Origin of the sequence: Streptomyces sp. NPDC044984 (genome assembly GCF_040646935.1) — a bacterium.
Classification (GTDB): Bacteria; Actinomycetota; Actinomycetes; order Streptomycetales; family Streptomycetaceae; genus Streptomyces.
Window position 1 is genome coordinate 1 of the sequence record NZ_JBEZBE010000035.1, and the last position, 85130, is coordinate 85130.

Below are 85130 nucleotides of genomic sequence, written 5' to 3' on the forward strand. Positions count from 1 at the left end.
GAGGACTGCGTGCGGCGGAGCGACTGCCCGCTCGGCGGCCGGGGCACCGCCCCCGAGCAGGTCGGGGCAGCCGCCCGGGCGGCTGCCCCGAACCCGCGCTTCACGGGGTGGCGGGGGCGAGTGGTGACTGTGCCCGCTCGCCCCATGGCCGATGTCCTGACGCCTGTCGGAGCGTCATGGTGCCCGACGTCCGCATGACGCCCGAGGAAGACGCCCAGGCCGTTACGGTGAGTGATGTTCTGGCCGAAGGGGTGAGGCGTCACGACGGTGGCCGGAAGCGTCCGGCCCGCCGGCTCCGGGCGGGTGAAGGTGTTCCGGCGTGATTCCGGCCACCGGGCACCCTTCCTCCTCGCGGACTCGCGGCGACCGCTTGTGACCAGCCGCGATCGCTCTTTGCCTGTTCGCGATCCCTCACTCGAGAGGGTTATCGGTCTGTCGTACGAAGCCTCATACCAGAGCGCGATGCTGTCCGCGTGAGTTTGTCAACTGCCCACCGCACATGATGCGGTGGCGACTACGGTGAGTGTCGGTCGGGCGGCACCGCGGCACCTCATGTCGTAGGGCGCTTCTGCGTCAGGGGCCGCGTCCAACAGTCGGATCAGGGAGCGGGGACCGGTACGTGCAGCCACAAGGCGGACGAGGGAGCGGACGGGGCGAAGGGCCCCGACGCCCGGGCCCGGTCGGCGTCCCGGGTCCGGCCGGAGCGCGGGGCACCGCCGGCACCACGGTCGTGGCCCACGAGCCGGACCGCGCCGATGCGCACCCCGCCGACACCCGGGCCCGCCGGACCGGTCCGGCCGCCCGGGCGGACCGCCGCGAGGGAGGGCGGCACGGCCGGCCGCCCTCGCGGACCGCTCCCGCGCTGCCCGAGACACCGATACGGCCCCAACTGCTGCGTCTCGCCGTGCTCCCGCCCGTGGCGGTGGCCCTCAGCGCCTGCGCGGCCGTGCTCTTCACCGTCCGCTCCACCGGGGTCCGGCCGAGCCTCACCCTGTGGGCCGTCCTGGGCGGCGCCACCTCGGTGACGTGCGCCGGTGTCGTCATCGCCGCCGTGGCCGCCGACCGCGCCGCCCGGTCCGTGCACGACCGCATCGGTGCGCTGCGCCGGAGCACCGCCCGGCACGAGGCCGACCTGCGTGCCCTGGTCGAGACGCTGCGCCGCGGCGACGCCCCGCCCCCACGCGAGCGGCAGGGCGAACAGGCCGACGCCCTCGACGACGACGCCGACTTCGACCTGCTCGCCGCCGACCTCACCCGCGCGCACGACGGGGCCGTCCACGCCGTCGTGCAGGCGTCCCAGCTCTCCAGCCAGACCGGCAGCGAACAGAAGCTCGAGGTGTTCGTCAACCTCGCCCGGCGCCTGCAGTCCCTGGTGCACCGCGAGATCTCCATCCTCGACGAGCTGGAGAACGAGATGGAGGACCCCGACCTGCTCAAGGGGCTCTTCCACGTCGACCACCTCGCCACCCGCATCCGCCGCCACGCCGAGAACCTCGCCGTGCTCGGCGGGGCCGTCTCCCGGCGGCAGTGGAGCAACCCGGTCTCCATGACCGAGGTGCTGCGCTCGGCGATCGCCGAGGTCGAACAGTACTCGCGGGTCAAGCTCGTGCCGCCGGTCGACGGCACCCTGCGCGGGCACGCCGTCGCCGACGTCATCCACCTGCTCGCCGAACTCGTCGAGAACGCCACGGTGTTCTCGGCCCCGCACACCCAGGTGCTGCTGCGGGCCAGTCTCGTCACCTCCGGGCTCGCCGTCGAGGTCGAGGACCGCGGACTCGGCATGCCCGTCGGCGAGCAGGACCGGATGAACGCGCTGCTCACCGACCCCGACCAGGTCCATGTCGCCAGCCTGCTGGCCGACGGCCGGATCGGCCTGTTCGTGGTCTCCCAGCTCGCCAAGCGGCACGGCATCCACGTCCGGCTCCAGAACAACATCTACGGCGGGGTCCAGGCCGTGCTCGTGGTGCCGCAGGCGCTGCTCGGCACGGAGCCCGGAGCCGCCGTCGGCGGGCCGGGCGCGGCACCGCAGCCGTACGACACAGGCACCGGCACCGGCGCCGTCCCGACGGTCCGCCACATGTCGGCCGTACCGACTCCCGTGGACGCGCCGTCCGCACCCGTCGTCCCCCTCACGCCCGTGCCCCCGCAGCCCCGTCCCCACGCCCCGGCCCCGTCTCCCTCCGGCGACACGCCCGCCCCGCCGCTGCCCCTGCGCGGTGCCCGTGAGGTGCGCCCCCACCCCGCCGGGACCGTACCCGGCATCCACCACGCAGACCGGGACGCCCTCGCGGACCACGGGACCACGTCCCCCGCCCCGCGCGGCGGCACGGTGCGCGGCACCATGGGCAAACCCCGGCTGCCCCGCCGCCGCGCCCAGGAGCACATCGCCCCGCAGCTCCGCGACGGCCCCGCTCCCCGCCAGGACACCGAGTACGTCGCCGGGCACGACCCCGACCTGATGGCCGCCTTCCAACGCGGCGTCAGCCTCGCGGAGTCCCGGCAGGAGTCCCCCGCCGCACCGCGGCCCGCCGTACCCGTACCCCCCACCGACCACCCCGCCCGGCACGACGGGAGCGCCCCCGCCGGATGACCGGCACCACCCTCAGTGCTCCCGCAGACCTTCGTACCCCAAGGAGTCGATCCACCATGGCGAGCGATGCGCCGACCGTCCAGGTATCCGACCTCGACTGGCTGATGAGCGGCCTCGTGCAACGCGTACCGCACACCAACAGCGCCGTACTGCTGTCCTGCGACGGACTGGTGAAGTCCGTGCACGGACTCGACCCGGACGCCGCCGACCACATGGCCGCCCTGGCCTCCGGCCTGTACTCCCTCGGCCGCAGCGCCGGCATCCGCTTCGGCGACGGCGGCGACGTCCGCCAGGTCGTCGTCGAGCTCGACTCGGCACTGCTGTTCGTCACCACCGCCGGCTCCGGCACCTGCCTCGCCGTCATGGCCGGCCGCGAGGCCGACGCGGCGGTGCTCGGCTACGAGATGGCGATGCTGGTCAAGTCCGTACGGCCGTACCTGATGACCGCTCCCCGCCAGCAGGGCGTCGAACCGCCGGCGATGAGGCCTTGAGCGTGACGGCGGCCGGTGACGGGCCCTGGCTCGACGACGCGGCCGGACGGCTGGTGCGCCCCTTCACGGTCAGCAACGGCCGCACCCGTCCCACCGTCGCCCTCGACCTCATGTCGCAGGTCAGAGCCACCGGCGCCACCCCTCTCGGCTATCTCGGTCCCGAGCACGCACAGGCCCTCGACCTGTGCCGCGCCCCCGTCCCGGTCGCCGAGGTCGCCGCCCACCTCAGGCTGCCGGTGGCCGTCACCAAGGTGCTGCTGGCGGACCTCGTCGAATGCGGGGCGCTGACCGACAAACCCCCTGCGTTCCACCACAACCCGACGGACCGGGCCCTTCTGGAGGCAGTGCTCGATGGACTACGACGACAGCTCTGACCACGGCGACGGCGCGGACCACGGCGACGACCCGTTCCCCACCGCACTCAAGATCCTGGTGGCGGGTGGGTTCGGCGTGGGCAAGACGACCTTCGTCGGCGCGGTCAGCGAGATCGCGCCACTCAGCACGGAGGAGCTCCTCACCACGGTCAGTGCCGGCACCGACAACCTCGACGGCATCGAGAAGAAGGTCGAGACGACCGTGGCCATGGACTTCGGCCGCATCACCCTCGACGCGGAACACGTGCTGTACCTGTTCGGCACCCCCGGCCAGGAACGGTTCTGGTTCATGTGGGACGAGCTCTGCGAGGGCGCGCTCGGCGCGGTCATCCTCGCCGACACCCGGCGCCTGGCGGAGTGCTTCGCGGCGGTCGACTTCTTCGAGCAGCGCGGTCTCGGATTCATCGTCGCCGTCAACGAGTTCGACGGCGCCTTCCGCTACGACCCCGAGGAGGTGCGCGCCGCCCTCGACCTCCCCGCGGAGATCCCCGTCGTCCGCTGCGACGCCCGTATCTCCAGCTCCGGAGTCCAGACCCTGCTGACCTTGGTCCGCCATCTCATCACCCACACCCCGGCCGCCGCGACGGGGTATGGCGCCCACATGTGATCCCCGCACACCCTCGGAGCCCATATATGACCTTCCTCCACGATCCGGGAGCCCGCCCATGAGCTACGACCCGCCCCGCCCGGCTGGTCGTCTGCTGCTCACCCCCGAGGACAAGGAGGCCCCGGAGCGCGCCCGCCGACTGCGCCGGCTGGGACTGGGGAAGCACCCCGAGCCCGCACTCGACGCCTTCGCGTACGGCCTCGCCGAGCTCACCGGAGCGCCGTACGCCATGGTCAACCTGCCCGGTGAGAACGGGCAGTTCTTCGCGGGCCTGCACACCCCGCCCGTCGCACCGGTCGTGCGGAGCGACGGCACCGGCGCCCTGCTGGGCCGGGTGCTGCCCCGCGACCACGGCTTCTGCCCCCATGTGGTGGCCCGGCGCAAGGCGCTGGTCCTGGAGGACGTGAGCGACTACCCGCGGTTCGCGGGCAACCCGGTGGTGGACGAGTTCGGCATCCGCTCCTACCTGGGCGCGCCGCTCATCGACAGCACCGGCATGGTGCTCGGCACCGTGTCGGTCACCGACATCCAGCCACGTGCCTGGGGGCAGCCGGGGCTCGCCGCCATCAAGGAGCGGGCCGCGGATCTCGCCGTACGGCTGGAGCGCCGGGAGGGGGACGGGCTGCCGCTGTGAGGCCGGACGGGTGACGGTGTGAAGGAAAGCTGTGGCCGCGCTTAAGAAAACCTCGATGGACCGGTGAGGGTGGCGTACGGCAGATTGCAGTGCGATTCCACTCCTCCTCCCGGACCGGGCCGCTTCGGCGTGCCCGCGGCCGGGACTCACCCTCAGGAGCCGTAGCGTTGAAGGCGCTGGTCAAGCAGAAGGCGGAGCCCGGGCTGTGGCTCGCGGACGTCCCGGAGCCCGCCGTCGGACCCGGCGACGTGCTGATCAAGGTGCTGCGCACCGGTATCTGCGGCACCGACCTGCACATCCGGTCCTGGGACGGCTGGGCGCGGCAGACGATCAGCACCCCGCTGGTCCTCGGGCACGAGTTCGTCGGCGAGGTCGTGGAGACCGGCGGGGACGTCACCGACATCAAGACCGGTGACCGGGTCAGCGGCGAGGGCCACCTGGTATGCGGCAAGTGCCGCAACTGCCTGGCCGGCCGCCGTCACCTGTGCCGGGCCACGGTCGGCCTCGGCGTCGGACGCGACGGCGCCTTCGCCGAGTACGTCGTGCTCCCCGCCACCAACGTCTGGGTGCACCGGGTCCCCGTCGACCTCGACGTCGCCGCGATCTTCGACCCGTTCGGCAACGCCGTGCACACCGCCCTGTCCTTCCCGCTGGTCGGCGAGGACGTCCTCATCACGGGCGCGGGACCGATCGGTCTGATGGCCGCCGCCGTCGCCCGGCACGCGGGCGCCCGCAACGTCGTGATCACCGACGTCAGCGAGGAGCGCCTGGAACTCGCCCGCAAGATCGGCGCGACCCTGGCGCTGAACGTCGCCGAGTCCACCATCGCCGACGGGCAGCACACCCTCGGCCTGCGCGAGGGCTTCGACATCGGCCTGGAGATGTCCGGCCGTCCCGAGGCCATGCGGGACATGATCGCCAACATGACGCACGGCGGCCGGATCGCGATGCTCGGCCTGCCGGCCGAGGAGTTCCCCGTCGACTGGTCCCGGATCGTCACCTCGATGATCACCATCAAGGGCATCTACGGCCGTGAGATGTTCGAGACCTGGTACGCCATGTCGGTGCTGCTGGAGGGCGGCCTGGACCTCGCCCCCGTGATCACCGGCCGCTACGACTACCGCGACTTCGACGCCGCCTTCGAGGACGCGGCCGGCGGCAAGGGCGGCAAGGTCATCCTCGACTGGACCGCGTAAGCCATCCGCCTCTCTAGGAGCTTCTGAGATGTTCGACTCCGTGCGCGACGACCTGCGCGCCACCCTCGACGAGATCCGCGCCGCCGGCCTGCACAAGCCCGAGCGCGTCATCGGCACCCCCCAGTCCGCCACCGTGAACGTCACCGCCGGCGGCCGCCTGGGCGAGGTCCTCAACTTCTGCGCCAACAACTACCTCGGCCTCGCCGACCACCCCGAGGTGGTCGCCGCCGCCCACGAGGCCCTGGACCGCTGGGGCTACGGCATGGCGTCCGTCCGCTTCATCTGCGGCACCCAGGAGGTGCACAAGGAGCTCGAGGCCCGGCTGTCGGCGTTCCTCGGCCAGGAGGACACGATCCTCTACTCCTCCTGCTTCGACGCCAACGGCGGCGTCTTCGAGACGCTGCTCGGCCCGGAGGACGCGGTGATCTCCGACGCGCTGAACCACGCGTCGATCATCGACGGCATCCGGCTCTCCAAGGCCCGCCGCTTCCGCTACGCCAACCGCGACATGGCCGACCTGGAGCGACAGCTGAAGGAGGCGGCGGAGGGCGGCGCGCGCCGCACGCTGATCGTCACCGACGGCGTCTTCTCCATGGACGGCTACGTGGCCCCGCTGGACGAGATCTGCGACCTCGCCGACCGGCACGGCGCCATGGTCATGGTCGACGACTCGCACGCCGTCGGCTTCGTCGGCCCCGGCGGGCGCGGCACCCCCGAACTGCACGGCGTGATGGACCGCGTCGACATCATCACCGGCACCCTCGGCAAGGCGCTCGGCGGCGCCTCCGGCGGCTACGTCGCCGCCCGCGCGGAGATCGTCGCCCTGCTGCGCCAGCGCTCCCGCCCGTACCTGTTCTCCAACACGCTCGCCCCGGTGATCGCCGCCGCCTCCCTGAAGGTCCTCGACCTGCTGGAGTCGGCCGACGCCCTGCGCGTCCGGCTGGCCGAGAACACCGCCCTGTTCCGCCGCCGGATGACCGAGGAGGGCTTCGACGTCCTCCCCGGCGACCACGCCATCGCCCCGGTGATGATCGGCGACGCCGCCCGCGCGGGACGCCTGGCGGAGCTGCTGCTGGAGCGCGGGGTGTACGTGATCGGCTTCTCCTACCCGGTGGTGCCGCAGGGCCAGGCCCGCATCCGCGTCCAGCTGTCCGCCGCCCACTCCACCGAGGACGTGAACCGCGCGGTGGACGCCTTCGTGGCGGCACGGGCGGAGCTCGACGCCTGAACGGAGCACACCGAACGATTTGAGACAATCGCTTGCATGATCGAGGCGCGGCGGCTCCACATCCTCCGTGCGGTGGCGGACCACCGCACGGTCACGGCGGCGGCCGCCGCGCTGTATCTGACCCCCTCGGCCGTCTCCCAGCAACTCGCCGCCCTCGAGCAGGAGACCGGCCACCGTCTCGTCGAGCGCGGCGCCAAGGGCGTGCGGCTCACCCCGGCCGGCGAGATCCTGCTCGGCCACACCAACGCGGTCCTCGCCCAGCTGGAGCGGGCCGAGGCCGAACTGGCCGCCTACGGGGCGGGGGAGGCCGGCACGGTCACGGTCGCCGCGTTCGCCACCGGGATCGCCCAGGTCGTCGCGCCCGCGGTGGCCCGCCTCGCCGGGGCGGCGCCCGGCATCCGCATCCGGGTCCAGGACGCCGAGGGGGACGCCAGCCTGCTGATGGTCCTGGACCGGCAGGTCGACGTCGCCGTGGCGGTCGAGTACCGCGGGGCGCCGCCCGCCGACGACCCGCGGCTGACCCACGTACCGCTGTACGCCGAACCCTTCGACGCGGTCGTCCCGGTCACCCACCGCCTGGCCGACGCCGCCGAGGTGCCGCTCGCCGAGCTGGCCAAGGACCCGTGGATCGGCCCGTACCCCGGCAACCCGTGCCACGACGTGGTCGTGCTGGCCTGCGAGAGCGCCGGTTTCCAGCCACGGCTGGAGCACTCCTCGGACGACTTCCGCGCGGTGGTCGCCCTCGCCTCGGCGGACGTGGGCGTCGCCCTGGTGCCCCGCTCGGCGCTGCGCGGCACGGACCTCACGGGCGTGGTCGTCCGCCCGGTCGACGGGGTGGCCCCGACCCGCCGCGTCTTCGCCGCCGTGCGCCGCGGCGCCGAGGAGCACCCGCTGATCCGCCCGGTCCTCGACGCCCTCCGCGCGGCGGCCGGGGAGGCCTAGGGGGAGCCGGCCTGATCCAGACGGCACCCCCTGGGCCGGCGCGGGAGTCAGACCGCCGACCAGCCGTCGTCCACCGGCAGGATCGCCCCGTTGACGTTGCTCGCCGCGTCCGAGGCGAGGAACAGGATGGCCGCGGCCTGCTCCTCGGGCCGGGCCAGGCGGCCGAGGTCGACGAAGTGGGGGCCGAGCGCCGCGGGACCGTGGGCGGCCGGGTCGGCGTTCACGGCGATGTCGGTGGCGGTGCCGCCCGGGGCGATGGCGTTCGCGCGGATGCCCTGCTTGCGGTACATCACCGCGAGGTTCCTGGTGAGTCCCACGACGCCGTGCTTCGAGGCGGTGTGGGCGGCGCCCGCCGCGCTGCCGCGCGGCGAAGGACTCGGCCGCCCGGGCGGCCCGGCGGCCTATCCGCACGGCGCCCACGCCTTCCACGAACTCCTGCGCCGCTGGCGGGAGGAGTCCATGGACGAGGTGCTCGCCTGACGCCTGACGAACGCTCGGGTGCGGACGGCCGGTCAGGCGGCGGGACCGTACGGTGGCCGGCGCGCCGGCCACCCGGCGGTCACCCGAGCGGCCACCCGGTGTACGCCTCGGCGAGGTAGGTGCGGCCGGCGTCCGACTCGACGACGGTGCGCAGCTCGCCGAGCTGCCGCATGCGGTCGAAGTCACCGGCTTCGGGCTGGGCGTGCAGCATGTTCGTCATCCACCAGGAGAAGTGCTGCGCCTTCCAGATCCGCTTGCGGGCGGTGTCGGGGAAGGCGTCGAACAGGGACTCGTCCCCGTCGAGCAGCAGCGCGCGCAGCGCCTCGGTGAGGACGACGACGTCGGCGACGGCGAGGTTCATGCCCTTGGCCCCGGTGGGCGGCACGGTGTGCGCGGCGTCGCCGACGATCACCACCCGGCCGCGGCGCATCTCGTGGGCGACGAAGCTGCGGAAGCGCAGCACGTCCCGCTGGAAGATCCGGCCCTCCTTCAGGGCGGTCCCGGGCACCCGGGACTGCAGGACGTCCCACAGCTGTGCCTCGGAGTACGCCTCGGTGTCCGCGTTCGGGTCGCACTGGAAGTACATCCGCTGTACTTCGGGGCTGCGCCGGCTGATGAGGGCGAAGCCGTCGGGGGAGTTGCTGTAGATGAGTTCCTCGGCGCTGGGCGGCGCCTCGCACAGGATGCCGAACCAGGCGAACGGGTACTCCCGGAAGTAGCCGCCGTAGGCGCCGGTGACGGCCTCGCGGACGACGCTGCGCGAGCCGTCCGCGCCGATGACGACATCGGCCTCGATCTCGACGGTGTTGCCCTCGGCGTCCTTGGCGACGACGCGCGGCCGGTCCGTCTCCGCGTCCTCCACGCGCTCGGCGGTCACCTGGAAGCGCAGGTCCTGGCCGGCGGCGAGACGGGCGGCGACCAGGTCCTTCAGCACCTCGTGCTGCGGATAGAGCCACACCGCCCGGCCGACGGTGTCGGTGAAGTCGATGCGGTGGCCCTCGCCGTCGAAGCGCAGCTCGATGCCCTCGTGCTTCTGCCCGACCGTGCGGACCCGGTCGGACGCCCCGGTCTCGGTGAGGATCTCGACCGTGCCCTGCTCCAGGATGCCGGCCCGGATGGTGGTCTCGATCTCCTCGCGGCTGCGGGAGTCGATGACGACCGACTCGATGCCGTGGCGGCCGAGCAGATGGGACAGCAGCAGACCGGCGGGGCCTGCTCCGATGACGGCGACTCGGGTGCGTACGGGCATGTCGTCTCCTTCGACGGCCGACGGGGTGGGAGGGAGTCTGACGCCGGTCCGTCCCCGTTGACGACGGCCCTTCCCATTGAACGGGAATCGGATCTCCGCGTCCCCCGGCCGGACCGCTGTCTACGGGCGGTGCGCGCCGAGCGTCGCCGAGATGCCCGCGGCGGCGGAGCGCAGCACCTCGGCCACGGGGCCGGTCGGCGTGGTGCGGGGGAGGACGACCGACAGCGCGGCGACCACCCGCCCGCGTCCCTCGCGCACCGGCACGGCGACGCCCGTGGAGACGGCCTCGACCGTCCCCGGAGCCACGACGACGCCGTCCCGCCGGATGCCGGCCAGGACCCGGCGCAGCAGCGCGGGGTCGGTCACGGTCTCCGGCGAGACCGCCTCGAGCGGCCCGGCGAGGACCCGCTCCCGCAGCTCCTCCGGGCCGTGGGCGAGCAGGACCAGCCCCGACGACGAGGCGTGCAGGGGGAGGCGCCCGGCGATCCGGGTGATGTTCGCGCCCGCGTGCGGATGGGACAGGCGCTCCACGAAGAGGGTCTCGCCGTTCTCCAGCACCGCGAGCTGGGTGTGCTCCCGGACCCGGGCCTGCACCCGCTCCATGAACGGCAGGGCCGCCTGCCGCAGGCGCAGGGCGTGGGAGCCGCGCAGTGCCAGCTCCCACAGCCGCATGCCCAGCCGCACCCGCTGCTCCTCGTCCCGTTCCAGCAGCCCGCACTCCACGAGATCGGACACGATCCGGTGCGCCGTGGACGACGGCAGCCTCGCGCGCCGTCCGATCTCCGCCGCCGTCTGCACGGTCCTGTCGGTGTCGAACGTCTCGAGGACGCGGACGATCCGCTCGGTGACCGTCTCCCCGGACCGTGAGTTCGCCATCGTCCGTCCTTCCCGGCTCTTCCGCGGCGTGCGCGGTGGTCCCGCCCGCCGGACAGGAGCCGCCCGGAGCTAATTTTGCACGGCGTGCATCTTTGCATAGCATGCAAGGTATGTCGGGGAAGGGTGCCGCGCAGGGCGGGCTGCGGGAGCGGAAGAAGCGGGCGACGCGTGCCGCTCTCGCCGAGGCCGCCGTGCGGCTGGCCGCCGAACACGGCGCGGAGAAGGTCACCGTCGAGGCGATCAGCGCGGCGGCCGGGGTGTCCGTGCGGACCTTCTTCAACTACTTCGACACCCGCGACGACGCCTTCGTCGTGATCGACGCGGACGCGGGCGCGCGGATGCGGCAGGCCGTGCTCGACGCGCCGGCCGAGCTCTCCCCGCTGCAGGCCCTGCGCGAGGCCCTGGCCGCGGAACTGGCCGAGGCGGAGCAGCAGCACGAGCTGTGGCGGCTGCACGCCCAGGTGGTGCACGCCTCGCCGCACCTGCTGGTCCGCACGCTCGGCGCGCACATGGCGGACGAGACCGGACTGGCCGAGGCCATCGCCGCGCGCATCCGCGCCGGAGGGCCGACGTCATCCGTGTCCCCGCCCGCCTCCGCGACCGACGAGGAACGGCGCGGTGCGCTCGACCTCTACCCGCGGCTGCTGGCCGCGGTGGCGGGCACCGCGGTGCGGACCAGTGTGGAGCACTGGTCCGCCCGGCCGGAGGACGCCGCCTTCCTTGATGTTTTTCAGGAGGTGTTCGCCCTCCTCGCCGCCGGTCTCCCGGCGCCTCCCGCGTAAGTCCTCACGCCGGCCGCCCGGCTTCCCGCCGCGGCCGCCGCCCCCACTGTCCGTCCCGCGCCCACGAGCGTGCCGGCACCCGCCGGCGCCCGCCCCGCGCGCGACCGTCCGACCACCGTCCGAAAGAGATCTCGTGAGCTCACCCCCGGCGCCCGCCGACGCGCCTCCCGCCTCCATGACCCAACGGCAGATACTCCAGGCCATGTCGGGCCTGATGGCCGGCATGTTCGTCGCCATCCTGGCGGGCACCGTCGTCTCCAACGCGCTGCCGACGATCATCACCGACCTGGGTGCCAGCCAGTCCTCCTACACCTGGGTCGTCACCGCCGAACTGCTGGCCATGACGGCGACGGTGCCCCTGTGGGGCAAGCTGTCCGACCTGTTCAACAAGAAGCTGCTGCTCCAGCTCTCCCTGCTGATGTTCGTGGTCGGTTCGCTGCTGGCGGGCTTCTCCCACGACACGACGCTGCTGATCTTCAGCCGGGTCGTGCAGGGCATCGGCGCGGGTGGTCTGACCGCGCTCGCGCAGGTCGTCATGGCCGCCGTCATCCCGCCCCGGGAACTGGGCAGGTACTCCGGCATCTTCGGTGCCGTGTTCGCCGTCGGCACCGTGGCCGGGCCGCTGATCGGCGGTGTGCTGGTGGACACCGACTGGCTGGGCTGGCGCTGGTGCTTCTTCATCGGCGTGCCGTTCGCCCTGTTCGCCATCGTCCTGCTGCAGCGCACGCTGAAGCTGCCCACCGTCAAGCGCCAGGTGAAGATCGACTGGCTCGGCGCCTTCCTGATCGTCGCCGGTGTCTGCGCGCTGCTCATCTGGGTCTCGCTGGCCGGCAACCAGTTCGACTGGGCGTCGTGGCAGACCGCCGCGCTCGTGGCCGGCGGCGTGCTGCTGCTGGCCCTGGCGGTCCTCGTCGAGGCCCGTACCGACGAGCCGGTCATCCCGCTCGACATCTTCAGGAACCGCACGGTCACCCTGACCACGGTGGCCAGCCTCCTGGTCGGTGTCGCCATGTTCGGCGGGACCGTCTTCCTCTCGCAGTACTTCCAGGTGTCCCTGGGCAAGTCGCCGACCATCGCCGGTCTGATGAGCCTGCCGATGATCCTGGGTCTGCTGGTGTCGTCCACCGTCGCCGGGCAGTTGATCAGCCGGACCGGCAAGTGGAAGAACCACCTGGTGGCGGGTGCGGTCATCATGACCGTCGGTCTCGCGCTGCTCTCCCTGATCGACGCGGACACGCACTTCGGACTGCTCAGCCTGTACATGGCCGTCCTCGGCGTCGGCGTCGGCATGCTGATGCAGAACCTGGTGCTCGCCGCGCAGAACGACGTCCCCGCGGCCGAACTGGGCGCCGCGACCTCGGTGCTGTCCTTCTTCCGCAGCATGGGCGGCACGATCGGCACCAGCGTCCTCGGCGCGATCCTCGCCAACCGGGTCGCCGACGAGATGGCCAAGGGGCTGGAGAAGGCGGGCGCCGCCGGAGGGGCCGAGGGCGGCTCGGGCGGCGGCGGGCACAGCGTCCCGGACATGAGCACGCTGCCCGCCCCGATGCGGGAGATCGTGGAGCACGCCTACGGTGTCGCCACCGCCGACCTGTTCCTCGTCGCCACCCCGTTCGCGCTGCTCGCCCTGGTCGCCGTCGTGTTCCTGAAGGAGAAGCCGCTGAAGACCACCAGCGGCCTGGAACGCCTCGCCGAGGAGTCCGCCACCGCGGACACCGCGCCGGACGAGGACCGGGCGACCCCGGTCGCCTGAGCCGCGACCCGGCCGACAGGACCCGCGGAAACGGAAGGGGCCGCCCGACGACGGGCGGCCCCTTCCGGCGTCCACGGGAGAGGGGCCGGCCGGGTGATCACCCGTCGGGCGCGGGCCTCGGCCCACCTGGGTGATCACCGGTGGCGGGGCCCGACCCCCGCTCATAGCTTCGGCTCATGAACAAACGACATGTCACCCTTCTCGCCTGTACCGCCGCCGCCGTGGCCGCGGGGCTGGGTGCCGCCCCGTCGGCCCACCAGCCGACCGTGCACCGCGTACAGCCCGGCCAGTCGATCCAGAAGGCCGTGGACGCCGCGAAGCCGGGGGACACCGTCCTCCTCGCGCCCGGCACCTACAAGCAGAGCGTCGACATCAAGGTGCCGGACCTGACCCTGCGCGGCCACGGCGCCGGCCGCACCGTACTGGTGCCCGCCGCGGACACCGGCAAGAGCAAGAGCGCCTGCGCCAAGGCCGGCAACGGCATCTGCGTCACCGGCACCGACAAGAGCCCGCTCGAGGACGTCGGCGTACGGTCCCTGACGGTGCGGGGCTTCGCCGAGAACGGGCTGTGGGCCACCGGCACCGACGGGCTGAGGGTCGAGCACGTGGTGGCGGAGGAGAACGGCCAGTGGGGCATCGCCGAGGAACGCTCCGTGCACAGCGTGCTCAGCCACAACCTCGTCCGGGACAACGGCGACGCCGGGCTGTTCGTGGCCAACACCGTCGACACCGAGGAGGGCGCCCGGGACGCGGAGAGAACCGTGATCCGGCACAACCGGATGGACGGCAACCGGGTCGGCGTCACCGTGCGCCGGCTGCGGAACCTGACCGTCGACCGCAACGAGGCCACCGGCAACTGCGCCGCCGTCTTCGTGGTGGGCGACGAGTCCGAGCCGCGCGCCGGCGACCTGCGCGTGACGCGCAACTACATCCACACCAACAACAAGCACTGCCCCAAGACGCCCCGGCTGCCCTTCCTGCAGGGGTCGGGCATCGTCCTCACCGGCACCGAGGAAACCCTGGTCGCCTACAACCGGGTCGAGAACAACAAGGGCACCTCCCCGCTGTCCGGCGGCATCGTGCTCTTCAAGAGCCTCGTCGGCACCCCCAGCGAACGCAACGACATCCGCGACAACCTGGTGACCGGCAACAGCCCGGCCGACCTGGCCGACCGGGACACCGCCAAGAACAACACGTTCAGCCGCAACACCTGCACGCTCTCCGAGCCTGCGGGCATGTGCTGACCGGCCCGCCCCACCGCCCCCACCACCTGCACGACAGCAGAAGCGAGGCAACGGATGACCACCGTTGATCCGGCTCCCCCGCCGCCCATGCGGCTGCGGGAGCTCGTTTTCGGGGCGGCGTGCGCCGCCGCCGTACGCGCGGCCGTCCGCTTGGGCGTGCCGGACGCGCTGGACGACACCCCCATGACCGTCGACGACCTGGCGACGGCGGTGAAGACCCCGCCGCACACCCTGCGGCGGCTGCTGCGCGCCCTGTCCTGCCAGGGCGTCTTCACCGAGAACCCCGACGGCACCTTCGAGCACACCGAGATGTCCCGGCTGCTGCGCGAGGACGACCCGCACAGCCTGCGGTACATCGCCCTGTGGTGCACCGAGCCGTGGACCTGGAACGTCTGGCCGCTGCTCGACGAGGCGGTCCGCTCGGGCGGCAACGTCTTCGAGGACGTGTACGGCCAGGAGTTCTTCACCCACCTCAACGAGTCGGCCCCCGAGTCCGCCCACGTGTTCAACCGGGCCATGACGACGTCCAGCGAGCAGTCCGCGCGTGACGTGGCCCGGCTGCTCGACCTGGACGACGCCTCCTCGGTCGCGGACATCGGGGGCGGCCAGGGGCACGTCCTGGCCGGCCTCCTGGAGAAGCACCCCCACCTCCACGGCACCCTGCTCGACCTGCCGGGCGTCGTCGAGAACGCCGACCCGCGGCTGCGCGAGGGCGGCTCGCTCGCCGGCCGGGCCGAGGTCGTGGCCCGGGACTGCCGCGAGGACGTCCCCGTCCGGGCGGACGTGTACATCATCAAGAACGTCCTGGAGTGGGACGACGACAGCACCCGCCGGGTGCTCGCCAACGTCCGCGCGGCGGCACGGCCCGGGGCCCGCGTCGTCGTCATCGAGAACCTCGTCGACGACACCCCGTCGATGCGGTTCACCACCGCCATGGACCTGCTGCTGCTCCTCAACGTCGGCGGCGCCAAGCACACCCGGCAGAGCATGGTCGACCGGCTCACCGGCGCGGGCCTCGTCATCGGCGGCGTCAGCCCGGTCAACGCCTATCTCCACGCCTTCGAGTGCACCGTCCCCGGCTGAGCCGGGACGCACCGACAACCCCGAGGCCGCCGGCTCCGCGACTGACGCGGGACCGGCGGCCTCGGGGTTGTCGGCGGCCGCCCGCTCAGGAGCCGGCACTCCGCTCCCAGCGGTAGAAGCACTGCGCCATGGCGTCCTTGGGACTGCGCCACGTGGCCGGGTCGTACGGGCTGACGTACGCCTCCAGCCGTTCGCTGATGCCGCGGAACTCGGGGTGCCCGGCGACCTTCGCGATCGCGGGCGCCGGGTCCTGCTCGGCCTCGATGAGGTGCAGGTACAGGTCGCTCCCGAACTGGAAGAGGCTGCGCCGGCTGACCCCGATCAGATGGGGGAGCTCACCCCGGTCGGAGGCGGCGAACACGTCGGCGATGTCCGGCGCCGAACCGGGCTTCATCCGGGCGACGATGAGGGCGTGGTGCATCGGTTTTCCTTCCCTGGACCGGTGTTCAGCGCGAGGATGCGACGGACGCGCTCTCGCTGTCGCGGGCGACCTGCTCGATCCGGTCCCGGATGAGGGCCAGCTGCGTACGGGAGTTGCGGTTGATGTTGTCCGTCATCCAGTCGTCGTCGACCGGGGCGTCGGGCTTCATCGCGAAGTCCTGGACCCAGCGCATCTGCACACCGCCCGGCAGCTCCGCGTACTCCCACACGATGTCCATGTGGGCGAACGGGCCCGTCTCGACACGGCGGGCGCGGACCGTGCGCTTCTCGCGGTCCGGGGTGCGCTCCGACACCCAGCTCCACACCTTGCCGTTCTCGTCCGGGTGCATGGTGAGCCGGAACCTCGTCGTGGCGCCCTCACGGGAGAGGACCTCCACGGACGCGTACTCGCTGAACAGCCGCGGCCAGTTCTCCAGGTCGTTGGTCATCTCCCACACGAGGTCGAAGGGAGCGTCGATGGTGATGCTGTTCTCGGTGTGTCCGGCCACTTTCAGGCTCCAGCCGTGAGGGTGCTGTTGACGAGGTTCAGGAACTCCCGGGGCGTCCGGCAGCGCTCCGAGTCGGGGGGAAGCGACGCGCCGTACCGGTTCTCCAGCTCGCCGACGATGCCGAGCAGGCCGAGCGAGTCGAGGCCGAAGACGTCGAAGGGGGACTCCGCCGACTGCTTCAGTTCCTGGGGGTCGACGGTGATGCCGGCCGCCTGCTTCATCAGCGCGGCCAGCTCGTCGAAGGTCACTTCGGAGGTGATCACGGGTGACTTCTCCTTCCCCGCCCGGACCTACCGGGCGGAATCGTCACCGCGGCGCACGACCAGCGCCGCGTTGGAGCCCATCAGTCCCCTGCTGAGGACCAGGGCGGTGCGCAGCTCGGCGGGACGAGCGCGCGACATCACCAGGTCGAGGTCGTGGCAGATGTCGAACACGTTGGGTGTCGGGGGCACCGAGCCGTGCTCCATGGCGAGCACCGCGGCCACCGTGTCCAGCACGGGTGCCGCGCAGTAGGCGCGCCCGATGCCCGTCTTGGGCGCCGTGACCGGGACGCGGGTGCCGTGCGCGCCCAGGGCGTCGGCGATCGCCAGCGCCTCGGCGCGGTCCGCCTCGGGGACGCCCAGGGCGTCGGCGAAGACGACGTCGATCTCCTCCGGCGCGCAGCCCGCCTCGTCGAGGGCGCCGCGGATCGCGCGGGCCAGGCCCTCCCGGGACTCCGCCCAGCGGGAGGTCCCGGTGAACGTGGCGGCGTGGCCGGCCACCACGGCCCGTACGGGCACTCCGCGGTCACGGGCACGGGACTCGTCCTCGACGACGAGCAGCGCGCCGCCCTCGGCGGGCACGAAACCGCACGCCTTCTCGGTGAACGGGCGGTAGGCACGGCCGGGGTCGTCGAGGGTGCTGAGCTCGGGGTAGCCGAGCTGGCACACCATCGAGTAGGGGGCCAGCGGCGCCTCCGCGGCCCCCACGACCATGACGTCGGTGCCGCGCCGCACGGCCCGGGCCGCGTGCGCGAGGGAGTCCAGACCGCCCGCCTCGTCGCTCGCCACCACCCCGCACGGCCCCTTGAGGCCGCTGCGGATGGAGATCTGGCCGGTGCTCGCGGCGTAGAACCAGGCGATGGACTGGTAGGGGCCGACGAACTTGGAGCCCTGCCCCCACAGTTTCTGCAGCTCGCGCTGGCCGAACTCGCCGCCGCCCGATCCGGCGGCGGTGACCACGCCGACGGAGAACGGCTCGGCGGGATCACCGCCGAGTCCGGCGTCGTCGAGGGCGAGGGCGGCGGCGGCCATCGCGAAGTGGCTGAACCGGTCGGTCTGCACCAGGAACCGGTCCTCGATGAGGGCCGACGGGTCGAAGGCCCGGACCTCGCCCGCCACCCGCAGCGGCAGATGGTCACAGCCCTCGCGGCTGATCAGGTCCAGCACGCTGAGGCCTTCGCGGACCGACTTCCAGTAGGCGTCGGTCCGCAGTCCGTTGGGCGCGACCACACCGATGCCGGTGACGGCCGCACGCCCGGGGCGCCGATTGCTCATCGTGTCCTCCCGCCCGGCCCGGACAGCAGCACCGCGGACTGGAAGCCGCCGAACCCGCTGCCGACGGAGAGCACATGGTTCAGCTTCCGCGGGCGGGCGGTGCGCGGCACGTAGTCCAGGTCGCACTCGGGGTCAGGGGTCTCGTAGTTCGCCGTGGGCGGCACCACCTGGTGCTTCAGCGCCAGGACGCAGGCGACCACCTCGATCGCGCCGATCGCGCCCAGCGAGTGCCCCACCATCGACTTGATGGAGCTCATGGGCGTCTCGTGGGCGTGCGCGCCCAGGGACCGCTTCACGGCGGCCGTCTCGTGCCGGTCGTTCTGCCGGGTGCCGGAGCCGTGCGCGTTGACGTAGTCGATCAGCGTGGGGTCGATGCGGGCCTGGTCGAGCGTGGTGTCGATCGCCCGGGCCATCTCCAGCCCCTCACTGGTCAGACCGGTCATGTGGTAGGCGTTGCCGTAGGTGGCGTAGCCGCTGATCTCGCAGAGGATCTCCGCGCCGCGGGCTCGTGCGTGCTCGTACTCCTCCAGGACGAGCACCGCCGCGCCCTCGCCCATCACGAAGCCGTCGCGGCGGGCGTCGAAGGGCCGGGAGGCGTGCTCGGGGTCGTCGTTGTTGGGCGACGTCGCCTTGATGGCGTCGAAGCAGGCCATCGTGATCGGTGAGATCGGCGAGTCCGACGCCCCGGCGATGCAGACGTCGGCCCGGCCCTCGGCGACGGTGTGGAAGGCGTAGCCGACCGCGTCGAGCCCGGAGGTGCAGCCGGTGGAGACGGTCTGCACCGGGCCCCGGGCGCCGAACCGTTCGGCGACGACCGAGGCGAGCGTGCTCGGCGAGAAGGCCAGGTGCAGCTTCGGCTCCGCCTGCCCGTGGTCCACGTCCCAGCGCCGGCCCCGCTCACTGACCAGCACGTAGTCGTGTTCCAGCCGGGTGGTGCCGCCGACCGCGCTGCCCAGCGAGACCGCGGTGCGCCAGGGGTCCGTGGCCCCGGTGTCGAGGCCGGAGTCGCGCACGGCCTCGGCGGCGGCGACCACGGCGAACTGGATGTACCGGTCCGCGTGCTGGCACAGCTCCGCGTCCAGGCCGTGCTCGTACGGGTCGAAGTCGCACTCGGCTGCTATGCGCGAGCGCAGGCCCGCCGGGTCGAACAGGGAGATGCCGCGGGTCGCGGTGCGGCCGGCTGCCAGAAGATCCCAGAACGCCGTCGCTCCGATGCCGCCGGGAGCGACCACACCTATACCGGTGACGGCCACCCGGCGGGTCATTTTATGGCCTCGCTCGGCTCGGCCGACCGGCCGTGCTCGGGACCGCCGACCTTCAACTGCGGTCCCGCGACGGCGCCTTCGGTCTCCTCGGTGTCGACGTGGCCGAGGCTCGGATGCGGGGCGAGCGGGCCCAGGTGGAACACCATGCGGGCCTCCTGGTCGCCGACGTTGCGGAAGCGGTGCCGCATGTCGATCGGGATCATCAGTCCCTGCTCGGCGCGGAGCGCGAACGGCTCGCCGTCCAGGTCCACTTCGAGCGCGCCGCTGACCACGTACACGAACTCCTCGGAGTACGGGTGGTAGTGCTCGCCGATGCGCTCGCCGGGCTTGATGATCGCCAGGCCCATGAAGCCGCTGGTGGAGCCCACGGTGGCCGGGGTGAGCAGGGTCCTGAGGTCACCTCCGCGCCGTCGGTTGGGTTCCGTCTCGCTCAGGTCCACGATGCGTGGATGCTGTTGGGACATGGTTGTTACCTCCGGGTGTGCCGGTGACGTCCGGGCGGGCACGGCCGCGGACGTCACCGCGGTCGGCCGTCAGGAATCCGCGGAGCTGCGGTCGGTGACGGGCATCATGTCGGCGTGCGCCAGGAGCCGGTTGAGGTTGCGCTCCGAGTCCAGGGAGCCCTCGACGCCGATCGCGGCGCCGTCCAGGAGACGCCCCAGCTCGGCCGCCTTGCCCGGGGCCTTGACGCCGAGGGCGGCGGCGGGGTCGAGATCCAGCTCGCCGGTGACGTCGATCATGCGGACCACGACGTCGTCGCGCTGGAAGACGGTGCTCGCGTACACCGGGCTGTCCGGGTCGTTCGCCGCGGCCTCGTCCTGGTGGGCGAGGAACCGGGCCAGCTCCAGGCCGTGGTCCGCCACGGCCGGGTAGTACAGCATGTGCCGCCGCAGGCCGGCGGGTTCCGGGCGGTCGGTCACCACGTGCTGCATGGCCGGGAGCGCCGCCCGGGTGAAGAACACCCGCGCGGAGTCGGAGTCGGACAGATCCCGGTCCTGCTCCAGATAGGGGTTGATGGCCTCCTCCACCGCCTGGACCTCGGGCTGGCTGGCCACGTGGCACAGGGTGGCCAGCAGGTCGCCCTCCACCTCCACGGCCCGCACGACGCGGTTGCCGTACATGAAGAGGGAGGTGCGGTGCAGTCGTGTGGTGCCGTTGATACGCGTCTCGGGCGCGTCGTAATTGGCCAGGATGTCCACGACCTTGGACTCGGAGCCCGGCTTCACGGTGAAGGTGAGGGCGTGGCGGGTGACCCCGGCGCCCACGCGGGCCGCCTTCTGGAGGCCCGCCTTCGCGGCCTCGGGAGTGAGCGGCTGGTCCGGGTGGGTCTCGCGCAGGACGCTGTAGCGCATCGACCGGGTGTCCCGGACGCAGCTGTGCATCGGCCGGACGATCTGGATGTGCTCCTCGCTGTTCACCCACGCGAGGAACGGCAGGGCGCTCTCCCACTCGCTGGTGATGAGCCACTGCGAGGGGTTCTCGATCGACTGGCACAGTTGGTCACTGATGTGACCGGGAACGGACGCGACCTTGTTGCGCATGTGCTCGTACGCGGCGAGGAACTGTTCCTGGGCCCCTTCGTACAGGTCGAGGAGCAGGATCACCCGCAGCCTCGAGCCGTCGAACGCCGACTGCGAAATGCGTGCCGACATGGTCATCCGGCGCACCTCTCCTCTTCTTCGGAAGGTCAGGCAACGACCGCCGTGTCCGAAGGTCCGGGGTCGCCATGAGTCGATCGTTGACGCGACTTTCCGATGTGCGCGAGCGACACGGGGCAGGTGGGTGAACCGCGTGCCATCCGGGTGCCGCCGGGACGCGGACCGGCCCGCACCGGGCATGAAAGGTGCGTCCTGTTCCACAGCCCGTCGAGGGCGACGCTGGAGGCGTTTCAATGCATCGATCGGATACGGCCGGCCGGGCGGATCACCGCACGCCGGTCCTCATCGTCGGCGGCTCCCTGGTGGGTCTGTCCATGTCCCTGTTCCTGGGGCGCCTCGGCGTGCCGCACACGCTCGTCGAACGCCACGCGGGCACGTCGATCCACCCGCGCGGGCGGGGGAACAACGTACGCACCATGGAGCTGTTCCGGACGGCCGGGCTCGAGCAGCGCATCGGCCGGGCCGCGTCGGTCCTGGCGGACAACCACGGCATCTGGCAGACCCCGAGCCTGGCGGGCGACGAGGGCGAGTGGCTGCTCCAGGAGATCGACCCCGGCGGCGGGCTCGCCCGCTTCAGCCCCAGCGGATGGTGCCTGTGCAGCCAGAACGACCTGGAACCGGTGCTCCTCGAGGGAGCCCGCGAACTCGGCGGGGACCTGCGCTTCGGGACGGAGATGATGTCCTTCGACCAGGACGCCGAGGGGGTGACGGTGCTGGTCAAGAGTCGGGAGACCGGCGAGCACACCAGGATCCGGGCGGACTACCTCGTCGCCGCCGACGGCCCGCGCAGTCCCGTCCGCGAGTCGCTGGGCATCGGGCAGAACGGCCCGGGCGACCTGTTCCACAACGTGAGCCTCACGTTCACCTCCCGCGGCCTCGCCGGCGTCGTCGGGGACCGGCGGTTCATCGTCTGCTACCTGACCAACCCGGAAGCCGACGGGGCCCTGCTGCCGGTCGACAACCGGGAGCACTGGGTGTTCCACGCCCCCTGGCACCCCGAGCACGGCGAAACCCTCGAGGAGTTCACCGACGAGCGGTGCGTCGCCCACATCCGCAAGGCCGTCGGCGTGCCGGACCTCGACGTGGAGATCACCGGCCGGGCCGCCTGGCACGCCGCCGAGCGGGTCGCCGAACGGTACGCCGACGGCCGGGTGTTCCTGGCCGGCGATTCGGCCCACGAGATGTCGCCCACCGGGGCGTTCGGCTCCAACACCGGCATCCAGGACGCCCACAACCTCGCCTGGAAGCTGGCCGCCGTGCTCGGCGGCTGGGCCGCGCCCGGCCTGCTGGAGTCCTACGACGCCGAACGCCGGCCCGTCGCGGAGGCGACCAGCGCCCGTGCCTCCTCCCGCTCGAGCGAGCACAGCCACCCCGGGTACACGCCGGCCCCCGGTGCTCCCGCCCTCGGCGCTCCCGCCCCCGGTGGTCCCGGAGCCGGCGGTCCCGGTGCTCCCGGTGCTCCCGGTGGCGCCGGATTCGGTGCTCCCGGCGGTCCCGGTGGACCTGGCGGCCCCGGTGGTCCCGGAGCCGGCGGTCCCGGTGGTCCTGGTGGTCCCGGAGCCGGCGGTCCCGGTGGCCCCGGGATGAAGCCGGGCGGCATCCTCAACGTGGCGCTCTGCTACCGCTATCCGCGTGGCGCGGTCCTGGGCGCCGACCCGGCGACGCCGGTCATCCCCGACGGCGTGATGCTGACCGGCGAGCCCGGCAGCCGCGCCCCGCACCTGTGGCTGGACCGCTCCGGCACCCGGATCTCCACGCTCGACCTGTACGAGCGGTCGTGCGTGCTGCTGAGTTCCGCGAACACCGCCTGCGACTGGCACACCGCGGCGGCGAAGGTCGCGAAGGACCTGTCCGTACCGCTCGACGCGTACCGGGTGGGCGACGGCCCCGGCGCGGAACTGACGCCCGAGGACGGCGCCGACTGGGCCCGGGCGCACGGGATCACCGCGGACGGCGCGGTACTGGTCCGCCCCGACGGCTTCGTCGCCTGGCGCTCCGAAGGGCCCGTACCGGACCCGGCGGCGGCGCTGCGGGAGGCCGTCACCACCGTCCTGGCGCGGAGCTGACGGGGGAGCGGCGGTCGGCGGGCGTCACGCTCCGCCGACGCCGCCCTGCCGTCCCCGTTCCGCCTTGGACTGGTGCTGCTCGAACCGCTGGATCGCGGGCCCGTCGGTGTTCCACGGCCAGGGTGTGACCATGCCCTGCAGTGTCTCGAACACGTGATGGGCGTCGACGGCGCGTCCGGCCGCGCACAACGCGTAGGCCAGCATGTTCAGATCGGCCTGTGCCGCCGCGTGCTGGAAGAAGCCCGGCTTTGCCCACAGTGCGGCCGCCTGGTCCAGCGCGGCCGCGATCTGCCCGCCCTCCCACAGCTGGCCGGCCGTCATGGCCCGCACTCCACCCTGTGCCAGCAGCCCCTGGTACTGCCGCACGGCCGCGGTCAGCTCGACCGCCGCACAGGGTGCGTTGGCCGGGATGCGGGTGCGCACCACGTCGACGAAGTCGAGGACGGCCGCGCTGGACCCCCCTTCCTCCGGCGACAGGTAGGCGAGCATCTGCAGATACGCCTCACGGTGCCAGCGGTCGCGCCCGGTGGCCTCCCGCCAGATGGCGTTGACGTCGTTCTGGCCGTAGCGCTCGATCCGCGACACACCGAGCAGGACCACCCACGGCAGCGGGTCCTCCGGTCTTCGCTCGGAGGCCTGGTGGCACCGGGAGACCAGCTGCCCGGCGTCCTCCAGACGCCCGTCCCGCAGACCGCGCGCCAACTCGGTCCAGGAGTGGAACAGCAGGGCGTCCGCGCTCTGCGGCTCCCTGCCCAGCCACGCCGCCGCGATCCCCGCGTCGGCCGTCGCCTCGGCCAGTACGGACACCCGGTGACCGCGGCGGTCCCAGTCGTCCCCCGTCTCCTTCAGCAAGGAGGACACGAGGGTCACGTCCGCGGCCCTGGCCCCGTTCCGCTTGCTCAACCGCCCCAGCACGCGCGCCAGCTCGGCGTCGTCGAGGGCGGGCACGATACGGGGGCGTCTGCTGGTGCGACTGCTGAAGAGGGCCATGCCGGAAGACTAGGAACTTCACGGGCCCCGGCAACCCGGACGGGATGATCGTTACCGATCTGCCCCTTACCGCCGGTACCGCGGGCAGACCGGAGCAGGGCCGGGCATCCCACCCGCCCCGCACCGTCGCCGCGTCCGTTCCGCTTGCCGGCTTCCCGGGTCAGACCGCCGGGGCCGGGTACGTCGGGTACTCCACCCCGGAAACGTACTGGACGACCCGGACGACCTGGCAGGAGTAGCCGAACTCGTTGTCGTACCAGAGGTAGAGGATCGCGTTGTCGCCCTCGACCTTCAGTGCGCCGGCGTCGACGATCGAGGCGTGGCGCGAGCCGATGAAGTCGCTGGAGACCGCGTCGGGCGCGTTGGTGAAGTCGATCTGGCGCTTGAGCGGCGAGGTCAGCGACACGTTGCGCAGGTGCTCCAGGACCTCCTGACGGTCGGTCGCGCGGCCCAGCTGGAGGTTGAGGATCGCGATCGAGACGTCCGGCACGGGGACCCGGATCGAGCTGCCGGTGATGGTCGCGTCGAGGTCCGGCAGCGCCTTGGCGACGGCCGAGGCGGCACCCGTCTCGGTGATCACCATGTTCAGCGGCGCCGAACGGCCGCGGCGCTCCGACTTGTGGTAATTGTCCAGCAGGTTCTGGTCGTTGGTGAACGAGTGCACGGTCTCCACGTGCCCGCGCAGCACACCGTACTCGTCCGCCATCGCCTTCAGCGGCGGGACGATCGCGTTGGTGGTGCAGGACGCGCAGGACAGGATCCGCTCGTCCGGCTTGAGGGTGTCGTGGTTGACCCCGTGCACGATGTTGGGCACGTCGCCCTTGCCGGGCGCGGTCAGCACCACCTTGTCGATGCCGGGACGCAGGTGCAGCGAGAGCCCCTCGCGGTCGCGCCACTTGCCGGTGTTGTCGATGAGGATGGCGTCCTTGATGCCGTACGCCGTGTAGTCGATCTCCGTCGGATCGCCCGCGTAGATCACCTTGACGGTGTTGCCGTTGGCGGTGATCGTGCTGTTCGCCTCGTCGACGGTGATGGTGCCCTGGAACTGGCCGTGCACGGAGTCGCGGCGCAGCAGCGAGGCCCGCTTGACGATGTCCTGCTCACCGCCCCGGCGGACCACGATCGCGCGCAGGCGCAGCCCGTTGCCGGAGCCCGACTTCTCGATCAGCAGCCGGGCCAGGAGGCGGCCGATGCGGCCGAAGCCGTAGAGGACGACGTCGCGCGGCTCGCGGCGGTGGATCTTGTCGGCGCCGGTCGCGCCGGCGACGGCCTCGGCGGTGAACTCGGCCACCGACCGGCCCCGGTCGTCGGCGCGGTAGGCCTCGGCGAGCAGGCCGATGTCGATCTGGGACGGGCCGAGGTCGAGCGTGGTGAGCGCCTGCAGGAAGGGCAGCGTCTCGGTGACCGAGAGCTCCTCACCGGCGATCTGCCGGGCGAAGCGGTGGGTCTTGAGGATGCTGACCACCGACTTGTTCACCAAGGAGCGGCTGTGCAGCAGGACGGTCACGTCCCGCTCCCGGTGCAGCTTCCCGATGATCGGGATCATCGACTCCGCGATCTCCTCGCGGTGCTTCCAATGCGTGAACGAGTCTTCGTTGACAGTCACAGGTCCATCTTTCGAGCTAGAGGGTGCTCATATGATAGCCATGCGGGTTGTCGCGTCCGGAGGGGGTGCCGGAAGGCGGGAGGAGGCGCCGGGACGCGCAGGGTTGCGCGACATGCGAACGGGTACGCGTGCAGCACTGTGCCCGGGCCGGATCCTGTCCCGGGCGGGCCGTACGACCGCCGCTACCAGGGAATCTGCCATGGAGACACCCGCGCACGAGAACAACGCCCCCACGCCCGCGCAGCGGGCCCTGGACGCACTGTCGGAGAACACCGAGGACGCGAGGGCGCTGGACGCCCTCGCGAACAGCGACGTACTGATCCCGGTGCCGGACGACGCGGGCGACGAGGAGGCCGCCGACCCCGGCGCGGTCGCCCTTCCGGTGCTGGAGCAGCCGGGCGGCACCCAGGTGGTGCCCGTGTTCACGTCCGAACTGGAGATGGCCGGACTGCTGCCGTTCGTCTCCCGCTACCGGCTCGTCCCGCTCGGCGCGCTCGCCGCCCAGTGGCCGGCCGAGGAACTGTCACTCACCATCGACGGCAGCTCCGAGCACCGTCTGACGCTCACCTCGGAGGGCGTGCGCACGCTGCTGGCCCGCCCGTGAGCCGGCCGGGCCCGCGCGCTACTCGCCCAGCGTGCGGGCCAGGGCGGCGCGCTGCACCGGCAGCGCCTCGGCGTGCAGCTCCCGGCCCTTCGGCGTGAGCTGCACGTACACGCCCCGCCGGTCCTCCAGGCACATGCTGCGCTCCACCAGGCCGTCCTTCTCCAGGCGGGCGATGAGGCGGGACAGCGCGCTCTGGCTGAGGTGGACCCGGCCCACCAGGTTCTGCACCCGGCACTGCTCGCCGCCGGGGGGCGTGGCGGTCGCGAGCAGATCGAGCACCTCGAAGTCGGAGGCGCCCAGACCGTACGGATGCAGTGCGCGGTCGATCTCGCCCAGGGTGCGCGCGTGCACCGCGAGGATGTCGCGCCACCGTTCCTCGAGCCTCGTGCCGGCCGTCTCCGCTGCCATACTCGAACCGTAACACTTGTCCGACATTCAATGAATGTGCAACGAACGCGCCGCGACGGCCCTCCCGCGCCGGACGGGGGCCTACGTCGAGTCCCGCTTCACCAGCTCCGTCGGCAGGATCACCGCCGCCGGGTCCTCGCCGCCGATCTGCGCCAGCAGCACCCGCACCATCTCGGTGCTGATGCGGTCCCACGGCTGGCGGATCGTGGTGAGCCCGGGGCTCGCGGCGACGGCCGCGGGGGAGTCGTCGAAACCGCCGACCGCGACGTCCTCCGGCACCCGGCGCCCGGCGCGGTGCAGCGCCGTCAGCACGCCCTGGGCCATCAGGTCGGAGGCGACGAACACGGCGTCCACGTCCGGCGCCTGCGCCAGCAGTCGCTCGGCGCCCGCCTCACCGCTGGCCCGGCTGTAGTCGCCGGAGACGACGAGCCGCTCGTCGGCCTCGACGCCCGCCTCGGCGAGCACCTCCCGGTAGCCGGCGAGACGCTCCACACCACCGGGCGTGTCGAGCGGACCGGTCACCACGCCGATCCGGCGCCGGCCCAGCGCCAGCAGGTGCCGCACCATGTCCCGGGCGCCGTCCCGGTCGTCGGCGGCCACGTAACTCACCTTCGAGCCCAGCCCGATCGGCTTGCCGCACGCGACCAGCGGCACCCCCGCCGCCCGCAGCTCCTCCGCCACCGGGTCACCGGAGTGGCTGGACACCAGCAGCACCCCGTCGACGTGCCCGGCGGTGATGTACCGGGTGATGCGCCGCCGTTCGTCGTCCGTGCCGGCCAGCATCAGCAGCAGCGGCACGTCGTGCGCGGCCAGCGCCTGCGTGCAACCGCGCAGCAGGACGTTGAAGTTGGGGTCCTCGAAGAACCGCTCCTGGGGCTCGGTGAGCAGGAAGCCCACCGAGTCGGACCGGCCGGTGATCAGCGAGCGGGCGTGCCGGTTGACGACGTAGCCCGTCTTGCGGATCGCGGCGTTGACCGCGTCCGCGGCGGCGGGGCTGACGTAGTGGCCGCCGTTGAGCACCCGTGAGACGGTGCCGCGCGAGACGCCGGCCTCGCGCGCCACGTCGTGGATCGTCGGCGGCTTGCGCCTGCCCCCCGTATTGCCCATGGTCATGACTTTACGGCCCCGGAGAGCAGATCCAGGCTCCAGAACCGCTGGACGACCAGGAACAGCGCGACCAGCGGGAACACGGCGAGGAACGCGCCCGTGATCACCAGGGTGTACAGCGCCGGGGTGTTGGCGCCCTGTTCGAGCAGGGTGTGCAGACCGAGGGTGATCGGGAACTTCTCGTCGTCGCTGAGCATGATGTACGGCAGCAGGAAGTTGTTCCAGACCGCCACGAACTGGAACAGGAAGACCGTCACCAGGCCGGGCACCATCATCGGCAGCGCGACCCGGGAGAAGATCCGCCACTCGCCCGCGCCGTCCATCCGCCCGGCCTCCACCACATCGGCCGGCACCGCGGCCGCGGCGTAGATCCGCGCGAGGTAGACGCCGTACGGGGAGAGGATCTGCGGCAGCAGCACCGACAGGTAGGAGTCCGTGAGGTCCACCTTCGCCAGCAGCAGGTACTGGGGGACGGCGAGGATCACCGGCGGCATCAGCACGCCCGCGAGCAGCACGTTGAACAGCGTCTCGCGGCCCCGGAAGCGGTAGACCGCCAGCGCGTAGCCGCTGACCGCAGACACGCACGTCGACAGCAGCGCGCCCAGTCCGGCGTACAGGGCGGAGTTGCCCATCCACTGCCAGTAGACGCCGTCGCGGTAGGCGCTCAGGTCGGCGAGGTTGTCGGCGAAACCGGTGCCCGGCCAGAACGTGAAGGTGGAGAACAGCTCCGAGCCGGACTTGGTGGACGCGATGACCACCCAGGCGACCGGCAGCAGGCAGTACAGCGCGCCGAGCAGCAGCGCCACGGTCGGGACCAGCGCGGTCCGGCGGGGGCGCGCCGGACCGCGGGCGGTGCCGGCCGCGGGCTCGGCCTCGGGCAGGGCGAGGGAGCTCATCGTGCGGCCTCCTGCTTGTCGCGTCGGTTCGTCGCCCGCAGGAAGCCGAAGGACAGCACCAGGGTGGCGAGCGCGATGAGGGTCGCCTGGGCGGCGGCCGCGTGGATGTCGCCGTTGCCGAAGGCGTCCTGGTACACCTTCATCAGCGGACTCCAGGTGGTGGAGACGGAGTTGGTGAGCGGCTTGAGGACGGTCGGTTCGCTGAACACCTGGAGCGTCGCGATGATCGAGAAGAAGAAGGTCAGCACCAGCGAGGGCGCCACCATCGGGATCTTGATCCGCAACGCGATCTGCAGCGGTGTGGCGCCGTCCAGCTTGGCCGCCTCGTACACCTCGGCCGGGATGGCCCGCAGCGCGGTGTAGATGACGATCATGTTGAAGCCGGTGCCGCCCCAGACCGCGATGTTCGACAGCGCCAGGTACAGCGGCCCGCCGTCCAGCAGATCCGGCTGCGGCAGGCCGAACTCGTCGAGCACGAAGTAGAACGGGCTCACGTCCGGCAGGTAGAGGAAGCCCCACAGCAGGGCCGCCACCACGCCGGGGATCGCGTACGGCAGGAAGATCGCGAGCCGGGTGAAGGGGGCGAGCCGCACCTTCTCGGAGTCGAGCATCAGCGCGAACAGCAGCGCGAGGCCCAGCATGACCGGCACCACGATGCAGCCGTAACCGAGCACGCGCAGCGCGCCGTTCAGCAGCTCGCTGTCGGACAGGGCGCCGGTGTAGTTCTCCAGACCGGCCCAGACCTCGTCACGGGCGCCGGCCCCGAGGCCGAGGCCGGACACCTGCACCTTGCGGAAGCTGAGCCAGACGGCGTATCCGATGGGCAGCGCGAAGAACAGGAGGAACAAGAGGGTCGCGGGGACGAGGAACGCGTACGGGGCCCCCTTGACCCCGTACGGCGTCCGGCGGGCGGGGGACTTCACTCCGCGACCCCGAAGCCCTGCTTCTTCAGGTCGGCGACCGTGTCCTGCTGCATGGTGTCCAGGGCGGCGGCGAAGTCCGACTTGTCCTTCGCGGCGGCGCCGAAGGCGTCCTTGAACGTCGTGTAGGCGACGTTGACGTTCGGGCCCCAGGCGGACGGCGCGGTGGTCTTCGCGATCGCGGCGGCCTTCTCGTAGAAGTCGGGCTGGTTGGCGAAGTACTCCGGCGGGCCGGCGAAGGCGCCGCTGAGCTGGGCCGAGGTGGAGGCCGGGTAGATACCGCCCTCCTTCGCCAGCGCGTTCAGCGCGTCGCCGTCGGTGTTCAGCCAGGTGGCGAACTTCGCTGCGGCCTCCTTGTTCTTCGAGTCGGTGGTGACACCGGTGGAGGAACCGCCCCAGCTGCCGGTGCTGCTCTCGCCCTCGTTCCACTGGGGGAGCGGGGCCATCGCCCACTTGCCCTCGGTGTCGGGCGCGGCCGTGGTCAGCGTGCCCGGCGCCCACACCGCGCTCACCCACGCGATCTGCTTGCCGGTGTTGAGCGCCTTGTTCCAGGCCGGGGTGTACATCGGCTGGTTGTCGACGGCGCCCTCCTTCACCAGGCCGCCCCAGAACTCGGCGACCTTCTTCGTCGCCGCGTCGTTGATGCCGACCTTCCACTTGTCGCCGGAGGTGGTCCACCACCGGGCGCCGGCCTGCTGGGCGAGGCCCGCGAACAGGCCGGAGTCGTTGGCGGAGAAGGTGGTCAGGTCCTTGTCGGGGGCCTTCTTCCTCAGCTCGCGCGCGGTCTCGGCGAACTCCTCCCAGGTGGCCGGGACGGAGAGGCCGTACTCCTTGAACAGGTCCTCGCGGTAGTAGAACATCATCGGCCCGATGTCCTGCGGGACCGCGTAGACGGCGTCCGTGCCGAGGGTGGTCTGCTGCCAGACGCCCTCGGCGAACTTGCTCTTCGCGTCGCCCACGGTGTCCGCTATGTCGGCGAGCGCGTCATTGCTGACCAGCGTGGGCAGCGCCTGGTACTCCGCCTGCACCAGGTCGGGCGCCTTGCCGGCCTTGTGCGCGGTGAGGATCTTGGTGACCAGCGTGTCGCCGGACGCCTGCTTCTTCACCGTGACGGTGATCTGCTCCTTCTTGCCCGGCCCCTTGTTCCACAGGTCGACGACCTTGTCCATGCCGGGGGTCCAGGTCCAGTACGTCAGTGAGACCGGGCCCGACTGCGCCCCGCCGTCGTCGGACGACGAGCCGCAGGCGGCGAGTGCGGTGGCGCCGAGCGCGACGGCGACGGCGGAACTCACGAGGCGACGGCGCTTCGTGTACGGCATGGAACTCTCCCCTGACCTGGGGCCTTCGCCTGATGCGAAGACCAGCCATGCTTCTGTGAGCGTTCACAGTAGAGAAACATCCCGGACACTTGTCAATGGTTGTTGCTGTGCGGTTATGTTGGCTCCGCACCGCCGAAAATGTGTGTGCACGTTCCCAAAAGATCGACACATCGGGAGAGAATCCATGCCGGAGACCACCCCCAGGGGCCTCACCGGGCTCGCCTTCGGTGGGGACTACAACCCCGAGCAGTGGCCGGAAAGCGTCTGGGACGAGGACGTCCGGCTGATGCGGGAGGCCGGCGTCACCATGGTGAGCGCCGGGATCTTCTCCTGGGCCCTGCTGGAACCCTCGCCCGGCACGTACGACTTCGGCTGGCTCGACCGCAACCTGGACCTGCTGCACGGAGCCGGTGTCCGCGTCGACCTCGGCACACCCACCGTGGCGCCGCCCGCCTGGTTCTACCGCGCCCACCCCGACGCGCTGCCCGTCACCGAGGACGGCGTGCGCCTGGAGTTCGGCTCCCGCGGCGCCATCTGCCACAGCAACGCCGACTACCGGGCCGCCGCCGCGAACATCACCACCAGGCTCGCCGAGCGCTACGGCGACCACCCCGCACTCGCGATGTGGCACGTCCACAACGAGTACGGCGTCCCCGTCTCCGCCTGCTACTGCGACTCCTGCGCCGCCCACTTCCGCCGCTGGCTGGAGCGGGAGTACGGCACCGTCGACGCCGTCAACGAGGCCTGGGGGACCGCCTTCTGGGGCCAGCGCTACGCCGCCTTCGACGAGATCAACCCGCCGCGCCGGACCCCGACGGTCGGCAACCCGGCCCAGGCGCTGGACTACCGGCGGTTCGCCGACGCCACCATGCGCGAGAACTTCACCGCCGAGCGGGACATCCTGCACCGCCTCTCACCCGGCGTCCCGGTCACCACCAACTTCATGACCGCCCTCAGCCAGTGCGACTCCGTCGACTACTGGGCCTGGGGCCGCGAGGTGGACCTCGTCACCAACGACCACTACCTGATCACCGACGGCCGCCGCACCCACGTCAACCTCGCCATGGCCGCCGACCTCACCCGCTCCGTCGCCGGCGGCGCCCCCTGGCTGCTGCTCGAACACTCCACCTCGGGCGTCAACTGGCAGCCCCGCAACCCCGCCAAGGCCCCCGGCCAGATGGCCCGCAACTCCCTCGCCCACGTGGCCCGCGGCTCCGAGGGCGCGATGTTCTTCCAGTGGCGCCAGTCCCGGCGCGGCGCCGAGAAGTTCCACTCCGCGATGCTGCCGCACGGCGGCACCGGGACCCGCGTCTTCCGCGAGGTGACCGAACTCGGCGCGGCCATCGACTCGCTGGCGCCGATCCGGGGCACCCGCACCGAGGCCGACGTCGCCGTGCTCTGGGACTGGCAGTCCTGGTGGGCGCAGAACCTCGACTGGCACCCCAGCGAGGACCACGACGCCCGCGAACGCGCCGACGCCTGGTACGAGGCCCTCTACGACCACCACCTCACCGTCGACTTCGCCCACCCCGAGGCCGACTTGTCGAGGTATCCCCTCGTCGTCGTACCGGCCCTGTACCTGATGACGGAGGCGGCGGGGAACAACCTCAAGGAGTACGTCGAGAACGGCGGCACCCTCGTGGTGTCGTACTTCTCCGGCATCGTCGACGAACACGACGCCGTGCACGAGGGCCCCTACCCGGGTGCACTGCGCGACGTCCTCGGCCTGACCGTCGAGGAGTTCTCCCCCCTGCTCCAGGGCGAGCGGGTACGCCTGACCGGCCCCGACGGCTCCGAGCTCGGCGCCGACGTGTGGACGGAGTTCGTGGTGCCGCGGGGCGCCGAGACGGTGTGGACGTACGCCGACGGCCTGACCGGGGGGCGCCCGGCCGTCACCCGGCACCGCCTCGGCGAGGGCACCGCCTGGTACGTCTCCACCCGGCTCGGCGCCGAGGGCCTCGCCGCCCTGCTCGGCCGGGCCGTCGAGGACACCTCGATCACCCCGCGCGCCGACCTGCCCCGCGACGTCGAAGTGGTGCGCCGCGCCGGTGAGTCGGGCACCTTCCTGTTCGCGATCAACCACACCGCCACCGACGCCAAGGTGCCGCTGGGCGCCCCCGGCACCGAGCTGCTGACCGGTGAACGGGCCGCGGGCCGCCTCGCGGTCCCGGCCGGAGCCGTCCGGGTCGTCCGACTCGACGGCTGAACCACGACTCCCCTCCGCCCGCGTGAGCACACCGGCCGCGGGCGGAGGGGGCCACCCGCCCCCGCCCCCGGGCGCCGGGCGTCCCCCCTCCCCACGTCGAAGGGACGACGAACGACCATGTTCCATCCCAGACGCACACTCCGCGCCCTGCTGCCGCCGCTCGTGGCCGGGCTCGCCCTCACCGCCCTGCCCGCCCAGACCGCGACGGCCGCGAGCACCCTCACCAACGGCGGCTTCGAGAGCGACGGTTCGGGCACCGCCACCCCGGCCGGCTGGTCCGAGTACGGCGACACGGCCGCCTCGTACACGGAGCCCGGCGGCCGCGGCGGCGGCCACCGCCTGTCCCACTGGTCGTCCTCGGCCTACCGGGCGGAGACGTACCAGTACCTGTCGGGCCTGGCCAACGGCGACTACAAGCTCACCGCCTGGGTCCGCTCCGGCGGCGGCCAGAACGCCGCGTACCTCGCCCTGAAGAACTGCGGCGGCGCCGAACAGCGCACCGACCTGCCGGTCTCCGACTCCGGCTGGATACGGATCGTCGTGCCGGTCCGGGTGACGAACAACCAGTGCACGATCAGCGTTCACAGCGACGCAGGCGCCGGCGACTGGATCAACGTCGACGACCTGACCTTCACCCGGGGCACCTCGGGCCTGCCGGTCAAGGGCGCCGACATCTCCTCCCTGCCCAAGAGCGAGGCCAAGGGCGGGGTCTACCGGACCGCGTCCGGCACCGCCGGAGACCCGGTCGCCATCCTGAGGTCCGCCGGCATGAACTACGCCCGCCTGAAGGTCTGGGTGGACCCGGCCGACGGCTACAACGACAAGGCGCACGTCCTGGCCATGGCCAAGCGGATCAAGGCGCAGGGCATGAAGCTGCTGGTCGACTTCCACTACTCGGACGCCTGGGCCGACCCGGGCAAGCAGTACAAGCCCGCCGCCTGGGCCGGACACGACTACGGGCGGCTGAAGAAGGACGTCTACGACCACACCCACGACGTCCTCAGCGCCCTCAAGAAGCAGGGCACCACCGCCGACATGGTGCAGGTGGGCAACGAGATCAACGGCGGCATGCTGTGGAACGAGGGCTCCACCGACAACTGGACCCAGCTCGCCGGACTGCTCAACTCCGGCTACGACGCGGTCAAGGCGGTCAGCCCGTCCACGGTCGCCGCGCTGCACCTCGCCGAGGGCGGTGACCTCGACGGCACCCGCTGGTGGTTCGACAACGCGGTCTCCCACGGCGTGAAGTTCGACGCCATCGGCCTGTCGTACTACGGCTACTGGCACGGCACGCTGCACGACTTCCAGACGACCCTGGACGACGCGGCCGGCCGCTACGGCAAGCCCGTCTTCGTCGCCGAGACGGCCTACCCGTTCCGCCTGGACACCGAGGACGGCCTCGAGAACATCATCGACCTCGACGCCGAACTCGTCCCCGGCTACCCGGCGTCCACCACCGGCCAGACCCGCTGGATGAACGACGTGGCGAGCATCGTGGAGGCCGTCCCGAACGGCCGCGGCCTCGGCGTCTTCTACTGGGAGGCCACCTGGACCGCCCGCGCCGGCAACGGCTGGGACCCCGCCGACCCGTCCTCCGGCAACGGCTGGGAGAACCAGGCGCTGTTCGGCTACGACGACCGCGCGCTGCCCGCGATGGCCTGGTTCCGCCACCGGTGAGCCCGCCGGCCCCGCCCGCCGGCGGCGGGGCCGAACGGCGTTTCCCACCGGGCCCGTTGAGTCCCGGACAAGGTGCCTCCGGCCCGGGACACGGAGCCCTCGCGCGCGGCAGAGTGGAAGGGCTCCGGAGCGCGAGGCCCGGCGCGGAGGTGTACGAGATGCTGAGGACCCCCGTCGACGGGACGCGACTGCGCATCCTGACGCTGCTGCGGGAACAGGACGCGGCGGCCGACGGCCTGACCGCGGAGGCCGTCGCCGCACGGCTCGGCCTGCCCCGCCCGGCCGCCCTCACCCACCTGCGGCTGCTCACGGCCCTCGGCCTGCTGCGCACCGGCCGCTCTGCCGGGCGCGTGCGCTACCGGCGCGACGAGGCGCGGATCGCCGAGGTGACGCGGCTGTTCGAGAAGGGCTGGTAGCGCCCACGGCCGCGACGTGCCCCGCCGCGTCCCGGGACGTTACGCTGAGCCGGAGCGAGTGGGAGACGTACGACGGTGACAGTCCCGGAAACCGAGGGCCTCCGAGCCCGCCACGCCTTCCGCGCCCAGGTCCCCGTCGTCGCCGTGGTCGCGCTCGGCGGGGGAGCGGGGGCGGCGGCCCGGTACGCGGCGTCCCTGTGGTGGCCGACCCCGGCGCACGGGTTCCCCTGGACGGTCCTTTGGGTCAATGTCACCGGCTGCGCTGTCATCGGCGTGTTCATGGTGATCATCACCGAGGTCCGCACCGCCCATCCCCTGCTGCGCCCGTTCTTCGGCACCGGCGTCCTCGGCGGCTTCACCACCTTCTCGACGTACGCCGTCGACGTCCGGAACCTGCTCGACGCCGGCAGGGCGGGCGCCGGCCTCGGGTACCTCGCGGTGACCCCGCTCGCGGCGCTCGCCGCCGTGTGGGCGGCCGCCTCGGCGACCCGCCGCGTTCTGATCGGGAGGCAGCCATGACCCGGCTGACCGGCGCCGTCCTCCGCCTGACCGTGTACGTCGGCGAGAACGACACCTGGCACCACCGGCCCCTCTGTTCGGAGATCGTCCACCGGGCCCGTGCGGCCGGGCTCGCGGGGGCGAGCGTCTTCCGCGGCGTCGAGGGCTTCGGCGCCTCCTCCGTCGTCCACACCTCCCGGCTGCTGTCCCTGAGCGAGGACCTGCCGGTGGCGGTCGTCGTGGTCGACACCGAGGAGCGCGTACGGGCCTTCCTGCCGGAACTCGACACGCTCGTCACCGACGGACTGGTCCTCCTGGACCGCTGCGAGGCCGTCGGGCACGTGCGCGGCGAGGGGCCGCGGTGAACTGGCTGTACGTGGTGTTGGGCGCCGTGGTCGGCGCTCCGCTGCGCTACCTCACCGACCGCGCGGTGCAGTCCCGGCACGACTCCGTGTTCCCCTGGGGGACCTTCACGGTCAACGTCGCCGGCAGTCTGGTCCTCGGCCTGCTCACCGGCGCGGTGGCCGCGGGCGCGGCGGACTCCCGCCTCCAGCTGCTCCTTGGCACGGGCCTGTGCGGCGCCCTGACCACCTACTCCACCTTCTCCTACGAGACCCTCCGGCTGGCCGGGGCCGGCGCCCGCGGCTACGCCGCCGTGAACGTGGCGGCGAGCGTGGCCGCCGGCCTGGGCGCGGCCTTCGCGGGCGCGGCCCTCGCCCACGCCGTGTGGGGTTAGCGCTTCCCGCGCAGCGGCTCCCCGACCTGCCTGAGGTGGCGCAGGGCCTGGCGGTGCGAGGCGAGCAGCCCCGTCCGGCAGTACGGGATGCCCAGCTCGGCGCAGTACCGCTCGGTGATGACCTGGGCCCTGCCGAGGGCCGGCGTCGGCATGCTGGGGAAGAGGTGGTGCTCGATCTGGTGGTTCAGTCCGCCCATGAACGCGTCGACGAACACCCCGCCGTCGACGTTGCGGGAGGTGAGGACCTGGCGGCGCAGGAAGCCCAGCTCGGTGCCCTCCTCGATCATCGGCATGCCCTTGTGGTTGGGGGCGAACACGGATCCGAGGTAGAGCCCGAACAGCCCCTGGTGCACGGCGACGAACGCGAGCGCCCTGCCGGGGGAGAGGACCAGGAACAGCCCGCCGAAGTACACGGCGAAATGGGCGACGAGCAGGGTGCCCTCCAGCACCGGCCGCTTCATCGACGGACTGCGCAGCGCCTTGAAACTGCTGAAACTCAGATTGAGGCCCTCGAGGGTCAGCAGCGGGAAGAAAAGGGCCGCCTGGTGCTTTCCGATGAATCGCGCCGGCCCTGTGGCCTGTTTCGCCTGACGCCGTGACCACACGATGATGTCGGGGGCGACGTCCGGGTCCTTCTTCTCGTGATTGGGGTTCGCGTGATGGCGCGTGTGCTTGTTCGTCCACCAGCCGTAGCTCATGCCCAGCAGCACGTCGGCCACCAGCAGCCCGCCGATCTCGCTGGGGCGCCGGCGGGAGAACACCTGGCGGTGGGCCAGGTCGTGCGCGGCCAGTCCGAGCTGCCCGAACACCACGGCCAGAGCGGCGGCGACGATCAGCTGGCTCCAGCTGTCACCCAGGACGAGGAACGCGGTGACACAGCCCGCGAGCGCGAGCGCCACGGCCCCGAAACGCACCGTGTAATACAGCGGACGGCGCCGCAGAAGCCCCGCCTCGGCCATGCGCCGTGACAATTCGGAGAAATCGCTTCCCTTTTCTCGTTCACGCGTGCGCGGGACATCACTGGGTATCGTGGAATTGGCCATGTGCTTGAGTATGTGAACGATTTCCCCGGCACGGAATGACGGTGGCCCCCGTCAGGGGGTGACGGCGACCCCCTCGACCGGGGTGTGGCTGGCCCCACCCCGGGCCCGTACTCGGTCCCGGCCCCGTACGGCCCCCCGCGTCGTCCTCCGCTTGACAGTGCCCGCACCGTCCCCGCACCATCGGCTCCGTGAACCTGTCAGACAGCCAGACAGGTGGTGCGGGTCCGCGGCGCGTCAGCGCGATGGAAGCGGTGCTCTCCCACCTCCGCGGCGCCATCGAGCGCGGCGAGTACGCGATCGGCGACAAGCTGCCCTCCGAGGCCGAGCTGTGCCGTGCCCTCGAGGTCTCCCGGCCCGTGCTGCGCGAGGCGCTGCGGGCCCTGCAGACCATGGGCCTGACCGTGTCCAGGACCGGCAAGGGCACCTTCGTCGTCGCCGACGCCGTGGAGGACCCCACCTTCGGCGACTACGCGGCCAGTGACCTCCTCGAGGTGCGCCGGCACATCGAGATCCCGGTCGCCGGGTACGCCGCCCGGCGCCGCACCCCGGAGAACCTGGACCGGCTGGCCCGTCTGCTGGACCGGATGGAACGGGAGACCGACACCATGGCGTGGGTCGCCATGGACACCCTCTTCCACCTCACCGTGGCCGAGGCCGCCCAGAACCCGGTGTTCCGCCGGGTCATCGAGGAGATCCGGGACGCGCTGGCCCGCCAGTCCGCCTTCCTCAACGAACTCGGCGGCCGCCGCGAACAGTCCGACCGCGAGCACCGGGTGATCGTCGAGGCACTGGCCGACGGCTCCGAGCGCGACGCGGTCGACGCCATGACCCACCACCTCGACCGCGTCGAGACGACCCTCACCGACATCGTGCGCTCCGCGCGCACGCCGGCCCACGACTCCCACCAGGCAGTGTGATGTACAGCAGTCTCCCCGCGGACGCACCCCTGATCCGCGAGCCCCTCCACGTCCCCGTCGCCCACCTGATCCGCGGCGGGGTCGTCGAAGGCGTCCACTACGGCTCCGTCGTCGTCCTCGGTCCCGACGGCGAGGTCGACTTCCAGCTCGGCGACATCGAGGCCGCCTGCTATCCGCGCTCCGCGCTCAAGCCCGTCCAGGCGGTGGCGATGGTCCGCGCGGGGCTCCCGCTCGACGGCGAGCTGCTGTCGCTCGCCGCGGCCAGCCACTCCGGCGAGGAACGCCACCTCGCCGGCGCCCGGCGCGTCCTCGAGCTCGCCGGGCTGACGGAGGACGACCTGCGCAACGTCCCCGACCTGCCGTTCGACCCGGTCGTCCGGGACACCTGGGTGCGCGAGGGCCGCCCGCCGTCCCGGCTCGCCCAGAACTGCTCCGGCAAGCACGCCGCCATGCTGTACACGGCCAGGCTGAACGGCTGGTCCCTCGACGACTACCTCGACCCCGCCCACCCCCTCCAGCAGGCGATCGCCGAGATCGTCGAGGACCTCACCGGCCAGCGCGTCGCCACGGTCACCGTCGACGGCTGCGGTGCGCCGTTGTTCGCGGTCTCCCTGCACGGCCTCGCCCGCGCCGCCGCGCGGATCACCACCGCCGCGTCCGGCACCCCGGAGGCGCGCGTCGCCGACGCGATGCGGGAGCACGCGGAGATGGCCTCCGGGTCCGGCCGGGACGTGGCCGCGTTGATGCGGGCGGTTCCCGGGCTGCTCGCCAAGGACGGGTTCGAGGGCGTGCAGGTCGCCGCGCTGCCGGACGGGCGCGCCGTCGCCGTGAAGATCGCCGACGGGGCGGGGCGGGCGCGGGTTCCGGTGGCCGCGGCGGGGCTCGCTCACGCCGGTGTGGATCCGTCGTTGCTCGCGGAGTTCGGGGGAGAGGCGCTGCTCGGGGGCGGGCGGCCGGTGGGGGAGGTGCGGCCGGTTCCCGCGCTGGATCCGGCGGCGGCACCGGCCATGACGTGACCCGCGCGGTTCCCCGCGCCCCTTCGGGGGCGCTCTCGTCACTGTTGATCCGTCGGTACCGGACCCCATCGGAGGCGTAGGTACAGGGACACCGCCGCGGCGCCCAGGAGGGCGGCGCCGGCGATGGTCCAGGGGGCGGGGTGGGCCGGGGCGTCGTCCCTCCGGGCCGCCGGGACGGGAGCGGACTCCGGCTGCGGGCCGCGCAGCGGGGCGGGCCGCAGGGCGTCCAGGGAGCCCACCGGGTTCACCCGCCCGGCTGCCTCGAAGCCCCAGTCCAGCAGCGCGCGGGCCTCCTCGTACACCGCGTGGCCGCCGCCCGACCGGGGGTTCATGACCGTCACCACGAGGGTGTGACCGTCCCGGCGCGCGGCCGCCACGAGGGTGTTGCCGGCGTTGCTGGTGTAGCCGTTCTTGACGCCGATCAGACCTTCGTAGGGTTCGACGCCGTCCGCGCCGGTGAGCAGCCGGTTGGTGTTCACGATGCCGTACGAGCCGCCGTCGCGGGCCGGGAACAGCGCCTCGTGCCGGGCGCAGTACCGTGCGAACTCGTCGTTGCGCAGCCCGGCCCGGCCGAACACCGCCAGGTCGTACGCCGACGACACCTGGCCGGGCGCGTCGTAGCCGTCGGGCGACGTCACCCGGGTGTCACGGGCGCCCAGGGCGCGGGCCTTGGCCTGCATCCGCTCGGCCGTGGCCCGCCAGCCGCCGCTGAGCGCGGCCAGGACCCGCACGGCGTCGTTGCCGGAGCTGAGGAAGACCCCGTTCCACAGGTCGGACACCCGGTACGTACGGTCCTCGACCACCCCGACGAGGCTGCTGCCGGGGCCGACGCCCGCCAGCTCCTCCGCGCTGACCCGGTGCCGGATACCGGACGGCAGGGCCGGCAGCACGGTGAGCGCGAACAGCGTCTTGAGCGTGCTGGCCGGCGGCAGCCGGCGGTGCGCGTCGTGCGCGGCCAGGACGTCGCCGGTGCGGGCGTCGGCCACCAGCCACGACAGGGCGGACGGATCCGGGACCTCGGGTGCGCCCGGGCGCGGGCGGACGTGTGTGCCGGGCCGGTACAGCAGTGACGCGGCCGCGGCCGTCGCCCGCGGTCCGGGATCCACGCCGGCGATCGCCGCGGCGGGCCCCGCCGCCGGCAGGCTCGCCGTGCAGAGCACACAGATCGACACGGCACCCCGCGAAGTAAATCCGATAGTCATACCGCAAACGTAGGAATGGACTCCCCGGAACACCGCGCTGCCCCGGCCGGGGACCGCCCGCGAGCACCCGGATGCCACACGCCGGCGCGGTGTCAGCCGCCCGGCAGGGTCGGCTGGACGCGCCGCAGGAACGTCGCGTTGTCGGGGGTCTCACGCATCCGGCCCAGCAGTGTCTCCAGATCGGCCAGCCCGTCCCGCGACCGCAGCACGCGCCGCAGACCCCGTGCGGCGGTCAACTCGGCCGGGGTGAGCAGCAGTTCCTCGCGCCGGGTGCCCGATCCTGTGATGTCCACGGCGGGGAACAGCCGGCGCGCGGCGGCCTCACGGCTCAGCCGGAGCTCCATGTTGCCGGTGCTCTTGAGCTCCTCGAACCAGAACTCGTCGGCCCGGGAGCCGGTCTCCACCAGGGCGGAGGCGAGCATCGTGAGCGAGCCGCCCTCCTCGGTCTGACGGGCGGCGCCGAAGAACCGCTTGGGCCCGAGCAGCGCGGCGGCGTCGACGCCGCCGCTGAGGGTGCGGCCACCGGACGCGGCCGCGTTGTTGTACGCCCGGCACAGCCGGGTCAGCGAGTCGAGCAGCACGACGACGTCCTCGCCCGCCTCGACGAGCCGCTTGGCCCGTTCGGCGACCAGCTCGGCGAGCGCGATGTGCTCCTTGGCGGGCCGGTCGAAGGTCGAGGCGTACACCTCGCCGCGCACCGAGCGCCGCATGTCGGTGACCTCCTCGGGGCGTTCGTCGAGCAGCACCACCATCAGCCGGCACTCGGGGTGGTTGCCGGCGACGGCCGCCGCGAGCTGTTGGAGGAGGACGGTCTTGCCGGTCTTGGGCGGCGCCACGAGCAGCCCGCGCTGCCCCTTGCCGACCGGTGCGAGCAGATCGACGACCCGCCCGGCCGGTCCGGACGCCGGATGCTCCAGGCGCAGCCGCCGGTGCGGGTGAAGCGGCGTCAGATCGCCGAAGTGCCGCCGGGCGTGCGGCGCGTCGGGTGCACGGCCGTCGACGCGGGTGACCTCGGTCAGGGCACGCCGGTCGCCGCACAAGCCCTCGACGAGGTCGCCCCTGCGCAGGCCGTGGCGGCGCAGCAACGCGGGGGAGACGGGCGGGTCGGAGGGGGAGGGCAGGCAGTTCTCGGCGCGCAGACGCCCCTTCCCGGCCGCGTCGATGTCGAGGACGCCGGTGACGAGCCGGGGCTGCTGCCGTACGGGAGGGTGGTCGAGTGTGGTGGTGGTCATGGGGGCCGGTCCTTTCGCGGACGACGGACAGGAACGTGCGGTGGGAAGGAGGAGACCGCGCGGGAGGGCGGACACGCGCCTCCGGACGGCGGAGAGCAGCACCCGGTCACGGCGGGAAGAGACCCTGCCGACGAGGTGGTGCGGGAAAGCCGTGCGCCGGTCGGTCACGACGGGCGGTTGCGGCGAACCGAGGAGAATACGTGGAAGAAATGGCACCGACGCCGAAGAAGGGCGTTTCACGGGCGCTGTCAGCAGCGTACCACCCGGTGCCGGTGGCGGCTACGGGAGCGCGGTCCCGTACGGACGAAGGGCCCGCCGGTGACGACCGGCGGGCCCGTGTGCCGAAGTCCTGCTCCGAGGCGGGTTCAGGCCGGGTTCTTCTGGGCCCGCGCCTCGCCCGCGATCCGTTCGAACCGTGCCCCCATCGCCGCCGCGAGCGCCTGCGCACCCGACAACGGCCGGACCATCACGGTCAGTTCGTCGATGCGTCCGTCGTCGTCGACGTGGATGAAGTCGCATCCCTCGATCCGGCGGTCGCCCACCCGCGCGGTGAACACGAGCGCGTGGTCGCGTCCGGCCGCGTCGTCGATCTCGCGCACGTACCGGAAATCCTCGAAGACCTCCACGACCGCGCGCAGGATCGCCCCGGTGACCGCCTTGCCGGTGTACGGCTTGAACACGACCGGGCTGGTGAAGACGACGTCCTCGGCCAGCAGTGCCACGGCGGCGTCGAGGTCGTGGGCCTCCACCGCCTTCCGGAACGCTTGCATCGCGACTCCCTTACTCAACTTGTTGAATAGGTGCGGATGAGGATAATCACTCGCTGTTAACGTGTCCACATGTCCCTGAAGTACGCCGTCCTGGCCGCCCTCCTGGAGGGCGAGGCCTCGGGTTACGAGCTGTCCAAGATCTTCGACGTCTCGTTCGCCAACTTCTGGGCCTGCACCCCCCAGCAGCTCTACCGGGAGCTCGAGCGGCTGGCGGGGGACGGGCTCGTCGAGGCCCGGGTGGTACGGCAGGAACGGCGCCCGGACAAGCGGATGTTCACCCTCACCGAAGCCGGCCGCGGCGACCTGCGCGCCTTCGCCGCCGAGCCGCCCCGACGGCCCACCGCCATCCGCGACGAACTCCTGATCAAGATTCAGGCCATGGATGGCGCGGACCCCGCGGCGACGGCCGCGCTGCTCGAGGAACGGATGGCGTGGGCGCGCGGCAAGCTCGCCCACTACGCCCGCGTGCGCGAACGCCTGCTGGACGGCCGCTCAGAGGAGGAGTACCTGAGCGAGGCCGACCGGGTCGGGCCGTACCTCACCCTCCTGGGCGGAATCGCCTTCGAGGAGGAGAACCTGCGCTGGTGCGAGCGGACGCTGACCGTGGTGCGCCACCGCGCTCGACTACGCTGACCGGATGTTCAGCCCCGAAGGCCCCCGCCTGCGTGAACTCGTCGTCCAGGCGCTGTCGTCCGTCGAGCGCGGATACGACCTCCTCGCGCCGAAGTTCGACCACACCCCCTTCCGCACGCCCGACTCGGTGCTCGACGCCACCGCCTCGGCACTGCGGCGGACGGGACCCTTCGACGCCGGCCTCGACCTGTGCTGCGGCACCGGCGCGGGCGTGGAGGTGCTGGGCCAGGTGTGCCGGAAGAGCGTCACGGGCGTGGACTTCAGCGCCGGCATGCTGTCCGTCGCGCGGGAGCGCGTCCGGCCGCCTGGGCCGCCGGTCGGCTGGGTGCGGGCGGACGCGCGGGCACTGCCGTTCGGGCCGGTGTTCGACCTCGTGGTCAGCTTCGGCGCGTTCGGGCACTTCCTGCCCCGTGAACTGCCGGGGTTGTTCGCCCAGGTCCGCTCGGTGCTGCGGCCGGGCGGGCGCTTCGTCTTCCCCGTGGTCGCGCCGCCCCGGCCGGGCTCCCTCACCTACGGGACGCTGCTGGGGTTCGACGCCGTGATGCGGGTGCGCAACGCCGTCTGGCGCCCGCCGTTCGTCATGTACTACCGCACCTTCCGCTTCGGCGACATGCGGCGCGAACTGGTCCGCGCGGGATTCCGGGTGGAGTTCTGGGCGCTGCCCGAGTTCGGACGGCGCCGGGACGGCAGCCCGAAGGTCCGGCTGGTCGTCGCCGCGCGGGCGGACGCCTAACGGGCGGACGGCACCGTGAACTCGTAGACCAGGGCGTCCTCCTGGGCGTCCATGACGAGTTCGGTGATCTCCAGCGGGCGGGCGTACTGGTCCCGCACCCGCCGGGTGACCCGCACCGACGGCGTCCCCGCAACCGGCGTGATGGTGTCGCGGTGGTGCAGGGACAGACCCGCCCGGCGCATCCAGTCGTAGGCCCGCCACAGCTCCGCCGCGCCGGTGCCGTCGGCCCGGTCGCGGTAGCGCCCCAGTTCCTCGACCTCCGCGAGCGCCACGGCGGAAAACGATGTCACCGCCGTCCGCAGGTCCCGTCCGCCGGCCGACGCGGACCAGTAGCGGTGCACCAGCGTGGGCCGGGCTGGGGCCACTCCGAGCTCCTCGGCGTGGCCGGGCGGCGGAGCCTCCCAGGCGACGGTGGCCCTGGCCACCGCGTCCCGGCCGGCGCACCGCGCGCCGAGCGGGAAGCCGGACGAGGCCGGCGTCTCCACCGGCAGGCCGGGCAGCGTGGCGTGGCTGCCCCGCCGGTCGGTGGCGACCAGTCCGTCACGGCGCAGCACCTCCAGCGCCTGCCGTACGGTCTCCCTGCTGACCTCGAAGTGCTCGGCCAACCGCCGTTCGCCGGGGAGGCGTTCGCCGGGCGGAATCGTTCCGTCCCGCAGTTCGCCGAGCAACTCCGTCGCGATCCTCCGGTAGAGGGGCTCCCCTTCGGTGGGTGAGGGGTCCTGCGGGGTGGTGCGGGCCATGCCGCGCCTCCTGGTGATGACGGTCCGTAGCCGTGCGGGCTCGTTGCGCCACCACATCTACCATTGGTATACACCACCAGGGAAGAGCGGTCCGGCGGTTCGGCCGGAACCGTACGGTCCCCTCAGATGTAGGAGCGCATCCAGCGCAGCTTGGCCGCCTCCTGGAACGCGCCGCCGCCCTCGTGGTCGTTGAAGTCGTACACCTCGATCGCCTTGTCGTCGTGCGCCCAGGCGTTGAAGGCCCCGAACACCGTCGAGGGCGGGCAGGTCTGGTCCTCCAGGGCCGCCGAGAACAGGGCGGGCGCGCCGGCGCGGGCGGCGAAGTGCACGCCGTCGAAGTAGGACAGCGTGCGCAGGACGTCCTCGAAGCGGCCGCGGTGCGTCTTGAGGTAGGAGCCGATCTCCCGGTACGGCTGCCGGTCGGTGAGCGTCGTCGCGCGCGGGAAGTCGCACAGGAACGGCACGTCCGGCGCGACGCCGGCCAGGTCCGGGACCAGTCCGCCCACCGCGATGGCGATGCCCCCGCCCTGGCTGCCGCCCACGGCGACCGTGCGGCTCGCGTCGGTCAGCGGGTGCGACCGCGCCGCCTCCACCGCCCGTACGGCGTCCGTGAACACCCGGCGGTAGTAGTAGTTCTCGGGCGCGTCGATGCCGCGCGTCATGAAACCGGGATACGCCGGAGCGCCGCCCACCGGGTCCGCCGTACCGCCGCCGGCGCCCCAGGCGCTGCCCTGGCCCCGGGTGTCCATCACGAAGTGGGCCCGGCCCGTGGACGCCCACAGCAGGTGCTCGTGCGGCAGCCCGCGGCCACCGCCGTAGCCGATGAACTCCACCACCAGCGGCAGCGGGGCGTCCGCGTCGGCGGGCAGCGTCAGCCAGCCCTTGACGGGGTGGCCGCCGAACCCGGCGAACGTCACGTCGAAGACCCGCACCGTGGACAGTCCCGTGTCGACCGGCTCGAAACGGGCGTCCAGGTCGTACGCGCGTGCCTCCTCGAGCGTCTTGGACCAGAACGCGTCGAAATCCTCGGGCGCGGTGGACGCGCTGCGGTACGCGCGCAGTTCGTCGAGGGGGAGGTCGAACAGGGCCATCAGGGACCGCCTTCGTGAAGAGACAGTGCGAAGCGATGACACCGTACGTGGATCATTGGCGCCATCGCCAGAGGTTCCGGGGAAAGTCCCAGGTGGTGGGCGTGGAAAGCGATTGCTTTCGGGGTGTCCGCAGGAGGCGGCCGACGGGCGGCGGACGTCGGTTCAGACGCCGCGGTGCGTCCACTCCGGGCCGGTGCGGGCCCAGGCCCGTTCCCACTCCGCCAGCCTGCGGCGCATCGTCGCCCCGCGCACCGCCCGGTGCGCGAGCAGCACCACGGCCGCGGTGCCTCCCGCGGCGCCGGTCCCCATGCCGATGCCGTACTGCCACACCGAGGCGTCGTCGACCGGGGGCGGCACGTTGCGCCCACGGGAGTCGAACCACACGTGCACCACGTCGCCGGGGCGCGCGTTCGCCGGGACGCGGGCGACGGCGGTGCGCGGCCCCTCGCCCGGCTCCGTCCAGCGCACGTCCGCACGGAACACATGCCGACCGCCGGCCTGGGCCGCGGTCCGCACCCGCGTGGACCGCTCCACGACCTCGGCGCGCACACGGTGGCGGTCGGCGCGCTGCTCCTCGGCGGCCGCCCGCGCCTCACCGTACGCCCACCGGGCGGCGAGCGCCCCCACCAGCGGTGCCGCCACACACAGCAGCACGGCGACGGCCAGCGCCGTCCACTCCTCGACGACGTCCGAGCGGCGGCACAGCGGACTGCGCCGGCGCCGGTACAGCACCCGCGTTCGCATCTCGGACCTCCCTGCCGTCACCACGGCCGGGGGACAGGGACGGGGCCGTACGCGGCGGCGGCCCCCGGCGTCCCTCCGCGGCACGCGGCACCCACGGAACAGCCCCGGCCGGGTGCCCGGCCGGGGCTGTGCGAAACGGCGGGTGCCCCGACGGGGGCGTCCCGGTCAGCCGAAGCGCTCGATCCGGATCCGCTCCACGGGCTGGCCGGCCGCCACGAGCAGCCTGGAGGCGTGCTCGGCAAAGGAGTTGGATCCGCACACATAGGCTTCCCACCCACTGGGAGGCTGCTTGGCCAGGAGCGGCGCCACATGTGCGGCCGTCATACGTCCCACGGGCACACCTTCCGGGGCGCTGCGCGTGAACACCCGAGTCGTCTCCGCGCCGAACTCCCGCGCGTAGATCAGCTCCTCGGGGCTGCGGGCCGACACCAGCAGGCGCAGCGGCAGTCTCATGTCCCGGGCCCGGTGGTGCCGCACCATCGACATCAGCGGGACCACTCCGGAGCCGGCGCCCACCAGCAGCGCGGGCCGGTCGCCCGGCCAGGCGAAGAAGCCGCTGAGCGGGCCGCGCACCTCGACCCGGTCACCGGGGCGGGCCACCGTGTGGAACCAGCCCGAGACCTCGCCGCCCTCGACGTGGTCCAGGGTCAGCTCGATGTGCCCGGAGTCGTCCGGTGCCGACGCGATCGAGTAGTGGCGCTGGGCCGCATAGCCGTCCTCGGCGGTCAGCCGCAGCAGCAGATGCTGACCGGGCACGTGCCCCGGCCAGCCGGGCACGGCGAACCGGAAGGTCGTCGCCCGCGGGGTCTCGTGGCGGATCCCGGTCAGGGTCGCCGTCCGCCACACGGACGCGGTCTGCTCGCTCACGCCGATCCGCCCGGGCACCGCGAACCGCGTCGGCGGAGCGAAGCGCTCCGGCGCGGCCGGCGACGTCCGTGCCGTCTGTGTCACCTGTGCCGTCTGTGTCATCGGTGTCGTCCGCTCAGTCACCGGAGTACCGCTGCTCCTCCCAGGGATTGCCGCGCGCGTGGTAGCCGTTGCCCTCCCAGAAACCCGGCTCGTCGTGGTCGAGGAGCCGCAGCCCCGCGATCCACTTGGCGCTCTTCCAGAAGTACAGGTGCGGCACGATCAGCCGCGCCGGGCCGCCGTGCTCGGGAGGCAGCGGCCGGCCGTCGTACTCCCAGGCGATCCAGGCCCGGCCGCCGGTCACATCCGCGAGCGGCAGGCTGGTGGTGTAACCGGTGTGCGCATACGCGACCACATGTGTGGCCGACTCATGGGGCCGGACCACATGCAGAAACGCGTCCAGCGAGACGCCGCCGAACCGCACCCCGAACTTCGACCAGCTCGTCACACAGTGGATGGCCCCTTCGTACGCCGAGGCCGGCAGCGCGTGCGCCTGCTCCCAGTCCCAGGTGCGGGGCTCCGCCACCAGCCCGTCGATCCGGAAGGTCCAGTCGGCGGGCGCGAGGTCGGGTGTGACCTCGGCGGACAGGACGGGCCATTCGTCGCCCGCGTCGTACTGACCCGGCGGCAGTCCGGGGTTGTGCACGCGAGGGCGGCCGGTGAAGCCTCGGGTGATGTTCACGTGATCGGCGATTCCGTTGCGACTGGTGCTCAAGTGTTTCCGTGTTCAACCGTACGCGGTGTCCGCGACCGACGCGGTGCCAGGCCGGTCACGGCCCCGCGGGCCGGTCCGCCCGGGAGCCGGACCACGCGGTGCGGCGCTCCGGCCACCCGGCGGCTCACCGTCGGCCCGCCCGGTGCGCGGCCGCCGCTCGTACCCGGCTGCCCGGGCGGCGTGTGCGACACCCGGCCGCCCGAGCGGCCTGCACGACACCGGTGCCGGCCCGGGACGCGTACGTCCGGCCGACGCGCGGGCACGGCGGGCGAAGACCGCCCTCCCGTCCCGGCCGGCCCCGCACCCCCGGCCGCCGCCACCCGCGCACCCCCCTCTCCGCGGTCCCGGGTTACCGAAGCACCGTACAGCGGCAGTGATCGTCGGGTACTGTGACCGTCCGGCTGCGGACCGTCCCGGCCTGAGATCGCCGAGGAGGTGAGACCCATCACCGCTGTGTCAGGTCGGGTGCTCTCACCTCGAAGCGACGCGGACCACCGGCAGTAGGTGACCGCGAGAGCGCCCTTCGGCTCCCGAAAGGCTCAGGCTCTTGCCGCACATGCCGTCCCCGTCACCCTCTCCCTCCGCCGTCCCGCCGTCCCCGTCCCGTGACGCCGTCGTGGCCGCGCTCCGCGCCGCCGGTTGCGTCTTCGCCGAGGACGAGGCCGAGTTGATCCTCTCCGCCGCGCCCACCCCCCAGGACGTCGCCCCGATGGTCGAGCGCCGGGCGGCCGGAACGCCCCTCGAACTCGTCGTCGGCTGGGCCGAGTTCCACGGCCGGCGCATCACCGTGGAACCCGGTGTCTTCGTGCCCCGCCGCCGCACCGAGTTCCTCGTCGAACAGGCGCTCGCCCAGGCGCCGGACGCGTCCGTCGTCGTGGACCTGTGCTGCGGCTCCGGCGCCGTCGGCGCGGCCCTGGCCGCCGGACTCGGCGCGGTCGAGCTGCACGCCGCCGACATCGACCCGGCCGCCGTGCGCTGCGCCCGCCGCAATGTCGCCGGGTTCGGCGGACGGGTCCACACCGGCGACCTGTTCGCGGCGCTCCCCGGCGACCTGCGGGGCCGCGTCGGCATCCTCGCGGCCAATGTGCCGTACGTGCCCAGCGACGAGATCGGCCTGCTGCCCCCGGAGGCCCGCGACCACGAGCCGCCGGCCGCGCTCGACGGCGGCGCGGACGGCCTCGACGTGCTGCGCAGGGTCGCCGCCGGGGCGCCCGGGTGGCTCGTGCCGGGCGGCTGCCTCCTGGTGGAGACCAGCAGCCGGCAGGCCCCCGCCGCCGTCGGCGCCTTCACCGCCGCCGGCCTGCGGACCCGCCTGGCCGTCTGCGACGAGCGGTACGCCCATGTCGTGATCGGCGTGCGGCCGTAGGACCGGTCAGGGGGCCGGGGCCGTCGCGCGGGCGATGAGCAGGGCCACGTCGTCGGCGTTGTCGGGTTCGTGCAGCGTGCGCAGGAGCAGGTCGCAGACCTCCTCCAGGGAGTCGCCGGGGTGGTCCAGCAGGGCCAGCAGCCGGTCCAGGCGTTCGTCCAGCGGATGCCGGCGCGTCTCGACGAGACCGTCGGTGTAGAGCACCAGCCGGTCGCCCGGTTCCAGCTCGACGGTGGTCGTGGAGAAGGCGACCCCGCCCACTCCCAGCGGTACCCCGGTGGGCAGGTCGAGCAGTTCGGGGGCGTGGCCCGCCCGCACCCGGACCGGCGGCAGGTGCCCGGCGTTGGCGATCGTGCACCGCCGCTCGCGGGGATCGTGGACGACGTAGACACAGGTCGCGATCGCCTGGTCCAGGCCGCCGGTGATCCGGTCCAGGTGCTCCAGGAGGACGGCCGGATCGAGGTCGAGGGAGGCGAGGGTGTGGGTCGCCGTGCGCAGCCGGCCCATGGTGGCCGCCGCGGGGATGCCGCTGCCCATCACGTCCCCCACGACGAGGGCCGTCTTGCCGTCCTCCAGCGGGATCACGTCGAACCAGTCGCCGCCGACCTCGCTGGTGGCGCCCGCCGGCTGGTAGCGGGAGGCGACCTCGAGGCCCCCCGTCACGGGCGGATGGCTCGGCAGCAGACTGCGCTGCAGGGTGAGGGCGGTGTCGCGGGCGTTCTGGTACCAGCGGGCGTTGTCGATCTGCACGGCCGCGCGGGAGGCCAGCTCCCGCGCGAGCAGCAGGTCGTCCTCGTCGAACGGACGGGGACTGCGCGTACGGATGAGGTCGAGGGCGCCCAGCACCTCCCCGCGCGCGATCAGCGGCACGGCCAGGTACGAGTGGACACCCGCCCGCGCCAGCTGCGCGGCCGCCTCCGGGGAGCGAGCGATCCGCGCCAGGTCCTCGTCCTTCACCTGCGGCACCATCACCGGCAGTCCGGTGCGCACGCACTCGGTGATCAGCCGGTCCGGCGCGTACCGGGTCACGCGGCCCGGCGGGTCGGCCGCCGCCAGGACCTCGGCCGCGTCCACCGCGCGCACCGCCAGCGCCCGGATCACCGCGGGCTCGGCGGGGCCGAGGGTGCTGCGGCGGCCCCGCACCACCGCGTCCAGCAGGTCCACCGCCGCCGCGTCGGCCAGCTCCGGCACGGCCACGTCGGCGAGCTCACCGGCCGTGCGGTCCAGCTCCAGGGTGGTGCCGATCCGGGCGGTGGCGTCGGCGATCACGGCGAGCCGCCGCCGCGCGGTCTCGGCCTCGGCGTTCGCCCGGTACCGCTCGGTGACGTCCACCACCGACACGGCCACGCCCAGCACCGTGCCGAGCGCGTTCTCCAGGCGGTACAGCGAGACCGCCCAGGTGTGGTCCTCGTCCGGATCGGCCGGGGTCCGGCCGGTCGTGGCCCGGTCGACGACGGGCCGGCCGGTCTCCAGGACCCGGCGCGCGGCGGTCTCGAACACCTCGGTGTCCACCAGCGGCAGCACTTCCCGGACCGTGCGGCCCAGGTGCTCCTCGGCCGGCACGCCGTTGATCTGCTCCAGCGCCGGGTTCACCGAGACGTAGCGCAGATCGGTGTCCAGCACGGCCAGCCCGATGGGGGACTGGGCGACGATCCGGGTGGACAGGGCCACGTCCCGCTCCAGCCGGCGCACGGTCGACCGGTCGACCGCCAGACCGAGGGCGTACACGTTCCCCCGGTCGTCCAGCAGCCGCATGTTGCGGAACTCCACCAACCGGGTGCCGCCGTCCTTGCGCCGGATCGGGAAGGCCCCGGCCCAGCTCCGGCCGGTGCGCATGACGTCGGCGAAGAGCTTCACCACGAGGTCCAGATGCTGCTCGTGCACCATGATCCGGGCGGCGTACCGGCCCAGGGCCTCCCGCGCCTCGTACCCGAACAGCTCCTCGGCCTGGGGGCTCCACAGCACGATCCGCCCCTCGGTGTCCAGGACCACCGAGGCCACCCGCAGCACGTCGAGCAGCCCGCTGGGACGCACCGGCCCGCGCACCGGCCCGTCGCCGTCGGCCGGGGGTGACCCCGCTGTACTCATCGCACGCCCCGCCTTCACCTGATTCCCACGGCACGTCTTCACCGTGCCGACACCCCTTGTTCTACCGCGTGCGGGGCCGATTCTCCGCCGCTCCTGCCGTCCGGTTCCAGCTTCCCCCACCATCGGGGCGGGCGCCCCGCGAAGTCGGCACCGCGGCGGCGGCGCGGGTAGTGCTCTTCGGCGGGTGGTGCTTTGCTGAGTGGGGGGCGGGGACGGCGTGGCCACGAGAGGAGCGATCACGATGGGCAGCGAGCGACCGCACCCGGAATCCGTCTCGGTCGAGATCAGCGGATGCAGCAAGGACGACGCCCGGATCGTGTTCGACACGCTGTGCGCGTGCTTCGCGTCCGACCGGTGCTCCGACGACGTGCCGGAGGAGTTCTCCGAGACCCGCCCGACGGTCTGGCTCGGCACCTTCGACGTCGCCGACGCCCGCGAGGGCGCCCGGCCCGGGGCCCGGCTGACCGCGTCGGTCGACGCCGACGCGCACGGCGGCTACTGGGCGATCGACCGGTTCCGCACCACCCTGGGCTCCCTGTTCACGGTGCACGACCTGAGCACGGTCCCCGGCGACCAGGAGGAGGAGCTGCACGTACGCCTCGAAAACCGGTGACGCTCCCGGCCCCGTGTGCCCTCCGTCTCTTATGCAACTAGTTGCATAAGGCGGTGCGCGTGCCTTACAACTACAGGCACGACACCGCGCACGGAGGGCCCGATGAGCCGTTACCCCCACCTGCTGACCCCCCTCGACCTGGGCTTCACCACCCTGCCCAACCGGGTCCTCATGGGCTCCATGCACGTGGGCCTGGAGGAGGCCGAGGGCGGCTTCTCCCGCATGGCCGAGTTCTACGCCGCCCGCGCCCGCGGCGGGGTCGGCCTCATCGTCACCGGCGGCATCGCCCCCAACGACGAGGGGCGGCCCTACGAGGGCGGTGCGAAGCTCACCACCGAGGCCGAGGCGCGGCAGCACCAGGCCGTCACCGACGCGGTGCACCGCGAGGGCGGGCGCATCGCGATGCAGATCCTGCACTTCGGCCGGTACGCCTACCACCGGGACCTGGTCGCCCCCAGCCCCGTGCAGGCGCCGATCAGCCCCTTCCCGCCCCGCGAGCTCACCGACGCCGAGGTCGAGCGCACCATCGACGACTACGCCCGCGCCGCCCGCCTCGCCCGGCGGGCCGGCTACGACGGCGTCGAGATCATGGGCTCCGAGGGCTACCTGATCAACGAGTTCACCGCCACGCAGACCAACCACCGCACCGACCGCTGGGGCGGCTCCTACGAGAACCGCATGCGCTTCCCCGTCGAGATCGTCCGCCGGGTGCGCGAGGCGGTCGGCGAGGACTTCATCGTCGTCTACCGGCTCTCCATGCTCGACCTGGTGCCCGGCGGCTCCACCCTGGACGAGGTGATCACTCTGGCCAGGGCCGTCGAGGAGGCCGGCGCCACGATCATCAACACCGGCATCGGCTGGCACGAGGCCCGCATCCCCACCATCGCCACCTCCGTGCCGCGCGGCGCCTACACCTGGGTCACCAAGCGCCTCATGGGCGAGGTGTCGGTGCCGCTGGTCACCACCAACCGCATCAACACCCCCGAACTCGCCGAGCAGTTGCTCGCCGAGGGCTGCGCGGACATGGTGTCCATGGCCCGCCCGATGCTCGCCGACCCCGACTTCGTCGCCAAGGCCGCGGACGGCAGGCCCGAGGCGATCAACACCTGCATCGGCTGCAACCAGGCCTGCCTCGACCACACCTTCAGCGGGCAGATCACCTCCTGCCTGGTCAACCCGCGCGCCTGCCACGAGACCGAGCTGGTGCTCTCCCCGACCCGCCGCCGCAAGCGCGTCGCCGTCGTCGGCGCCGGCCCGGCCGGCCTCGCCTGCGCGGTGAGCGCCGCCGAACGCGGCCACGACGTCACCCTGTTCGACGCCGCGAGCGAGATCGGCGGCCAGCTCAACGTGGCCCGCAAGGTCCCCGGCAAGCAGGAGTTCGACGAGACCCTGCGCTACTTCCGCACCCGCCTCGCCGAACTGGCCGTCGACGTACGCCTGGACACGCGCGTCACCGCCGACGCCGTGGCCGGCCACGACGAGGTCGTCGTCGCCACCGGCGTCACCCCCCGCGTCCCCGACATCCCCGGCATCGACCACAGAAGCGTCCTCGGCTACCTCGACGTCCTCCGCGACGGCGCTCCCGTCGGCGACCGGGTCGCGGTCCTCGGCGCGGGCGGCATCGGCTTCGACGTCGCCGAGTTCCTCACCGACGGCGGCGACAAGGCGCACGAGAACCCCGAGACGTACTTCCGCCAGTGGGGCGTCGACCTCGACTACCGCGCCCCCGGCGGCCTCGCCGCACCCGAGCGCACCGCCCCGCCGCGCACCGTCCACCTGCTGCAGCGCAAGACGTCCAAGGTCGGCGCCGGCCTCGGCAAGACCACCGGCTGGATCCACCGCACCGAACTCAGGCACCGCGGCGTCACCATGGTCGCGGGCGTGCGCTACGACCGGATCGACGACGCCGGACTGCACATCACCGTCGACGGCGAGAGCACCGTCCTGGAGGTCGACACCGTCGTCCTGTGCACCGGTCAGGAGCCGCGCCGCGACCTCTACGAGGAACTGGTCGCCGCCGGACGCGCCGTCCACCTGATCGGCGGCGCCGACGTGGCCGCCGAACTGGACGCCAAGCGCGCCATCAAGCAGGGCACCGAGCTGGCGGCGGCGCTGTAGCGGGCGCGCGGCCCGTCCCTAGGATGAGCCCATGTCACTCCCGCACGCGATCCTCACCGCCCTGCTCGAGAAGCCGTCGTCGGGGCTGGAGCTGACCCGCCGGTTCGACAAGTCGATCGGCTACTTCTGGTCCGCCACGCACCAGCAGATCTATCGCGAGCTGGGGAAACTGGAGGCCGAGGGCCTGATCAGGGCCCTGGCCTCCGAACAGCCGGCCAGGGGACAGAAGAAGGCGTACGAGGTGCTGCCGGCGGGGCAGGAGGAGCTGGCCCGCTGGACCGCCGCGTCCCAGGACCCCAAGCCGCTCCGCGACGCGATGCTGCTGCGGCTGAGGGCGGCGGCCGTGGTCGGCACCGAGGGCCTGGAGGCCGATCTGCGGCGCCACCGGGAGCTGCACGAAGGGCAGTTGGAGAAGTACCGGGAGATCGAGCAGCGCGACTTCCCGCCCGGCAAGGACGGACCGGAGGACCGGCTGCGGCATCTGGTGCTGCGGGCCGGCATCGACCTGGAGACCTTCTGGACCCAGTGGCTCGACCACGCGCTGGCGGAGTTCGCCCGGCTGCCGGACGCCGGCGCACCCGAGGGTCCGGGCGCGCGGGAGGCGTGACACCGCGCCGGGTCGACGCCGGCCGCCCGCCCGGAGCGCGTCGGACGTGACGGCGGCCGGCGCCGGGCCTAGAAGTGGCGCGGGGTGCTGCGGCGGCGCAGGTACCAGGCCGTGGCGGCGATCCCCGTGCCGACCAGTGCGCCGCCCGCCACCAGCGTGACCGTGCCATAGTCCGTCGAGCCGCCGCCGACGCCGCCCATCACCCCGCGGGACGGCGAGGCCGTGGGCGACACCGACGGGCTGGGAGCCGTGGAGACGACGACGGACTGCGTGCCCGCGGTGTCGCCGTTCGAGCACACCACGATCACCGTGTACGTGCCCGGACCGACGTTGGACCAGGCGGCGGACTGTCCCGAACCGCTCCCCGACAGCGCCACCTGACGGCCCTGCGAGAAGCTCGTCTGGCCGCTGCTGAGCAGCGAGGCGGTGCCCCAGTGGCCGTTGACCTGGGTGCACGCACCGGTGCTCACCGAGACCGTCGAGCCGGTGGTGCTGACGGAGATCCCGGCCGCGGCGGCCGGCCCGGCCAGGCCCAGCGCGAGTGCGGCGGCAGCCGCGGCCGGGCCGGAGCGGAGCAGTGGCTTCGAGTTGCGCATGTCGGCTGCTTTCCGGCGGCACGGCCGGCGGTACATCCCTTGCGCCGCCGAGGTCGGGGAGCGCCCGTGCTGCCACGAGGCAAGCCAACGGGCCGCCGGACCGGCGCGCACTCCGGCGGCATCCGGGCAGGTGACGGCTTCCTCCGGGCGGCCGACCCCGGGGGCCGGGTCAGCGCCCGGCGCCCGTCGTCACCGTGCGCTCGGCCGAGAAGCCGCCCCAGGTCCCGTCCGGCAGCATCGCCCGGATCCGCACCCGGTGGGTGATCCCGGCCTCCCGGCCGGCGTAGAAGCGGTACGTCGCCCGGTCGCGCGGTGCGTCACCGCCGTAGACGAGGGAGGTGGCGACACGGCCGTCCAGGCGCACCTCGTACTCGGTGACCACCCCGTCGACGCGCGGCGGCACCCAGTGCAGGACGATGTGGTACGCGCCGTCGGACCGCTCACTCGTGGCCCGGAAACCGGTGGGGGCGCCGGCCGGGCCGTCCGCGCTGCCCGCGGTGGTGAGGCGGACGGTGGCGCCGGCCGGGGAGAGGTTGTCGGCCGCGTCCCGGGCCCGGACGGTGAAGGAGTAACGGGTGCCCGGCCGCAGCGCCGTCACCACGGTGGCCGTCTGGTTCCCGCCCACACTGTGGATCTTCGTCCCGCCCTGATAGATGTTGTACGACACCACACCCCGGTCGTCCTCCGAGGCGGACCACGACAACTGGGCCGCCCGGCTGCCGGCGGTCCGGCCGCGAAGCTCCGCCGGACGGGTGGGGGCGGTGTCGTCGGCCGTGGCCGCCCCGGGTGTCGTCGCCCGGACCTCCCGGCTGCGCGGCCCGAGCCGTCCGTCCGCGTCCCGGGCCCGCACCGTGAACACATACGTCGTCGCGGGCCGGAGCCTGGTGACGTCCACCATGTGCTCGGCACCGGGCACTTCTTTCACCTTTGTGGTGCCCCGGTACACCTCGTAGTGGCTCACCTCGGCGTCGGCGGCGGCGACCGCGTTCCACATGACGTGCACGCTGGTGGCACTGCCCGCCTCGGCCGTGACACCGGTCGGTGCTCCGGGCGGCCGTTCACCACCACCGCCGTCGTCGTGCGCTCCTCCCCATCGGCAGGAGGTGAGCAGCAGGAGGGCCCCGCCGAGTGCGAGAAGGCGACGCGGGGACACGGCTGGGGGAACGCCACGCACGACTCTGCCTCCCGGAGCGGCACAGGGGAACGCTCGGACAATGGTCCGTACCAATATGGCCAGGCTGACGCGGTCACATCAAGAGGGTGGGGGCGGGGAAGTGTCCGCGCGCATTACGTATGCTGAAGTCCGAACGGCTCGAACCGCCCTCCGGGAGAAGGGGGTTCGGGTCCGTGGCGCGGACCGCTGTCGTCGCAGATCCCGCGCCGGCGCGGGTGGCCGGACGGCCCGGGTCGACCGGACCCGGGCCCCGGCCCCTTGTCGTGGTCACTGGTGCGATCGTGCACCGTCCGGCCCTGTCGGGGCCGCCGCTCCGCCATATCGGGGCGAAATGGTGCAAAGTGCCCGTGAGTGTGCGCCCGTGACCCCGACGAGAGGCCCCCTTGATCGTGTCCCGTGTCCAGTCGCTCACCCTGGCCATGGCCGGTGTCGCCCTGCTGGCCCCCTCGGCTCCCCCCACCACCGTGCCCCAGCCCCGTACCGAACCGGCCGTACGGCGCACGGTCCCGGTGCCCGCCGCCGATGTGCCGGCCGAGGCGCCCACCGGACCGGCCGTACGGAGTACGCCCTCCGTCCCCGCCGCCGATGTGCCGGTCGAGGCGCCCACCGGACCGGCCGAGGCGCCCACCGGACCGGCCGTACGGCGCACGGCCCCCGTCTCCGCCGCCGACCTGCTGGCCAAGGTGCGCACCTGCGCCCCCGTCTCCCAGGGCCGATACCGCGAGGACCACGGCGCCAAGGCCACCGTCCCGGTGTGCGGCACCCGTGACGCCGTGTTCTGGAAGGCGGACATGGACATCGACTGCGACGGCCGCCCCGGCCCCCGCTGCAACGCCCGCACCGACCCGTACTTCCTCGCGTCCACGGCCTTCGCCCAGTCCGACGGCCGTCCGCTGAGCTCCGAGGAGACCCCCTACGTGGTGGTGCCCGCGCCCAGCGCCGTGTGGAACCACCGGTCCCACGGCGTGCGCGGCGGATCGGTGGCGGCGGTGGTGTACCGCGACCGCGTGCGGTACGCGGTCGTCGGCGACACCGGCCCCGCCGACATCATCGGCGAGGCGTCCTACGCCGCGGCCGAGTCGCTCGGCATCGACCCCGACCCGCGCGCCGGCGGCACACCCTCCGGCGTCACCTACATCGTGTTCCGGGACAGCCGGGTGACCCCCATCGAGGACCACACGGCCGCGGTGACGGCAGGGGAGCGGCTGGCCCGGCGGTTCGTGGACGCCGACGGCTGAACCGGCCGGGTGACACCACCGCCCTCCTCACACCTTCCGGTACGCGTACGCCTCGACGGCCGCCGCCTCCACCGCCGCCAGGTCCGCCCCCGTGGAGGCCGTGACCACCGCGGCCACCGCGCCCTCCACGAACGGCGCGTCCACCAGCCTGGTCCGCTCGGGGAGTTCGTCGCCTTTGGCGAGCAGCGCCTTCACGGTGAGCACCGCACTGCCCAGGTCGGTCAGCACGGCCACCCCCGCCCCGCGGTCGACGGACGCGGCCGCCGCGGCGATCAGTTCGGCGCTCGTGCCGAGCCCGCCGCCCTCGGTGCCGCCCGCCGGTGCGACGGGAACCGCCCCGCCGGCGCCCGCCAGCCCCTTCGCCAGCTCCGCCACCGACGCGGCCACCGCCGCGCTGTGCGACACCAGCACGATCCCCACCAGCTTCTCGTCACTCACCGCCGGCCTCCGCGTCCGCCCCGGCCGTCACGAGCCCGGCGATCAGCAGCGCCGCCGACGTGGCCCCCGGATCCTGGTGCCCGATGCTGCGCTCACCCAGATAACTGGCCCTGCCCTTGCGCGCCCGCAGCGGCGTCGTCGCCACGGCACCCGCCTCGGCGGCGTCGCGCGCGGCGGCGAAGGAGTCACCGAGGGCGTCCACCGCGGGCACCAGCGCGTCGATCATCGTCTTGTCGCCCGGTGCGGCACCGCCGAGCTGCCGCACCGCGTCCACCCCGGCGCGCAGCGCCTCGGCCAGCTGCCGCCCGTCCACCTCGGCGGCGTCGCCGAGCGCCTTGCCGGTGCGGCGCAGCAGCGTCCCGTACAGCGGACCGGACGCGCCGCCCACCGTCGAGATGAGCAGCCGCCCGGCCTGGATCAGCACCGCCCCGGGAGTGGCGGGCGGCTCCTTGTCCAGCGCGTCCCTCACCGCCCGGAACCCGCGCTGGAGGTTGCTGCCGTGATCGGCGTCCCCGATCGGCGAGTCGAGCGCGGTGAGCCGCGCCGCCTCGCGGTCCACGGAGGCGGCGGCGGCCGTCATCCAGCGGCGGAAGAAATCGGCGTCGAGCACGGGAACTCCTCGTGTGGTCATGGTCCCAGCGTCCCTCACATGCCCCAGCGCAGCCCCGGGGTCCGCACCGGCGCGTCCCACAGCCGCAGCAGCTCCTCGTCGATCTGGCACAGGGTGACCGAGGCGCCCGCCATGTCGAGGGAGGTGACGTAGTTGCCGACCAGGACCCGGGCCACCGGGACCCCGCGTTCGCCGAGCACCCGCTGCACCTCGGCGTTGAACCCGTACAGCTCCAGCAGCGGGGTGGCGCCCATGCCGTTGACCAGGACCAGGACGGGGTTGCGCGGCGTGAGGTCCTCCAGGATCGCGTCGAGGGCGACCTCGGCGATCTCGGCGGACGTCATCATCGGCCGCCGTTCCCGGCCGGGCTCGCCGTGGATGCCGATGCCCAGCTCCAGCTCCCCGGAGGGCAGATCGAAGGTGGGGGAGCCCTTGGCCGGCGTGGTGCAGGCGCTCAGCGCCACACCGAAGCTGCGGGAGTTCTCGTTCACCTGCCGGGCGACGGCCTCCACCCGCTCCAGCGGCCGGCCCTCGTCCGCCGCCGCGCCCGCGATCTTCTCCACGAACAGGGTCGCGCCCGTGCCCCGCCGGCCGGCCGTGTACAGGCTGTCGGTCACCGCCACGTCATCGTCGACCAGCACCTTCGCGACCTGGATGCCCTCGTCCTCGGCCAGTTCGGCGGCCATGTCGAAGTTGAGCACGTCGCCGGTGTAGTTCTTCACGATGAACAGCACCCCGGCCCCGCTGTCCACGGCCGCCGCGGCGCGCACCATCTGATCGGGCACCGGTGAGGTGAACACCTCACCGGGACAGGCCGCCGACAGCATCCCCGGTCCCACGAACCCGCCGTGCAGCGGTTCGTGCCCCGACCCCCCGCCGGACACCAGGCCCACCTTCCCGGCCACGGGCGCGTCCTTGCGTACGATCACCCGGTTCTCCACGTCCACCGCCAGCTCGGGATGAGCCGCGGCCATCCCCCGCAACGCGTCCGCGACCACGCGCTCCGGGACGTTGATGAGCATCTTCATGGGTATCTCCTACTTTGGTGACGGCTCGTCAGTTCTGCTGCGTGCTCGGTCGGGACTCGGGTGGAGTGCCGCTGTCGGCAGTATCGGCCTTGCGGCAGCGAAGGTCACGCGCGAAGGCGGCCGTGGGCGTGCCCCGGTCGGGTGCGGGGCGTGTCCGGTTGGGCCTGGACGCCGGCGTCCGGAGCGGAACGCGCATCGTCCGCACGTGGTGAGGCGGGACACTTCAGCCGCTGATCTCGCCGGGGGTGATCTTCCGTGTGGCTGCGGTGAGACCGAACGCGTCGGCCGGGAGGGGGCGGAAGGCCGCGGATCAGCTCGGCGCGTCGGCGCCTGAACGTCATCCCCGGGCGCCCTGGCTGCTTGTGGTGCGCGCCTGACACGTCGTTGAACTGCGGGGGACGAACACCGTTGCGGCGGGAGGCGGCTCGAGGGCCCGGGATTCCGGGCCGCCGACCGGCTGCTCGGCCGATCACGGCTCCAGGGCGTTCCGGAGCCACGCGGGCGAGGGGTCGGGGGTGAGGGGTGGTCTCGTTCGTGCGGATGTCGGGTGCGGAGAAGACGCCGGCGCGGTGCAAGGCCGCGCGATCGGGACGGCGGACGAGCGGCACCGCGTCCCAGGCCTGCCCGTCCTCGAGCGGGTCGAGCAGGGCGACGGGGCCACCGGGATCCTCGCACACCGTCCGGGCGGTTCGTCCTCGGTGCGGTCGGCGCCGGCCTGCCGTGCTCATGGAGAGCCGTGCGAACGGTCCTGGGGAGGGCAGTGAGGCCCGCAGCGGACCTCATCCACCGCCAGGCGCCGGTGACGGGGGTACGGCGCGGGGGCCTCGGCCGGTCGGCGGAGACGGGAGGCGAGCGTCCGGCTGTCAGCCCAGTGAGGTGATCAGGTCGTTGCAGGCCCGCTCGCAGCGCCGGCACGCCTCGGCGCAGACGCGGCAGTGGTCGTGCCGGTCGGCGTGGCGCGCGCACCCGTCGCCGCAGGCCTTGCAGACGGTGGCGCACGCCTGGAGGACCGCCCGGGTGATGTCGGCTCGTAGCCGGTGCGGCGGGAGAGCACCGAGGCGGTGGCGTTGCAGATGTCCGCGCAGTCGGCGTTGGTGCGGATGCACTTGGTCAGCTCGTTGACCGTGTCCTCCGACATGCAGGCGTCCGCGCACGCGGTGCACGCCTGGGCGCAGGCGACGCATTCCTCGATGCAGTGGGCGAGCTTGTCACGGTCGACGTCGCCCAGGTCGGCGGGGTAGGTGTCGAGCACGTCCTTGACGGCGGTGGTCATGGATGCCTCCGGCGTGGTGTTGTCGTCAGGGGGCGGCGGTGGCCGCGCTGTACGCGCAGCACAGGGCGGAGTGCTCGAACACGGCACGCCTGCGCCGGAACCGGCTGAGCACGACGGCACGAGGTGTCCGTGGCCGACGGGTTCCACGCGTCAGCCCGCATCTTCGGCAGCACGGCCCGCGGGCAGCGGTGCGCGGATCCCCGAGGGCGGTGCCCCGGCCGCGTTCCGCGTCGGTCTCCCTCGGTTCCGGAGGGAACGAGCGCGCCACCGAGCACCTCCGGCACGGCGGCGACCTCGCGCACGGCCGCGTTCTCGTCCGCCCCGGCCCGGACGCCGATCCCTCCGGTGGACTTGGCCGGAATGGAAGGGAACGGTTCCGTGGGCGGCCGGGAGGCCGTACGGGCGGCGAGCCGGGACGGCCCCCGTCCGGCCGGTGAGATCAGCGCGGTCAGTGTCGCCCGTTCGGCCGGTCCCCGGTGGTGCGGCGGCTCCCGGTCAGCCCCGCGACTCCCAGGGCGGCCCAGCTCAGGGCGCTGACGGCGGCCCCCGTACGGCGGACCCGGCCGGGAAGGGCGGCGCCGAACAGAACGGCGTCACCCACGTCGGAGGCGATGCGCACGGCGGTCACCGTGGCCAGAGCCGGGCCCTCGGGAGCGACGAGCATCGCCAGACCGGCGGCGGCGTCCCGCCACGCCATGGGGCGTATCGCCAGGGCGTTGCGCGGATCGACACGGTCGTGCGGATCGACCAGCCCCAAGGGACGGATCAACAGGCCCGGCCGGCGTACGGCGGCGACCCCGTACGTGCACGTCGCCGCTCCGAGTGCTCTGAGCAGTCCGGTGCGCACGGCCGTCACCTCCGCAAGCCGATGACCCAGGTGTTCCGTTCCACGGCCGGGTACCCGATCCGGCACACCGCTCCCGTCCGGACCGGAAGTGAGTCGACGAGGTGGAGCCCGGACAGCCGCTTCGCCTGCCGCAGGCGAACCCGGGAATCGTGGGCGAGCCGCCGCTCCACCGGCCGAGCACACCCGGAACCGAGCATGCCTGGGCGTCCTGCGCGACCCGTGCCTGGTGGGGACGGCGAACCGGCCGGTCGGTGATGAAGGTCCTGGGCTCTGCCGCACTGCGCCCGTACGGGGGACGCTCCCCTTCCTCAGGGACGACGTGTCGTCACCCTTCCGGGCCGCCCGGCGGGCCGGGCCCGGTGCCGGGCGGCCGTTCCGGGTGGCGCGAGGGTGCGTCACGCCCCGTCGTCGGACTCCGCGCGGGCCTTCGCCGCCCGCCGCAGCCGGTGGTGGCGCGCCCGGTCCCGCTCCGCGACGACGTCGCCGACCATCGTCCGCACGACGTCCTGCAGCCCGTGCAGTGCGTGGTGGCGGGAAGGCCCCGCGGCAGGGTCCTGCCGCAGTTCCCGCAGCAGCGCCCAGCACAGCAGCAGCATGACGACCACGAACGGCAGCGCCACCAGGATCGTCGCCGTCTGCAGCGAGTCCAGCCCGCCCACCACCAGCAGCACCGCCGCCACCGCCGCCATCAGCACGCCCCACGCCACGACCAGCCACGACGGCGGGTGCAGCGCCCCGCGGCTGGTCAGGGAGCCCATCACCAGCGACGCCGAGTCGGCGCTGGTGATGAAGTAGGTCATGACCAGGACCATCGCGACGAACGACGTGATCGTGCCGATCGGCAGCGCGTCCAGCATCGCGAACAGCGACGCCTCGGCGCCGTCCTCCACCGCGCCCGCCAGGTCGGCCTGCCCGGTCGACTCGAGCCTGAGCGCCGAACCGCCCATCACGCAGAACCAGACGACGGTCGCCCCGCTCGGCACCAGCAGCACGCCGACGAGGAATTCGCGGATGGTCCGGCCGTGCGAGATGCGGGCGATGAACGTTCCCACGAACGGTGCCCACGACAGCCACCAGGCCCAGTAGAAGATCGTCCAGGCGCCCAGCCAGGCGTGGTCGGAGAAGGCGCCGGTCCGTGTGGCCATGGGCAGCAGGTTCTGCAGGTAGCCGCCGACGGACGCCGGGATCGTGTCCAGGACGTAGACGGTCGGGCCGAGCAGGAAGACGAACACCATCACCGCCGCCACGAGCACGATGTTCAACGTCGACAGCCACTTGATGCCCCGGTGCAGACCGGAGAAGGCCGAGACGACGAACACCGCCGACAGCGCCGCGATGATGACCAGCTCCGTGGTCCGGGAGACGCTCACCCCCATCGTGAGGTCGAGGCCCTCGGCCACCTGCAGCGCGCCCAGCCCCAGGCTCGTCGCCGTGCCGAAGACGGTCGCGAACACGGCGAGCAGGTCGATCGCCCTGCCCTGCCACGACTCGGCGCGCCGGGCCCCGATGAGCGGTACGAACGCGGCGCTGAGCCGATTGCCGCGGCCCTTGCGGAACACGGCGTACGCCAGGGCGAGCCCCACGATCCCGTAGATCGCCCACGGGGTGAGCGTCCAGTGGAAGAACGAGTACTCCAGGGCCGTGCGCGCCGCCGCGCCGGACCCGGGGCGCACGCCGCTCGCCGGGGGCGGCGCCAGGTAGTGCGTGAGCGGTTCGCCGACGCCGTAGAACATCAGGCCGATGCCCATGCCGGCGCTGAACATCATCGCGATCCAGGCGAGGTTCCCGAACTCCGGCGCGGAGTCGTCCTCGCCCAGCCTGATCCGGCCGAACCGGCTGAAGGCGATCACCAGGCACAGGACCAGGAACACGTCCGCGGCCACCACGAACAGCCAGCCGAAGTTGTCCAGGACCCACGCCAGGCTCGTGGCGGAGGCGCCGTCGAAGGATTCCTCGCCGAGCCAGGCCCACAGAACCACGGCGACGACGGCGGTCATCCCGACGCTCACGAGGACGCGATCGGGCGCGCCGGTGACGGGAGCGGCGGGCGCGGACCCCGACTGAGACCGGTCGATCGGTTCCATGCTCATGAAGCTCCACTATGGGACGCGTGCCGTCACGCCCGCGGACGGCACGCCGCTCGGCGACCGGGAAGGACGCGCAGCGCGTGGTCCGCACCGTGGCGCTGGTTGTCGGCCTCCCCGTCATTCGAAAGCCCTGACGCCGATGCCGGGAGCCGGTGTCAGGACGGCCCACCGCTGAGGGCGCCGGCCTCCTCGAGCACGAGGAAGCCGGTGACGAAGGAAGCGACGTCACCGCTGTCGGTGCGGCCGACCCACGTCGGGTAGAACCCGTAGCCGCGGCCCGTGGTGAACGCCACGATCCCCTCTCCGGCCGGTCCGACCGCTCGCACCGGAGGCAAACCGAAATCCGCCGCCGTGTAAGCGGCCAGAGCCTCGATGAGCCGGTCCTCGTGATCGGCCAGTGCGGAGACGGCGGAGGCATCCACGAAGCACACGTCCCCGTGATCCGTCTCGTAACCGAAGAATTCGCGATCACCGAGGTCCGAGGCGTCCTGGTCCTCGACGAGTGCGAGTTCCCATCCGGTCACGGGGGCGTCGGTGACCGACAGCCGGGCAGCAGCCGGCACCTGAGCCGGCACGCCGCCGTTGCCGAAGGACACCACCGCCACGGTGACCGGATACCTGCCCGGGCGGACCGCGGCGGTGAAGGGACGGGGCGCGAACGGACCGAGGCCTGTGAAGGGGTCGCAGACGGCGACCTGCCCCGTGGGCAACGCCAGGTCCACGGGCCGGCTCAAGGAGACGGTGGCCGGGCGACCCCCCAGGAGGTTGCAGCGGTACCGGTCGGCGAACAGGACCGTGAAGTCCGGAGGGGAGAGAGGCATGAAAACATCCAGGTGGGCGGCGGTGAGCGCACTCCAGACCAGGACGGGTGCGCCGCACTCGCGCAGCCGTCGTCCGGCAGCGCCCACAAGCGGACCGGTCTTCTCTGTCGTCACCCGTATCCGTGGCGCGGCCACCGTCCTGCAAGTCCTCGAACCGCAGCCGGCCGGCCCGAATCGAAGCGTTGATTCCCTGCCTGGCCGGGGGCCGCCCTCGGCCCACCGCACCGGACCTGCCGGGACGATGTCCGGTGAACGGATCGAGCTGTTCGTATAACGGTCCGGTATCGCTCGCTGGAGATTTCGAGGATTACTGATGGTCATGTGATTTGCATCACTAAAACTCTTGTAAAGGTCGTGGTAGAACTGCGCAACTCAGCAGGTGGCACCACCCCTAGCCGCCATGTGGAGTGTCGGCACACGCGCCGACTGCACGACCAGGGTGATCACGCTCCGAGTCCGCGGAGCGGGCCCCCGGGGTCGCCGATCGGACGACGGCGTTCGCTCAAAGACCGCACATCATCCCGGCACAGTTCGCTGTGCGCCGGTACTGCGCCATCGAGGTAGCCACAGTGTCACTCGACTCCATCACCCAGTCCGTCGACGAGGCCGTCAGCGGATTCTTCGAGCCCATAGCCACCTGGCTCGGGGAAGTCGTCTTCTATGCCGTTCCCGTCGGGGGTACGGACCTTCCGCTCATCGTCGCCTGGCTGGTGGTCGCCGGTCTGGTGTTCACCGGCTGGTTCGGTCTCGTCCAGCTGCGCAAGTTCAGGCTCGCCCTCGACGTGGTGCGCGGCAAATACGACGAGAAGGGGTCGGCCGGCGAGGTCAACCACTTCCAGGCGCTGACCGCCGCCGTCTCCGGCACGGTCGGTCTCGGCAACATCGCCGGTGTGGCCGTCGCCGTCTCCATCGGCGGCCCCGGCGCCACGTTCTGGATGATCCTGTGCGGCCTGCTCGGCATGGCCACCAAGTTCGTCGAGGTCACCCTCGGTGTGAAGTACCGCGAGGTGCACGCCGACGGCACCGTCTCCGGCGGCCCCATGCACTACCTCCCCAAGGGCCTCACCGAGCGCTTCGGCAAGAACGGCAGGACCCTCGGCAAGGTCCTCGCGGTCCTCGCCTCCTTCATGATCCTGTTCTTCGGCCTCTTCGGCGGCAACCTCTTCCAGGTCAACCAGTCCTACGCGCAGCTGGTCTCCGTCACCGGCGGCGAGGACGGCGCACTCGGCTCCTCCGCCGGCGCGCTGTTCTTCGGCATCCTCATCGCCGCGCTCGTCGGCATCGTGCTGCTCGGCGGCATCCGCTCCATCGCCAACGTCACCAGCAGGCTCGTGCCCGCCATGGCCGGCATCTACATCGTCGCGTGCCTGGTCGTGATCCTGGTCAACGTCACCGCCGTGCCGGACGCGTTCGTCACGATCATCGAGGGCGCCTTCAACCCCGAGGGCGTCGCCGGCGGTGTCCTCGGCGCGCTGATCATCGGTTTCAAGCGGGCCGCGTTCTCCAACGAGGCCGGGCTCGGCTCCGCCCCCATCGCCCACTCCGCGGTCAAGACCAAGCACCCCGCGAGCGAGGGCCTGGTCGCGCTGCTGGAGCCGTTCATCGACACCGTCGTCATCTGCACGATGACCGCCCTGACCATCGTCATCGCCAACCCGGCCAGCTGGGGCGAGGCGCGCGCGGGCGAGGACATCGGCGGCGTCACCATCACCTCCGACGCCTTCGAGACCGTCCTGCCCTGGTTCCCGTACATCCTGACCGTCGCGGTGCTGCTGTTCGCCATCTCCACGGTGCTGACCTGGGGCTACTACGGCCTCAAGGCGTGGACGTACCTCTTCGGCCGCAGCCGGGCCAGCGAGGTGACGTACAAGGTCGTCTACACCGTGTTCGCGGTCGCCGGCTCCCTGCTGACCCTGCAGACCCTGATCGACCTGGCCGACGCCGTGCTGTTCATGCTCGCCGTCATCAACATCATCGGCCTCTACCTCCTCGCCCCGGTCGTCAAGCGCGAACTCGACTCCTTCCTGGAGTACGTCCGAGCCCGCAAGGCCGGTGAGATCGCGGACGACGAGTCCGGCGAAGACCAGGAGTCGGTGAAGACCACCGTCTGACCGCACCCCCCGCGGCCCGGCTCCTCGAGGGCGTCCCCGGCCGAAGGCCGGGAGAGGGCCCGCGCACACCTCGCGCCTTGGTGTGGGCGGGCCCTCTCGCCATGCGCCGACCGACCGTCCATACGGCTCCATGGGCTCCTCTTCCCGCTGTCCGTGATGCGCGAAGAGACGATCAACCGTCCAGGCGTCCAGAGGGGCACTCGCACGCGAGCGAGATCGGGCGAACCTGACGGTGATACCGACTCGGGAGTGAAGGGCCATGCGGGCGTCGCTGGTGTCCGCCCTCTTCTTCGAGAGGGCGGCGCACGGGTGCGCTGCGGGTGAACACGGGCCGTACACGCCGGGGCGGCCGCGCGGGGCGCCTAAGCGGCGTCGGTGGAGGAGCGCCGGGCGGCTCGGCGACGCAGGCGCAGCGGCAGCACGTACCAGCAGAGGCCGAACCACAGCATGACCCCGCCGACGAGCACTTCGGCGAGGACGCCGGGAACCACGAAACGCAGGATCAGCAGCAGCGTGCAGCCGATAGTCAGCGCGAGCAGGACCATGCCGCACATCATCAGGCGGCAGGCGGCCTCCACCACCTCGTCCTTCATGCGCTGGCCGGACAGGAACCGGTGGATGGAGACGGGCGCTATGAGTGATCCCGTGGCCGAAGCGCCCAGGACCACGGTGATGACGTAGATGACGTGGTCCACCGTCCCCAGTTCCCGGAACAGCGGGGTGAAGGCCACGCTCAGCAGGAAGCCGAAGAGGATCTGCACACCGGTCTGGGTGACCCGCGTCTCTTGCAGGACTTCGTTCCAGCGGCGGTTGACCCGCTCACGCGGTGACTCCGGCGGCTCGGCGCCGGCCCCCGGGCCGTGGCCGTCGTGGTGTGCGCAGCGAACGGTCTCCTCCTCCGCCAGCTTGGCCGACTGCTCCGTCATCGTCATACGGCATCCTCCCCATCGCAGGACGACCGTCTGCCCCGTCTCCGCCGTCTTCATGCAGGTCATGGGGTGTGATGGGGCTGATCCGACGGCTGCGGCCGGCGGAGGACGCCACGCACGACGACGACTTCGTGGCGGGATGAGGCGTCATGCCGCGCGCGGCGGACGAGCGCGTCGTAGGCGCCGGGTCGTCGTCTTCGACCACCGGGTAGCCGGCGCCGGGATCGCCTTCCCGGCGCAGGCCGATGCCCAGGTTGTGGGCGTCCGAGCCGTCCGGGAGGAAGAAGTACGGGCTGCCCTGGACCTCGTCGCGATGCTCGCGGCGTCGCGCGTCGTCGCCGCGTGCTCCCCGGGGCCCGAGCCGATGACGACGACGTCGCGGATGTCCGAGGTGGCGCTCATCCCCGCGGCTCCGGAACGATCTCCTCGATCAGGCCCTCGACCAGCGCCTTGATCTCGTCGCGGATCGGACGGACGGCTTCGACGCCCCGGCCGGCCGGGTCCTCCAGCTGCCAGTCCAGGTACCGCTTACCGGGGAAGACCGGGCAGGTGTCGCCGCAGCCCATGGTGATGCAGACGTCCGACTCCCTGACCGCGTCCGCGGTCAGCATCTTGGGCACCTCCGCGGAGATGTCGATGCCCACTTCGCGCATCGCCTCGACGGCGGCGGGATTGACACCGTCCCCCGGGGCGGAGCCGGCGGAACGGACCTCGACGCGGTCCCCGGCCAGGTGGGTCAGCCATGCGGCGGCCATCTGGGAACGGCCGGCGTTGTGCACGCAGACGAACAGCACGGAGGGCTTGTCGGACATCAGGAGGTCTCACTTGTCTCACGACGACATCAGGCACGAATGACTTCATCACCCGGTGGTGTCAGCCACCACTGATGTGAAAGTATCAGTGCATGATGACGTCAGTCGACACTGACCTGATCCGGGTTCTGGCGGACCCCCTCAGGTTGCGGATCGTGACCCTGCTCGCCAGGGAGACGCTGTGCACCACCCATCTCGTGGAGGAGACCGGGGCCCGGCAGACCAACCTCTCCAACCACCTGAGAGTGCTGCGCGAGGCCGGCATGGTCGAGACGGAGCCGTGCGGCCGCTACACGTACTACAGGCTCCGCCCGGACGTCATCGCCTCCCTCGCCGGCCGGTTCGCCGACCTGGCCGAGTCCGCCCGTCACGCCGCCGAGAACAAGAGGGCCTGCCCGTGACCCGCACCGAAGCCCCCGCGATCACCCAGGAGCCGTCGGTCGTCGCGAAGCTGTCCACGCTCGACCGGTTCCTCGCCGTGTGGATCCTCCTCGCCATGGCCGTCGGGCTCGGCCTGGGGCGAGCCGTTCCGGGCCTGGACGACGCCCTCGCCAAGGTGGAGATCGGCGGCATCTCCCTCCCGATCGCCATCGGTCTGCTGGTCATGATGTATCCGGTCCTGGCCAAGGTCCGCTACGATAGGCTCGACGCGGTCACGGGCGACCGCAGGCTCATGGCCTCGTCACTGGTGATCAACTGGATCGTCGGCCCGGCGGTGATGTTCGCCCTGGCGTGGATCTTCCTGCCGGACCTGCCCGAGTACCGCACCGGTCTGATCATCGTCGGTCTGGCCCGCTGCATCGCGATGGTCATCATCTGGAACGACCTCGCGTGCGGCGACCGTGAGGCGGCGGCGGTGCTCGTCGCGCTGAACTCGGTCTTCCAGGTGCTGGCGTTCGGTCTGCTGGGCTGGTTCTACCTCGACCTGCTGCCCGGCTGGCTGGGCCTGGGTGACGGCGAGAACCTGGACATCTCCATGGGGAAGATCGCCCTGAACGTCGTCGTCTTCCTCGGTGTCCCGCTGCTGGCCGGCTTCCTCACCCGCCGGCTCGGTGAGAAGAAGCTCGGCCGTGAGACGTACGAGTCCGGCTTCCTGCCGAAGATCGGCCCGTGGGCGCTGTACGGCCTGCTCTTCACGATCGTCGTCCTCTTCGCCCTGCAGGGCGGGACGATCACCTCGCAGCCGCTGGACGTGGCCCGCATCGCGCTGCCGCTGCTGGTGTACTTCGCCGTGATGTGGGCCGGCACCTTCCTCCTGGGCAAGGCGATCGGCCTCGCTTACGACCGCACGGCCACGCTCGCCTTCACGGCCGCCGGCAACAACTTCGAGCTGGCCATCGCGGTCGCCATCGCCACCTTCGGCGTGACCTCCGGCCAGGCCCTCTCCGGCGTCGTGGGACCGCTCATCGAGGTCCCCGTCCTGATCGGCCTGGTCCACGTGTCCTTGGCCTGGCGCAACAGGTTCGCCCCGTCCGCCATGACCACCGGGGGAAGGGGCCGCTGACGCGCGGCAGAGCGGACGGCGTGACGGAGCGCACCGACGTGGTGGTGACCGGCGGCGTCCAGGACGCCGCCGGTACGGATGCCGGCCGGCGCGGAGCCGAGCAGGGCGGCGGAGGCCGAGCAGGGCGGCGGGGAACGCGGCCGGAGAGGTCGCTCACGCGCAGTCAGCAGCAACCGGCCGCGTCGGGTTCCTGCCCGGACGGGGTGATGGCTGCCGAGCCGCAGCAGGTGCTGCCGGGCTGCTTGGCGAGGGTGTCGGCGTCGGCCTTGACGACGTACACCTCCCACGGCTCCTGGCCGGGGCCGGTCACCCAGACCTTGTCCTGCAGGGCGTAGCAGCAGGCGGTGTCCTTCTCCTCCGCGGTGGCCAGTCCCGCCCGGGCCAGCCGGGCGGCGGCCGTCCGGACGTCTTCGGTGGAGGCCACCTCGACGCCGAGGTGGTCCAGGCGTGTGTCCTCGCCGTCCTTTCCTTCGATGAGGACGAGCTTGAGGGGAGGCTCGGCGATCGCGAAGTTGGCATAGCCGTCACGGAGCTTGGCCGGTGCGGTGTCGAACAGCTTGCCGTAGAAGGCGATCGCGGCGTGCAGATCAGGTACTCGCAGGGCGAGCTGTACCCGGGACATGGGGACTCCTTCCGCTGGTTGGACGGTGCCCGCGGCCGTGACGGCCTGGGGCGGGGACGTTCAGGCGTTGCAGCAGCCGCCGGATGCGGTGACCGGGCCGGGGGAGACGGTGATGAGCTGCACCGGCTGCGGGGCGGGAGCGGCGCAGCAGCCCGCGTCGGCCTCGGAGGCGTCGGCGGTGTCGAAGAGTCCGGAGCCGCCGCACACACCGGTCTCCGGCAGGACCAGTTCCACGCGGTCGGCCGCTTCGGTGTCGCCCGCCAGGGCGGCCGCGACGGAGCGGACCTGCTCGTAGCCGGTCATGGCGAGGAACGTGGGAGCGCGTCCGTAGCTCTTCATGCCGACCAGGTAGACACCGGAGTCCGGGTGGGACAGCTCCCGGTGGCCGTGCGGGTAGACGGTGCCGCAGGAGTGCTGGTTGGGGTCGATCAGCGGAGCGAGCTCCACCGGGGCCTGCAGGCGCTCGTCCAGGCGCAGGCGCACCTCGGAGAGGAAGGACAGGTCGGGGCGGAATCCGGTCAGGACGATGAGCTCGTCCACGTCCCGCAGGCGCCGGCCGTCCTCGGCCACCAGTACCAGCCGGCCGTCCGCGTCGCGTTCGACGGCCTCGGTCCGGAAGCCGGTGACCGCCTCGGCGTGGCCGTCGTCGACGGCGGCCCTGGCCGCGAGGCCGAGAGCACCGCGCGCGGGCAGCTGGTCGGCGTCTCCGCCGCCGAAGGTGGATCCGGAGATGCCGCGGCGCAGCACCCACACCGTCTTCGTCGCCGTGTCGTCCTGGGAGCGTGCCAGCTCGGCCAGTGCGGCGAGGGCGGTGAACGCGGAGGCGCCCGAGCCGATGACGGCGGTGCGCTTGCCCGCGTATCGGTCACGGACGGCCGGGTCCGTGAGGTCGGGGACGCGGTAGCTGACGCGGTCGGCCGCCGCCCGTTCGCCGAGGGCCGGCAGGCCGCTGGCCCCGGCCGGAGCGGGCCGGGCCCAGGTGCCCGAGGCGTCGATCACGGCGGCGGCGAGGATCCGTTCCTCGCGACCGTCGGTGTGCTGGACGTGCACGACGAAGGGCTGGGTGTCGCGGTCGGCGTCCACGACGCGGTCGCGGCCGGCCTTCGAGACGCCGGTGACCCGGGCGCCGTAACGGACCCGGTCACCGAGAACGGCGGCGAGCGGCCGCAGGTAGTGCTCGATCCAGTCGCCGCCGCTCGGACAGGTGCCGGTGTCGGGCCTGCTCCAGCCCGTCGGGGCGAGGAGCTTCTCGGCGGCCGGGTCGACGACTTCGCCCCAGGTGGAGAACAGGCGTACGTGCGCCCAGTCGTGCACGGCGGCGCCGGCGGTGCGGCCCGCCTCGAGGACGAGGGGGTTCAGGCCGCGCTCGGACAGGTGAGCTGCGGCGGCCAGACCGATGGGGCCGGCGCCGATGACGACCACGGGCGGAACAGGGGCGGTGGACATGGTGGCGACGACTCCTCGGATTCGATGTGTGTCGATACCGACCAGCGTGCACCTGGGATCGACATCCGTCAACATAGAAGTTCATCGAATTAGCATCCGTTCGGATGTGCGGGGGTTCCGTGCGCTGCTTGGCAAGCGATTAGACGTCTGTCAACATAGAAGGATGTCTAATCCGGCTACGGGCTCCACCGACCTGCACGTCACCGCGTCATGGTGCTGCCGGCCGCTGGGCGAGGAAGAGCTGTCCGTCGCGGACTCGGAGAAGATCGCCATGATCTTCAAGGCGCTGTCCGATCCCGTCCGGCTGCGGCTGTTCTCGAAGATCGCGGCTCAGCCGGCCGGGGAGGCCTGTGTCTGTGACATCCAGGACGTCGGTGTCTCCCAGCCCACGGTCAGCCACCACCTGCGCAAGCTGCGGGAAGCCGGGCTCCTCGAGTCCGAGCGTCGTGCCAGCTGGGTGTACTACCGCGTTGCGCCCGGGGTGTTGTCGGCCATGGCGGGCCTGCTGTCGCGGAGCACCTGAGCGGTCGGCGCCGGCCGTCCACGGGGTGGGGAGACGCCATGGGCCGGAAAGGGGCCGACTCGGCCGCTCGACAGGGGGCGGCGGTCGTGCCGGGCCCGGCGGCCGGTGACCCCGTCGCGGGACCGCGAGGAACACGACGGGGCAGGCGTGATCAGGCGAGGGTGACGTCGTACTCCCGCATCCAGGCGTCGACTTCCAGGACGGGAAGCAGGAGGTGACTGGAGTTGAGCCACGTCATGGTCTTCGACCCCGACCGGGTGGGGGCCTCCACACGCTGGGGGTCGAACACGCCGTGCAGGGGAGAGGAGGGGTCGCTGAGAGCCTTGTCGATGGAGCGCATGACCTCCGCGTTGTAGGCGGGGTCGTGGGTGCCGGGGTATCCGCTCTTGGGCCGGTCCAGGGTTTCCCACGGGAGGACGTCGGCGAAGGCGAGCCGCAGCAGACTCTTCCAGCGGCCGTCGGCGTTCTTCATGTCCCACGGCACGTTCCACACGTATTCGACCAGCCGGTGATCGCAGTACGGGACACGTACTTCCAGGCCCACCGCCATGCTCATGCGGTCCTTGCGGTCGAGGAGGCAGGCGAGGGGGCCTTTCAGGCTGTAGTACATGACCTCACGCATACGGGCGTCGAGCCCTTGCTCCCCGGGCAGCCGGGGGACTTCCGCCTTGAGGGTGAGATAGCGGTCGTTCTCCGCATCGGCCGGGCGTACGCGCCGGTGCAGGTCGGGTGCGAAGGCGTCGGCCAGACGCGGGGCGTCCCCGATCCACGGGAAGCGGTCGCGCCGGACGAGCCGCTCGTCGTGGTACCACGGGTAGCCTCCGAAGACCTCGTCCGCGGCCTCTCCGGACAGCGCCACCGTGGACTGCCCCCGGATCGCCTTGGTTGTCCCACACGAGCGTGTCCCTCTCGGCGTAGTCGACGGCCACGTGCTCACGGTCGAACGCGGCGTGCCAGCGCTGCTGCAGCTCCCCGCCCGGCCCGCCGGCCGGCGTGACGCACCACAGCGCGATGTACCGCGGGGGGACGACCGCGAAGTCGTACCCCTCCGAGTGCGGGGTCAGCGGCCGGGTGTGCCCGCGTGGTAGACGTCGTCCATACCGGGCTCCGGACGTACGTCGCCGACGACGGCACCGGTGTAGTTGGGCACGAAGCGGCCCAGGTTCCGGCAGAACCTCACCGGATCGAACTTCTCCGGCACGTTGCACATCAGGACGTAGCCGTGCTCGTCCATGAGCTGGTGGAAAGTCTTCACCAGCAGCTCATCGGTCAGCGGATCGCCGTTGAAATCGACCTGGGAGAGAATGCTGAGAGGTGAGTGCGCCATTCTTTTCCTCCGACGGAAGTGGGTGGAAGGGCGCGCCCGTGCGTTTTGGTGCAAGCGGCCATGGATTACGCACGGATATTGCAGAGGGTACGACGAAGCGGGCGCTCAAAAGTCGGGGCTTCGTCGGCATGATCGGTGACGCGTCGTCACGATATCCAGGCCCGGCAGAGCCGTGTCAGGGGTCGGAAGAATTTCACTTTCTGTATGTATAAATCCTTGGGGTTGTAAGTGCGTACCCGTGATTCCCGCCGCTCATCGTAGGTTCCGTGGGATCGTTGGCGATCACTGAAAGTAATTCTGTTTGCTCGGAATTGCGTCGGGTACTCAGGACCGGATATTTGTGTCCGAATCCGGGGAGTCACGGTGGGAGGGTGCGGGGCGAGGCTGAAGAAGGCCGAAAACCTGCGTCCCCTGTCCAGGCTCGGAACGTGCTGCGAGACGGCCACGGGTATCCGGTGTTCTGCGACAGGAAAGGGTGGCAAGAATTGAGCCGGACTTGTGACGGGAAAGCCCGGAAAGATCGGTTAGTCGTTCGGCGTCTCTTGCTCGGTGAAGGTGCGACCGCCCTGGGGGACGGACTGTGGTTCAGCATGTGGGCGGTCTACCTGACCTCCATTCAGGGGGTCCCCGCCGCGACGATGGGTCTCGCGATGGGGCTGGGCGGGGGGCTCGGCCTCCTGGCCGCCCTGCCCGTCGGCACGCTGACCGACCGTCTCGGCGCCCGTGAGACCCTCCTGGCCGTCACCGTTCTGCGCGCGGCGTTCTCACTCACCTTTCTGGCCACGCACACCTTCTGGCCGCTCCTGGTCGCCGCCGCCCTGTTCACCTCGATGGAGACGGCCGCCAAAGGCACCAAGGTGGCGCTCGTCCACCTGCTGCTGCCCGAACGGGACTGCCTGCCCGTCCTCGCCCGGGCCCGCGTCGTACAGCACCTGCTCTACGCGGCCGGCGCGGGCGCCGCCGCCTGGGTGCTCTCCCGCCAGTCGGCCGCCCCCTACCACGGCGCCGTCATCGTCAACGGCCTCACCTTCGTCATCTCGGCCGCGATCCTGGCCCGCCTCCCGCACGTCCCGCCGGTGCCTGCCGCACGGCGTCAGGCCAGCACGGCGGCACTGCGCAACATCCCCTTCATGGCGATCATGAGCAGTACCGCCCTCCTGGCCCTGTGCTGGGCACTTCTGTCCAGCGGCCTGCCCCTGTGGCTGAAGGAGGGCACCACCGCACCGGTATGGATCGCCCCCCTGGCCGTGCTGGTCAGCTCCCTCCTGATCGCCCTCTTCCAGGTGCGCGTCACCCGCATCGGGCAGCGACTGGCCGGGGCCGTACGCGCCTCCTGGCGCGCCGGCGTCGCGCTCGCCGGGTGCTGCCTGGTCTTCGCGGCGGCCGCCTGGCCCGCCGGCCCGGTGCTGGCCGCCGTCGTCGTCCTCGCCGGACTGGGCCTGCACGTGCTGGGGGAGCTGTACTACGTGGCGGCCCGGTGGGGACTGTCCATCAAGCTCATGGCGCACGGCGCCCAAGGCCAGTACCAAGCGGTCGCGGCCACGACCGAAGGCGCCGTGGTGGCGGTCGGACCCGCGCTGGTCACCACGCTGGTCACCGGCGCCGGAGGGGCAGGCTGGGCCGTCCTCGCGCTGGTCTTCCTCACCTGCTCCCTGCCGGTCGCGCCCCTGTGCCGGCCGGCGCTGCGTCGTACAGCCACCGGCTCGGTTCGGGAGGGTTCACCCGCCTGAGAAGTGCGGTCGGCGGACAGGGGACGTCCCCGTGTTCTCGTGGGCCGACGGGGGCGGCTCCGGACGCGAACCGCGTTGCCGCCGGCCGCCCTTCGCAGCTCGCCACCCGCTGACGGCCGCTCCGGTCGCCGCCGCCTTCCCGGCGACGTCTCCGGGAAGGCGATCGCACGACCGGGCGATGGAGCGGGCCGGCCTCACGCGTGTCCGTGGCCGGGCTCCGGCGGGAGAGGCCGGGTTGTTCGGTTCCGGCGTAGGATCGGATGCCGATATCGGTTTCGTCACTGCCGGAGGGGGCCAGGGTGCGGGAGTTCCAGCGGGGCGCGGTGCGGCTGCACATCCTGCACCACGCGGCCGAGGAGGAGATCCACGGTGCGTGGATGACCGAGGAGCTGGCCTCCCACGGTTACCGGATCAGCCCCGGCACCCTGTACCCGACGCTGCACCGGCTGGAGGCGGACGGACTGCTGCTCTCCGAACAGCGGGTGGTCGACGGCCGCACCCGGCGCGTCTACAGGGCGACCGAGGCCGGGAGGCGGGCTCTGGCGGACGACCGGCGGGCACTCAGGGAGCTGGCCCGTGAGGTTCTGGGCGACGAGGCGCCGTAGCGCACCGGTCCGGTCCACGGCGTGCGGGGATCAGGAGCCGCGCGGGGTCACCAGGCCGGATGCGTAGGCGAGGACCACGAGCTGGGCGCGGTCGCGGACGTGGAGCTTGGCCATGGCCCGGTTGATGTGGGTCTTGGCGGTCGACGGGCTGATGACCAGGCGGTCGGCGATCTCGTCGTTGGACAGACCGTGCGCGGCGAGGGCGACCGCCTCGCGTTCGCGGCCGGTCAGCTCCTCCAGCCCGCTTCCGGCGCGGGCGCGTGGCGGCGGCTGGGTGACGTACCGGTCGATGAGCTTGCGGGTGATGGCGGGCGCGAGCAGGGCGTCGCCGCGGGCGGCGACGCGTACGGCGTGCAGGAAGTCCTCCGGCAGGATGTCCTTGACCAGGAAGCCGGCGGCACCGGCGCGCAGCGCGTCGAAGACGTACTCGTCCATGCCGTAGTTGGTCAGCATGACGACGTGCACGCCCGCCAGGGCCGGATCCGCGGCGACGCGCCGGGTCACTTCGATGCCGTCCATGAGGGGCATCCGGATGTCGACGAGCGCGACGTCGGGCAGCCGCTCCTTGAGGAGCGCCAAGCCCTCTTGGCCGTCGGCGGCCTCGGCCACCACCTCGATGTCGTCCTCCAGGTCGAGCAGCGCGCGGAAGCCGCTGCGGATGAGCGGCTGGTCGTCGATCAGCAGGACCCGGATCACGAGGCTCCGTTCGTGGGGAGTTCGGCCTGGACGGTGAAACCGCCCGCGCTGCGCGGTCCGGTGTGCAGTCGGCCACCCAGGGCCGTGACGCGTTCGCGCATGCCGAGCGTCCCGAGGCCGGGCGCCGGCGCGGGGTGCAAGGTGGCCTTTCCGTCGTCGTCGACACGGACGGCGAGGGCGTCCGGCCGGTAATCGATCCGTACCGAGGCGGTGGTGGCGGCGGCGTGCCGGGCGACGTTGGTGAGCGACTCCTGAACGATCCGGTAAGCGGTACGCCCCACCGCGGCCGGCACGGCGTGCGGACGTCCTCCGACCGTCAGCGTCGCCGCCAGGCCGGTCCCCTGGAATCGTTTCACCAGGTCGGGGATGTGCTCGAGTCCGTGCGGCGGGGTGGTGCCGTCGTCGCGCAGCGCCTCGAGGGTCGCGCGCAGCTCCCGGCTCGCCTCCCGGCCGGCTTCCTGGATCGCCAGCAGGGCCTCCGGCACCCGCTCGCCCCGCCGCCGGGCCACGTGGACCGCGACCTCGGACTGCACCTTGATGACCGAGATCTGGTGGGTGAGCGAGTCGTGCAGCTCCCGCGCGATGCGCAGCCGCTCCTCGTCGGCCCGGCGGCGCGCGGTCTCCTCGCGGGTGCGCTCGGCTTCGTCCGCCCGCCGTTCGGCCTGCCGCACCGCCTCCCCGGCGGCGAACGCGGCGATCAGCCAGGCGAGTTCAAGGGTGCTCCGGGCCTGCGCCACGACCTCGCGCGCGGACCCGTCATGGAAGACCAGGGCCGTGAGGTGGAGCACGGCCAGCAGGCCCGCGGAGACAGCCAGCACGACGGCGCGGCGCCCGGCGCGTACCGCGCCGTAGACCGCGACCAGATACGGGACGGCGAGCACCTCGAACCCGGCCCCCAGGTGGCCCACCGCGCACAACCCGGTGACGGCCAGGACCACGAGCGGCGCCCGGCGGCGCGCGGCCAGCGCCAGCCCACCGGCCGCCAGCAGCGCGGAACCGAGCAGCTCGCGCACTCCGGAGGGGTGTGCCCCGGACAGCCCGGTGCCCAGCGACAGCGCCGTCACGCCCAGAGCGGTCGCCCAGTCGGTGACCCCGGCCGGGACAGCGAACCGTCCTTTGTCCATGGGGGCACCGTAGCCGGACGCGGTCGCGGGCGAATCCGGCTCACGGACGAGCGCGCGGCTACCGCGTGCGCGGTACCCGCACGCCACCTGCCGCTGCCGCAGCCGCGGTATCCGGATCCCGCGGCTGCGGCAGCGGAAAGTGCCCGCATCCGCTGGACGACCGGCCGGGGGTCCGGCTCGCATGCTCGAGACACATCGGACCTCCACATCGGCGACGGAGAAGGAGCAGAGCGGCATGAGCGTTTCACTGGCACTGATGGCGGCCGCCGAGGGCGGGATCATCGGCGACGGCCGGACCGGGGCCAACCTGGCCCTCGGAGCAGGGGCGTTCGGGCTGGCCATCGGCCGACTGGCCCTGGCCCTGGCCCGTGCCGGCCGCCGGACCGGCACCGGCAACGCGCGCACCGGCGGGATGGCGGCCATCGCGGTGGGAACGGTCGGCACGGTTCTCGCGGTGCTGCACCTGGCCACCGCCGACGGCGGTCCCGGCACCGGCAACGGACTCGTCGGCGCCGTCGTGGCCGTCCCGCTGGGGCTGGGCGCCGTCCTCCTCGGCCGCCGGGCCCTGACCCGCTGCCGCCGCGCCGGCCGGATGACCGTCTGACCGCCCCCCCGGTCACGACGTGCGTGCGGCCACCACGCGCCGGACCCCGTAGGCGGCGGCACCGGCGGCCAGCACCGCTGCCCCGGCGGCCACCGAGGACGACGGCAGGGCGAAGGCCAGGAGGAGGCAGCCGGCCAGCCCCACCACGGGGACGATCCGCGCGGGACGGCCCTCCTGCGGCCGCAGGGTCCAGGCGGAGGCGTTGGCGACGGCGTAGTACACCAGCACACCGAACGAGGAGAACCCGATCGCCCCGCGCACGTCCGCGGTCGCCGCCAGCACCGCCACCACCGTGCCGACCACCAACTCGGCGCGGTGCGGCACCTTGTGCCTCGGGTGGACGGCGGCCAGGACGTGCGGCAGGTGCCGGTCGCGGGCCATGGCCAGCGTGGTGCGGGAGACACCGAGGATCAGCGCGAGCAGCGAGCCGAGCGCGGCGACGGCGGCGCCGACGCGTACGACCGGCGCGAGCCAGTCGGCGCCCGCCGCCCTGGCCGCGTCCGACAACGGCGCGCCGGCCTCCGCCAGCCCCTTCGGACCGAGGACCGTCAGGACGGCGACGGCGACGGCGGCGTAGACGACCAGGGTGATGCCCAGCGCGATCGGGATCGCCCGGGGGATGGTGCGCTCGGGATCGCGGACCTCCTCGCCGAGGGTGGCGATGCGCGCGTACCCGGCGAACGCGAAGAACAGCAGGCCCGCGGCCTGGAGCACCCCGCCGAACGTGGCGTCGTCGCCGATGTCCAGACCGGCCGCGTCCGACGCGGACGAGGTGAGGCCGGAGACCACCACGGCGGCGAGGACCGCCAGCACCACCGCGACGATCGCGCGGGTCAGCCAGGCCGACTTCTCCACTCCGGCGTAGTTCACCGCGGTCAGCGCCACCACCGCGGCCACCGCGACCGCGTGCGCCTGGCCGGGCCAGGCGTACGAGCCGACCGTGAGCGCCATCGCCGCGCAGGAGGCGGTCTTGCCCACCACGAAACCCCACCCGGCGAGATAGCCCCAGAAGTCGCCGAGGCGTTCGCGGCCGTAGACGTAGGTGCCGCCGGAGGCGGGGTAGCGGGCCGCGAGACGCGCGGAGGAGGTGGCGTTGCAGTAGGCGACGACGGCGGCGAGCGCCAGGGCGACCAGCACCCCGGAACCGGCCGACTGCGCGGCCGGGGCGAGTGCGGCGAAGATCCCGGCGCCGATCATCGACCCCAGGCCGATCATGACGGCGTCCGGCACCCCCAGCCGCCGGCGCAGCTCGTCCGGCATCCCGGCGGCGGTCGATGGCTCGCTCATGAGTTCACTCCTTGGCAGCAGGGCCAGTATTACGGACTCCGATATCGGGAGACGATATATGAGCGCGTGAACCCGCCCGGAGGGGGAACGACGCTCCGCCCTGTCCTCCGGCCGCACCGGTGGGCAGGACGCGGACGTCGCGCTGCCGCTCGACGGCTTGCCGGCCCGGGAACCGGTTCTCCGCCGCGGCCCGGTGCGGCGTGCCGACGAGGGCGGGGATCGCCGTCGACGACGGTGAGACCGGCGGTCCTGCCCGGCTCCACGGTGTCGGGTTCGGCGTCGAGGCCGACGGGGACCAGGGAGGAGTCGGCGCCCACGTGCCCCGCGCCGCACCGTCCCCCCGCGGTCCGGCACCGGGCAGGGCCGCCGCCCGCGCCCCGCAAGCCGGGACCGGCGTACGGCGCGGCCACGCACGCCACCCCGCGCGGAGCCGAGCCCCGTGCACCCATCGTGCCGACCGGCAGGGAAGTCCGGCCCGCCACGCCGGACCGCGCCAGTAGCCGCACCGGCTACGGCAAGCACCGGGGAGCCGCGCCGCACGCCGTCATCCGGCAGGAGTACCGAACTGCGGCCCGCCGTGCGGCGGCAGGCCCCCTCGGGCATGCTCATCGCGAGACAGACCCGTACATTCCGACCCACTGGACGGAGGCGTCCTTGAAGACGACCCTGCGCATAGCCCTGGCCACCGCGCTGTCCACCGCCGCCCTGTCGGCCACGGCACCGGTCACGGCCGCGCCGACCGCGGCCGATCCACCGCGATACGTCGCGCTCGGCGATTCCTACGCGGCCGCACCGCTGGTGCCGCCGCCCGATCCGGCCGACCCGATGTGCCTGCGTTCCCTGGCCGGCTATCCGCGCGTCGCGGCCGAGGAACTCGGCGCGCGACTCACCGACGTCACCTGCTCCGCCGCCGACACCGAGGACCTGAGCACGTCCCAGTTCCCGGGCACCGCCCCCCAGTACGACGCGCTCACGCCCGCCACCGACATCGTCAGCGTCACCATCGGCGGCAACGACGCCGACGTCTTCAGCGAAGCGCTGGACTGCGTCAACACCCTGCCCGAGCCCCACGGCACCAGCTGCGCGGAAGAGAACACCGCGAACGGTACCGACGAGGTCAGGGCCCGCATCGACGCCTGGGCACCGGTCTTCGGCACCGCCCTGGACGAGATCGCCCGGCGCGCGCCGAACGCCGAGGTCTTCGTCGTCGGCTACGGCAACTACCTCCGCACCGACGGCTGCCACCCCGCCCAGCCCTTCTGGAAGCAGGACGCCAACTACATCCAGGGCGTGATCAACCACCTCAGCGCCGTACTGAGGCGGACGGCCGAGGAGCACGGCGCGACCTTCGTCGACACCTACACGCTGGGGATCGGACACGACATCTGCGCCGCCCCCGCCGACCGCTACATCGAGGGCCTGACCACGAACCGTCAGGCCGCGCCCCTGCATCCCAACGCTTCGGGCGCCCGGGCCATCGGAGAGGCCCTCGCCGCGGCCGTCCGCGCGACGCCGGCACCGTCCGGCGGGACGGACACCGCACTTCCGAAAGCCTCGTGACTCCCGAGGCGCGTGCGGCGAGGACGTCCGGGAACCGGACCGGCGGAAGGGCCCGCGGGCGTGCCGTCATCGCAGCGTCAGGGCCATGACGGCACCCGGGGCGACCGGGGGACGACGGGGACGAGCAGTCCGTCGTGGACCGCCCGCCGCCGACCGGCGGACGAGCGCTCACCGGGAGCGCGCCGTGTCCTTCACGGTCCGGCCCCGGTCGCTGTCACGGGGCCGTGGGTGTCCGGGTCACGGGCCCGTGGGTGTCCGGACGGGCCCCGTTCCGCGCCCGCTCCGTACCCGGACGGCGGACGCGGTACGGAGTGAAGTGCGGCGCCAGTGGTGGCCGGCCGTTCTCCGGGGGGAACGGGACCGTCGGCCCTCATCTCCCGGCCGTGCCCGGCTCGGGGTGGAAGGGCGCAGGACCGCTGCACCAGGCGAAGGACGGGCCGGCGATGTACCCCGATGACGGTTTCCGAGAACTCGGGCGGCAGGAGTGCCTGCGGTTGACGGCCGGGGCACCCGTCGGCCGTGTCGTCTTCACGCGCCGGGCCCTGCCCGCCGTGCTGCCCGTCAACTTCCGCCTGGACACCGGCGGCGCGGTCCTGCTGCGTACCGCCGCCGGTTCGGAACCGGTCCGCGCGGTCGACGGCGCGGTGTCGCCTTCGGGGCCGACGACGTCGACGCCGCCCGGCAGTCCGGCTGGAGCGTCGTCGTCACGGGCCCGGCCACGGTGGTGACCGACCCCGCCGAACACCGGCGCCTGGCCCGCACCGGACCGGTCTCCTGGGTGCCCTCGGCGCGGGAGGTCTTCGTCCGCATCGAGGCCGGGCTGGTCACCGGGCGCCAACTCGTCGGCGGGCGCTCCCCGTACGAGGTGAGCCTGGCGGCCGCGGACGGATGAGGGCCGCCGGCCGGCCCGGAGCGGGGCGATGGGGCCGATCGGCCCTGGTCTCCCGGCCCTGGAGTGCGCAAGATGTGGGGGCCGGGGATTCCGGACGGCCCGGACGGTCACACAGCGCGGAACGAGGAGCAACCGATGGCGGACGGCGAGCAGCCCGGACCCGGCAGCCCGATCCGGGTCTTCCTGCTGGACGACCACGAGGTGGTCCGGCGAGGGGTGCACGACCTGCTGAACGACGAACCGGACATCACCGTGGTCGGTGAGGCCGCCACCGCGGAGCAGGCCCTGGTCCGCGTCCCCGCCCTGCGCCCCCGGGTCGCGGTCCTGGACGTACGGCTGCCGGACGGGGACGGGGTGAGCGTGTGCCGCGAGCTGCGCTCGGCCATGCCCGACCTGGCCTGTCTGATGCTGACCTCGTTCGACGACGAGGAGGCCCTGCTCGACTCGATCATGGCCGGCGCGTCCGGATACGTGCTGAAGCAGATCCGCGGCTCCGACCTGGTGACCGCCGTGCGCACGGTGGCCCGCGGCCAGTCGCTGCTCGACCCGAGCGCCACCACACGGCTGATGGCCCGGCTGCGCGGCGGACAGCGCAAGGAGGAGCAGCCGGACGCGCTGCCCGGGCTGACCGAACGGGAGCGCGAGATCCTGGCCCTGATCGGTGAGGGGCTGACCAACCGCCAGATCGGCCAGCGGCTGTACCTGGCCGAGAAGACGGTCAAGAACCACATCTCCCGGCTGCTCGCCAAGCTCGGCGTGGAACGCCGCGTCCAGGCCGCCGTCATCGCCACCCAGGTCCAGGACCGGCTGAGGCAGGAGGGCCGCTGACGGCACGCGGCGAGCCGCGCAGGCCGTACGCCGCGGCTCACCGTCCGGTCGCCGCTCCCCTGAGTCCGCGTCCGGTGACGCTCACGCTCCGGCCGGAGCGGGTCTCCGCGGGAACCCGTCCGTCTCGAAGGCGGCCACGGTGCCGTCGACGCCGACGACCCGCCCCTCGCCCGCCGGCACGGGCAGCGCGCCGGCCCTCCGCTCCCCGGCCGGCCGGACGACGCCCTCGCACGGGGTGGCGCGGCCGACGGCCACGACGGCGCGCGCCATGACGCCGCTCACGGCGTACGGGCCGCCGTTCACGGCCGTCACCTGCTTCCGCTGCCATAGGGGGCGTACAGGTCGAGCAGCCGGACCCGGGTGGCGTGCAGGCGCTGGGCGACCACCCGGCCGACCCACACGGCGATCACGCGGCCGAACTCGGGGTCCTCGGCGCACAGCGCCCGTACGGCCTCCGCGTCGAACTCCCAGGCCCGCACCGGGCTCGTGGTCTCGGCGCCCAGGTGCCACATGCACGGCGGGTAGTGCCAGGACCAGCCGATCAGCTCGCCGTGGCCCAGCGACTCGATCACGGCCGCGCGGTGACCGGGGACCCGCAGGTCGAGGGCGACGGTTCCGGTCCGGACGATCCAGAACCGGTCGGCGCGCCGTCCTTCCTCGAACAGGCGCACCCCGGCCGCGAAGGAGACCTCGCGGGCGTGCCGCAGCAGCCCTTCGCGGTGCGCGGTCGGCAGACCCGCGGTCAGAGTGGTGGTGGATGTCATCGTTCCGTCTCCTTCCGTGCCCGCCGCCACAGCCGAACGGCGGCTCCGGCCCCCCGATGTTCAGGGTGGGCCCGTCCGACGGAGGACACCACGGGCCGTCCGGCCCTGTCCGAGGGCCGTTCGGCCCCACCGGGACGGCCCTGCGGTGAGGAGCCGGCCGCTCCCGCTCGCCGGCCGCTTCCGCTCGCCGGCCGCTCCCGCTCACCGGGCGGATCCGCCCGAGGGCGGTGTGTCGCCGGTGTGCCCGGACCCGGGGGCGGACGGCCGCTGCACCTCCCCCTGGATGACCCGCGGGGCCGTGCCCGCCTCCCCGGCGTCGTCCTGCTCCTTCACGGCACGGGCCTCGGCCTTGAGGATGCGGGCCGACCTGCCTGCCGAGCGGGCGAGTTCCGGGAGCTTCCTGGCGGCGAGGACGGCTATGACGACGATGAGGACGACGGCCAGTTCACTCAGTCCGAACATGGATGCGATGCTCCTTCTCGCGAGCCCGGGCGGGGCGCAGGTCCGAGGCCCGCGGCACGGACCCGGAGCAGAATCTACATCACTGTAGAGAGATGTCGGGGGGCGTGCGGGAGCCGGTGGCGTCTATACGATGTCCGCGCGGGAAACGGATGGCGGCGGAAGGGAGGCGGGGCGCGTGGCGGAGCGACGGGAGGGTTTCCGGCGGCGGGGGCAGGGTGAGCTGGAGGCGTTGGTCCTGGCGGCGCTGCGGGAGGCGGGCGGCCCGGCGACGGCCGGCTGGGTGCAGGAGCGCC

At 72.6% G+C, this 85130-nt stretch carries 85 protein-coding genes and 4 pseudogenes; 41 read left to right on the plus strand and 48 right to left on the minus strand.

What is annotated here, in order from left to right; all coding sequences use genetic code 11:
- Nucleotides 1-730 precede the first annotated feature (730 nt).
- The 8 genes from AB0A94_RS30510 to AB0A94_RS30545 all read left to right on the plus strand — a co-directional run bounded on the left by AB0A94_RS30510 (nucleotide 731) and on the right by AB0A94_RS30545 (nucleotide 8062).
- Nucleotides 731-2590 (plus strand): ATP-binding protein, encoded by a 1860-nt coding sequence (locus AB0A94_RS30510; RefSeq protein WP_361749176.1) that lies wholly within the window; start codon nucleotides 731-733, stop codon nucleotides 2588-2590.
- A gap of 56 nt (nucleotides 2591-2646) precedes the next feature.
- Entirely contained in the window at nucleotides 2647-3081 is a 435-nt protein-coding gene (locus tag AB0A94_RS30515; protein WP_361749177.1) for a roadblock/LC7 domain-containing protein, read from the plus strand.
- Between the two features lie 2 nt (nucleotides 3082-3083).
- The gene (locus tag AB0A94_RS30520) at nucleotides 3084-3455 is read left to right on the plus strand and encodes a DUF742 domain-containing protein (protein ID WP_142191808.1); all 372 of its coding nucleotides are present in this window, start codon (nucleotides 3084-3086) and stop codon (nucleotides 3453-3455) included.
- Entirely contained in the window at nucleotides 3433-4062 is a 630-nt protein-coding gene (locus tag AB0A94_RS30525; protein ID WP_361749178.1) for an ATP/GTP-binding protein, read from the plus strand. The genes AB0A94_RS30520 and AB0A94_RS30525 overlap by 23 nt, the downstream gene beginning before the upstream one ends.
- 58 nt (nucleotides 4063-4120) lie before the next feature.
- Nucleotides 4121-4696, plus strand: coding sequence for a GAF domain-containing protein (locus tag AB0A94_RS30530; protein WP_361749179.1), 576 nt, complete (start codon nucleotides 4121-4123; stop codon nucleotides 4694-4696).
- Nucleotides 4697-4863: 167 nt separating this feature from the next.
- A complete protein-coding gene (gene tdh / locus AB0A94_RS30535; RefSeq protein ID WP_361749180.1) occupies nucleotides 4864-5892 on the plus strand; it encodes an L-threonine 3-dehydrogenase in 1029 nt (342 codons plus the stop codon).
- Nucleotides 5893-5920: 28 nt separating this feature from the next.
- Nucleotides 5921-7120 carry a glycine C-acetyltransferase gene (locus AB0A94_RS30540; protein ID WP_361749181.1) on the plus strand — a complete coding sequence of 400 codons (1200 nt, stop codon included), beginning with the start codon at nucleotides 5921-5923 and terminating at the stop codon, nucleotides 7118-7120.
- A gap of 36 nt (nucleotides 7121-7156) precedes the next feature.
- Nucleotides 7157-8062, plus strand: coding sequence for a LysR family transcriptional regulator (locus AB0A94_RS30545; RefSeq protein ID WP_361749182.1), 906 nt, complete (start codon nucleotides 7157-7159; stop codon nucleotides 8060-8062).
- Between the two features lie 47 nt (nucleotides 8063-8109).
- Here the strand turns inward: AB0A94_RS30545 and AB0A94_RS30550 are convergent.
- Nucleotides 8110-8427: pseudogene (locus AB0A94_RS30550) on the minus strand (SDR family oxidoreductase); the annotation flags it as partial.
- Between AB0A94_RS30550 and AB0A94_RS30555 the strand changes: the two are divergent.
- The gene (locus AB0A94_RS30555; RefSeq protein ID WP_361749269.1) at nucleotides 8369-8542 is read left to right on the plus strand and encodes a hypothetical protein; all 174 of its coding nucleotides are present in this window, start codon (nucleotides 8369-8371) and stop codon (nucleotides 8540-8542) included. The pseudogene AB0A94_RS30550 and the gene AB0A94_RS30555 overlap by 59 nt on opposite strands.
- Nucleotides 8543-8621: 79 nt before the next feature.
- Here AB0A94_RS30555 and AB0A94_RS30560 read toward each other — a convergent pair whose 3' ends face one another.
- Nucleotides 8622-9791 (minus strand): 4-hydroxybenzoate 3-monooxygenase, encoded by a 1170-nt coding sequence (locus tag AB0A94_RS30560; RefSeq protein ID WP_361749183.1) that lies wholly within the window; start codon nucleotides 9789-9791, stop codon nucleotides 8622-8624.
- A gap of 120 nt (nucleotides 9792-9911) precedes the next feature.
- Nucleotides 9912-10667, minus strand: a complete 756-nt coding sequence (locus AB0A94_RS30565; protein WP_361749184.1) for an IclR family transcriptional regulator — start codon at nucleotides 10665-10667, stop codon at nucleotides 9912-9914.
- A gap of 101 nt (nucleotides 10668-10768) precedes the next feature.
- Between AB0A94_RS30565 and AB0A94_RS30570 the strand changes: the two genes are divergently transcribed.
- From AB0A94_RS30570 to AB0A94_RS30585, 4 genes are all read left to right on the plus strand, one after another.
- Nucleotides 10769-11449 (plus strand): helix-turn-helix domain-containing protein, encoded by a 681-nt coding sequence (locus tag AB0A94_RS30570; protein ID WP_361749185.1) that lies wholly within the window; start codon nucleotides 10769-10771, stop codon nucleotides 11447-11449.
- A 175-nt stretch (nucleotides 11450-11624) separates the two neighbouring features.
- Nucleotides 11625-13202, plus strand: coding sequence for an MDR family MFS transporter (locus AB0A94_RS30575; RefSeq protein ID WP_361749264.1), 1578 nt, complete (start codon nucleotides 11625-11627; stop codon nucleotides 13200-13202).
- A 176-nt stretch (nucleotides 13203-13378) separates the two neighbouring features.
- Nucleotides 13379-14446 carry a right-handed parallel beta-helix repeat-containing protein gene (locus AB0A94_RS30580; protein WP_361749186.1) on the plus strand — a complete coding sequence of 356 codons (1068 nt, stop codon included), beginning with the start codon at nucleotides 13379-13381 and terminating at the stop codon, nucleotides 14444-14446.
- 54 nt (nucleotides 14447-14500) lie between these two features.
- The gene (locus AB0A94_RS30585) at nucleotides 14501-15529 is read left to right on the plus strand and encodes a methyltransferase (RefSeq protein WP_361749188.1); all 1029 of its coding nucleotides are present in this window, start codon (nucleotides 14501-14503) and stop codon (nucleotides 15527-15529) included.
- A gap of 85 nt (nucleotides 15530-15614) precedes the next feature.
- Here AB0A94_RS30585 and AB0A94_RS30590 read toward each other — a convergent pair whose 3' ends face one another.
- The 7 genes from AB0A94_RS30590 to AB0A94_RS30620 form a co-directional block, all read right to left on the minus strand.
- Nucleotides 15615-15950: a TcmI family type II polyketide cyclase gene (locus AB0A94_RS30590; protein ID WP_361749189.1), complete on the minus strand. Its 336-nt coding sequence runs from the start codon at nucleotides 15948-15950 to the stop codon at nucleotides 15615-15617.
- 25 nt (nucleotides 15951-15975) lie between these two features.
- On the minus strand, nucleotides 15976-16458 hold the full coding sequence (locus AB0A94_RS30595; RefSeq protein WP_361749190.1) for an SRPBCC family protein: 483 nt from the start codon (nucleotides 16456-16458) through the stop codon (nucleotides 15976-15978).
- A 2-nt stretch (nucleotides 16459-16460) separates the two neighbouring features.
- Nucleotides 16461-16721, minus strand: a complete 261-nt coding sequence (locus tag AB0A94_RS30600; protein WP_361749191.1) for an acyl carrier protein — start codon at nucleotides 16719-16721, stop codon at nucleotides 16461-16463.
- A 27-nt stretch (nucleotides 16722-16748) separates the two neighbouring features.
- Complete coding sequence (locus tag AB0A94_RS30605; RefSeq protein ID WP_361749192.1) at nucleotides 16749-17993, minus strand: ketosynthase chain-length factor; 1245 nt, start codon at nucleotides 17991-17993, stop codon at nucleotides 16749-16751.
- Nucleotides 17990-19258 (minus strand): beta-ketoacyl-[acyl-carrier-protein] synthase family protein, encoded by a 1269-nt coding sequence (locus AB0A94_RS30610; protein WP_361749193.1) that lies wholly within the window; start codon nucleotides 19256-19258, stop codon nucleotides 17990-17992. The genes AB0A94_RS30605 and AB0A94_RS30610 overlap by 4 nt, the downstream gene beginning before the upstream one ends.
- Nucleotides 19255-19722 carry a cupin domain-containing protein gene (locus tag AB0A94_RS30615; RefSeq protein WP_361749194.1) on the minus strand — a complete coding sequence of 156 codons (468 nt, stop codon included), beginning with the start codon at nucleotides 19720-19722 and terminating at the stop codon, nucleotides 19255-19257. The genes AB0A94_RS30610 and AB0A94_RS30615 overlap by 4 nt, the downstream gene beginning before the upstream one ends.
- 69 nt (nucleotides 19723-19791) lie before the next feature.
- Nucleotides 19792-20916, minus strand: coding sequence for a SchA/CurD-like domain-containing protein (locus AB0A94_RS30620; RefSeq protein ID WP_361749195.1), 1125 nt, complete (start codon nucleotides 20914-20916; stop codon nucleotides 19792-19794).
- A 233-nt stretch (nucleotides 20917-21149) separates the two neighbouring features.
- Between AB0A94_RS30620 and AB0A94_RS30625 the strand changes: the two genes are divergently transcribed.
- Nucleotides 21150-22982 (plus strand): FAD-dependent monooxygenase, encoded by a 1833-nt coding sequence (locus AB0A94_RS30625; RefSeq protein WP_361749196.1) that lies wholly within the window; start codon nucleotides 21150-21152, stop codon nucleotides 22980-22982.
- Nucleotides 22983-23006: 24 nt separating this feature from the next.
- Here the strand turns inward: AB0A94_RS30625 and AB0A94_RS30630 are convergent, their stop codons facing one another.
- Both AB0A94_RS30630 and AB0A94_RS30635 read right to left on the minus strand, forming a co-directional pair.
- On the minus strand, nucleotides 23007-23972 hold the full coding sequence (locus AB0A94_RS30630) for a hypothetical protein (RefSeq protein WP_361749197.1): 966 nt from the start codon (nucleotides 23970-23972) through the stop codon (nucleotides 23007-23009).
- A gap of 160 nt (nucleotides 23973-24132) precedes the next feature.
- Nucleotides 24133-25578 carry a glyceraldehyde-3-phosphate dehydrogenase gene (locus AB0A94_RS30635; RefSeq protein WP_361749199.1) on the minus strand — a complete coding sequence of 482 codons (1446 nt, stop codon included), beginning with the start codon at nucleotides 25576-25578 and terminating at the stop codon, nucleotides 24133-24135.
- Nucleotides 25579-25777: 199 nt separating this feature from the next.
- On the opposite strand from AB0A94_RS30635, the gene AB0A94_RS30640 reads away from it, so the two are divergent.
- On the plus strand, nucleotides 25778-26182 hold the full coding sequence (locus AB0A94_RS30640) for an SseB family protein (protein ID WP_217131380.1): 405 nt from the start codon (nucleotides 25778-25780) through the stop codon (nucleotides 26180-26182).
- Between the two features lie 18 nt (nucleotides 26183-26200).
- Here AB0A94_RS30640 and AB0A94_RS30645 read toward each other — a convergent pair whose 3' ends face one another.
- The 5 genes from AB0A94_RS30645 to AB0A94_RS30665 form a co-directional block, all read right to left on the minus strand.
- On the minus strand, nucleotides 26201-26590 hold the full coding sequence (locus AB0A94_RS30645; RefSeq protein ID WP_361749200.1) for a MarR family transcriptional regulator: 390 nt from the start codon (nucleotides 26588-26590) through the stop codon (nucleotides 26201-26203).
- An 81-nt stretch (nucleotides 26591-26671) separates the two neighbouring features.
- Nucleotides 26672-27703, minus strand: a complete 1032-nt coding sequence (locus AB0A94_RS30650; protein WP_361749201.1) for a LacI family DNA-binding transcriptional regulator — start codon at nucleotides 27701-27703, stop codon at nucleotides 26672-26674.
- The gene (locus AB0A94_RS30655; protein ID WP_361749202.1) at nucleotides 27700-28593 is read right to left on the minus strand and encodes a carbohydrate ABC transporter permease; all 894 of its coding nucleotides are present in this window, start codon (nucleotides 28591-28593) and stop codon (nucleotides 27700-27702) included. The genes AB0A94_RS30650 and AB0A94_RS30655 overlap by 4 nt, the downstream gene beginning before the upstream one ends.
- On the minus strand, nucleotides 28590-29516 hold the full coding sequence (locus AB0A94_RS30660) for a sugar ABC transporter permease (RefSeq protein ID WP_361749203.1): 927 nt from the start codon (nucleotides 29514-29516) through the stop codon (nucleotides 28590-28592). Before AB0A94_RS30660 ends, AB0A94_RS30655 begins: the two co-directional genes overlap by 4 nt.
- Nucleotides 29513-30832, minus strand: a complete 1320-nt coding sequence (locus AB0A94_RS30665; RefSeq protein WP_361749204.1) for an extracellular solute-binding protein — start codon at nucleotides 30830-30832, stop codon at nucleotides 29513-29515. Before AB0A94_RS30665 ends, AB0A94_RS30660 begins: the two co-directional genes overlap by 4 nt.
- A 184-nt stretch (nucleotides 30833-31016) precedes the next feature.
- On the opposite strand from AB0A94_RS30665, the gene AB0A94_RS30670 reads away from it, so the two are divergent.
- From AB0A94_RS30670 to crcB (AB0A94_RS30695), 6 genes are all read left to right on the plus strand, one after another.
- Nucleotides 31017-33038 (plus strand): beta-galactosidase, encoded by a 2022-nt coding sequence (locus AB0A94_RS30670; protein ID WP_361749205.1) that lies wholly within the window; start codon nucleotides 31017-31019, stop codon nucleotides 33036-33038.
- A gap of 117 nt (nucleotides 33039-33155) precedes the next feature.
- Nucleotides 33156-34715, plus strand: coding sequence for an arabinogalactan endo-1,4-beta-galactosidase (locus tag AB0A94_RS30675; protein WP_361749206.1), 1560 nt, complete (start codon nucleotides 33156-33158; stop codon nucleotides 34713-34715).
- Nucleotides 34716-34873: 158 nt separating this feature from the next.
- Entirely contained in the window at nucleotides 34874-35131 is a 258-nt protein-coding gene (locus AB0A94_RS30680) for a helix-turn-helix domain-containing protein (RefSeq protein WP_361749207.1), read from the plus strand.
- A gap of 75 nt (nucleotides 35132-35206) precedes the next feature.
- Nucleotides 35207-35650, plus strand: a complete 444-nt coding sequence (gene crcB / locus AB0A94_RS30685) for a fluoride efflux transporter CrcB (RefSeq protein WP_361749208.1) — start codon at nucleotides 35207-35209, stop codon at nucleotides 35648-35650.
- Entirely contained in the window at nucleotides 35647-35994 is a 348-nt protein-coding gene (locus tag AB0A94_RS30690; protein WP_361749209.1) for a DUF190 domain-containing protein, read from the plus strand. Before crcB (AB0A94_RS30685) ends, AB0A94_RS30690 begins: the two co-directional genes overlap by 4 nt.
- Complete coding sequence (gene crcB, locus AB0A94_RS30695; RefSeq protein WP_361749210.1) at nucleotides 35991-36365, plus strand: fluoride efflux transporter CrcB; 375 nt, start codon at nucleotides 35991-35993, stop codon at nucleotides 36363-36365. Before AB0A94_RS30690 ends, crcB (AB0A94_RS30695) begins: the two co-directional genes overlap by 4 nt.
- Here crcB (AB0A94_RS30695) and AB0A94_RS30700 read toward each other — a convergent pair.
- Entirely contained in the window at nucleotides 36362-37408 is a 1047-nt protein-coding gene (locus AB0A94_RS30700; protein WP_361749211.1) for an acyl-CoA desaturase, read from the minus strand. The two genes, crcB (AB0A94_RS30695) and AB0A94_RS30700, sit on opposite strands and share 4 nt — an antisense overlap.
- Nucleotides 37409-37650: 242 nt before the next feature.
- On the opposite strand from AB0A94_RS30700, the gene AB0A94_RS30705 reads away from it, so the two are divergent.
- Together AB0A94_RS30705 and AB0A94_RS30710 are read left to right on the plus strand one after the other, a co-directional pair.
- Entirely contained in the window at nucleotides 37651-38325 is a 675-nt protein-coding gene (locus tag AB0A94_RS30705; RefSeq protein ID WP_361749265.1) for a FadR/GntR family transcriptional regulator, read from the plus strand.
- The gene (locus tag AB0A94_RS30710) at nucleotides 38325-39341 is read left to right on the plus strand and encodes an asparaginase (RefSeq protein ID WP_361749212.1); all 1017 of its coding nucleotides are present in this window, start codon (nucleotides 38325-38327) and stop codon (nucleotides 39339-39341) included. The genes AB0A94_RS30705 and AB0A94_RS30710 overlap by 1 nt, the downstream gene beginning before the upstream one ends.
- A gap of 38 nt (nucleotides 39342-39379) precedes the next feature.
- Here the strand turns inward: AB0A94_RS30710 and AB0A94_RS30715 are convergent, their stop codons facing one another.
- From AB0A94_RS30715 to AB0A94_RS30725, 3 genes are all read right to left on the minus strand, one after another.
- Complete coding sequence (locus AB0A94_RS30715; RefSeq protein WP_361749213.1) at nucleotides 39380-40543, minus strand: serine hydrolase; 1164 nt, start codon at nucleotides 40541-40543, stop codon at nucleotides 39380-39382.
- A 92-nt stretch (nucleotides 40544-40635) separates the two neighbouring features.
- Nucleotides 40636-41775, minus strand: coding sequence for a transcription termination factor Rho (gene rho / locus AB0A94_RS30720; RefSeq protein ID WP_361749214.1), 1140 nt, complete (start codon nucleotides 41773-41775; stop codon nucleotides 40636-40638).
- Between the two features lie 365 nt (nucleotides 41776-42140).
- Nucleotides 42141-42545, minus strand: coding sequence for a nuclear transport factor 2 family protein (locus AB0A94_RS30725; RefSeq protein WP_361749215.1), 405 nt, complete (start codon nucleotides 42543-42545; stop codon nucleotides 42141-42143).
- A 69-nt stretch (nucleotides 42546-42614) separates the two neighbouring features.
- On the opposite strand from AB0A94_RS30725, the gene AB0A94_RS30730 reads away from it, so the two are divergent.
- Nucleotides 42615-43178, plus strand: coding sequence for a PadR family transcriptional regulator (locus tag AB0A94_RS30730; protein WP_361749217.1), 564 nt, complete (start codon nucleotides 42615-42617; stop codon nucleotides 43176-43178).
- A 4-nt stretch (nucleotides 43179-43182) separates the two neighbouring features.
- Nucleotides 43183-43911: a class I SAM-dependent methyltransferase gene (locus AB0A94_RS30735; protein WP_361749218.1), complete on the plus strand. Its 729-nt coding sequence runs from the start codon at nucleotides 43183-43185 to the stop codon at nucleotides 43909-43911.
- Here AB0A94_RS30735 and AB0A94_RS30740 read toward each other — a convergent pair.
- The 5 genes from AB0A94_RS30740 to AB0A94_RS30760 form a co-directional block, all read right to left on the minus strand.
- Nucleotides 43908-44651 carry a GntR family transcriptional regulator gene (locus tag AB0A94_RS30740; RefSeq protein WP_361749219.1) on the minus strand — a complete coding sequence of 248 codons (744 nt, stop codon included), beginning with the start codon at nucleotides 44649-44651 and terminating at the stop codon, nucleotides 43908-43910. The genes AB0A94_RS30735 and AB0A94_RS30740 overlap by 4 nt on opposite strands.
- Before the next feature lie 122 nt (nucleotides 44652-44773).
- Nucleotides 44774-45742, minus strand: a complete 969-nt coding sequence (locus AB0A94_RS30745) for an acetylxylan esterase (protein WP_361749221.1) — start codon at nucleotides 45740-45742, stop codon at nucleotides 44774-44776.
- Between the two features lie 162 nt (nucleotides 45743-45904).
- Nucleotides 45905-46486, minus strand: coding sequence for a hypothetical protein (locus AB0A94_RS30750; RefSeq protein WP_361749222.1), 582 nt, complete (start codon nucleotides 46484-46486; stop codon nucleotides 45905-45907).
- Between the two features lie 165 nt (nucleotides 46487-46651).
- Nucleotides 46652-47455, minus strand: coding sequence for a ferredoxin reductase (locus AB0A94_RS30755; RefSeq protein WP_361749224.1), 804 nt, complete (start codon nucleotides 47453-47455; stop codon nucleotides 46652-46654).
- A 13-nt stretch (nucleotides 47456-47468) separates the two neighbouring features.
- A complete protein-coding gene (locus AB0A94_RS30760) occupies nucleotides 47469-48074 on the minus strand; it encodes a sulfite oxidase-like oxidoreductase (protein ID WP_361749226.1) in 606 nt (201 codons plus the stop codon).
- 589 nt (nucleotides 48075-48663) lie between these two features.
- On the opposite strand from AB0A94_RS30760, the gene AB0A94_RS30765 reads away from it, so the two are divergent.
- Nucleotides 48664-49473, plus strand: a complete 810-nt coding sequence (locus AB0A94_RS30765) for a putative protein N(5)-glutamine methyltransferase (RefSeq protein ID WP_361749227.1) — start codon at nucleotides 48664-48666, stop codon at nucleotides 49471-49473.
- A 6-nt stretch (nucleotides 49474-49479) separates the two neighbouring features.
- Here AB0A94_RS30765 and AB0A94_RS30770 read toward each other — a convergent pair whose 3' ends face one another.
- Nucleotides 49480-51561 carry a SpoIIE family protein phosphatase gene (locus tag AB0A94_RS30770; protein WP_361749229.1) on the minus strand — a complete coding sequence of 694 codons (2082 nt, stop codon included), beginning with the start codon at nucleotides 51559-51561 and terminating at the stop codon, nucleotides 49480-49482.
- A 241-nt stretch (nucleotides 51562-51802) separates the two neighbouring features.
- Between AB0A94_RS30770 and AB0A94_RS30775 the strand changes: the two genes are divergently transcribed.
- From AB0A94_RS30775 to AB0A94_RS30785, 3 genes are all read left to right on the plus strand, one after another.
- Entirely contained in the window at nucleotides 51803-52174 is a 372-nt protein-coding gene (locus AB0A94_RS30775) for a hypothetical protein (protein ID WP_361749230.1), read from the plus strand.
- Between the two features lie 102 nt (nucleotides 52175-52276).
- Nucleotides 52277-54292: an NADPH-dependent 2,4-dienoyl-CoA reductase gene (locus tag AB0A94_RS30780; RefSeq protein ID WP_361749231.1), complete on the plus strand. Its 2016-nt coding sequence runs from the start codon at nucleotides 52277-52279 to the stop codon at nucleotides 54290-54292.
- 31 nt (nucleotides 54293-54323) lie between these two features.
- Nucleotides 54324-54899, plus strand: coding sequence for a PadR family transcriptional regulator (locus tag AB0A94_RS30785; protein WP_361749232.1), 576 nt, complete (start codon nucleotides 54324-54326; stop codon nucleotides 54897-54899).
- Nucleotides 54900-54967: 68 nt separating this feature from the next.
- On the opposite strand, the gene AB0A94_RS30790 is transcribed toward AB0A94_RS30785, so the two are convergent.
- Both AB0A94_RS30790 and AB0A94_RS30795 read right to left on the minus strand, forming a co-directional pair.
- Nucleotides 54968-55495 carry a hypothetical protein gene (locus tag AB0A94_RS30790; protein WP_361749233.1) on the minus strand — a complete coding sequence of 176 codons (528 nt, stop codon included), beginning with the start codon at nucleotides 55493-55495 and terminating at the stop codon, nucleotides 54968-54970.
- 169 nt (nucleotides 55496-55664) lie between these two features.
- Complete coding sequence (locus tag AB0A94_RS30795; protein ID WP_361749234.1) at nucleotides 55665-56648, minus strand: fibronectin type III domain-containing protein; 984 nt, start codon at nucleotides 56646-56648, stop codon at nucleotides 55665-55667.
- Nucleotides 56649-57052: 404 nt separating this feature from the next.
- On the opposite strand from AB0A94_RS30795, the gene AB0A94_RS30800 reads away from it, so the two are divergent.
- Nucleotides 57053-57907 carry a glycoside hydrolase family 75 protein gene (locus tag AB0A94_RS30800; protein ID WP_361749235.1) on the plus strand — a complete coding sequence of 285 codons (855 nt, stop codon included), beginning with the start codon at nucleotides 57053-57055 and terminating at the stop codon, nucleotides 57905-57907.
- A gap of 27 nt (nucleotides 57908-57934) precedes the next feature.
- Here the strand turns inward: AB0A94_RS30800 and AB0A94_RS30805 are convergent, their stop codons facing one another.
- The 7 genes and pseudogenes from AB0A94_RS30805 to AB0A94_RS30835 all read right to left on the minus strand — a co-directional run bounded on the left by AB0A94_RS30805 (nucleotide 57935) and on the right by AB0A94_RS30835 (nucleotide 65011).
- A complete protein-coding gene (locus AB0A94_RS30805; protein WP_361749237.1) occupies nucleotides 57935-58345 on the minus strand; it encodes a PTS fructose transporter subunit IIA in 411 nt (136 codons plus the stop codon).
- Nucleotides 58338-58955, minus strand: a complete 618-nt coding sequence (gene dhaL, locus AB0A94_RS30810) for a dihydroxyacetone kinase subunit DhaL (RefSeq protein ID WP_361749266.1) — start codon at nucleotides 58953-58955, stop codon at nucleotides 58338-58340. The genes AB0A94_RS30805 and dhaL overlap by 8 nt, the downstream gene beginning before the upstream one ends.
- Nucleotides 58956-58990: 35 nt before the next feature.
- On the minus strand, nucleotides 58991-59983 hold the full coding sequence (gene dhaK, locus AB0A94_RS30815; protein ID WP_361749238.1) for a dihydroxyacetone kinase subunit DhaK: 993 nt from the start codon (nucleotides 59981-59983) through the stop codon (nucleotides 58991-58993).
- Nucleotides 59984-60846: 863 nt separating this feature from the next.
- Nucleotides 60847-61256: pseudogene (locus AB0A94_RS30820) on the minus strand (four-helix bundle copper-binding protein).
- 448 nt (nucleotides 61257-61704) lie between these two features.
- Nucleotides 61705-62112, minus strand: a complete 408-nt coding sequence (locus AB0A94_RS30825; protein ID WP_361749239.1) for a hypothetical protein — start codon at nucleotides 62110-62112, stop codon at nucleotides 61705-61707.
- A 386-nt stretch (nucleotides 62113-62498) separates the two neighbouring features.
- Entirely contained in the window at nucleotides 62499-64187 is a 1689-nt protein-coding gene (locus AB0A94_RS30830) for a BCCT family transporter (protein WP_361749267.1), read from the minus strand.
- A gap of 158 nt (nucleotides 64188-64345) precedes the next feature.
- Nucleotides 64346-65011, minus strand: coding sequence for a DUF4241 domain-containing protein (locus AB0A94_RS30835; RefSeq protein WP_361749240.1), 666 nt, complete (start codon nucleotides 65009-65011; stop codon nucleotides 64346-64348).
- A gap of 569 nt (nucleotides 65012-65580) precedes the next feature.
- Here AB0A94_RS30835 and AB0A94_RS30840 point away from each other — a divergent pair.
- On the plus strand, nucleotides 65581-67122 hold the full coding sequence (locus tag AB0A94_RS30840) for an alanine/glycine:cation symporter family protein (protein WP_361749242.1): 1542 nt from the start codon (nucleotides 65581-65583) through the stop codon (nucleotides 67120-67122).
- Nucleotides 67123-67484: 362 nt separating this feature from the next.
- Here the strand turns inward: AB0A94_RS30840 and AB0A94_RS30845 are convergent, their stop codons facing one another.
- Together AB0A94_RS30845 and AB0A94_RS30850 are read right to left on the minus strand one after the other, a co-directional pair.
- On the minus strand, nucleotides 67485-68054 hold the full coding sequence (locus AB0A94_RS30845) for a DUF6328 family protein (RefSeq protein ID WP_361749243.1): 570 nt from the start codon (nucleotides 68052-68054) through the stop codon (nucleotides 67485-67487).
- A 395-nt stretch (nucleotides 68055-68449) separates the two neighbouring features.
- Nucleotides 68450-68863, minus strand: a complete 414-nt coding sequence (locus AB0A94_RS30850) for an arsenate reductase ArsC (protein WP_361749244.1) — start codon at nucleotides 68861-68863, stop codon at nucleotides 68450-68452.
- A 92-nt stretch (nucleotides 68864-68955) separates the two neighbouring features.
- Between AB0A94_RS30850 and AB0A94_RS30855 the strand changes: the two genes are divergently transcribed.
- The gene (locus AB0A94_RS30855) at nucleotides 68956-69264 is read left to right on the plus strand and encodes a metalloregulator ArsR/SmtB family transcription factor (RefSeq protein WP_361749245.1); all 309 of its coding nucleotides are present in this window, start codon (nucleotides 68956-68958) and stop codon (nucleotides 69262-69264) included.
- Nucleotides 69261-70367, plus strand: coding sequence for an ACR3 family arsenite efflux transporter (arsB, locus tag AB0A94_RS30860; protein WP_361749246.1), 1107 nt, complete (start codon nucleotides 69261-69263; stop codon nucleotides 70365-70367). The genes AB0A94_RS30855 and arsB overlap by 4 nt, the downstream gene beginning before the upstream one ends.
- 163 nt (nucleotides 70368-70530) lie before the next feature.
- Here the strand turns inward: arsB and AB0A94_RS30865 are convergent, their stop codons facing one another.
- Nucleotides 70531-70989, minus strand: coding sequence for an ArsI/CadI family heavy metal resistance metalloenzyme (locus tag AB0A94_RS30865; protein ID WP_361749247.1), 459 nt, complete (start codon nucleotides 70987-70989; stop codon nucleotides 70531-70533).
- Between the two features lie 60 nt (nucleotides 70990-71049).
- Nucleotides 71050-72435 carry an FAD-dependent oxidoreductase gene (locus AB0A94_RS30870; protein WP_361749248.1) on the minus strand — a complete coding sequence of 462 codons (1386 nt, stop codon included), beginning with the start codon at nucleotides 72433-72435 and terminating at the stop codon, nucleotides 71050-71052.
- Between the two features lie 163 nt (nucleotides 72436-72598).
- Here AB0A94_RS30870 and AB0A94_RS30875 point away from each other — a divergent pair, with 163 nt between their 5' ends.
- Entirely contained in the window at nucleotides 72599-72958 is a 360-nt protein-coding gene (locus AB0A94_RS30875) for a metalloregulator ArsR/SmtB family transcription factor (RefSeq protein ID WP_361749249.1), read from the plus strand.
- A gap of 151 nt (nucleotides 72959-73109) precedes the next feature.
- On the opposite strand, the gene AB0A94_RS30880 is transcribed toward AB0A94_RS30875, so the two are convergent.
- Nucleotides 73110-73895 carry an asparagine synthase C-terminal domain-containing protein gene (locus tag AB0A94_RS30880; protein WP_361749250.1) on the minus strand — a complete coding sequence of 262 codons (786 nt, stop codon included), beginning with the start codon at nucleotides 73893-73895 and terminating at the stop codon, nucleotides 73110-73112.
- Nucleotides 73896-74018: 123 nt separating this feature from the next.
- Entirely contained in the window at nucleotides 74019-74285 is a 267-nt protein-coding gene (locus AB0A94_RS30885) for a hypothetical protein (protein ID WP_361749252.1), read from the minus strand.
- A gap of 455 nt (nucleotides 74286-74740) precedes the next feature.
- Here AB0A94_RS30885 and AB0A94_RS30890 point away from each other — a divergent pair, with 455 nt between their 5' ends.
- Nucleotides 74741-76015: an MFS transporter gene (locus tag AB0A94_RS30890; RefSeq protein WP_361749268.1), complete on the plus strand. Its 1275-nt coding sequence runs from the start codon at nucleotides 74741-74743 to the stop codon at nucleotides 76013-76015.
- Between the two features lie 260 nt (nucleotides 76016-76275).
- A complete protein-coding gene (locus tag AB0A94_RS30895; protein ID WP_361749253.1) occupies nucleotides 76276-76620 on the plus strand; it encodes a PadR family transcriptional regulator in 345 nt (114 codons plus the stop codon).
- A 30-nt stretch (nucleotides 76621-76650) separates the two neighbouring features.
- Here the strand turns inward: AB0A94_RS30895 and AB0A94_RS30900 are convergent, their stop codons facing one another.
- Both AB0A94_RS30900 and AB0A94_RS30905 read right to left on the minus strand, forming a co-directional pair.
- Nucleotides 76651-77316, minus strand: a complete 666-nt coding sequence (locus AB0A94_RS30900) for a response regulator transcription factor (RefSeq protein ID WP_361749254.1) — start codon at nucleotides 77314-77316, stop codon at nucleotides 76651-76653.
- The gene (locus AB0A94_RS30905) at nucleotides 77313-78440 is read right to left on the minus strand and encodes a sensor histidine kinase (RefSeq protein WP_361749255.1); all 1128 of its coding nucleotides are present in this window, start codon (nucleotides 78438-78440) and stop codon (nucleotides 77313-77315) included. Before AB0A94_RS30905 ends, AB0A94_RS30900 begins: the two co-directional genes overlap by 4 nt.
- 235 nt (nucleotides 78441-78675) lie before the next feature.
- Here AB0A94_RS30905 and AB0A94_RS30910 point away from each other — a divergent pair, with 235 nt between their 5' ends.
- On the plus strand, nucleotides 78676-79044 hold the full coding sequence (locus tag AB0A94_RS30910; RefSeq protein WP_361749256.1) for a DUF6223 family protein: 369 nt from the start codon (nucleotides 78676-78678) through the stop codon (nucleotides 79042-79044).
- Between the two features lie 12 nt (nucleotides 79045-79056).
- Here the strand turns inward: AB0A94_RS30910 and AB0A94_RS30915 are convergent, their stop codons facing one another.
- Nucleotides 79057-80331, minus strand: a complete 1275-nt coding sequence (locus AB0A94_RS30915) for an APC family permease (protein WP_361749257.1) — start codon at nucleotides 80329-80331, stop codon at nucleotides 79057-79059.
- 654 nt (nucleotides 80332-80985) lie between these two features.
- Here AB0A94_RS30915 and AB0A94_RS30920 point away from each other — a divergent pair.
- From AB0A94_RS30920 to AB0A94_RS30930, 3 genes and pseudogenes are all read left to right on the plus strand, one after another.
- Nucleotides 80986-81891 carry an SGNH/GDSL hydrolase family protein gene (locus tag AB0A94_RS30920; RefSeq protein ID WP_361749258.1) on the plus strand — a complete coding sequence of 302 codons (906 nt, stop codon included), beginning with the start codon at nucleotides 80986-80988 and terminating at the stop codon, nucleotides 81889-81891.
- A 443-nt stretch (nucleotides 81892-82334) separates the two neighbouring features.
- Nucleotides 82335-82783 (plus strand): annotated as a pseudogene (locus tag AB0A94_RS30925) (pyridoxamine 5'-phosphate oxidase family protein).
- Between the two features lie 135 nt (nucleotides 82784-82918).
- Nucleotides 82919-83611: a response regulator transcription factor gene (locus tag AB0A94_RS30930; protein ID WP_361749259.1), complete on the plus strand. Its 693-nt coding sequence runs from the start codon at nucleotides 82919-82921 to the stop codon at nucleotides 83609-83611.
- Nucleotides 83612-83692: 81 nt separating this feature from the next.
- Here AB0A94_RS30930 and AB0A94_RS30935 read toward each other — a convergent pair whose 3' ends face one another.
- The 3 genes from AB0A94_RS30935 to AB0A94_RS30945 all read right to left on the minus strand — a co-directional run bounded on the left by AB0A94_RS30935 (nucleotide 83693) and on the right by AB0A94_RS30945 (nucleotide 84837).
- Nucleotides 83693-83914 carry a hypothetical protein gene (locus AB0A94_RS30935; protein ID WP_361749260.1) on the minus strand — a complete coding sequence of 74 codons (222 nt, stop codon included), beginning with the start codon at nucleotides 83912-83914 and terminating at the stop codon, nucleotides 83693-83695.
- A gap of 5 nt (nucleotides 83915-83919) precedes the next feature.
- Nucleotides 83920-84375, minus strand: coding sequence for a cyclic nucleotide-binding domain-containing protein (locus tag AB0A94_RS30940; RefSeq protein ID WP_361749261.1), 456 nt, complete (start codon nucleotides 84373-84375; stop codon nucleotides 83920-83922).
- A gap of 201 nt (nucleotides 84376-84576) precedes the next feature.
- Entirely contained in the window at nucleotides 84577-84837 is a 261-nt protein-coding gene (locus AB0A94_RS30945) for a twin-arginine translocase TatA/TatE family subunit (protein ID WP_361749262.1), read from the minus strand.
- Nucleotides 84838-85012: 175 nt separating this feature from the next.
- Between AB0A94_RS30945 and AB0A94_RS30950 the strand changes: the two are divergent.
- A pseudogene (locus AB0A94_RS30950) lies at nucleotides 85013-85130 on the plus strand (BlaI/MecI/CopY family transcriptional regulator); the annotation flags it as partial.

What these genes read in the sequence shown, in the direction of transcription:
- dhaK (WP_361749238.1), bottom strand. Translation starts at nt 59,983, where the DNA reads ATGAAGATGCTCATCAACGTCCCGGAGCGCGTGGTCGCGGACGCGTTG.
- AB0A94_RS30640 (WP_217131380.1), top strand. Translation starts at nt 25,778, where the DNA reads ATGGAGACACCCGCGCACGAGAACAACGCCCCCACGCCCGCGCAGCGG.
- AB0A94_RS30615 (WP_361749194.1), bottom strand. Translation starts at nt 19,722, where the DNA reads ATGTCCCAACAGCATCCACGCATCGTGGACCTGAGCGAGACGGAACCC.
- AB0A94_RS30885 (WP_361749252.1), bottom strand. Translation starts at nt 74,285, where the DNA reads ATGGCGCACTCACCTCTCAGCATTCTCTCCCAGGTCGATTTCAACGGC.
- AB0A94_RS30605 (WP_361749192.1), bottom strand. Translation starts at nt 17,993, where the DNA reads ATGAGCAATCGGCGCCCCGGGCGTGCGGCCGTCACCGGCATCGGTGTG.
- AB0A94_RS30710 (WP_361749212.1), top strand. Translation starts at nt 38,325, where the DNA reads ATGTACAGCAGTCTCCCCGCGGACGCACCCCTGATCCGCGAGCCCCTC.
- AB0A94_RS30565 (WP_361749184.1), bottom strand. Translation starts at nt 10,667, where the DNA reads ATGGCGAACTCACGGTCCGGGGAGACGGTCACCGAGCGGATCGTCCGC.
- AB0A94_RS30540 (WP_361749181.1), top strand. Translation starts at nt 5,921, where the DNA reads ATGTTCGACTCCGTGCGCGACGACCTGCGCGCCACCCTCGACGAGATC.
- AB0A94_RS30590 (WP_361749189.1), bottom strand. Translation starts at nt 15,950, where the DNA reads ATGCACCACGCCCTCATCGTCGCCCGGATGAAGCCCGGTTCGGCGCCG.
- AB0A94_RS30855 (WP_361749245.1), top strand. Translation starts at nt 68,956, where the DNA reads ATGATGACGTCAGTCGACACTGACCTGATCCGGGTTCTGGCGGACCCC.
- AB0A94_RS30715 (WP_361749213.1), bottom strand. Translation starts at nt 40,543, where the DNA reads ATGACTATCGGATTTACTTCGCGGGGTGCCGTGTCGATCTGTGTGCTC.
- AB0A94_RS30765 (WP_361749227.1), top strand. Translation starts at nt 48,664, where the DNA reads ATGCCGTCCCCGTCACCCTCTCCCTCCGCCGTCCCGCCGTCCCCGTCC.
- AB0A94_RS30775 (WP_361749230.1), top strand. Translation starts at nt 51,803, where the DNA reads ATGGGCAGCGAGCGACCGCACCCGGAATCCGTCTCGGTCGAGATCAGC.
- AB0A94_RS30905 (WP_361749255.1), bottom strand. Translation starts at nt 78,440, where the DNA reads ATGGACAAAGGACGGTTCGCTGTCCCGGCCGGGGTCACCGACTGGGCG.
- AB0A94_RS30780 (WP_361749231.1), top strand. Translation starts at nt 52,277, where the DNA reads ATGAGCCGTTACCCCCACCTGCTGACCCCCCTCGACCTGGGCTTCACC.
- AB0A94_RS30750 (WP_361749222.1), bottom strand. Translation starts at nt 46,486, where the DNA reads ATGCGAACGCGGGTGCTGTACCGGCGCCGGCGCAGTCCGCTGTGCCGC.
- AB0A94_RS30850 (WP_361749244.1), bottom strand. Translation starts at nt 68,863, where the DNA reads ATGTCCGACAAGCCCTCCGTGCTGTTCGTCTGCGTGCACAACGCCGGC.
- AB0A94_RS30735 (WP_361749218.1), top strand. Translation starts at nt 43,183, where the DNA reads ATGTTCAGCCCCGAAGGCCCCCGCCTGCGTGAACTCGTCGTCCAGGCG.
- AB0A94_RS30525 (WP_361749178.1), top strand. Translation starts at nt 3,433, where the DNA reads ATGGACTACGACGACAGCTCTGACCACGGCGACGGCGCGGACCACGGC.
- AB0A94_RS30770 (WP_361749229.1), bottom strand. Translation starts at nt 51,561, where the DNA reads ATGAGTACAGCGGGGTCACCCCCGGCCGACGGCGACGGGCCGGTGCGC.
- AB0A94_RS30740 (WP_361749219.1), bottom strand. Translation starts at nt 44,651, where the DNA reads ATGGCCCGCACCACCCCGCAGGACCCCTCACCCACCGAAGGGGAGCCC.
- AB0A94_RS30610 (WP_361749193.1), bottom strand. Translation starts at nt 19,258, where the DNA reads ATGACCCGCCGGGTGGCCGTCACCGGTATAGGTGTGGTCGCTCCCGGC.
- AB0A94_RS30940 (WP_361749261.1), bottom strand. Translation starts at nt 84,375, where the DNA reads ATGACATCCACCACCACTCTGACCGCGGGTCTGCCGACCGCGCACCGC.
- AB0A94_RS30835 (WP_361749240.1), bottom strand. Translation starts at nt 65,011, where the DNA reads ATGCCTCTCTCCCCTCCGGACTTCACGGTCCTGTTCGCCGACCGGTAC.
- AB0A94_RS30700 (WP_361749211.1), bottom strand. Translation starts at nt 37,408, where the DNA reads ATGGCCAATTCCACGATACCCAGTGATGTCCCGCGCACGCGTGAACGA.
- AB0A94_RS30730 (WP_361749217.1), top strand. Translation starts at nt 42,615, where the DNA reads ATGTCCCTGAAGTACGCCGTCCTGGCCGCCCTCCTGGAGGGCGAGGCC.
- rho (WP_361749214.1), bottom strand. Translation starts at nt 41,775, where the DNA reads ATGACCACCACCACACTCGACCACCCTCCCGTACGGCAGCAGCCCCGG.
- AB0A94_RS30670 (WP_361749205.1), top strand. Translation starts at nt 31,017, where the DNA reads ATGCCGGAGACCACCCCCAGGGGCCTCACCGGGCTCGCCTTCGGTGGG.
- AB0A94_RS30675 (WP_361749206.1), top strand. Translation starts at nt 33,156, where the DNA reads ATGTTCCATCCCAGACGCACACTCCGCGCCCTGCTGCCGCCGCTCGTG.
- AB0A94_RS30910 (WP_361749256.1), top strand. Translation starts at nt 78,676, where the DNA reads ATGAGCGTTTCACTGGCACTGATGGCGGCCGCCGAGGGCGGGATCATC.
- AB0A94_RS30745 (WP_361749221.1), bottom strand. Translation starts at nt 45,742, where the DNA reads ATGGCCCTGTTCGACCTCCCCCTCGACGAACTGCGCGCGTACCGCAGC.
- AB0A94_RS30580 (WP_361749186.1), top strand. Translation starts at nt 13,379, where the DNA reads ATGAACAAACGACATGTCACCCTTCTCGCCTGTACCGCCGCCGCCGTG.
- AB0A94_RS30650 (WP_361749201.1), bottom strand. Translation starts at nt 27,703, where the DNA reads ATGACCATGGGCAATACGGGGGGCAGGCGCAAGCCGCCGACGATCCAC.
- AB0A94_RS30665 (WP_361749204.1), bottom strand. Translation starts at nt 30,832, where the DNA reads ATGCCGTACACGAAGCGCCGTCGCCTCGTGAGTTCCGCCGTCGCCGTC.
- AB0A94_RS30690 (WP_361749209.1), top strand. Translation starts at nt 35,647, where the DNA reads ATGACCCGGCTGACCGGCGCCGTCCTCCGCCTGACCGTGTACGTCGGC.
- AB0A94_RS30830 (WP_361749267.1), bottom strand. Translation starts at nt 64,187, where the DNA reads ATGGAACCGATCGACCGGTCTCAGTCGGGGTCCGCGCCCGCCGCTCCC.
- AB0A94_RS30790 (WP_361749233.1), bottom strand. Translation starts at nt 55,495, where the DNA reads ATGCGCAACTCGAAGCCACTGCTCCGCTCCGGCCCGGCCGCGGCTGCC.
- AB0A94_RS30585 (WP_361749188.1), top strand. Translation starts at nt 14,501, where the DNA reads ATGACCACCGTTGATCCGGCTCCCCCGCCGCCCATGCGGCTGCGGGAG.
- AB0A94_RS30625 (WP_361749196.1), top strand. Translation starts at nt 21,150, where the DNA reads ATGCATCGATCGGATACGGCCGGCCGGGCGGATCACCGCACGCCGGTC.
- AB0A94_RS30645 (WP_361749200.1), bottom strand. Translation starts at nt 26,590, where the DNA reads ATGGCAGCGGAGACGGCCGGCACGAGGCTCGAGGAACGGTGGCGCGAC.
- AB0A94_RS30620 (WP_361749195.1), bottom strand. Translation starts at nt 20,916, where the DNA reads ATGACCATGTCGGCACGCATTTCGCAGTCGGCGTTCGACGGCTCGAGG.
- AB0A94_RS30865 (WP_361749247.1), bottom strand. Translation starts at nt 70,989, where the DNA reads ATGTCCCGGGTACAGCTCGCCCTGCGAGTACCTGATCTGCACGCCGCG.
- AB0A94_RS30755 (WP_361749224.1), bottom strand. Translation starts at nt 47,455, where the DNA reads ATGACACAGACGGCACAGGTGACACAGACGGCACGGACGTCGCCGGCC.
- AB0A94_RS30630 (WP_361749197.1), bottom strand. Translation starts at nt 23,972, where the DNA reads ATGGCCCTCTTCAGCAGTCGCACCAGCAGACGCCCCCGTATCGTGCCC.
- AB0A94_RS30785 (WP_361749232.1), top strand. Translation starts at nt 54,324, where the DNA reads ATGTCACTCCCGCACGCGATCCTCACCGCCCTGCTCGAGAAGCCGTCG.
- AB0A94_RS30680 (WP_361749207.1), top strand. Translation starts at nt 34,874, where the DNA reads ATGCTGAGGACCCCCGTCGACGGGACGCGACTGCGCATCCTGACGCTG.
- AB0A94_RS30895 (WP_361749253.1), top strand. Translation starts at nt 76,276, where the DNA reads ATGCCGATATCGGTTTCGTCACTGCCGGAGGGGGCCAGGGTGCGGGAG.
- AB0A94_RS30930 (WP_361749259.1), top strand. Translation starts at nt 82,919, where the DNA reads ATGGCGGACGGCGAGCAGCCCGGACCCGGCAGCCCGATCCGGGTCTTC.
- AB0A94_RS30725 (WP_361749215.1), bottom strand. Translation starts at nt 42,545, where the DNA reads ATGCAAGCGTTCCGGAAGGCGGTGGAGGCCCACGACCTCGACGCCGCC.
- AB0A94_RS30870 (WP_361749248.1), bottom strand. Translation starts at nt 72,435, where the DNA reads ATGTCCACCGCCCCTGTTCCGCCCGTGGTCGTCATCGGCGCCGGCCCC.
- AB0A94_RS30945 (WP_361749262.1), bottom strand. Translation starts at nt 84,837, where the DNA reads ATGTTCGGACTGAGTGAACTGGCCGTCGTCCTCATCGTCGTCATAGCC.
- AB0A94_RS30545 (WP_361749182.1), top strand. Translation starts at nt 7,157, where the DNA reads ATGATCGAGGCGCGGCGGCTCCACATCCTCCGTGCGGTGGCGGACCAC.
- AB0A94_RS30570 (WP_361749185.1), top strand. Translation starts at nt 10,769, where the DNA reads ATGCAAGGTATGTCGGGGAAGGGTGCCGCGCAGGGCGGGCTGCGGGAG.
- AB0A94_RS30655 (WP_361749202.1), bottom strand. Translation starts at nt 28,593, where the DNA reads ATGAGCTCCCTCGCCCTGCCCGAGGCCGAGCCCGCGGCCGGCACCGCC.
- AB0A94_RS30705 (WP_361749265.1), top strand. Translation starts at nt 37,651, where the DNA reads ATGGAAGCGGTGCTCTCCCACCTCCGCGGCGCCATCGAGCGCGGCGAG.
- AB0A94_RS30875 (WP_361749249.1), top strand. Translation starts at nt 72,599, where the DNA reads ATGTCTAATCCGGCTACGGGCTCCACCGACCTGCACGTCACCGCGTCA.
- AB0A94_RS30845 (WP_361749243.1), bottom strand. Translation starts at nt 68,054, where the DNA reads ATGACGATGACGGAGCAGTCGGCCAAGCTGGCGGAGGAGGAGACCGTT.
- AB0A94_RS30915 (WP_361749257.1), bottom strand. Translation starts at nt 80,331, where the DNA reads ATGAGCGAGCCATCGACCGCCGCCGGGATGCCGGACGAGCTGCGCCGG.
- AB0A94_RS30515 (WP_361749177.1), top strand. Translation starts at nt 2,647, where the DNA reads ATGGCGAGCGATGCGCCGACCGTCCAGGTATCCGACCTCGACTGGCTG.
- AB0A94_RS30560 (WP_361749183.1), bottom strand. Translation starts at nt 9,791, where the DNA reads ATGCCCGTACGCACCCGAGTCGCCGTCATCGGAGCAGGCCCCGCCGGT.
- AB0A94_RS30575 (WP_361749264.1), top strand. Translation starts at nt 11,625, where the DNA reads ATGACCCAACGGCAGATACTCCAGGCCATGTCGGGCCTGATGGCCGGC.
- AB0A94_RS30530 (WP_361749179.1), top strand. Translation starts at nt 4,121, where the DNA reads ATGAGCTACGACCCGCCCCGCCCGGCTGGTCGTCTGCTGCTCACCCCC.